This window comes from Plantactinospora sp. A48 (assembly GCF_055793945.1).
In genome coordinates, this window is the sequence record NZ_JBTIXF010000012.1 from 1 (window position 1) to 112,240 (window position 112,240).

Below are 112,240 nucleotides of genomic sequence, written 5' to 3' on the forward strand. Positions count from 1 at the left end.
TGGGTCCTCCCGCTCGTCCACCCCCGTCCCCCCCCCCCCCTCCCCCTCCCCTTCCCCCCCCCCCCCCCCCCCCCCCCCCCCCCCCCCCCGACACCGGATCAGGCGTTGATCTCCTGCCGCTGGCCGTTGGTCCGGGTGGTGACGGCGACCTTGCGCGGCTTGGCCCGCTCGGCGACCGGGATACGCAGGGTGAGCACCCCGTTCTCGTATCCGGCCTCCAGATTGTCCGCGTCGAGGGTGTCGCCCAGGAACAGTTGCCGGGTGAAGACCCCCATCGGCCGTTCCGCCGCGACCAGTTCCACTTTGTCGCCCGCCGGCCGGCGCCGCTCGGCCCGCACGGTGAGCACGTTGCGCTCGACCGTGCAGTCGATGCTGTCCGGGTCGACGCCGGGCAGGTCGAACGCGGCGTAGAAGTACCCGCCGTCCCGGTAGGCGTCCAGGTGCATCACGGCCGGGCGGCTGGCCGTGCCGAAGAACTGCTCCGCGAGCCGGTCCATCTCGCGGAAGGGATCGGTACGCATCAACATCGTTGAGCCTCCTCGATCTTCCACGTGTCGAAACCTTGAGTTGAGTCCCCTTGACTCAACTTCCTCTTCCTGTTTACCTCGCCCGGACCCGCCCGTCAACTCCTCCGCGCGGCGGTTCACCGAGCACCCGAGGGGGTTCGGTGAGCACCTCCGAAGCGGGGACGTAGCGCCACAGCTCGGGCACCCGCCAGGCGATCACCGCCACTGCGACCACCGTGAGTACGCCCCCGACCGCCACAGTCCAGCGTGGCCCCCACGACGCCGCCCCGGCGCCGTGCAACACGTTCGCCAACTGCGGGCCTCCCATCAGCACCACCGTGAGCGAGCCCTGGATCCGACCCCGCAGTGCGTCGTCGGTGTGCGCCTGCGTGATCGCGTTGCGGACGGCGCTGAGGACCGCGTTGACCGCACCGCCGGCCGCCAGCGCGACCAGCCCGACCGCCAGTCGCGGCGCCAGTCCGAGGACCAGCACGGTCACCCCCCAGACCTGGGCGGCGCCGAGCAGCAGCGCCCCGTGCCGGCGGGATCGGGTGAAGGTGCCCGACAGCACTCCCGCCGCGAACACCCCCGCCGGGTAGGCCGCGTAGAGCAGGCCCAGTCCGATCCCGCCGCCGGCCGGTCCGCCGTACCCGCGCTCGGCCAGTTCCGGGAAGACCGCCACCGGCATCCCGCACACCATGGCCACCAGATCCACGCCGAGTACCGCCACCAGCAGCCGATTGCCGAACAGATAGCGGAAACCGGTGCACACCTGTCGTACCGTGCCGGTCCGCCGACCGGTCCGGCCACGGCCCGGGGGTGCGACGCCACCCGCCGGCACGCGGCCGTCGTACGCCGACCCGGGCCGGACCGGCGGCTTGGGCGCGAGCACGGTCGACGCCGGCGGGATCGGCGGCAGCCGCCACACCGCGGTCAGCACGGCGAGCAGGGCGGCGGCGTCGCACAGGTACAGCGTGCCCAGCCCGACCAGCGGAATCAACGCGCCAGCCAGCAGCGGGCCGAGCACCGAGCCGGCGTACCGGACCAGCGAACTGAGGCTGTTCGCGGCCGGCAGCAGGTCGGTGGGCACCAGCCGGGGCACCACCGCACCGCCCGTGGCCAGCACCGCGCCGAGGCCGAAACCCTGCCCGGCGACCAGCACCAGCAGGGTCCCGATCGGGCGGACGCCGAGCGTCGCCTGGGCCCACAGTCCCAGATAGGTCACCCCCAGCACGGTGTGTCCGGCCAGCAGCACCCGTCGCCGGTCGATCCGGTCGGCGAGCGCGCCGGCCCACAGGGCCGCCACGACCAGCGCGCCGAACGCCACCGCCGCCGCGGCGGCCACCGCCGCCGACGACCCGGTCCGGTTGAACAACTCGGTGGGTACGGCCACCGCCGAGAACGACCCGCCGACCGCGGCGACCGCCGAGGCCAGCCACATCCGGCGGAACGCCGGCACCGCGAGCGGACGCCGATCCAGCGTGTACGCGCCGAGCGCCCGCACCCGAGGTGCCCGCCGTGGCGCGTTAACAGGGGACCCTTGTACATCGGAAAGCGATAAGAAGGGGCCCTTCCTTTCCGTCACTCGGGCACCACGTCGGCGACGACGGCCGCGATGTTGTCCGGGGCGCCCGCCGCGTAGGCCAGCGCCACCAGTTCGCCGATCGCCCGCCCGGGCTCGGCGGCGTCGGTCAACACGGTCCGCAGCGCCTCCGCCGGGACCACCGCCGACAGCCCGTCGGTGCACAGCAGCCACCGGTCGCCGGGCAGCACCGGGTGCGTCGACAGGTCGGGTTCGCCGCCGCCGGTCCCGGTCAGCGCCCGCGCCAGCAACGCCCGCTGCGGGTGCGATGCCGCCTCCGCCGGGGTGAGCCGACCGCTGTCCACCAGGGTCTGCACCTGGGTGTGGTCGGCGGTGAGCTGGAACAACCCGCCGTCGCGCAGCAGATAGGCGCGGGTGTCGCCGATGTGCGCGAGCGCGAGCCGCGAACCCGACCAGACCATCGCGGTGAGCGTGGTGGCCGCCTCACCCGAGGGAACCGACCCGGCGACGTCCCGGACGGCCCGCCGGGCCGCCTCGACCGCGTCGGCCAGCGCGCCGAGCAGATCGCCCTCGGGCACCTCGACGGTCTCCAACGGTTTCAGCGCGTCGATGGCGGCGGCACTGGCCCGGTCCCCGCCCGGTCCGCGCATCCCGTCGGCGACCGCCAGCAACCGGCCGCCGGCGTACGCGGCGTCCTCGTTGCTGGTCCGGACCAACCCGGCGGCCGACCGGGCCGCGTACCGGATCCCGAGCGGCCGATCCGGTTCCTGACCGCCCGGCTCGGACAGGTGCGCCACGAGCATCCGGGCCAGCCGACCCCGCGCCGCCGTTTCGGCCTGGACCTGAGTCCAGTAGTCGGCCACGAGCCGGGCCGCCTGCCGGGGCGGGGCGTCGCAGACCTCCCGGATCCGGGCCAGGGGCATGCCGAGGCGCCGTAGCCAGGCGATCAGCCGGGCCCGTTCCGCCTGCCGGGGGTCGTACCTGCGGTAGCCGGACCCCTCGTCGACCACGGCCGGGCGCAGCAGGCCCAGCTCGTCGTACAGCCGCAGGGCCTTCGGCGACAGCCGGGTGGCCCGGGCGAACGCCCCGATCGTCAGCAGCCCCACCGCGTTCCTCCGGTCTCCGGCGCGCACGGCCGGCAGGACAGATCCTGCGGCTTCCCCCTGGGGAAAGGTAAAGCGACCCGGGCGCGTCGGCTTCGGTCCCGGCCCTCGACCTGGAAATCTTTCTCGCATGTCCGGATCCGCCCTGTCCGCCCGGGACCGTACCGCCCTCGACCAGCCCGCCGCGGCCCTGGACTTCACCGATGCCTGGCTGCGCAACCGGCGGCTGTCCGAGCACACCCGCACCGCGTACCGGGGCGACGTGGCCGGCTGGTTGGCCTGGTGCGCCGGCCGGGACCTGGACCCGCTGCGGGCCTCGTTCCTCGACGTCAACACGTACGCCCGGCAGCTGGAGTCACCCGCCGGCGCGCGATCGCAGCCGCGGAGTGGGGCGGCCGAGCGCCGGCCCGGCGATTCAGGCTCGTCCGGCGCGGCCGGCGGCCGGGCGTTGTCGGCGGCCACCGTGGCCCGCAAGTTGTCCGCGCTGTCCAGTTGGTACGCCTTCCTGGTGCGGCTGCGGGCGGTCGAGGCCAACCCGGTGAGCGGCGCCGACCGCCCGCACGTCGACCGGGACCACTCGGCCACCGTTGGCCTGACCCCGCCGGAGGTCGACGCGCTGCTGGCCGCGGCCAGGTCGGCCACCGGGGTCACCGCGGACCGCACCCGGGTCGCGGTGACCCTGCTGGCCGACCTGGGGCTGCGGGTGGGTGAGCTGGTGGCGTTGGACGTGACCGATCTGGGCCGGGAGCGCGGTCATCGCAGTGTCCGGTTCGTCGGCAAGGGCGGCCGGCCCCGGCGCCGGGCCCTCAGCCCGGCCGCGGCGCGGGCGATCGACGACTACCTCGCCGCCCGGGCCGCCGCCGAGGGGGTGCCGATGGACCGGATCACCGGCCCGCTGCTGGTCACCGCCAGCGGCGCCCGACTGGACCGGCACGCGGTGTTCCGCCTGGTGCGCCGGCTGGCCCGGGACGCCGGCATCCCGGCCTGGGCACGGCTGTCGCCGCACTCGCTGCGGCACGCGTTCGCCACCGCCGCCCGGGCCGAGGGGGTGGCGCTGGAGGATGTGCAGGATGCCATGGGGCACGCCGATCCGCGTACCACCCGCCGCTACGACCGGGACCGGCACAACCTGGACCGCGACCCGGCGTACGCGATCTGGGCCGCCCGCGCCCAGCGCGGCCACGACGGCACGCCCGGACCGGGGTGATCCCCGCTCCGCCGGGCGCGGGACCGAGGCCGAGATGATGGGGCCCCAAGGGTCCAGCTCGGCTACGGACGCCGGCTGCTGCGGTGCTCGCGGTCGGCGCTGCGGGAACGTGCCTGTGCCACCAGTCGGATCACCTCGTCCGCGGTGGCTGGGCCTGGGTTGACCACGCTCGCCCAGCCCTGCACGGCGTAGGCCGGATGTGGCATCAGCCGGTCTGCCTCCGCGAAGTCGAGTTTGTCGCTGTGTGCGGCGAATTCCTCCGGGCCGTAGCCGAACAGGTTCCGGAACTCGGCGCGCCCCACCTCGATGTTGAGCCGGTACCGTCCGGGCTCGGACAAGCGGGACCGCTCGTCGAAGTCCGGGACGTCGTGCAGGACGATCGTGGCGAAAGGCCGCATCCGATCTTCTCCGGCGAAGAAGAACCGGTCGCCCCAGGTGTAGGGCGGCATGTCGGAACCCGGCTCGATCCGGGTCTCGGTCACCCCGGGAAGGCCGGCGATCCGGGCTGCGTCGGCCGCGCCGGGCGAGGAGCCGATGTGCAGGATCGCGTCGCAGGTCTCGATCGTGGCTGTGTCCAGCGGGGAGTATCCGAGCAGGTCCGTCCCGCGTTCGCGCAGATCGCCGTCGGCCGGAGGGGGGAAGAGCCCGGTCTCCGGGCCGAGGCGCTCCTCGTAGGTGCCTGGCTCCGGTTGGCCGAGGCCGACCGGCCCGCTCGCCCCGAGACTGCCGGCCACGTACATGTACTTGTCCCCGAGCAGCGGCGACACGATCGAGCCGGCGCCGTTCCACTGTGCGACCAGATCTTGGCCCTCCCAGTGGGTGTCCCACAGGCTGGGGTGCCGTTGCAGGTGGGCGTTGTTGGCCGACACCAGAGTCGGCCCGCGGTCCCGCTCGTGGGCGAGGATGTCGAGCAGGTTCTGCGCCATGAGCGCGTCCCGCACCGCGAGCAGGCGGCCGATCCGCTGCGACTGGGTGCCCGGTTCGGCCATCGCGGCATGGTAGGCGAGCAGGCCGATGGCGGTGGTGGCGAGCACTCTGGCTCGGTTCCAGGACTGCGTGGACGTGTCTTTGATGAGGCGGGGCGCTTCGGCGTACAGCTGCACGCGGAAATCTTCGGCGAGGCCGCGCAGCGCGGCAGCCTCCGGTGACCGGCCGGGAGATCGCGTCGCGTCGAACATGATTTCCGGTGCGCTCCAGCGGCCCTCGTCGCCGACCAGGCGGTCCAGGTCGGGCGCTGGTATGCCGAGGTATTCGCGCAACTCACGCAGGATTGGGCCGGGGCTGGGAGCGCCGGTGATCTCGGTGGGAGCGTCGAAACCGTGGAAGGTGATGCGCTCTGCGGGCGGCAGCTTCTCGTTGTGGGCGCGCAGCCAGTCGATCAGTTCGCGGGTGGCCGGGTGTGCGCCCCAGCCGTGACTGATGCCGGTGGTCAGGTCCACGTCGTCGCGCCGGCCTTGCACGTAGTCGTCAACGGCGAGGCCGGCCGCCCGGTCCGACTCGATCGCGATCGACCGGAAGCCGTGCCCGGCGAGTGTTTCGAGGATCCGGTTGCGCAGGCGAGGGAATGCCGGTTCGCCGTGGTAAGGCTCGCCGATCGCGAGCAGGTGCGGCCGGCGTGCGGCGATGAGGGACTGCAACTCGGTGTCGAAAGCCATGACCTCAACCGTATCGTTGAACCAGCGGTTGAAACTTTGACTGAACTGAGGTGGAGTAGATCCCGGTGAAGTTTAAAAACGGGGTGTACAGGCCGGTGGATTTGGCGCGGGCACATGGACTGTCCGCGCAGGCGGTCCGCAACTACGAGCGGGCCGGGGTGATCCCGCCGGCCGCGCGGACGGCGAGCGGTTACCGGGTCTACACCGACGATCATGGCGGCGCGCTGGCCGCCTACGTCGCGCTTGTCCCCGGGTACGGGTACCGCGCGGCCGGCGAGATCATGAGGTCGGTTCTTCTCGGCGACCTCCCGACGGCCTTGGCCGTGATCGACACCGCCCATGTGCAGCTTCAACGCGACCGGGGGACCGTGGACCGGGTCGCTTCGGCGGCTGTCGTGCTGGCGTCCTGCACGCCGACCGCACCAGGTCCGGATGGGCCTGTTTCGGTCGGTGTCCTCGCCCGCCGGCTCGGTGTCACCCCGGCCACCCTGCGCAAGTGGGAACGCGTCGGCATCCTGGCCCCGGCCCGGTCACGGACCGCGCGGTCCTATTCACCCGATGACGTGCGCGACGCCGAACTCGCCCATCTGCTGCGCCGCGGCGGCTACCTGCTGGCGCACATCGCGACCGTGATCGGGCAGGTTCACGCCGCCGGTGGGCCCGGCCCACTGGCCGCCTCGATCGACCAGTGGCGGGAACGGCTCACAGCCCGCGGCCGCGCGATGCTCATCGGATCCGCCCGCCTCGCGGACTACCTCTCCTTCATCGAGCGTACTCACCGCGACGAGTCCCCCTCATCCTGATGCGCTCGGATGTTGATCCTCGTTCCGGCCCAACCTCAGGCTGGCGCCGATGAGCTGCCGAATGGCCAGAATGGCCGCCGCGCCGAGTATCGGCTGCCATCCGGGTCGCAGCGCCAGCCGTACGAGCCCGGCCGCGATCCAGAATTCCACTCCCACCTGCAGCGCCAACCGTCCTGCGCGAACACGGAACAGCACGACGCCGCCGGTGATGAACCCGGCCACCACGCAGAGCATCGCCACGTAGTTGAGCACGACGTTCAGGATCGCCACCGACTCGGCTGGTCAGCGTGGTCGTCGGTACCGGCGCCGGACGACTCCAGTTCCATGCGCTCCTGTCGGGACTCCCGGGCGAGGACGAAGTTCAGCGCGGTCCGGATCGCCGCTGTGGCCGCGAGCGTCGAGATCTCTCGCAGGGTGGGCGCAACCGCGGTCCGCAGGATGTCGGAGGCGAGCTGGAATTCGATGCCGAGCACGAGGTAACGGCCAAGGCCCAGCCGGACGGGCGTGAAGGCGGTGGAGCGGCGGTCTCGGACAGCGGCGATCAGGAACTGCAGAAATGCGATCGACGCGCCGGTGAAGATGATCGCGGCACCCGCCGCCTCCACGACCCTGACCAAGACATCGACGAATGACATCAGCGGCTCGGCGCCGATGGGCTCCGCGCCGATGGTGGGGGCTGGTCCGGCGATAACAGCAGCGTCCAGACGCACGGCGTCTCCCACATCTGTAGCTTCGCTGCGCCGTGAGGCGGCAGACGGTGAGCCCCGGCATCAGAAAGGCGGCATATGAGGCATCTATTCCTAACATGACAAACCGAATGATCCGTCGAAATGCCGCTGATCCGTCCTGGCCGCGGGCACAGCCGATCACGCGGTGGCCGTCTCCCGGCCACCGCGGTTCACCGCCGTCTCCCGGCCACCGCGGTTCACCGCCGTCTCCCGGCCACCACGGTTCACCGCCGCCTCCCGGCCACCGCGGTTCACCGCAGCAGGTCGGAGTGCCGGTGGGCGTCCACCGCGATGTCCTCACCGCGCAGCCAACGCCGGGCCCACAGCCGGGCGGCCACCTCGGCCAGCTCGTCACCCCAGACGGCCTGCTCGACCAACAGTGCGGCGGTCAGCGCGTACGCCATCCGCAGCGCCAACCCCCGCGCCCCGGCCAGTACGGCCGGCCCGGTCGGGTCGGCGGTCACCTCGGCCAGCGCCGACCGCAGTTCGGTGGCGGTGCCGGCGAGGGTGTCGGCCAGTGTCGGGTGCAGCGGGCGCGCCGCGTCGGACGCGGCGTCCAGCCGGGTCAACAGGGCCGGCGCCGCGTCCTCGCGGACCACGGCACGCAGCACGTCCAGGGCCAGCACGTTGGTGGTGCCCTCCCAGATCGGCAGGACCTGCGCGTCGCGCAGCAGCCGGGGCACCCCGGTGTCCTCGACGTAGCCGGCGCCACCGAAACTCTCCACGTACTCGCTGGCGGAACTGACCGCGAGCCGCCCGGTGGCCAGCTTCGCCAGCGGCGCGACGAGACGCAGTTCGGTCGCGGCGGCCGGGTCGGAGCCGACCTCGACCCGGCCCAGCAGCGCGAACGCGTGCCCGGCGAGGACGAAGGCCCCGGCCGCGTCGACCGCCAGGGTGGCCAGGGTGGCGCGGTGCAGCGGCGACTCGGCCAGGGCGCCGCCGCCGACCTGCCGGGCGTCGGCGTACGCGCGGGCCAGGTCCAGCCCGCGGCGCATCCCACCGGCCGCGGCGGCGGCGTTGTGCAGCCGGGTCACCACCACCAGCGTCATGGCCCGCACCAGGCCGGGCCGCGCGGGGTCACCCAGCGGCAGCGCGTACGCGCCGTCCAGGCCGATCTCGGCGGTGGGCAGCGCCCGCGTGCCGAGCTTGTCCTTGAGCCGGTGGACCCGGACCCCGGGCGCGGGGGAGGCCGGGTCGGTGCCGTCGGCCGCGAGCGGGGAGTCGGCGGCGTACCGGGGGACCAGGAACGGCGCGAGGACCCGGCTGCCCGGACCGGCGCCCGCCGGCCGGGCCAGCGCGACCGCCATCGCCGAGTCGGCGGCCGAGCAGAACCACTTCTCACCGGTCAGCCGCCACGACCCGTCCCCGGCGGCCCGACCGAGGGTGTCGGAGCGGGCCAGGTCCGAACCGCCCTGCGACTCGGTCATCCACTGCCCGCTGGTGATCGCGGTGTCGGGGTCGGTGGACACCAGCCGGGGCAGCCAGGCGTCCCGCACTCCGCGGTCCACGTCGGGCAGGCTGAGCAGCGCCGCAGCGCCGTCGGCCATCGCCACCGGGCAGGAGAAGGTGGCCGACTCCGGCCCGTACAGATGCAGCAGGGCGTGCTGCACGACCCGGGCGGCGGCGCCCCACGTGCCGCGCGCCTCCGCCAGGTAGGGCAGGGCCACCACGGCGTGCCGGGCGGCGGCGGCCCGCAGCGTCCGCCAGCCGGCGGAGGTGTCGATCCGGTCGACCCGCCCGCCCCACGGGTCGTACCGGACCAGGGCCGGCGGGTGCGCCTCGGCGTCGGCGTGCGCGGCCCGCAGCGGCCCGACCACGTCGGCGGCCAACGCCACCAGCCGGCCCTTCGCGGCGTCCAGCCCGGCGGCGCCGAGGTGCCGCTCCAGCCAGCCGGTGAGCAGCCGGTCATCGGCGTACGGGTCGAGGGGGGTCGGCGCGGGCTGCACGAACCGGGTCATGTCGCCTCCAGCGGGAAGGGTGGCGGATGCGCCGACCGTAGCCGATGGGCAGCCGCCGGCAGAGGGGCCAGCGGCGCGGTTTTCGCCGGACGCGGGATCCGGACCGGCTCGGCGGCCCACCCGGGCCGGACCGGTCGGGACGCGCGCGGCGGCTCAGCCGGCGGCGGGTTCGTCGAGGTCCAGGGCGGCCCGGACCAGGTCCAGGGCCTGCCGGGGCGGCACGCCGAGGGTCCGGCTGCGGGCGGCGTAGTCGGCGGCCAACCGGCGGGCCTCCTCGGACACCCCGGCGGCCCGGGCCGTGACGAAGCTGCCGTGCCGGCCACGGGTGTCGACCAGGCCGGCTCGTTCCAGTTCGCGGTACGCGCGAGCGACCGTGTTGACGGCCAGCCCGAGTTCCCCGGCGAGTTCCCGTACCGGTGGCAGCCGACTGCCGGCCGGCAGGGTGCCCTCGGCGGCCAGCGCGGTGATCCCCGCCCGGACCTGCTCGAACGGCGGGACCGGGGAGTCGGGGTCGATGCGTAACGTGATGATCGGCCGAATCTACCAACCGGCCGGTGGCCCGCTTCGGCTGCGGCACGGCCGCGGGATCCCTACGGTTGGTGGGCATGGCCTACCAGGTCGACGCGGGCCGCCCGACCCGGCGCCGGCGGACGCTGCGGATCGCGCTCGGGTCAACCGCGGTGGTGCTGCTGGTGTGCTGCGTCGGGGCGGCCGGGCTCGGGGTGTGGAACTTCCAGGCGCTGCGCGGCACCGACGGCCCGGTGCGGACCGCGGCGGACGGGTTCCTCCGGGACGTGTCGGCGGGCAACGCCGGCCACGCCTACGACGAGTTGTGCCCGGCCACCCGGGACCGGTGGACCCGGGGCGAGTTCGTCCGCCGGGCCACCGGACCGGAGGCGGTGCTGCGGTACACGCTGGAGCGGGTCAGGGTCGCCACGAAGAACGGCGACCCCCGGGGCGAGGTGGTGGTCCGGCTGGTGCGGCGCAGCGGCGCGGTGGAGCGGCACACCCTGGTGGTGGTCCGGGACCGGGCCACCTGGCGGGTCTGCGGCGACACGCCGATCTGACCGCCCGGTGCCCGCGCGGTCCGAAACCCGCGGTGACGCCGGGCCGGGGCCCGCGGCGACAGCTCAGCGCGCCGCGTCGGGGGCTGCGGCGCCGCGCCGCGTCGGGGGCTGCGGCGCCGGGCCAGCGTGCCACGTCGGGGCCCGGGACGGTGGTCAGCGCGTCGGGCCGAGGTCGCCGGTGCGGTGGTGCCGCCGGCACAGCACCTGGTAGCGCACCCGGGCCGAGTCCACGGTGTCGCCGATGACGACCTGTTCACCCTCGCGGACCACGGCGCCGTCGACCACGCGGGCGTTGAGCAGGCCCTCCCGGCCGCACCAGCACAGCACCTCGATCTGGATCCGGGTCACCTCGTCGGCCAGCTCGAACAACCGCTGCGCCGCCGGGAACAGGCAGGACCGGAAGTCGGTGGCCAGCCCGAACGCGAACACGTCCACGTCGTACGCGTCGACCAGCTCGGCCATCTGTTCGACGTGCGCGACGGTGTAGAAGCTGGCCTCGTCGCAGATCAGGTAGTCGACCCGGGTGCCCTCGGACCGGCGGCCCCGCACCAGCGCCACCAGGTCCAGGTCGTCGGTGACCTCGATGGCGTCGTGGGCGATGCCGATCCGGGAGGTGATCCGGGGGCCGAGCGAGCGGTCGATGCGGGTGAGCACGAGTCCCCGGCGGCCCTGCCGGGCGTGGTTGTAGTTCATCTGCAACGCCATCGTCGACTTGCCACAGTCCATCGGTCCCCAGAAGAACTTGAGCGCCGCGGCGTGCAACGGTCGCCCGTCGTGGCGCTCCGGGACACAACCCGCGTGCTCCGGCCCGGCGGCGGCGCCGGGGTGGGCCAGGCAGATGGGGGCGAGGGCGGAGTCGTCGGTCACGGTCGGGCAGCCTAACCGATGGCCCACCACCGGCCCCGGGTGTCCGGGCCGGTTCGGTCAGGTACGGGTCTCGAGCACCGCCAGATCCCGCACCGCGTACCGGTGATGCTCGGCCTCCTCCTTGAGCACCACCTTGAGACAGCGGCGCACCACGTACTCCTGGTCGGGGTACGGGTCCGCCGGCCTGCGCCGGCAGACCCGGTCGAGTTCGGCCTCGGTGAGCCCGTCGACGACCTGGCGCATCGTGGCCATCCGGGCCAGTCGCGGTCCGAGCACCTCGTCGAGGGTCGGGGTGGCGTCGAGGGTGAGGCCGAGCTTCGCCGACGCCTCGGGCGGCATCCCGCCGGCGGGGAAGCCCAACCGGTGGTACGGCGCGGCCTCCTCCAGCACCGCGTTGCCCAGCCAGGCGTCGGCGGCGAACAGCAGGTGCCGTTGGGTCTCGACCAGCGACCACTCGCCGTCGACCCGCTCGTGCAGCCTGGCTTCGGGCAGCCGCCTGGCCCGCTCGATCGTCGCCGCCCACAGCGTCTCGACGGCCGCCCAGGCGGCCCGGTAGTCGGCGGGGGACGCGGCGTCCCGGGCCAGCGCCCGCACGGGATGCCGCCGGTCGAGTTCGGCCTCGACGTAGGCGGTCACGTCGACGTCGTTGACGACCAGACGCTCGAAGTCACCGCCGAGGTGGACGTCGCCGCCGTAGCAGTCGACGATCTTCAGGCGGCTGACCTCGCAGTCGCGGATCTCGAGGCCAGCGAGGTCGCACAGGTGGATGCGGGCATCCCGGAACTGGTCGGTCTGGGTGTACTCGGCAGGCATCGCAGCAGTCTGCCGCAGCCGGCCCACCCGCGCATGCCCGCCACCTCGGCTCGCGGCCCGGGTGGCGGGCGTCCGGTTTCAGAGCAGCCGGGGCGGGGTGTTGCCGGCGGCCACCACGGCCCGGCGCATCGGCACGGCCAGCAGCAGACCGAACCCGACCACGAAGAAGATCAACAGTGACACCAGTCCGACCCGGTAGCTGCTGGTCAGCTGGAACACCAGCCCGAAGGCCAGCGGCCCGAGCCAACTGGTGCCCTTGTCGCTGATCTCGTAGAAGCCGTAGTACTCGCCCTCCCGACCCTGGGGGATGAGCTGGCTGAACAACGACCGGCTCAACGCCTGGCTGCCACCCAGCACCAGCCCGATGGCGGCGCCGAGCGCCATGAACGGCAGGGGCGCACCGGCGGGCAACCGGAACGCGGCCAGCACCACCACCGTCCACAGCACCAGGCTGATCAGCACGGTCTTCCACGCCCCGATCCGGCGGGCCAGGGCGCCCAGCGCCAGCGCACCACCGAACGCCAGGAACTGCACCAGCAGGATCGTCACGATCAGCGTGGACTGGGTCAGCCGCAGTTCCTCGGTGCCGTACTGGCTGGCCAGCGTGATGACGGTCTGGATGCCGTCGTTGTAGACCAGGAACGCCAGCAGGAAGAACAGCGTCAGCGGGTACGCCTTCACCTCCCGCAGGGTCCGGCCGAGCTGCCGGAACCCGTCGGTCAGCACGTTGCCCCCGGGGGTCGCCCCGGGCGCCGGCCGGTCCCGCAGCCACCGCAACGGCACCAGCGTGAACAGCGCCCACCACACCCCGGCCGACACGATCGACCAGCGGGCCAGGTCCAGGGTGCGCTGCGGGTCGCCGTCGCGGCGCAGCACCGTCACCGCCACGAGGTTGACCGCGAGCAGCAACCCGCCGCCCAGGTACCCCAGCGCCCAGCCGCGACTGGAGACGGCGTCCCGCTCGTCGGGGGCGGCCAACTGCGGCAGGAACGAGTTGTACACCACGATCGCGGCGCCGAACGCGATGTTCGCCACCAGGAACAGCGCGCCGCCGAGCAGGTACCGCTCGCCGGTGACGAACGCGAACCCGACCGTCGCGGCGGCGCCGGTGAACGCCGCACCGGCCAGCAGCCGCTTCTTGTGCATCGACCGGTCGGCCACCGCGCCCATCACCGGCAGCACGAACACGGTGAGGAAGACCGACAGGGAGATCAGGTACGGGTAGTAGGAGCCGGCCGCCACCTTGATGCCCAGCGGGTGGACGTACCCGTCGCAGTGCTCGGCGCCCAGCCCGCAGCCGGCGGCCGACTCGGCGACCGTGGTGAGGAACGGGCCGAGGAACACGGTGATGACCGTGGTCTGGAACGCCGAGTTGGCCCAGTCGTAGAAGTACCAGCCGGTCCGTTCCCGGCGGCCGCTCGCCGACGGCGCGGGACCGTCCCCCGACCCACCGCCGGCCGCCGGGCCGGCCCCGCCGGCGGGTACGGCACTGGGTTCGTCGGCGGTGTCGGCGCTGCTGGCCACGGCGGGTCCCTCCGGCTGGGCGGTCACCGCCCGACGCCCCTACTGCTGCGGGTCGGCCGGCCAGTGACCGCGGCTGCGGTACGTCTCGCGGAGCACGTCGACGCGATCGGTCATGATGCCATCAACTCCCAGGTCGAGTAAGTCCCTCATCTCGGCCGGCTCGTCGATCGTCCAGACGTGCACCTGCAACCCCAGCCGGTGCGCGTACGCCACGAACCGCCGGTCGACCACCCGGATCCGCCCGTACCGCACCGGGACCTGGGCGGCCACCACCGACGGGGGCAGCACCAGTCGGCGCCCGGTCAGCGAGGCCAGCCGTAGCCGGGTCACCTCCCGCATGCCCAGCGAGGTGGCGACCTTCGGCCCGGCCATCGCGCGCAGCCGGCGCAGCCGCGCGTCGCTGAACGAGGCCAGCAGCACCCGGTCGGCGGCGCCGACCCGTTCGACGCCGGCCACCGTCGGTCCCACCCCGGTGTCGGCCTTGACGTCGATGTTGAACCGCACCTCCGGCCAGGCGCCGAGCACCTCGTCGAGGCGGGGGACCGCCGCCGCGCCCCCGACCCGGACGCTCGACAGGTCCGCCCAGCGCATCGCGGCGATCCGTCCCCGTTCGCCGGTGAGCCGTTCCAGCGTCGCGTCGTGGAAGATCACCGGTACGCCGTCGGCGGTGGCGTGCACGTCGGTCTCGACGTACCGGTAACCCAGGGCGATCGCCCGGGCGAACGCCTCGGCGGTGTTCTCGTCACCGTGGGCCGCGCCCCCGCGGTGCGCGAAGGCCAGCGGGGCGGGGGCGTCCAGGTAGGGGAAGCGGTTCATCCCGGGCAGTATGCCCCGCCCCGGTGACCGGCGGGTAACTCCGACACCAACGTCCGGGCATCGGTGCGGCGCCCGTGACCAGGGGCTTCACCGTTCTATCCTCCCCTGCGGAGGCAGGTGCGGCCGTCGGGATGGCGGCCGGCGTCGCGGAGGGGCAGGTGCCGCTCGTGTTTGCGGTGGGACCGTGTACCCGGTGGTGGCCGTTCCGGTCCGGCGCGCGAGTCACACCGCGCGGGGGGCCCGGCCCGGTGGGGATCCCGTGACGGGCCCGAACGGCTCGGGCCCGACGGGGCCGCCGGTGGTGCGCTGGGTGGTGGGTACGGCGTCGGAGGCCGTCGTCGCCCTGGCCGTGCTGGAACGGGCCGGCTACCGGCCGGCCCGCGGGTTCGCCGTCCTCGGCCCGGTCGACCCGGCGGCGCCGCGGTACGGCTCCGTCGTGGACGCCCGGGCGGCCGACCTGGTGGTCCGGGTGGCCGCCCGGGGCGGGTCGGTGCTGGCCGTGCTGGACCCGGGCACCCCGCTCGGGCGGGCCCTGGTGGCCGCGCTGCGCCGCTGGGGTCCGGTACGCCTGGGACTGGCCGACCGGTCCGCGTCCGACGGCCAGCCGGGCCGGATCCCGACGCAACCGGGCGGCGCGTCGACGCTGCACCGTCCCGCGGCGACCGACCCGGCGGTGCTGCTGGACCGGTTGGTGCCGGAACAGCGGGCGTTGCTGAACCGGCTGGCGAACGGGGAGACGATCGCCGCGGCGGCGGCCGCGGAGTTCCTGTCGCTGCGCACCGCGAACCGGCGGATCGCGCAGGTGCGGCACCTGCTGGGGGTGCGCACCACCCGCGACGCGGTACGGATCTACGTGCGGCAGCGGCCACCCCGCCCCTCCTGAGCGGCCCCGGTCACCCGGCCCTCCCGAGCGGCCCCGCTCGACCGGCCGGCCGCGTTTCCGCCACCGGGCCCGGCCGGGTCGAGCGGTCCGGGGCCGGCCATGGGTCGCCTCAGGCCCGCGCCGACGGGGCCGGCGGGTCGGTACGGCGGCGTCGGTGCGTCCGGCTGGTGTCCACCGGCCGGCTACGGTCGACGTACCGGGGCCGGTCCGGTTCGTCGGGACGCAGCGGCGCGAGGGTGTCGGTGAGGGCGTCGATGATCCGCTCGGTGGCCCGCACCGCGGCACCGGGCGCGGCCGGGTCGAGGTCGCCCAGCACAACCGGCTCGCCGAAACACACCCGCACCACCGGCCGACGGGCGGCGGCCCGGGCCAGCGCCCGCAACAACCCGCGCGGGGCGCCGTACGGGGCCACCTCGTGCGCCCCCCACTGCGCCACCGGGATGACCGTGGCGCCGGAGGCGAGGGCGAGCCGCGCGGCGCCGGTACGACCCCGTTCCGGCCACATGCCGGGGTCCAGTCCGATCCGGCCCTCCGGGTAGACCAGCACGACCGAGCCGGCGGCGACCGCCGTGGCGGCGTCCCGCAGCGCGTGGGCGGCGGTGGCGGTGCGCCGGTCGACCCGGATGTGCCCGCTGGCCCGCATCGCGGCACCCACGACCGGGGCCCGGAACAGCCCGCCGGTGGCGAGGATCCGGGGCGCGACCCGGCGGGTCCGGCAGGCGGCGGTGAGGATCACCGGGTCGATCGGGCTGATGTGGTTCGCGGCCAGGATCAGCGGTCCGGCGCGCAGCGCCGGTGGCACGTCTCCGGTGACCCGTAGCCGCGCGACCGGGGTGATGACGACGCGGGCCAGGGTCAGGAGGAAGCGCCAGATCCGGGGTGGGCGCCACGGGGTGGTGGGGGTGTCCATCAGCGGTCGATCGTCGCACAGTCGGCCCCGACCGTGGACGGGGGCAGCGCCGGGCCGTGGGGTGTGGTCGAGGGCACGTCGTACCGGAGACCGGATTTCTACGACGACCAGTAGTATTTACTACGGGTCGTCGTAGACCGGAGGGGGTCACCCGTGGACGCGTTCGATGTCGCCCGGTGGCAGTTCGGTGTCACCACCGTCTACCACTTCCTGTTCGTCCCGCTCACCATCGGCCTGTCCACCCTGGTGGCCATCCTCCAGACCCTGTGGCACCGCACCGACGACCAGCGGTACCTGCGCCTCACCCACCTCTACGGCAAACTCTTCCTGATCAACTTCGCGATGGGTGTCGTCACCGGCATCGTGCAGGAGTTCCAGTTCGGGATGAACTGGTCGGACTACTCGCGCTTCGTCGGAGACGTCTTCGGCGCACCCCTGGCCATGGAGGCGCTGCTCGCGTTCTTCCTCGAATCCACCTTCCTCGGCCTGTGGATCTTCGGCTGGGACCGGCTGCCCCGCCGGGTCCACCTGGCCACCATCTGGGCCGCCGCCATCGGCACCACCCTCAGCGCCTACTTCATCCTCGCCGCCAACTCGTGGATGCAGCACCCCGTCGGCTACCGCGTCGACCCCGTCACCGGCCGCGCCCACCTCACCGACATCTGGGCCGTGCTGACCAACAAGGTCGCCCTGATCACGTTCCCGCACACCCTCGCCGGCGCGTTCCTGGTCGCCGGCTCCCTCATGGTCGCCGTCGCAATGTGGCACCTCACCCACCAGCGGGGGACCGAGCCCGTCCCGGCACACGACGCCCCGACCCACCCCGACCGGGACACCGGCCCGACCCAGGAAACCGACCGGGCCGGGGACACCGACCGGGCCGACGGCCAGGACGGCGACGACACCCAGGACCGGGACGCCGACCGGCGGGCCTACCGGTTCGCCGCCCGGTTCGGCGCGCTCGTCACCCTGCTCGCCGCCGGCGCCGTCCTGATCACCGGCGACATCCAGGGCAAGATCATGACCGAGGTGCAGCCCATGAAGATGGCCGCCGCCGAGGCCCTCTACCGCACCGAACAACCCGCCTCGTTCTCCGTACTCACCATCGGCAGCCTCGACGGCAGCCGCGAGGTGTTCGCCCTCAAGATCCCGTACCTGCTGTCGTTCCTCGGCACCGGCGACCCGCACGGCCAGGTCCGCGGCATCGACGACCTGCAGAACCAGTACACCGCCCAGTACGGCGCCGGCAGCTACACCCCGGTCATCCCCGTCACCTACTGGAGCTTCCGCTTCATGATCGGCCTCGGCATGGCCGCCGCCGCGATCGCCCTGTGGGTGCTGTGGGCCCACCGCCGCGGCCGTACCCCCGGCAACCGCTGGCTGGCCCGCGCCGGCCTGGTCATGCCGCTGCTGCCCCTCGCGGCCAACATCTTCGGCTGGATCTTCACCGAGATGGGCCGCCAACCCTGGGTCGTGTTCGGCGAGATGCTCACCCGCGACGGCGTCTCCCGCAGCGTCGGCCTCGCCGAAGTGCTCACCTCGTTCGCCGCGTTCACCCTGATCTACGCCATCCTCGCCGCCGTCGAGGTCAAGCTGATCATCCGGTACGCCCGCGCCGGTCTACCCGAACCCGCCCAACCGGCCCCCACCCCACCCGACGACCGCGACGACGCCGACCGGCCCCTCGCCTTCGCCTACTGACCGCCACCGACCGCCCGACCCCGAACCCCCGACCCCGAACCCCCGACCGTCCGACCCACCGCGCCGGAGGAGCTGACGCCGTGAACCTGCCCACCATCTGGTTCCTGCTGATCGCCGTGCTGTTCACCGGATACTTCGTCCTCGAAGGATTCGACTTCGGCGTCGGCGCCCTCCTGCCGGTACTCGGCCGCGACGACCGGGAACGCCGGGTACTCATCAACACCATCGGACCCGTCTGGGACGGCAACGAGGTCTGGCTCATCACCGCCGCCGGCGCCATGTTCGCCGCCTTCCCCGCCTGGTACGCCACCCTCTTCTCCGGCTTCTACCTGCCGCTGCTGCTCATCCTGCTCGCCCTCATCGGCCGCGGCGTCGCCTTCGAATACCGCCACAAGCGCCCCGAAGCCACCTGGAAACACCGCTGGGACACCGTCATCGTCGTCGGCTCGACCATCCCGGCCCTGCTGTGGGGCGTCACCCTCGCCAACATCGTCCACGGCGTGCCCCTGGCCGCCGACAGCGACTACGCCGGCGGCCTGACCGACCTGCTCACCCCGTACGCGCTGCTCGGCGGCCTGAGCACCGCGGCACTGTTCCTCGCCCACGGCGCCGTCTTCCTCGCCCTCAAGACCACCGGCGACATCCGGACCCGGGCCGGCCGGCTCGCCGTACGCCTCGGCGCCACCGCCGTGCTCCTCACCGCCGGATTCCTGGCCTGGACCGTGGGCCTACGCCCCGGCGCCACCCCCGCCGTCCTGGCCACCGCCGCGACCCTCGCCCTGCTCGGCGCCCTCGTCGCCGCCCGGCGACGCCGCGAGGGCTGGGCCTTCGCCGGCACCGCCACCGCCATCGCGCTGACCGTGGCCACCCTGTTCAGCAGCCTGTACCCCGACGTCCTGCCCTCCACCGCGGATCCCGCCGGCACCCTCACCGTGCACAACGCCGCCTCCGGCCCCTACACCCTGAAAATCATGACCTGGGTGGCCGTCGTCTTCACCCCGCTCGTGCTGGCCTACCAGGGCTGGACCTACTGGGTGTTCCGCCGGCGGATCGGCGTCGGACACATCCCGGAACACTGAGTCGACCGGAACACTGAGTCGAGCAGACCCATCGCCCGGGCGCACTCATCCAGTCCCTGCCCGGCGCTCAGCCAGCGTCGCGCAACTCGGCCAACCGCGCCTCGATCTCCGCCAACTCCGCCCGCAGCTTCTCGGCCTGCTGCTCCGCCTCCGTCCGCTCGACGGCCATGATCTGCTCCACCGCCTCCCGCACCCCCGGCACGTCCACCAGGGCCACCATCCGCAACGCCTCCGCCGGCTTCACCACGTACGGCTTCGCCAACGCCTTGCTGCCCTGCGCCGCGGCCACCGTCCACTCGCCCTCGGCGTACGCCAGGGTCACCGTCAGCCCCGCCGGTGCCTTCGGCCGGGCCGCCCGCCCGGCCCGCCGCGCCGGCTTGGCCTCCGCGCCCACCGTCGTCGTCGAATCCGCCTCGGCCACCGGGGTCTCCTTCACCTGCGTCGGATTCTTCCGGGCCGACGGCACCGGCTCACGGGTCACCATGAACTCCGGCTCCGGCCTGGGCTCCGGCACCACCGCCGGCTCGGGCGACTTCTGCTCCGGCGACTTCGACTCGGCCCGCCGGCTGCCACCCTTGGGCGGCAGGGACAGATCGGTGGGGGAGAACGGCAACTCGTCCCGGCCGAACCGCACCACCAACCAGTCGTCCGACACCGCCGGATCGGTCAACTCCACCACCTGACCCAGCTGGCCGGCGATCTGCCCCGCCGACTCGGTGAACATCACCCTCGGCTTACGCCCGGTGGCGAGCGTGTCCCGGATGTGCTGCAACTCCTCGGGCGCCAAACCCTGGGCCGTGGTACGCGCGGCGGCCATCAGAACCCCTCTTTCGTACACCTGTATCAGTACGGATACCTTCCTACCAGGACCGCCCGACACTCCGCACGCCGACACCCGCCCGCGCCGCGACAGCGTACGCCCACCCGGGCCCACGACCCACCACAACCTGAGGCCACCACCACCCCGGCCAGCTGTGACCCGCATCGCCGCCGACCACCGCAACCCGACGGTATGGTCGGCGGCGACCAGGACACCGAACCAGGGGAGAGGTCCAATGAGTCCGGTCACCGTGATCACCGGAGCCAGCCGAGGCATCGGCGCCGCCACCGCCCGCCGGCTCGCCACCGCCGGCCACGACATCGTGCTCGGCTACCACCGCGACCACGACGCCGCCAACGCCGTACTCGCCGACGTGCGCGCCGCCGGCCGCCGGGGGACCACCGTGGCCGCCGACACCAGCGACCCCACCGACGTCGTACGACTGTTCGACGCCGCCGCCGACCTGGGGGAACTGACCGGACTGGTCAACAACGCCGGCGTCGCCAGCCAGATCGGCCCGTTCGTCGACCTCGACCCCGACGACCTACGCCGCGTCGTCGACACCAACCTCATCGGCTACATCCTGTGCGCCCAACAGGCCGCCCGACGCATGAGCACCGGCGCGGCCATCGTCAACATCTCATCCGGCGCCGCCACCCTCGGCAGCCCCGGCGAATACGTCCACTACGCCGCCACCAAGGCCGCCACCGACACCCTCACCATCGGCCTCGCCAAGGAACTCGCCCCCCGCGGCATCCGGGTCAACGCCGTCGCACCCGGCATCATCGACACCGGATTCCACACCGGCTCCGGCGCCCCCGACCGGGCCACCAGCGCCGCCGGCCGGATCCCGATGGGCCGCGCCGGCACCGCCGACGAGATCGCCGCCGCCATCGCCTGGCTGCTCGGCCCCGAATCGTCGTACGCCACCGGCGCCGTCCTACGGGTCGCCGGCGGCCTGTAATAGACCGCCGGCCAACCCACCACACCCACCGCCGGGACCATCCGGCCCGACCCGGGGGAGAACCCCCCGGTCAGTACGACGCCGGCGGGATGCTCTGCTCGTACTGGAAGACGTTGCACGGGTCGTACCTCGCCTTGATCCGGCGCAACCGCTCGAAGTTGGAACCCCAGTACGCGGTCTCCCACTCCGCCATCCCGATGTTCGGCACGTTCACGTAGGCCCCGTCCACATACGGTCGCAACGCCAGGCTGAACTCGGCGATCCACGCCTGCGCGATCGGGGTGGTGGCGTCGCCACTGTCCGGCTCGCCACGGGTACCCCAACCGACGCCCGGTTCCGCATAGAACAGCGCATCGCGGTGCGGGAACGCCGAACCACCGCGAGGCTCCCGCGCCTGAGCGCCCGAACCGAACGCCTGGGTGAAGAAGTTGCTGTCATCCGTCGGGGCGTTCTCCATGAACGCGCGGACCACCCCGATCGCCTCCCGGGGGAAGGGCCGAACCGCGAACTGCGAGAAGAACTTCCACTTCCCGGGCTCATCCTCGGTCGGGATCTGGAACCCGGAATACACCTCGCCCCAGTCCCCGATCTGCACCGTCACCTCCGGTTCACCGACCGACAGGATCGGCTCCAGCAACTCCCGCGCCTCCGCCTCCGAACCCTCCGCGAGCACCCCGAACAGCAGGATCTGAGACTTGTGGATCTCAACCTGGGTACCCAGGCGGTTGTCGGCGAACGGCGCGATCCGCTGCCACCTGTCGAAAATCTCCTCCAGGTCGTCGAGACCCTCCCAGGTCACCTGCAGGTAGGCGACGCTCCGCAGCGGCGTCGCCTGGTAGGTGAGCGAGGTGACGATCCCGAAGTTTCCGTTGCCCGCCCCACGCAGCGCCCAGAGCAGGTCCGAGTGGTTCCGCAGGTCCACCTCGATCGCCCGTGCGCCGTTGACACCGGACGCCACGACGATCTCCACCCGTACCAGGCTGTCGCAGGCCATGCCGAGGTAGCGGGTGAGGAAACCGAAGCCACCCCCGAGGGTCGCCCCGGACAGGCCCACGCTGCCCTCCGTCCCGGTCGTCACCGCCAGACCATGGTCGGAAAGCGTGGTCACCGCCTCCAACTGGTTGAGCCCGGCACCGACCGTCGCAATCGACGTCGCCTCGTCGACGTGGACCGACTTCAGTTCACTGACGTCGATCACGAGGCCGTTGTCCACATTCGACCAGCCTTCGAGACTGTGCCGGCCGCTGCGCACCCGCAGCGCGACATTGTGCTGACGCGCCCAGGTGAGGGCGTTGACCACGTCCTGGGTCTCCTGGGCGAACACGATGACCAGCGGATAACGGACGAACAGTTCGTCCCAGCCGAGGCTCGCGCTCGCGTACCCCGGGTCCTCGGGGTAGACGATCCGGCCGGTCAACTTCGCCGGCGGACTCTCCTCGCCCGAGTACGGGTCGGCACCGTCGGGTCGCCAGTCCGAACCGCTGGCCGCGACACCTGGGAGAACGACCACCCCGGCGCCAACGGCCGTCGCCTTGAGCAGTTCACGACGGGAAAGGTCGTGCATGGTCCACATCCTTTCGAGCGGGTTGCGCCACTGTTCGACGAAGGGGACCGTTGTCCCGTCCGGTGGCGTTAACTCACGCTAATACCGGAAACGTCCTCACAGATCCGGCTCCGCCCCGTGGGTACCCGGTCGGGTGATACGCCCAGACTTCCGCCCGCCTCGGCCTCTTTCGCCTCACCGGACCCTGGTACACCGGGGGCCAGCGGCGTTTCATGGGCGGCGTTTTCACGGGCGAGCGCCGGTACTCGGCCTGCGCGACCTGTCCCGGGTCGATCGGAACCGCGGTCAGACATGTTCCAGATGGTGTGCCGCGCCGCCCGCGTCCGTCGGACAGGAGAGGCGGGGCGGATGAACTGTGCAGACTTGGTGTCGTCCCGGCGACAAGAAGTCTGCACAGTCCGACGATCCCCATCCCCATCGCCATCGGCTCGGTCGCGGTGGCCGTCCGTTCGTCGTACCGGCGGCACCGGCTGCATGTTCGATAATCTACATTATGTCAACTTGAGAAGATGGGGTGCCGCGCCGAGCCCAGTCGGTCGTGCCCCGCCCATGACGACCGCGCGCATCGTCGACGGTGCGCGCGGTCGTCATGTCAGCGCGCCGCCGGTACGGCGAGGACGGCGTCGAGCAGATCGGCCCCGGGAAGGCCGGCGGTCCGATCTCGGCCGCACCACGAACTCGGCATCGGACCAGCCGGGCGTTTCACGGGTACGACCCGGTGGACGAGCCGCGGACAAGCCGCGCGATCCGCCGCCCGTTACAGCGGCCCCGACAACGATGAACGCCCAACTGGGCCCACACGCCGGGCCAACCCCGAAGACATTTCGAACCCACCGCAGGTGCGGCGACGATCGGCGCCCACCACCCCGGCGGTCGACACCAGCCGCTCCGGTCCCCGGGCTTCCGCCGTCCTCGGTGCCGCGGGTCGGGTATCCCCGAGCGAGCGTCGCGACCCGGGGTGCGGTCGGCGTTTCCGGAGAAACCCGGTGTCCCGGACGTCGCTTGGCCGAGATCCGAAAATCATGCATAATATTCGTTATGCATGATATAGGTGATGAAACGGTCCTCATGTTGATCGACGCCTTTCTCACCTCGCGCGCCACCCGCAAGCCCTCCCCGCACACCCTGGCGGCGTACCGCCGGGACCTGCTGGCCATCGCTACCCTGGTCGCCGACGCGGAGCCGGCCGTTCCACTGGCCGCACTCCCCCTGTCCGGCCTGACCACCCGGGCGCTGCGGGGGGCCTTCGCCCGGTTCGCCGCCGAGCGTGCCTCCGCGTCGATCCACCGGGCGTGGTCCACCTGGAACGGTTTCTTCGCGTTCCTGGTGGCCGAGGGTGTGGTGGAGGGCAATCCGATGTCCGCCGTGGACAAGCCCGGGGTGCCACTCCCCCCGCCGAAGCCGCTGCGGGGCGCGGACACCCCGGAGCAGTTGCTGGAGGCGGTGGCCCGGACCGATGGGCGGGTTCGGGATCCGTGGCCGGAGCGGGATGTGGCGGTGCTGGCGTTGGCGTTGTGCGCCGGGTTGCGGCTGGGTGAGCTGTTGGAGCTGCGGGTCGGTTCGATCGGTGGGCGGCCGGGTGAGCGCCGGGTCGACGTGCTGGGTAAGGGGGGCCGGTCGCGGGTGGTGCCGATCGAACCGGAGTTGGACGCGGTGGTGGTGGCCTATCTGGACAGTCGGCGGCGCCGGTTCGGGGACCGGACGGTGCGGGTCGACTCGCCGTTGCTGGTGGATCGGGCCGGTACGCCGCTGCGGCGCGGTGGCCTGCAGTATCTGGTGGGGTCGTGTTATCGGCGGGCGGGGATCACCGACCGGGTGCCGAGGGGGGCGCAGTTGCACGCGTTGCGGCACACGTTCGCGACCCGGTTGGCCGAGGACGGGGCGAGCGCGTCGGAGATCATGCGGTTGTTGGGGCACGCGAGCCTGACGACGAGTCAGAACTACATCGAGGTGACGGCCGAGCAGCAGCGGGCGGCGGTGCGGGCGAACCGTACCAACCGGTCGTTGGGTCGGCTGGTGGTGGCGCCGGAGGGGTGACCCGGGTCGGGGCCGGTCCGCCGGGGCGGGGGTTCAGACGAGGTCGACGACCAGAGGGCGGTGGTCGGAGATGGTGGCCATGGGGGTGCTGACGGCGCTGACGGCGGTGAGTCGGTCTCCGCCGTCGGGGTCGACGAGGATGTGGTCGAGTTGCATCCGGGGTTGGCTGGCCGGGTAGGTGGGTTGGCGGCCGAGGGTGCGCCAGCGGGAGACGGCGGTGGCCAGGCCGGCGGGCAGGTTGAGGTCGCCGAGCAGGACCCGGGGTGGGGGCAGGGCGCGCAGGGCGCGGATGGCCTGGCGGAGTTGGTGGATGTTCCAGCCGGGTACGAATGACAGGTGGGTGGCGGCGGCGGTGACGGGGCCGAACGGGGTGTCGAGGACGGCGGCGAGGAGGACCCGGGGTTCGTCGCGCAGCAGGATGAGGCGGCGGCCGGGGCCCTGGATGTGGACGGGTGAGCGGATGGGTGCCGGGCGCAGCCGGGTGACCTGCCAGGAGTGGGCCGGGTAGCGGCTGACGAGGCCGACGCCGTAGCAGGGTTCGCCGTGGCCGTCGTCGTCGTGGGTGAGGGGTCGGAAGCGTTCTCCGGGGGTGCCGACGACGGCGGCGGCGAACTGGTGGGAGGGGGCGTCGAGGGCTTTGGCGGCGACTGCGGTGAGGTCGAGGTGGCCGCTGCGGGACTGGTCGCGGTCGACTTCCTGGAGGGCGAGGATGTCGGCGTCGAGGGCGTGTACGGCGGCGGCGAGGCGGTCGGGGTTGACGAGGCCGTCCTCGGGTGAGCGGCCGTGGAGCAGGTTGAAGGTCACCAGGCGCACTCCTGCACCCTACGGGGCGGGGTGGGAGGCTTGTGGGGTGATGAAGGCGCTGTGTTGTTCGATGGTGGTGTTTGTGGTGGTGGCGTCGTTGGGGGTGGTGTTGCGGCGGCGGGGTGGCCGGTGAGGTGGTCGGGTTTTTCGCGGGGCGGGTCAGGGGTTGTGGCGGCCGGGTGCGGCGAAGCGGCCGCCGCGGATCTCCCGTAGGGCCTTTCGGCGGGTGTCGCCGCGCAGCGTGTCGACGTAGAGCCGCCCGTCGAGGTGGTCGTGTTCGTGTTGCAGGGCGCGGGCCAGGAAGTCGCTGCCCCGGATGGTGACGGGTTCACCGTGCTGGTCGACGCCGCGGGCGGTGATGTGCCGGGCGCGGGGGGTCGGGAAGTACAGGCCGGGGATGGACAGGCAGCCCTCGTCGTCGTCCTGTTGTTCGGCGGAGGGGTCTTCGAGGACGGGGTTGACCAGGTGGCCGCGGTTTCCGTCGGCGTCCCAGACGAAGACCCGGGCGGCGACGCCGATCTGCGGGGCGGCCACGCCGGCCCGGCCGGGGGCGCCCAGGAGGGTGTCCATGAGGTCGGTGACCAGGGTCCGTAGTTCGGTGTCGAAGCTGGTCACGGGGTCGCACGTGGTGCGTAGTACCGGGTCGCCGAGGATCCGGATCGGCCGCATCGTCATGGTTGACAAGGTTAGCGGGGTGTTCCGGTGGCCGGTCCCGGTCGGTGGTGGGTGGCTGCCGTCCGGGTGGGCGGGGCCAGGGCGGCGCGCAGTGGTGCGGCTTTGGCGGCGGCTTCGGCCACTTCGGCGTCCGGGTCGCTGTGCCAGGTGATGCCGCCGCCGGCCCACAGGTGTAGCCGGTGGGGGTCGGCGGCGGCGGTGCGGATGGTCAGGCCGAGGTCCAGGCCGTCGGTGCCGATCCAGCCGAGGGCGCCCATGGCGGGTCCCCGGCCGACCGGTTCCAGGTGGGCGATGGCGTCCAGGGCGGCGAGTTTCGGGGCGCCGGTGACGGAGCCGCCGGGGCAGATGGCGTGGAGCAGGTCGGCGAGGCCGGTTCCGGGTCGTGGTGCGGCCGAGACGGTTGATTCGGCCTGCCAGAGTCCGCACCAGCGGCGGATGCCGAACAGTTCGTCGACCCGGACCGATCCGGTGCGGGCCACCTGGGCGAGGTCGTTGCGGGCCAGGTCGACGATCATGATGTGTTCGGCTCGTTCCTTGGCGGAGGCGAGCAGTTCCCGCCGGCCGGCGGGGGTGGCCGGTCGGGTGCCCTTGATGGGGCGGGTGTGGATGCGTCCGGCGTGGATTTCGACGAGGGTTTCGGGTGAGGCGCAGGCCACGGCCCAGTCGTCGCCGGTGAGGACGGTGCCGTATCGGGCGCCGGGCAGGCTGGCGAGCCGGTGCAGTGCGGGTCGTGGGTCGCCCCGGTAGGGGGCGCTGGCGTGGCCGACGATGTTGACCTGGTAGACCTCGCCGCGGCTGATCAGTTGGCGGGCCTGTTCGACGGCGGCGGCGTGGCGTTCGGGTGGCCAGCTGTTCCGCCAGGGGCCGAGGTGCCAGTCGGGGTGGTTGGTGGCCGGGGGCGGGTGGGTGTCGGGTGGGCTGGGGTGCGGTGGTGCCGGGTTGGTGGGGTGGGCGTAGACGACGGCCACCAGGTCGGGTACGGCGGGGGCGGGGCTGGGTGGGCCGGTGGGTCGGCCGGCCATCCGGGCGCTGGCGGCGGCGGAGATGAACACGGTGGCGCCGCAGGTGTCGCCCGGTTGGTGCCGGTGTGGGTCGGTGCCGGGTCGGGTCAGGTCGGTCACCGGCAGTCCGTGGCCGGCCAGGAATGTTTCGAGCAGCGCGGCGGGGTCGTCGTGGTGTGCGGGGTGCTGGTTCGGGGGTGCCCACCACTGGAGGCGGGCGTGTTCCACCAGTGGTCCGGCGCAGCGGCCCGGGGGTGCGGCCGGGGTCGCGGTCGGGGCTGTCCGGGGTGCCGGGGTGTCGGCTGCTGATGCCTGGGTTGCGGCTGGTGGTGCCGGGGTTGCGGCTGGTGGGGTCGGGGGTTCGACCGGGAACCGGGTCGGGGGTTCGGTTACGGACAGTGTCGGATATCCGGCGACCAGGGGCGTTGGTCGGGAGCCTGGGGTGGGGGTCGGCGGGGTGGTCCCGGAGGGTGTCGGGCCGGGTGCGCAGGGTGCCGCCGGATGCCCCGTGAGCGGCGGTGGGAGCGTTTCCAAGACGTCTGGACCCTTTTCCCTCATCCGTTGGGAGGATTCTGTCTTACCAAGCCGTGAATGTGCTCGATGAAGTTCACTTCCGCTTGGTACCGTGCGTCACTGGTCATGTGAACCATGACACAGCACCCCCCACAGTCCGGAGATCTCCGATGTGTCAGCACCAACCCACCTGTCCATCTGCCGACGCCACCGACCGGGAGGCTGCCCGGGTCATCGCCTGCTTCCGCGAGCAGGGCTGGAGTCTGCTCTGCAACGGGGTCATCGTGTTCGAGGACACCGGTGAGCTGCTGCCTGACGGTCGGACCGTCGCGCCGCACCGCGGCCCGGCCCGGCACGTCGTACCAGCCTAGACGTCGTCACGTCCCGTGACAGCGGCCCGGTCCCCCGGTGCCGCGCCGCCGACCCGGTGTCCGGGCCGGCGGCTTCCTGGATCAGCCGGTGGCTGATCCGCACACCGGTCGCTGACGCACCGCGCACCGGCGGGTGACTCACTCCTCGAACGCCTCCGGGGACGGGCAGGCGCAGACCAGGTTCCGGTCGCCGTACGCCCCGTCGACCCGCCGCACCGGCGGCCAGTACTTCCCCGCCCGGGTCACCCGCGCCGGATAGGCCGCGACCGATCGCGGGTACGGATGTTCCCACTCGTCGGCCGACACCATCTCGGCGGTGTGTGGCGCGTTGCGTAGCGGGTTGTCCCCGGCCGGCCACTCCCCTTCGCCGATCCGGTCGATCTCCTCTCGGATCGCGATCATCGCCGCGCAGAACCGGTCGATCTCGGCCAGGTCCTCGCTCTCGGTGGGTTCCACCATCAGGGTGCCGGCGACCGGGAACGACATGGTGGGGGCGTGGAAGCCGTAGTCGATGAGTCGTTTGGCCACGTCGTCCACGCTCACCCCGGTGGCCCGGGTCAGCGGCCGCAGGTCCAGGACGCACTCGTGTGCCACCAGGCCCTTGTTGCCGGTGTACAGCACCGGGTAGTGCCCGCGCAGCCGGGCCGCGACGTAGTTCGCGGCCAGCACCGCCACCCCGGTGGCCCGGGTCAGCCCGTCGGCGCCCATCATCCGCAGGTACGCCCACGGGATGGGCAGGATGCCCGCCGAGCCGTGCGCCGCCGCCGAGATCACCGGCCGGCCTGTGCCGTGCGGGGTGGCGTCGGTGGTGGTGGTGGTGGCGCCGAGGGGGTCACCGGGCAGGAACGGGGCCAGGTGGGCGCGGGCGGCGACCGGACCCACGCCCGGGCCGCCGCCGCCGTGTGGGATGCAGAACGTCTTGTGCAGGTTCAGGTGGGACACGTCCGCGCCGAACCGGCCGGGCTTGGCGAAGCCGAGCAGCGCGTTGAGGTTCGCCCCGTCGACGTACACCTGGCCCCCGGCGTCGTGGACCTTCGCGCACAGCGACGCGATGCCGGTCTCGTACACGCCGTGGGTGGACGGGTAGGTGACCATGATGGCGGCCAGCCGGTCCCGATGCTGGTCGATCTTGGTGTCGAGGTCGACCAGGTCGACGTTGCCCCCGTCGTCGCAGGCCACCACGACGACCCGCATGCCGGCCATGACGGCGCTGGCGGCGTTGGTGCCGTGCGCGGAGGCGGGGATCAGGCACACGTCCCGGTCGTGCTCGCCGCGGTGGCGGTGCCAGCCGCGGATGGCCAGCAGGCCGGCCAGTTCCCCCTGCGAGCCGGCGTTGGGTTGGACGCTGACCACGTCGTATCCGGTGATCTCGGCCAGCCAGCGTTCGAGTTGGGTGATCAGTTCCCGGTAGCCGTCGGCCTGGTCGGCCGGGGCGTAGGGGTGCAGGTTGGCGAACTCGGGCCAGCTGACCGGTTCCATCTCGGTGGTGGCGTTGAGTTTCATGGTGCAGGAGCCCAGCGGGATCATGCCCCGGTCCAGGGCGTAGTCGAAGTCGGCGAGCCGGCGCAGGTAGCGCAGCATCGCGGTCTCCGAGTGGTGGGTGCGGAACACCGGGTGGGTGAGGAAGTCGCTGGTGCGGGCCAGCCCGGCCGGCAACGCGCCGCCCCCGGCGGTGCCCGGCGTCCCGGCGACGGTGGCGCCGGCTGGTGTCCCGGCCGGGGTGGCGGGCCGCGCGGCGGCCGGGGTCTCAGCCGGGGCGGTCACGCCGAACGCCGCCCACACGACGCTCAGGTGCTCCTCGGTGGTGGTCTCGTCGCAGGAGACGCCGACCCGGTCACCGTCCACCAGACGCAGGTTGACCCCCCGCCGCGCGGCGGCGGTGACCACGTCGGCGGCCCGGCCCGGCACGAACGCCGTGACGGTGTCGAAGAACGCCTCGTGGGCCAGTTCCACCCCGCCGCCGGTGAGGCCGGCGGCCAGCCGGGTGGCCATGGCGTGGGTACGTCGGGCGATCTCCCGCAGCCCGTCGGGGCCGTGGTAGACGGCGTACATGCCGGCTATCACCGCCAGCAGCACCTGCGCGGTGCAGATGTTGCTGGTGGCCTTCTCCCGGCGGATGTGCTGTTCGCGGGTCTGCAACGCCAGCCGGTACGCCGGTTGCCCGTCGGCGTCGCGGGACACCCCGACCAGGCGGCCGGGCAGCATCCGTTCCAGGCCGGAGCGCACCGCCAGGTAGCCGGCGTGCGGGCCGCCGAAGCCCATCGGTACGCCGAACCGTTGGGTGGTGCCGGCGGCGATGTCGGCGCCGATCTCGCCGGGCGCGCGCAGCAGGGTCAGGGCGAGCAGGTCGGCGGCCACCGTCACGAGGGCCCCGGCGGCGTGCGCGGCCTCGACCAGCCGGGTGTGGTCGCGTACCGCGCCGGAGACGCCCGGGTACTGCAGGTGCAGTCCGAAGAACCCGTCGGGCAGTTCGTCGGTGTCGACGTCGAGGACCCGGACCTCGATGCCGAGCGGTTCGGCCCGGGTGGTGATCACGGCGAGGGTCTGCGGCAGGGCGTCGGCGTCGACGACGTACACGTTGCTGCCGCTCCTGGACGCGCGGCGGGCGAGGGTCATCGCCTCGGCGGCCGCGGTGGCCTCGTCGAGCATGGAGGCGTTCGCGGTGCTCAGCGCGGTCAGGTCGGTGACCATGGTCTGGAAGTTCAGCAGCGCCTCGAGCCGGCCCTGGCTGATCTCCGGCTGGTACGGCGTGTACGCGGTGTACCAGGCGGGGTTCTCCAACACGTTGCGGCGGATCACCGCCGGGGTGTGGGTGCCGTGGTAGCCCATTCCGATCATGGAGGTGGCGACCCGGTTGCGGCCGGCGATGTCGCGTAGTTCGGCCAGGGCCTGTTCCTCGGTGGCCGCCGGCGGCAGGTCGAGGGTGCCGTGCCAGCGGATCACCTCGGGGATGGCGGCGTCCATCAGCTCGTCCACGGAGCCGAATCCGACGGTGTCCAGCATGCGCCGCAGTTGGGCGGCGTCGGGGCCGACGTGCCGGTCGGCGAACTGAGGTGCGGTCATCGGGCACTCCCGGGAGGTCGACGGATCGGCCTCCCCCTCTGTCACGCCACGGTGCGCGTTCCAGAGTGCCTGGCCCCCGCGGTCCTTTGTGCCTGAGAGGTTCCGGGGAGGATTTGCCCCTTCGGCGCCGTCCCCGGGCGGGCCCGGAGGCGGTCTCTCCCGCGTGGGTGGTACCGGCGGACCCCACGCTACCAGCGGGCCCGCCCGGCCGCCCGGGGTGGTCACCGGCCCGCCGGCGTCCGGCCCGGTTTCCGGTGGGGGCGGCGGCGGTGGCTACCGGGCGGCCGGCTCGACCGCCACCGGGGTCGGCGGCGGGCCGGCCGGCCTGGCGACACCGGCTCGCGGGTCGACGGCGGCGGCGGGGTTGGGGGCGGTGGCGGCGGGGTTGGTGCCGGCGGTGGCGTGCCGGGCGGGGTGGGTGACCCGGTGGACCAGTTCGGTCAGCGCGACACCCAGCGGCGCGTCGACGGTCACGGTGGCGTGGTCGTCACCCCGGGTCGGGCCCTGGTTGACGATCGCCACCGGAATGTCCCGTCGGGTGGCGCGGATCACGAACCGGCGGCCGGACATCACCGTCAGGGACGAGCCGAGCACCAGCAGCAGCCGGGCCCGCTCGACCAGGTCGAAACAGTCGGCGACCCGGGCCGGGGGCACGGACTCGCCGAAGAACACCACATCCGGTTTCACCGTGCCACCGCAGGAGGCGCAACCGACCGGGCGGAACCGGTCGATCTCGGTGTCGGGCAGTTCGACGTCACCGTCCGGGTTGACCGCGGTGGCCCGGGCCGCGAAGTCCGGGTTCGCCGCCCGCAGCCGGGCGTCCAGGTCGGCCCGGCCGGTCCGTTCGCCGCAGTCCAGGCAGACCACCCGGTCCAGGTTGCCGTGCAGTTCGATCACCCCACCGGCGCCGGCGGCCTGGTGCAGGCCGTCCACGTTCTGGGTGATCACCCCGGCGAGCAGGCCGTGGTGTTGCAGCCGGGCCACCGCCCGGTGGCCGGCGTTGGGCCGGGCCCGGGCGATGGTGCGCCAACCCAGGTGGCTGCGCGCCCAGTACCGGCGGCGGGCGACCGGGTCGCGGGTGAACGTCTGGTACGTCATCGGGGTGTGCCGGCGGGCCACCCCGCTGGGCCCCCGGTAGTCCGGGATGCCCGACTCGGTGGACAACCCGGCGCCGCTGAGTACCACGACGTCACCGGCCGCCACCATCGCGGCCAGCGCGTCGAACCCGTCACCTGCCGAACCCGTCACCCGTCCATGCTGCCTCACCGGGCCACCCACCGGCGAACACCTGTCCCCCCGCCGGCTGCCCCGCTCACCCGGGCCGCCCGGACGGCCCCGGTTGTTCCTGCGCGCCGCCGTGTCCGAGGTCACAGCGAGCAGCACGATCAACCGGGAAACGTCCGGGGCCGGCCGGGGTCAGGGGTGCTCGGGTCGGGTCAGCGCCGGCCGGGCGGCCGAACCGGCCACCGGACGCCCGGCGTCGGCGACCATCCGGTCCATGGTCCGGGCCAGGTGTTCACTGCCGTCGTGCAGGTGCTTCGCCGCCGCCTCCATGTGCGAGATCATCATCTCGCCGTAGATGCGCAACGCCTCCTGCATGGCCGCCGAGTCGGTGAAGTCCGGACCGGCCGAGCTGCGGTAGCTGTGCACCGCCTGCTCCGCCTCCCGGCGGGCGTCCTCCACCGCCGCCTGCACGTACGCCTCGTACTGCACCCGGGCGTAGTCGGCGACCCGGCGGGCGTACTCGTGCGCCTGGGCGATGATCTGCTCCGCCTCCCGCTGCGCGGCCGAGAGCAGGTTCACCTCCTTCGCGCCCGGCCCCTCACTGCGCTGGCTCGGGATGACCCCGTGCCGGTACAGCTCGACCTGGTTGCCGATCCGCTCGTTCTCCGCCCGCAGATCCGCGATCTGCGCCGCGAGCACGTCCAACTCATCGGCGACCTGCAGCCGGAACGCGTCCACCCCCCGCTGGTCGTACCCGCGGCGGGTCAACGACGCCTGGTCGAACGTCCACCGCCGGGCCCGGTCGGCGGTGAGCCGGACCTGCGGCACGCCGGTCGACACCTCGGAACCGTCGTACCTGCTGATCGAAGCCGCGCTCACTGGCCACCTCCGGGCACCTGGTCGATGTGGGTGCGCCAGGCCGGCCCGTACCAGTGGGCACCGAGGCCCTCGTGGTGCAACCGGCCGGGGTCGTAGCCGGCGCCGCGCAGCGCCTGCACCGAACCCGACACCATCTGGTCCGAGCCGCACACGTACACGTGCCGGTCCCGGAAGTCACCGTCGGACAACACCAGGTCAACCACCCGGTCCACGCCCTCGGGCTGACCCGGGCCGCCACCGACGGCGTACCGGACGGTCAGCCACGGATACTGCGCGGCGAGCTTGTCGATCGCCTCCGAGTCGTACAGCTCCAGCGGGGACCGCGCCCCGACGTACAGCTGCACCCGGCGGTGTCCGTGTTCGGTCGCCACGTGCTCCACGAGCGACTTCAACGGCGCCCAGCCCGTGCCACCGGCCAACAACAGCAGGTCGGCGCGGCCCGCCCGGGACAGCGCCAACCGGTCCCCCACCGGCGCGGCCAGGTGGACCTGGTCACCGACGTTCAACCCGTACACCAGGCGGGAACTGACCAGCCCGCCGGGCGCGGCCCGCACGTGCAGCTCCAGGGTGCCGTCCGGGCGGGGCGCGTTGGCCGGCGAATAGTAACGCCACGTGCGCACCGCCGGACTGGACACCCCGATGGACTGGCCGGGGGTGAACGGCAGCAGGTACGACGGGCGCAGCGTGATCACCGCCACGTCGAAACCGCGTCGCTCGTGCGCGAGGACCTCACCCACCCACCAGGGCGGGCTGACCTTCTCCGCCTCCCGGGCGGCGTCGGTCATCACCTGCGCGACCAGTCCGTACGCGGCCGCCCAGTCCGCGGCCAGGTCCTCGGTCCACCGGTCGGCCAGGAAGTGCCGCAGGGTGGCCAGCAGCGCCGCGCCGACCGCCGGGTAGTGCTCGGCGCGGACCGCGAACTTGCGATGGTCGGCGCCGAGGTCCTGCAGGAAGCCGACCAGCTGGTCCAGCTGGTCCACGTTGGAGACGATGTGTCCCAGCGCGGTCACCAGCCGGTCCCGCTGCCCCGCCATGTTGGTGGGGAACATCTGCCGCAGGTCCGGGTCGGTCAGGAACAGGGTGGAGTAGAAGAAGAGCGGCACCTGGTCGCCGTGCGCGGCCACCAGGGACCAGCTCTGCTTGAGCCGGGCGACGTCCACGCTCAGGCGCCCACCGGCTGGCCATCGGACACGACCTGGTCCTGCACCTGGGCGAGGACCTGCCGCACGTCGTCGACGATGTCCGCCGGCACGTCCAACTGTTGCAGCGCCCCCACCAGGTGCGCACCGACCAGCGCGTAGTGCGCGGTCGGGATGCTCAGCGGCTTGTGCGCCTCCGGCAGCGACCGGCCGGTGTAGGCGTCCGGCCCACCCAGCACGGTGGTCAGCATCAGCACCATGTGTCGACGCTGCCGCTCCATGTCGGTGCCGACGAAGTACGGCGCGAGCTGCGGGTCACCCAGCACCCGCTCGTAGAACAGCTGCACCGCCGCCTTGAGCGCGGGACCGCCACCAATCCGGTCGAAATGTGAGGCGGTGGGCGCGCCGTCGGCGGGATTACGGGTCGTGTCCGTCATGGAGGGGAATTCCTTCCGCAGGGCGTGCCGGCAGTGTTTGACGATGCGAGGGAACATCGCCGTGGGCACGCGGTTCGTAACGCTGCCTGACGGACGATAGTAGGCCCGCCTCCCAGACGGTGTCAGCCGGCGTCCGATCTGGGCCTTCTTCGCTGGTCAGCGCACCGACGACCAATGTACCGCCGCGTCCCGTACACGGGACGCGTGTCGATCCGTTCCGGCGCCGCCGCAGCGCCCGCTCACCGCCGGGCGACCGCCCCGGAGGTGGCGCCGACCCGCAACCCCGAGGTGTCCACCACCTCGAAGTCAGCACCACGCAACCCACCCAGGGCGTGCAACGCGTCGTTGTCCCAGCGCCGGTCCGGCACACCGGACAGGTACCAGGCCGAACCGTGGTCGGCCACGACCACCCCGTACCGCTTCATCGCCTCGGCGATGATCCGGGCCTGCCGGGGCAGACCGGCGGTCCGCACCGACGACCTGAGCCGCAACCGCTGCCCCAACTGCGGCAACGCCGGGTCGGTGGCCGTCGACGCCGAATGCGTCGCCGGCCAGGTGTAGCCGGTGCGGGTCCGGGGCACCGTGATCCGGACCGCGTGGTCGATCCGCCCGGCCGCGACCTCGTCGTACCGCACCAGACCCGCCAGGATGGACAACCCCGAGGCGTCCGCGGACGTCCAGCCCGCCCGCCGCAGCGCGTTGGACCGCAGGTCGAACACGGCGCCCGAACCGGCCCGCCACCCGCCGCCGTCCCGGTGCGCCCCGAACAATTCGTACGCCCGGCACGCCGACCGGTCCCACACGATCACATGCCGGTCGCCGGTGGCCGCCGCGCCCCCCTCCACCGCCGCGTCCGGCGGGACCGGATACGGTCCACGGTCACTCTCCGCGGCGTACTCGAACCGCACCGGCACCCGGGGTTGCCCGGCCGGGACCTCGGTGACCGGGATCCCGATCGGGCCGCCGTCCCAGGTGCCCGACCCGAAGTCGGCGTGCACCGCCGCGTCGGCGCCCACGCTGGCCACGAACGCCGACGAACGGGCGTGGACCGGCAGCCGGGAGACGTCCGCGTGCCACACGTTGTCGGCCGGGAACACCCGGCAGCCGGTCGGGGCGGGACCCGGCGACGGACGCCGGCCGAGCGCCGCCGACGCCCGGGCGGAACCCGACGCGGAACCGGCGCTGGGGCTGGGGCCGGGGCCGGTCGGCGCGGACCCCACGCCGGCGGTCGGCGTCCCGGCGGGACGTGAACCGGCGGCCGGGCCCGCGGAACAGCCGGCCAGCAGCAGGGCGACGAGCGACCCGGCCAGCGCGGCCCGACGGCGGTACGGCAGGGGACGCGACACCCGCAGCATTGTGCCCACCCCCCGGCTCCACGTCCACGGCGGGCTCGGGTTCACCGACGGCCCCGGGTCAACCGGCCGCCACGGCCCGGTCCACACCGTCCTCGTGGCGGCCCAGGAACACCGGATCCCGGCCCGTCGCCACGTCCACCACCGCCTTCACCGCCGCCGCCTGATCCCGCACGGCACCCCGCAACCACGTCACCCGGTACCGGCGGGCCGTGTCGTCACCCACCCCGACCGCGTCCAACCCCACCGCCCGGCACACCGCCACCGCCCGCGCCACATGAAAATCCTGGGTCACCACGATCACCCGCCGGACCCCGAACACCCGCCGGGCCCGCACACACGAGTCGTACGTGTCGAACCCGGCATGATCGGTCACCACCCGGTCCGCCGGCACCCCCCGCCGCACCAGCCAGCCCGCCATCGCGTCCGGCTCGTCGTACGACCAGCGGCCGTGGTCACCCGAGACCAGCACCGCCCGGACCGTGCCCGCGGCGAACAACCGCCGCGCCAGCTCCAACCGGGCCGCCAGGAACGGTGACGGGGTACCGTCCGGCGCCACCTGCGCCCCCAGCACCAGCACCACCGGCGCGGCCGGCACGTCGGCCACCCCGAACAGGTGGGCCCGCGCCGAATCCTGCACCCACAGCACCGACCCGCCCACCGGCATACCGACCGCCAGCACCGTCATCGCGACCAACCGGAACAGCATCCGCCGGTGCCGGCGCCAGACCCGCGACACGACGGCCGACCCGCCACCAACCGGAACCGGCACCGCCGCGGCGGCCGGGGTCTCCTCAGTGGACCGACCCGTCACACCCAACCGATCCGTCATGCCCACCAGTGTGCGGGACCAGCCCCGCCGCGCGCCGCCCGGGACGTCAGCCGGCCCGCCGCCGCGCCCGCCGCAACGCCAACTCGTCGCCCACCGCCACCGGGGACTCCTCCACCGCAGGCTCCGGGGCCGACACCGCGCCGACCGGCTCCGCCGGCAGGTGCGACAACGACCCCTGGACCTCCTTGAACGCCCCGCCGATCGCGATGCCGAACACCCCCTGGCCGCCCTGCAACAGGTCCACGACCTCCTCCGGCGACCGGCACTCGTACACCGTGGTCCCGTCCGAGATCAGCGTGATCCCCGCCAGGTCGTCAACCCCCCGCGACCGCAACGCCTCGATCGCCCGGCGGATGTTCTGCAGCGACACCCCGGCGTCCAGCAGCCGCTTGACCACCTTCAACACCACCAGGTCGCGGAACGAGTACAACCGCTGCGTCCCCGACCCGGAAGCGTCCCGGATGCTCGGCACCACCAACGCCGTACGGGCCCAGTAGTCCAACTGGCGGTAGCTGATCCCCACCGCGTGGCACGCCGTCACCCCGCGATAGCCAACCTGCTCACCCGGCTCACCCGGCGGGCCGTCCGCGTCCGGGGCCGTCGGGCCGCCGTCACCACGCGCTGCGCCAACCAGATCGGGATCTCGCGGCTCGTGCATCCGGACAACCTCCCCGCCCTGCGGCGACCCGACCCCCAACCGGGACCGTGTCACCCCTCGACGAGGCAACCCTATAGCGCACCCGGCCCGTAAGCCCGCACGATCCACCACGACACGCCGCCCGGCCACCGGCGACACCCCGGCGCGTCAGACCGCACCCGGGCCCCACCCGGCGCCACACCGGCAACGTCAACGGACGCACGGGCAACCCCGACCGGTGAACAACGGCGTCAGCCCGCGAAGTCCTCCGGCCGCACCTGCTCCAGGAACTCCCGGAACTTCTCGACCTCGTCCTCCTGCTCGTCCGGGATCACGATGCCGGCCTCGGTCAGCACCTCCTCGGCGCACCGGATCGGCGCACCGACCCGCAACGCCAACGCGATCGAATCACTCGGCCGCGCGGACACCCGCAACCCGTCCCCGATCAACAGATCCGCGTAGAAGACGTTCTCCTTCAACTCGGTGATCTCCACCGCCCGCAGCGGAGCCTTCACCGCCGCCAGGATGTCCCGCAACAGATCGTGGGTCAACGGCCGCGCCGGCTTGACCCCCTGCTGCTCGTAGGCGATCGCGCTCGCCTCCACCGCGCCGATCCAGATCGGCAGGTAGCGGTCTCCCTCGACCTCCCTGAGCAGGACGATCGGCTGGTTGCTGGGCAGCTCCACCCGAACCCCGACCACGCTCAGCTCGCGCACCGCCGCCTCCGTGTCGTCGTACTCCGCCAGCACCGCCACCGGCGGGCTGCTCGCCCGCCGGCGCGGTATGCCCTGTCCCTGCACGGTACACGGACCACCGACACACCGTCCGGGTGCCAGTCGCCCGTATCCGAGCGCCGTCAGGGCTTACCCCCGGAAGCCTACGACACGCCCCGGCATAAAGATCTTTGCGTGGACCCGCCCGCAAGCCGGCACCCGGTCACCGCCCCAACGTCTCCCGCAGCCCCACCCGCACCAACGCCGCGTGCAACTGCTGCGACAACGCGCCCAACTCCCGCGCCAACTCCGCCGCCCGAGCCCGCGCCGCCGGATCACTCTGCCGCGCCAACGGCGCCACCAACTGCGCGAACAACCCGACCTCCCGATCCGCCGCCGTCCGGTACGCCCGCAGATGCCGCGGCTGGAACCCGTACGCCGACAAACCCGCCACCGCCCGCGCGATGATCAACGCATCCGAGTCGTACCACCCCGGCGGCCTCGACACCACCAGCCCCAACCGCTCCAACTCGGCCAGCGTCCCACCGTCGATCCCGCTGCGCTCCACCAACTCCGAGCGGTCGAGCCGAACCTCCGCCCCCTCCGCACCCCGCTCACCCGGAGCGGACGGCACCTCACCCGCGGGCCCGACCGCCACCAACGCCGGACGGGCCCGCCCCACCTCACCACCGGAATCCAACTCCGCCAGCTGCGCCCGGATCACCCGCAACGGAAGATACTGATCCCGCTGCGCCGTCAACACGAACCGCAACCGGGCAACATCATCCCAGCTGTACTTCCGGTAACCCGCAGGCGTCCGCTGCGGCTCCACCAGACCCTCGGCCTCCAGAAACCGCAACTTGGAGATCGTCGTATCCGGGAACTCCGCCCGCAGCTGCGCCAGCACCTCGCCGATGCTCATCAGCGGATAACCGCGGCCCTCCGACGCACCAACGCCAGCCCGCCGCGGCGCCCCCGACGCAGCCGCCGCACCGTCACTCACCCCCGGCCGGCCTCCTCCTCCGGACGCGGCCCGGCGATGAACACCAACCGGAACTTACCGATCTGCACCTCGTCACCATTGCTCAGCGTCGCCGCCTCCACCCGCTCCCGATTCACGTACGTGCCGTTCAAACTCCCCACGTCACGCACCGTGAAAGTCCCACCGTCCCGGTGGAACTCGGCATGCCGCCGCGACACCGTCACGTCGTCCAGGAAGATGTCGCTGTCCGGATGCCGGCCACTGGTCGTCACATCATGATCCAGCAGGAACCGGGCACCCGCATTCGGTCCACGCCGCACAACGAGAAGGGCCATACCCGGAGGCAACGAACCGGACATCCGGCTCGGCACGACATCGGCGTCGGGCCCCTCCAGCACCTCGTCAAGCGAACCGAGATTGAGCGTCGACGTGACGTCGAGTGGGGGGAACTCGTCGTCTGGGCGCGTCATTGGACCACCTCACGGATCTGTTTCGGTCGGCGTCAGGGTAATGGCGGGTCTGGCCGCCGGGCGGTAACGCACCCGGCGGCTGGCTCCCCCGTGCCCGGGAAGGCAATTCCGCAACGCGCAACTATCGGGTCTTCGGTCGACTGGGCGAGCCTAGCCAGCGCCGAAAAACAGGGCAACCAGACGCGCGGACACAACCTGGCAGGTCGACCGCGCTCAGCTTTCAGTCAGTTCCCGGTACGCCGCAGCGGACAACAACCGCTCCAGCACCGACGGATCAGCCAACTCGATCTCCACCAGCCAACCCGCACCGTACGGGTCGGAGTTGACGACCTCCGGCTCATCCACCAACCGGTCGTTACGCCGCACCACCGTGCCACTCACCGGAGCGTAAATTTCCGAAACGCTCTTGGTGGACTCCACCTCACCCAGGGACGCCCCGGCCTCCACCGCCGTCCCCGCGTCGGCCAACTGGACGTACACGATGTCGCCCAGCGCGTCCTGGGCGAAGTGGGTGATACCCACCCGCACCGTTCCGCCACCGTCCCCGGCCACCCACTCATGTTCGGCGGTATACCGCAGGTCCTCAGGAATCACCCGTCGCGTCCTTCATCGTCGCACCGCAACTGCCACCACCGGACCAACGGCCCGGCAACACCCGGTCAGGAAACCGGATGCGCATACCTCAGCGCCGGCACCGGACTCAACGCCTTCACGTCGACAACCTGGTGCTCGTCGACGATCACGGTACCGCCGTCACCCGCGACCGACGCCACCACCCCACCAGCGATGTTCAACGCCGTACGCATCGTCGCCGGCTCCCCCACCACCGTCAACGTGTACGGACCGGTCAACCGCCGCCCGCCGACATCGATCCCACCATCCGCGTCCAGAAAATACGTCGCCGCGATGATCCGCACCGTCGCCCCGTCCCCGCCGGAGATCTCCATCGCCTCCGCGCCGGCACCCCGCAACTCCTGCACCGCGTCCAACACCGTCGACGCCCCGATCGGCTTCGCCCCGGCCGAGAACCGCACCGACAGACCCGGACCCCGCGCCGGCAACGTACCCGCCAGAATCCCCAACTCGTCCGCCCGCCGCGTCGCCTCCTCCAGCGCCGCCTCCCGACCCTGCGCGCCCGAGGTCAACTGCCGCTGACTGTCCTCCAACCCCGCCACGTCCAACCGCAACCGCTGCTGCTGCCCCTCCAGATCGGACAGGATGCGCACCAGGTCCTCCTGCCGCGCCGACGCCAACGTCGTATCCGTCGAATTCGACCGCAACTGCACCGCCAACGCGAAACCCAGCAGCGCCAGCAGCACCGCGATCATCCCGCCCGCCGTGCTCGGCCGCCGCCGCACCCGACCGGCCGGCCCGGCACCGCCAGCCACCCCACCGTCCGCCGGGGCCTCGGCCGGGCGCTCCCCACCGGGCGCACCACCGTCACCGGGGACACCGCCGCCCTCGACGCCAGCGGGCGCACCGCCGGCCTCAGTCTCAGCCTCCACAGCCGCCGACGGGTGGTCGGCCGCCGGCCGGGCGGAACCGGCCCCCGGCGAGCCCGGATCGACCACCGCCGGACCCACCCCGTCCGCCGGCGGTGCCGCCGGCCGCGGATCCGGCTCCCCCGCCGGACTCGACGGCGCCACCGGCCCCGACGACTCCGGGAAGCCCGGACCCACCTCGTCGCGCCGCGACTCAGGTTGCTCGCTCATACCGCCCCAACCTACGCCCGGAACAGGTGCCGACGGATCGCCGCCACATTGCCGAAGATCCGCACCCCCAGCACCACCACCACACCCGTGGACAACTGACCACCCACCCCCAACTGGTCACCCAGATACACGATCACACCCGCCACCAGCACATTCGAGATGAACGACACCACGAACTGCTTGTCGTCGAAGATCCGGTCCAACTTCGCCCGGACACCACCGAACACCGCGTCCAACGCCGCGATCACCGCGATCGGCAGATACGGCTGCAAACCCGGCGGCACCGTGGGCCCGAACGCGACACCGAGCAGCACACCGACGACCAACGCCAGCACAGCGATCATCGACCGCCTCCAGAAGGGGTGGAAGAAGGGGAACGGGGAGCATGCGCCGACCCACCGGCCGACGGTGCCGCCGACGGCACCCGGGCGAACCGCAACTGCGGCTCGTTCGCCGCCGGCAACACCAGAGCATCGGAGGACTTGACGTCGAAACCCATGCCGTACCGGGAGGCCAGCTCGCGCAACACCGCCGCCGTCGGGCCGTCGGAGAACCGGTCCGCGATCCGGCCCGGCCCCACCGCCGACACCTCGTACGGACCCGACACCGGCCGGAAGTCCACCAGGATGTTGCCCCCGGCCGCCCGGATCGTCGACGTCGCCGTCAACCGCTGCCCATTGATCGACACCGCCTCCGCGCCGGCCCCCCACAGCGCGTTCGCGATGTCCTGCAAGTCATGATCCAGAACCCGGCCCAGGTTCGGCGTCTTGGCCCCGGTCACCGCGTCCGACCGGGCCGGCGCGTCCGACACCCGCACCACCACCCCGGCGCCACGCACCCGGGCCAGGCCCGTCGCGGCCTCCAGATCACGCAACCGCGCCGCCTCCTGGCCACCCACCGCCGCGTCCCGCTGCCGCGCCACCTCCTGGCGCAACGCGTCCGCCCGCGCGGCCAACCGGTCGTTCTCCGCCTCGCGCTCCTTGACCTGACTGGCCAGTCCCGCCCGCGCCTTGCTGCGACCCGGCTCGTCGGCCAGGGTCTGCCGGTACGCCACCGCGAACAGGAACCCCACCACGACCAGCACGACAAACGTCACGCCCCGGGCGGCCAGCAGCGACCGCGGCGACGGCGACCCCCGTCGGCGACGCCGGGCCGCCGCGTCGGCGTACCCCGGATCGAGCGGGTTGCGGAACAACTCGGTCAGGAAGTCCGGCGCGTACGTCCGGCCCGGCCGGGCCTCCCCGCCGGGATCGGAAGGGACCGTCACCGTGCCGACCCCGTCCGCCCCCGGGCGTCCGCCGAACCCGCCTCGGCACGCCGCCGGGACCAGCTGATCAGTCCGGCGGCCTCCACCAGGTACAGCACCCCGGACGCCCAGTACAGCACCAGCCCCCACCAGGCCAACGCCCAGCCGGCAGCCCCAGCGATCGGCGCCGTCGCCGGCACGGCGGCGGCCAGCAGCAGCGTCGGGAACGCGGCCAGCAGCACGAACGTGGCCGTCTTGCCCAGATAGTGCACCGGCGGCGGCCCGAACCCGTAACCCCGCAGCACCAGCAGCCGGACGCCGAGCAGCAGCTCCCGGGCCAGCAGCGCCACGGTGAACTGCCAGGGCACCACGTCCCGCGCGGTGAACGCGAGCAGGGTCGCGAGGATGTAGAGCCGGTCGGCCAACGGGTCGAGCAGTTCACCCAGCCGGCTGACCTGTCCCAGCCGGCGGGCGACGAACCCGTCGACCCAGTCGGTGCTGCCACCGACGGCCAGCACGACCACCGCGGCGGCGTCCGACCGGGGGCCCAGGAGCAGGTACAGGAACAGCGGCACACCGGCCAGCCGGAGCATGCTGATCAGGTTGGGCAGGGTCAGGACGCTGCGGGTCCGCCCCGCGGCCCGGACGGCGGTGCCGTCGGGTGGCGCGGCGTCCGGCGTTCCAGCCGGCCGACGTGGCACCGGACCTCCCCCACTTTCCAGGCGCGTACCCGTCGACAGAACTCCCACCCCGACGCCGGTCGCGCAGTCCGCCCCGTCCCCGCGGTAGGAGCTTCTCGTGCCGCCGTCCCGGTCCCGGGCAGGGCCGCGAACCACGTCAACGGCGGATTGGCGCTGCCACTATAACGGGCGCGAGTCGATCAAGGCCGGGGCTGCGCTACTGGATGCGGCGTGTCTTTTTCGGGTTTGCGTGCGATGCGACACACCCGGTAACGCATCCTAGGACGCTAGTTGGTCGGTACGGTGGCCGCGGCCATGATCCGGGGCGTCCTCCCGGGACTGCGGCAACGTGTCGGGCCGGCCGCGGATCAGGCCGTCCGGGCCTCCTTGACGGCCTCGATGACCGGGTTGGCCGCCTCGGCGAAAGCGATCAGGGACGCCAGCAGTTCGTGCTGGGACCGCGGCGCCATCTGATCGAGCACCCGCTGCACGGCCTCGCAACGCCGCTCTCGAAGTTCCCGCAGCAGGCTCTGCGCCGCGCCGGTCAACCGAAGGTGCACCTCGCGGCGGTCACGCTGGTCCGGCACCCGCCGGACCAGGCCGATCGCCTCCAGCCGGTCACACAGCCGACTGGCCGACGACGGCACCACCCGCAACAACTCGGCCAGCTTGTTCACGTTGGTGTCCGGCCGCCCGTTGATCAGCGAGAGCACCCGCAACTGGGTGGGTGACACCGGTGACGGGTGCTGGGATCGGGCGTCGTCGAGCACGCCCACCAGGGCCTCGGCCGCTGCCTCAACCGCGGCGGCGAGGTTCGGAGGTCGCTCCATCCGGTGTCCTCTAAAGTTGTCCGGGTACCCACCGCACCGATCGGTACGGATTAGCGGCACTACCCCACCCGCTCCGCTTTCATGCCAGGCCGTGCCAGTCCAGACAAACGATAACGGCATCGTCGTCCAGGTCCGTGTCACCGTGATAGTCCCGCAACTCGCGCATGACCGTACCAACCGCCTCGGTGGCCGGTTGCAACCGCGTCGACCGGATCGACCGGGACAGCACCCGGTCGCCATACGGCTCCCGCTCCCCCGGGCTGGCCGCGTAGACCCCGTCGCTGACCAGGAAGAGCCGGTCCCCCGGCCGGAGCTGGAACTCCTGCGTCGCGTACCGACCGTCCTCGAACATCCCCAGCGGCAACTGCTCATCCAACGTGACCCGGGTCACCTGACCGCCCCGCAACCGCAGCACCCGCGGTGACCCGGCGTCCACCGCCGACACCCGCCCGGTGCGGGCGTCCAGCTCCAACAGCAACGTCGCCAGATGCCGACCGCCCCGGTGCTGCCCGAAAACCGCGTCCGACGCCAGCTCCGCCTGCTCCGCGAGACCACCGCCGGACCGCCGCGCGTTGCGCATCGCGTTCACCGCCAACGCGGTCAGCAACGACGCCGGCAGTCCGGCACCGTCGCCGTTCGTCGCCGTCACCGTCAGCCGGTCGCCATCGACCGCCCAGTCGAAATTGTCCCCACCCACCGTGTACGCCGGTTCGAGCTGGCCGGCCAGCAGATAGCCGGCGTGCCGCACACCGCGCCCGGGAATCAGATCCCACTGCAACTCGGCGGCCATGCTCAGCCGGCCGCGCCGCCGCACCCGCCGGTACCGGTCGGTGTCCCGGTCCGCCGCGCGCAGCGCCACCGCCAGGTCACCGGCCAACATGTCCAACCGGTCGGCCAGCAGGTCCGAGAGCGGCTCCGCCAGGTCCACCCGCAGCACGCCCAACCGCTCACCCCAGGCCGTCAGCGGCACGTAGAGCCGCGGTCCAGCCGGGTCCACGAGCGCCTGCTGGCTGCTGAAACAGCGGGCCGCAGCGGCTCGGCCGGCGATCGTGACCCGCTCGGTCGCCGCCTCGTCGAGCACCGACCACAACCCGGCGATCCGATAGTCGGCCAGCAACACGTCGACGCCGAGCACCCCGAGCCGGGTCCGGGCGTACTCCGCCATCGCCTCGACCTGCTGATCCGGGGCGGCGGCCCGCAGCCGGGCGGTGAGCGACGCGTCCTCGACCATGCCCACTCCCGCCCGATCATTGCCATCGGGCACGGATGATACGGCCGGGCCACCGGTGCGGCCATCCAGCGGACCGGCCTTCGCGGTATCGCCGCAGGCGGCGCCGCCGATGGGGATAGTGAGATGGTGGGCACGCACCGGGACGGGGCCGTGGTGGTCGGGGTGGACGGCTCGGCGGACGCCCGTCGGGCCGTCGCACTCGCCGCCGCCGAGGCCACCCGACGCGGCCGGCCGCTGCGGGTCGTCCACGCCTTCGTCTGGCCGCTGCTGCGGGTGAATGTGGACCCGCCGCCCGAGAGCCCACCCGACGCCGGCCTGCGGCACCAGGCCGACCGGATCCTCGCCGCCGCCCTGTCCGAGGCCCGCGCCGCCGTCGACGGGGTACCGGTCGACGGCGAGGTGGTGGTCGGACAACCGGCGGCGGTGCTGTGCCAGGAGAGCCGGGACGCCGCGCTCGTGGTGGTCGGCGACCGTGGCCTCGGCGGCTTCACCGGGCTGCTGGTGGGCTCGATCGCCCTGCAGACCGTCTCCCACGCGACCTGCCCGGTGCTGGTGACCCGGGGAACCGAACACCGCGACGGTCCTGTGGTGGTGGGCGTGGACGGCTCCGAAACCTCCCAGCTGGCCCTCGCGGTCGCCGCCGAGCAGGCCGCCCTGCGCGGAGCGGAACTGCGCGCCGTACACGCCTTCCGGCACCCCCGGTCGAACGGGCCGGGCGACATGATGCCGCTGGTGTACGACACCGAGGTGCTCCGCGCGGCCGAGGACCGGACGCTGGCCGAGACCCTCGCGCCGTGGCAGGACCGGTATCCACGGCTGCCGATGATCCGGCGCGTGACGCACTCCCGCCCGGCGCCGGCCCTGATCGAGGAGTCCGCCCACGCGCAGCTCCTCGTGGTGGGCGCCCGCGGCCGGGGCGGGCTGGCCGGCCTGGTGCTCGGCTCGACCAGCCAGGCCGTCCTGCACCACGCCGCCTGCCCCACCGTCGTGGCACCTGTACCGCATGGCACCGCGCGGCGCGGGTAGACACCCACGTCACCACCGGCACCGTCGAGCGCAGGGAGGCACCGACATGCCAGGACCACGGCCCGGAAGCCACGCCTACGACGTGCAACGGGCGAGACTACGCAAACGGGTGGAGAACTCCGGACGGGCCGTCGACCAGGAGGCCAACGAGGTCGCCAACCGGACGCTCCAGGAGGATCGGGGACAGCGCGGGATCGCCCGTGGCGACCGGGCGCTGGGGCCAAAGGGGGAACGCGACCGGGGCGAACCTCGATGAGCCGGACCGCGCCGGGCATCGCGCCCAGACTGGTCACCGGACTGCTGGCGGGACTCGCCGGCAGTTCGGCGCTGAACATCGTCTCCTACGCCGACGTGGCGCTGCGGGCCCGCCCACCGAGCAGCACGCCCGACGAGGCGGTCAAGCGGCTGGCCGGAGCGACCCATCTGACGTTGGGGCCCGAGGGCCGGGCGGCGAACCGCCGCGCGGGCCTCGGGCCGTTGCTGGGATACCTCACGGGTGTGGCGACATCGGTGAGCTACGCCCTGGTGTTCCGCCACCGGCTACCGGTCCCGGTGGCCGCCGGGCTGCTCGGCGCTGGCGCCCTGGCGGGCTCCAACGCGCCGATCGCGCTGCTGCGGATCAGCGATCCACGCACCTGGAGCCGGACCGACTGGCTGTCGGACATCGTGCCCCACCTGGCGTACGGGTTGGTGGCCGCCGTGACACTCGACCGGCTCGTCGACCGCTGACCCGGCGCCGGCTGAAACCGTGGCCCGCCGGCGCCGCGTCGGATCGGTCAGCGCCGGCGACCACTGGCCACCGGCCGCTGGGCCGGGCCGTACGGGGAGACCTGTCCGGGCGGTACCGGGCGAGCGGCGCCGCCCTTGCCGGCGGGTCGACTGCCCGGACCGGGCTCCTGACTGTCCTGCACGGTCGGGTTCTTCTCGTTGCGCCGTACCTCGGGCTGCTGCACATTGGGCATGGCCGGAACTCCTTCCGTCCTCGGCTCGTGGTTACCCGCCGGCGGCCAGCGGCATTCGTCCGCGGCGGCCCCCGGCATTCGCTCGCGCCCCGAGCGGCGGGGTGCGCTTGACGGTGGGCCGGGTGGGTAAGCCGGCGGCATGGCTGACCAGCGGACGATCGTGACGACGCTGCTCAACAGGCACGGCCGCACCTATGCCGAGGAGGCGGGCATCATCCTGGCCGACCGGCCGGGCCCGCTCTACCGGTTGCTGGTGCTGGCCACGCTGTTGAGCAGCCGGATCCGCGCCGGAGTGGCGGTGGCCGCCGCCCGGGAGTTGTTCGCGGCCGGATACCGGACGCCGCAGGCCATGTTCACCGCGAGCTGGCAGGACCGGGTGGACGCGCTCGGCCGGGGTCACTACCGCCGGTACGACGAACGGACGGCCACCATGCTCGGCGACGGCGCCCGGTTGTGCCTGGACCGGTGGCACGGTGACCTGCGCCGGTTGCACCGCACCGCCGGCCCGGACCGGGCGGCGCTGCGCACCGAACTGACCGGATTTCCCGGTATCGGGCCGACCGGCGCCGACATCTACCTGCGCGAGGTCCAGGGGGTGTGGCCCGACGTGGGTCCCTACCTGGACCGCCGCGCGGCCGACGAGGCCCGCCGGCTCCGGCTGCCGGCCACTCCGGACGCGCTGGCGGCCCTGGCGCCCCGCGCCGAACTGCCCCGGCTGGTGTCCGCGCTGGTCCGGATGTCGCTCGGTGCGGAGGATCCGGAAGCCCTCGCCCGAGCCCGATGACGGCGGTCAAACACCCGCCTCAGCCCGTCGAACTGCCGCTCGGCCTGGTCACGTACCAGACCAGCACGGCAGCCGCGGCGGCCAGCACCAGCAGGCCGTTGGTCACCCGGTGTGTTCCGTCGCGATGGTTGCTGCCCAGGTAGATGACCGCCAGTCCGGCCAGGATCGACAGGAACGTGCGAAACCCCCGGTTCTTCACAATCCGGACGGTAGCGTCGGTCCGGCCGAGCGAGGCGGGAAAGGCCCGAGAACACCCCGTCGGGTAACCGCTCAGTCCACCTCGAGACTGTCCAGCTCGATCCGCTGGTACATGAGCCACCGGGCCAGTGCCGGCAGCCCGAGCAGCCACAGCGGCGCCGACTCGGTAGTGCCGTTGGTGGCGTAGATGGCGAACCGTAGATCCGGCGCCCGGTACGCCTCGATCCGCCAGCGGTGATTGCGGTCCCGCCAGATCGTCGCCGGATCCCCCAGGTCTGCCCTCACCCGTTCGACGCTAGGGGCCCCGGTCCCGGATCTGTGGTCGCTTCGGGGTTCTTCCCGCGATGTCCGGATCGGACACACCCCCTATCGCATCCTAGGACGCTAGGGTAGCGGTCCCGGTCCGGCGGGCCCGGTCCCGACCAGGACCCGGGTGCCGTCGGGATGCCGGCGCGTGACACCACGGCGGTCCAGCAGCTCCAGCAGCGGCACCGCCACCCGACGGCTGGTCTCCAGCACCTGCCGCGCGGCGCTCAGGGTGAACGGCTGCGGCAGCCCGGCCAGCAGCCCGGCCGCCCGCTCGGGAGCGTCGGGCAGCAGCACCACGGACCCGGCCAGCCGCAGCACCGCGCCGGCCCGGACGGCCACCCCGATCTCCCGGTGCCCCAGACCCAGCTCGACCAGCCGGGCCGCCTCGGGCGCCCGGAACGGCTGCCCGGCCAGCTCCCCGGCCAGCCGGTCGACGGCGACCGCCACCGGCTCCGGCAACCCGACCCCGGCCGTACCGGCCAGCACCCGACCCTCGACCAGCCGCAGCGGGGGTCGGACCAGGGCCTCCACCAGGACCCGGTCGGGCAGGTCGAGCCGGCGCCGCAGCGTCTCCACCGGCACCCCCGGCGCCAGCGGATCGGCCGCCTGACCATCCCGGACCAGCTCGGCCAGCCGCCCGGCCAGCTGCGCCCAGTACGCCGGGTCGGCGTGCCAGCGCCCGGCCACCGGCGCGCCGGTCACCGCAATCCCCATCCGATCCAGGTCGTCCCGCCGGACCAGCCCCCGGCGGCGCAACTCGGACACCTCGTCCGGACGACCGTCCACCCCGGCCAGCACCGCGGCCCGGGCCGCCGCCGCGCCCCGACGGACCAACGGCGGCGGCAGCACGTCCAGCACCGTCACCCCACCGGCCACGTGCCGCCGCCCGGGGTCACGCAGCAGGGCCCGGTCCCCCACCCGCAGCGGCAGCGGGCGGGCCAGCCGCAGCCGGGCGGTGTCCGGCCCGAGCGGACGTACCCGCACCGGCACGGCCGCCGACCCGACGTGCAGCATCGCCTCCGTCGCCAGCTCCGCCACCGGATCCCCGGTCAGCCGCACGTCCAGCAGATCGGTGAGCCGGAACCGACCCGGGGTCAGCAGCGCGTCGCCCCGACCCACCGCGTCCCGGGGTACGCCGCGCAGGTTCACCGCCACCCGGGCGACGGCGGTGACCCGGTCCACCGCCGAACCCAACGTCTGCAGGCCACGGACCCGCACCCGCCGTCCGGTGGCGCCGAGTTCGAGGTCGTCCCCGACCCGCAGCGCGCCGGCACCCAGGGTGCCGGTCAGCACGGTGCCGCTGCCGCGCACCGAGAAGGACCGGTCCACCCACAGCCGCACCGGCGCCGTCGGTTCCGGGGCCGGCAGGGCGGCCACCAGGCTGTCCAGCCCGGCCCGCAACCGGGACAGGCCGGCGCCGGTGGTCCCGCTCACCGCGACCGCGGCGACCCCGCGCAGGGAACTGCCCGCCAGTTCGGCGCGGGCCGCCGCCAGCGCCGGACCGGGATCGGCGAGGTCGGCGCGGGTGACCACCAGCAGCCCGTGCCGGACGCCCAGCGCGTCGAGCGCGGCCAGGTGCTCGGCCGACTGCGGCATCCAGCCCTCGTCGGCGGCCACCACCAGCAGCGCGGCCGGCACCGGCCCCACCCCGGCCAGCATGTTCGGCACGAACCGCTCGTGCCCCGGCACGTCCACCAGGGCCAACACGGCGCCGGACGGCAGGGTCGTCCAGGCGAACCCCAGGTCGATGGTCATGCCCCGGCGGCGTTCCTCGGCCCACCGGTCCGGTTCCATCCCGGTCAGCGCGCGGACCAGCGTGGACTTGCCGTGGTCGACGTGCCCGGCCGTGGCGACGACATGCATCAGCGGTCCCGGTCGGCCACCGCCGCCAGCACACAGCGAGCCAGCTCGGGATCCAGCGCCGGCGGTACGCAGCGCAGGTCCAGCAGCAGGCGACCGCGTTCCACCCGGCCCACCACCGGTCGGCTGCCGGCGCGCAGCGCGGCGGCGTACCGCTCGGGCAGCGCGACCGCCCACGACGGCAACTGCACCTCCGGCGCCCCGCCGCCACCGACCACCGCGACCGCCGGCACCACCTCGACCGGTACGCCGGCGTCGGCCAGCAGCTCGGCCAGCCGCCGGGCCCGGTCCCGCAACCGGTCCGGATCGGCCCGCAACGCCTGACGGGTCGGTGTCTGCGGGCCGGTGAGGGTGGCGCCCAGCGCGGCCAGGGTGAGCTTGTCCACCCGCAGCGCCCGGGCCAGCGGGTGCCGGCGCAGCCGCTCGACCAGCGCGGCGTCGCCGAGCAGCAGTCCGGCCTGCGGACCGCCCAGCAGCTTGTCCCCACTGGCCGTGACCAGGTCGGCGCCGGCCCGCAGGGTGCTCGTCGCGTCCGGCTCGTCCGGCAGCGCGGGTTCGGCGGTCAGCAGGCCGGACCCGATGTCCACCACCACCGGCGCGGGCAGGGTCGCCAGCTCCGCCACGGACACCGCCGAGGTGAAGCCGCGGACCACGAAGTTGGCCGGATGCACCTTGAGCACGAAGCCGGTGCGCGGGCCGATCGCGGCGGCGTAGTCGGCCAACGTGCTGCGGTTGGTGGTGCCCACCTCGCGCAACCGGGCGCCGGTGCTGACCAGCAGATCCGGCAACCGGAACCCGTCACCGATCTCCACCAGCTCACCCCGGCTGACCACGATCTCCCGGTCGGCGGCCAGCGCGGTGGCGGCCAGCACCAGCGCCGCCGCGCCGTTGTTCACCACGTGTACCGCCCCGGCGTCCGGCACGGCGGCGGCCAGCGCGGCGAGGGTGGACCGGCCGCGCCGGGCCCGCCGTCCGGTGGCCAGGTCCAGTTCCACGTCGGTGTGGCCGGCGGCGGCGGTCAGCGCGTCGACGGCGGCCGGCGACAACGCCGCCCGGCCCAGGTTCGTGTGCAGCACCACGCCGGTGGCGTTGACCACCGGGCGCAGCCCGTCGGCCGGCGCCGCCAGGGCGGCGACCGCCGCGTCGACCACCTGCTCGGGCTCGATCTCACCGGTCCGGGCCCGCCGCTGGGCGGCGGTCACGGCCGCCTTCACCGCCGCCCGGCCGGCGCGCGTGGCGACGCCCGCCAACCGGGGGTCGGCCAGCACCACGTCGGTACGCGGGATCCGCCGCCGCGGGTCGCCCGCGCCCTGCATCCGGTGCTCCCTGCCTCGCTCTGCCGGCGGGCCGGGGCCCGCGACGGTGTGTTTACGGAGGCGGACGGGAATCGAACCCGCCCGACCCGGATCCCGGGCCGCACCGGTTTTGAAGACCGGGAGGGGCACCAGCCACCTGAACGCCTCCGTCGATCACCTAACCACACCGGATCCCCGGCGGCTGGGCGGGTTACAGCGGCTGGGTCACTGCGGCTGGGCGACGTCCACCATCCACCGGACGCCGAACCTGTCGACACACATGCCGTACATGTCGCCCCACATCTGCTTCTCGAACGGCATGTGCACGGTCCCGCCGTCGGACAGCTTCTCCCAGACCTCCTCCAGGCCCTCGCCCGGGTCGCCGCTCAGGCTGCACGTGATGGTGTCACCCGGGTTGAACGACATGCCGGGCGCGATGTCGGAGGCCATCAGCAGATAGCCCCGGTCGGTGCTGAGCATCGCGTGCATGATCTTGTCCGCGATGGCCGGGTCGGGCGCACCGGACTCGCCGAACGTGTTGAGCCGGAGTTCGCCGCCGAACACCGACCGGTAGAACTCCATGGCCTCGCGGGCGTTGCCGTCGAAGGTGAGGTACGGGTTGAGCTGGGACGCCATCGCGGGGCTCCTCCTGAGTAGGTGACTGATCCTGAGTAGGTGACTGGATCGCCCCGCACGTTAGACCCACCCACCGACACAACCGAGCGCTTTCGGGGATACGGGCACCGTCGCCGCGCCGGCGCCACCAACCCGGACGGCGCGGCTGTCGAAATCGCGCCGGCCGTCCGACGTAGGGGTAGCACAATCCTTGTCTCGAGGAAGGACGACCATGGCCCAGTACGCGGTCCTGATCTACGCGGCGAGCTCGATCGAAGGCGCGGACACCGACCAGGAGGATCTGCAGGAACACGACCGGTACGCGAAGGAGTTGGCAGAGTCCGACTGCCTGCAGGCCGCCTTCGCGCTGGAACCGGCCTCGACCGCGACCGCCATCCGCGGCGGCGCGATGACCGACGGACCGTTCGTGGACGCGAAGGAGGTCGTCGCGGGCTTCTACGTCATCGAGGCACCGGACCTGGACGCCGCCCTGCGGATCGCCGGGCGCAACCCCGCCACCCGGCAGGGCGGGGGTGTCGAGGTACGGCCGGTCGCCGGCGGCTTCGTACGCCCACCGACGCACCGGTGACGGACCCGGCTCCCGCGCACGTCCGCGAGGCGGTCGCGGAGGCGCACCGTCGCGGCTGGGCCGTGGTGCTCGCCGCGACGGTGCGGGTCGCACGGGATCTGGAGCTGGCCGAGGAGTGCGTGCAGGACGCGTACGCGGGCGCGCTGACGGCATGGCCCGCACGAGGCGTTCCCACCAGTCCGATCGCCTGGCTGACCACCGCGGCCCGCCGCCGGGCGATCGACGCGGTCCGCCGGAGACGGGTGTTCCGGTCCAAGCTCACGCTGCTGGTACGCCCCGACGAGGCGGCGGACGGGCCGGTCCTCGACGATCCGACCGACCATGCCCTGGCGGACCTGGCGGGCGTGGTGCCCGACGAGCGGCTGCGGCTGATCTTCATCTGCTGCCATCCGGCGCTGGCCCCGGACGTTCAGCCGGCTCTCGCGCTGCGGCTGGTGTGCGGGCTGACGACCGGGGAGATCGCCCGGGCGTTCCTGGTCGCGGAGCCGACGATGGCCGCCCGGTTGACCCGGGCGAAGCGGAAGATCTCGGCCGCCCGGATCCCCTACCGGGTCCCCTCGGCCGCCGACCTTCCCGAGCGGCTGCACGGGGTCCTCGGGGTGATCCACCTCCTGCTCACGACCGGACACACCGCCCCGTCGGGGCCGTCGCTGGTCCGCCCCGACCTCACGGGCCAGGCGCTGCACCTGGCCCGGATGCTGCACGGCCTGATGCCCCTGGAGCGGGAGGTGGCCGGCCTGCTCGCCCTGGTACTGGTCACCGAGTCCCGGCGCGGCACCCGGGTCGACGCCCAGGGCCGGTTGGTGCGGCTGGAACAGCAGGACCGGTCCCGGTGGGACCGGTCCGCGATCGCCGAAGCCGACGCCCTGATCGTGACCGGGCTGCGAGCCGGGCGGCCGGGGCGCTACCTCCTGCAGGCGGCGATCGCGGCGCTCTACGCCCAGGCGCCCACCTTCGAGCAGACCGACTGGCCGCAGATCGTGTCGCTCTACGACGAACTACTGGCGGTCTGGCCCTCGCCGGTCGTCGCGGTGAACCGCACGGTGGCGCTGGCGCAGGTCCACGGGCCCGCGGACGCGCTTCGGGAGATCGCGCGCCTGGAAGAAGGCGGCCGACTCGCCGGCTACCACTACCTGCCGGCGATCAAGGCCGAACTCCTCGACCGGCTGGGCCGGACCGCCGAAGCCGGGCTGGCCTACCGGCAGGCGTTGGGCCTGACCGGCAACGGAGCCGAGCGGGAATTCCTGACCCGGCGGCTGTCCGAACTCGATCGGCTCTAGCGGGTGTCCGGGAGTCACCGGCGGATCATCCGGTGCGGGGCGGCGGCACGGGGCTACCCGGTGTGCTCCGTCCCGGCCCGGGCCAGGCGTTCCCGCTGCGGCACCACGGTGTATTTCGGGTCGCGGGCCGAGGCCACCCCACCGTGGAAGATGCCGAACCGGGTCGCCACCGAGGCGCCCAGCAGGACCGCGCCGGACAGCGCCGACACCAGCCGGCTACGCCGGCCCAGCACCGCGCCGGCCACGCCGAGCGCGGTCAGGTTCCGGCCGGTCCGCAGCAGCCGCCCGGCCCGGCCGGTCCGGTACGGCTCGCTGAGCAGCCCGAGCCGGTGCTCGACCCGGTGCGCGGCGGCCAGTTCCACCGCGGCGCCGGCCACCGCGAGCCGGCGGGCCGGCCCGGCCTGGTCGGTCGGGGCGGCGAGCAGGCCGATGCCGGCGCCGCTGGCCAGGGCGCTGCCGGCGAACACGAACGGCAGTTCGGGGTACGCCTCGTGCCAGGACGGCACCGCCGTGTCCGCCAGCAGCACCCCGGTGTACGTGGCCAGCACCGGGGCGGTGGCCGCGGCCAGCAGTCCGGCGGCGGCGCCGGCCGGGGGTAGCAGTCGGCGGCCGAGGCCGAGCACCCCCCGGTCCGGCAGTGCCGGCGCGAGTTCGGACACCGCCGCGACGCCGGCCGCCGGACCGAACGCGGCGAGGACCCAGGTGCCCACCGACATCGGCGAGGTCGGCTTGGCCACCCGCAGCATGTGGTGGAACCGGGCCGGCCGGCCCAGGTCGTTGACCAGGAAGTAGGTGCTGGCCCCGATGGCCGCCAGCGCACTGTACCGGCCCGCCCGGCGCACCGCCGGGCGGCCGGTGAGCTGGCCGCCGGCGGCCAGCAGCGCCGATCCGGCCGCCAACCCGCCGGTGAACAGGTACGCGGCGATGTCCCACTTCCACACCGGCGCCTTGAGGATCGGGCGGCCGTAGTAGGAGGTGAACTCGGCCGGCGGCACGTTCAGTGCTTCTCCACCGCCCCGGCGCTCTCCCCGGCCGCCGCCGGTGTTCCGGGGGCTCACGCGGACCGTCCCGAGAAGGCCACCACGACCGCCGCCGCCATGGTGAGCGCGGCCAGCCCGGCCCGCCGCCACATCTTCGGCAGGTCCCGGGTGGTGACCACCGGGTCGGGTGGCAGGCCGTACACCTCGGGCTCGTCGAGCAGCAGGAAGAACGCGCCGTCCCCGCCGACCCCGTCGGTCGGGTCGTGGCCGTACAGCCGGGCCTCGGTCACCCCCGCCGCACGCAGCGCCGCGACCCGGTCGGCGGCGCGGTCCCGCAGCTCGTCCAACGGGCCGTACTGAATGGACTCGGTCGGGCACGCCTGGGCGCAGGCCGGGGTCATGCCGGCCCCGATGCGGTCGTAACACAGCGTGCACTTCCACGCCCGGCCGTCCCCGGCACGCTGGTCGATCACGCCGTACGGGCACGCCGGGATGCAGTATCCGCAACCGTTGCAGATGTCCTCCTGCACCACCACCGTGCTGAACTCGGTGCGGAACAGCGCGCCGGTGGGGCAGACGTCCAGGCAGGCCGCGTGGGTGCAGTGCTTGCAGACGTCGGACATCATCAGCCAGCGGAAGTCGCCGCGTTGCGCCGCCCCGGTGGCCCGGCCCGGCGGCTGCGAGCCGGGCATGCCGAGGAACTCCGGGCCGCCGGACGGGCCGAGGAACTCCGGGCCGCCGGCGACCCCCGGTCCCGGTGCGGGCGTCGTTGACGGCGGCGCAGGCAGCGGCGCTGACCCAGGCGACGGCGCTGACCCAGGCGACGGCGCTGCCTCAGCCGATGGCGACGGCGCTGGTTCAGACCCAGGCGGCGGAGGTCCGGCCGGGCGGGACTGCTCGACGAACGCCACGTGCCGCCAGGAGTTCGCGGTCAGCGCCCCGGTGTTGTCGTACGACATGCCCAGCAGGTCCAGGCCGTGCTCCGGCACCAGGTTCCACTCCTTGCAGGCCACCTCGCAGGCCTTGCAACCGATGCAGACGCTGGTGTCGGTGAAGAAGCCCATCCGGGCCGGCGGATCCGGGTAGCCGGCCTGCGCCGCCGGATCCGGCTGGTGGTCGCCGCGGCTGGTGACCTCGGTCATCGCGTCAACCCTTCCCGTCGCCGTCGGCGGCGTCCGTGCCGGCCGGCCGGGACCGCTCCGGCCGGTCAACCCGGCCGGCGGTGTCGGCCCGCTCGGATCGGTCAACCCGGCCGGCGGTGCCGGCCGTGACCACCGGCGAGCCACCGGTCGACCCGGCCCGGTTCCGGTAGTCGGCCACCAGGTCGAGCAGGGCCCGACCGGTCGGCCGGCGGCCCGGTCGGATGTCGCAGGTACCCACCTTGCTCTCCTGGATCAGCACGTTCGGGTCCAGGGTGATGCCGAACAGGTCGTTCGCCGAGTCGCCGCGGACCAGTCCCTCGTAGCCGAAGTGGTACGGCAGCCAGATCTGGTGGATCTCCCGGCCCTCCACCCGCAGCGGGCGGAGCCGGTCGGTGACCAGCACCCGGGCCTCGATGGCGGCCCGGGAGGAGATCACGTGCGCCCAGCCCAGGTGCTCCAGCCCGCGCTCGGCGGCCAGCTCGGGTGACACCTCGACGAACATCTCCGGTTGCAGCTCGGCCAGGTGCGCGACCGTCCGGCTCATCCCGCCGGCCGTGTGGTGCTCGGTGAGCCGGCTGACCGTGAAGACGTACGGGAAGACGCCGCCGTGTTCCGACGACGGGCTCGGGTTGATCGGGTTGTCCGGCCGGTCGTACGTCTTGCGGGTCGGGTTGGACTGCTGGCCGTACAGCGGGTTGCGGACCGGGGACTCGGCCGGCTCGTAGTGCGTCGGCAGCGGCCCGTCGATCAGTCCGGTCGGCACGTACAGCCAGCCCTTCCCGTCGCCCTGCATGATGAAGGCGTCGTCACCGGCCAGCCCCGCCGGCCCGGTCGCGTCGTCCGCCGGACGGTACGTCGGCGGCTTCGTCCGCTCGAAGTCGGGTACGTCGTGACCGGTCCACTCGCCCCGGTCGGGATCCCACCAGACGTACCTCTTCCGCTCGCTCCACGGCCGGCCCTGCGGGTCGGCGGAGGCGCGGTTGTAGAGCGTGCGCCGGTTGGCCGGCCAGGCCCAGCCCCACTCGGCGGCCACCCAGTCCTGCCCGTGCCGGGATCTGCGCCGGGCGGCCTGGTTGACCCCGTCGGCGTACACGCCGGTGTAGATCCAGCAGCCGATCGCGGTCGAGCCGTCGTCCCGGGCCTCGGTGAACGCCGACAGCGGGCGGCCGGTGGCCACCTCGTACCCGTTGATCTCGGCCAGCACCGTCTCGGCGCTCGGCTCGGCGTGCGGACCGTGCGTGGGGTAGTCCCAGGCCAGGTCCAGGATCCCCCGGTCGCGCGGCTCGGTGGAGCCGGCGAGCTTCTCCCGGATCACCCGGCCGAGGTGGTAGAAGAACCACAGCTCGGAACGGCAGTCGCCGGGCGGGTCGACCGCCTTCTCCCGCCACTGCAGCAGCCGCTGGGTCTGGGTGAAGGTGCCCTCCTTCTCCACGTGCGAGGCGGCCGGCAGGAAGAAGACCTCGGTGCGGCACTCCTGCGGCACGATCTCGCCGGTGGCCACCTCGGGGCCGTTCTTCCAGAACGTCGCGCTCTCGATCATGAACAGGTCGCGGACCACCAGCCAGTCCAGGTTGGCCATGCCCAGCCGCTGGGCCCGGCCGTGCGCCGAGCCCACGGCCGGGTTCTGGCCGAGCAGGAAGTAGCCCTTGACCTTGCCGTCGATCATGTTGAGGACGGTCTGGTACGTGCCGTGGTCACCGGTCATCCGGGGCAGGTGGCCGTAGCCGAAGTCGTTCTCCGCCGTCGCGGCGTCGCCCCAGTACGCCTTGAGCAGGCTGGTGGCGAACGCCCGCGCGTTGCCCCAGAAACCCTTCTGACCCGGGTGCCGGATGCTGTCCACCCACTCGTCGAAGGTCGGGTGGTCGGCGTGGTGCGGCATCGGCAGGTAGCCGGGCAGCAGGTTGAACAGCGTCGGGATGTCGGTCGAGCCCTGGATGCTGGCGTGGCCGCGCAACGCGAGCACGCCGCCGCCCGGTCGGCCGACGTTGCCCAGCAGCAACTGGATGATGGCGCCGGTGCGGATGTACTGCACGCCCACGGTGTGCTGGGTCCAGCCCACCGAGTAGACCAGGGCGCCGGTACGCTCCCGGCCCGAGTTCTCGGTCCAGGCCCGGCACAGTTCCAGGAACCTCTCCCGCGGCACGCCGCAGATCCGCTCCACCATCTCCGGGGTGTAGCGGGCGTAGTGCCGCTTCAACAGCTGGTAGACGCAGCGCGGGTGCTGGAGCGTCTCGTCCCGGTCGACCTCGCCGCCGACCGGAGCGCCGTGCGACTCGTGCCGCAGGCCGGCCGCGGTGTCCCGCTGGGTGGCGGTCTCGTGCTGGGAGGCGGTCCCGCCGTGGCCCTGGTACTGCCAGCTGCCCTGGTGGTAGGAGCCGGTCTCCGGGTCGAAGCCGGAGAACAGCCCGTCCAGTTCGTCGGTGTCCCGGAAGTCCTCGCCGACGATGCTGGCCGCGTTGGTGTAGGCCAGCACGTACTCCCGGAAGTCCAGCTCGTTGTCCAGGATGTACCGGACCACGCCGCCGAGCAGCGCGATGTCGGTGCCGGCCCGGATCTGCAGGTACGAGTCGGCCAGCGCGCTGGTGCGGGTGAACCGGGGATCCACGTGGAAGACCTTGGCGCCGCGCCGCTTGGCCTCCATCACCCACTGGAAGCCGACCGGGTGCGCCTCGGCCATGTTGGAGCCCTGGATCACGATGACGTCAGCGTTGGCGAGGTCCTGCTGGAAACCCGTGGCGCCGCCGCGACCGAAGCTGGTCCCCAGACCGGGGACGGTGGCGGAGTGTCAAATCCGGGCCTGGTTCTCGATCTGTAGCGCCCCCATCGCGGTGAACAGCTTCTTGATGAGGTAGTTCTCCTCGTTGTCCAGCGTGGCGCCGCCGAGGCTGGCGATCCCGAGCGTGCGGCGCAGCGGCCGGCCGGCGTCGTCGGCGTCCTCCCAGGTCTGCGCGCGGGCCGCGATCACCCGGTCGGCGATCATGTCCAGCGCCGTGTCGAGGTCCAGGTCCTCCCACTCGGTGCCGTACGGCCGGCGGTACCGCACCTTCTGCTGGCGCAGCTCGCTGGTGACGAGATTCTTGCTGGCCGAGCCCTTGGGGCACAGCCGGCCCCGGGAGATGGGGCTGTCCGGGTCGCCCTCGATCTGGAGGATCTGGTTGTCCCGGGCGTACACCCGCTGGCCGCAGCCGACCGCGCAGTACGGGCAGACCGAGCGGGCCACCGTGTCCGCCTGCTGGGTGCGTGGCGTCAGCTCGGCGGAGCGCTTCGACTTCGCCGCGGTCCCCCGGCCCAGCGGGTCGGTGCCGGTGAGTTGTCGGTAGACCGGCCAGCCCTCGATCCAGGTCCGGACGCCCACCCGGCACCTCCTTCGACCGTCGCCGGCTTCGACCCTCCGACAATAGATCAGGCCGGCGGGTGCCGCAGCGCCGGTGCACCGAGGGTACGACGATTGGGGCAGAAACCGGTTACAGTGCTCGGACCGGACCAACCGCGTGCAACCCCCCCGGAGGTGCCTGTGCCGACCCACCACCCGCAGCCCCCCGACGCCCGCACCGACTGGGCGACCCGGATCGCCCGACGCAGCGACGGGGACGGGGCGTTGCCCGTACCCCGGCTGTCCCCGCCGGACGGCCTGACCGCGACCGCGGGCGTCGGCCACGTCCGGCTGTGCTGGCGACCGGTGGACGGCGCCGTCGGCTACCTCGTCCACCGGGCGCCCGCCGTGGCCGGCCGGCCCGACGGCCCACTCGTCCCGGTCGACCATCTCGGCGGCGACGTCCTCGCGGTGCCCGACCCGTGGTACGTGGACACCACCGGCGAACCCGGCCGGACCTACGCGTACGCCGTGGCCGCCGTGCCGGAGGTGACGGTGACCGGTCCCCTCGGCCCCACCGTCACGGCCGCCGCCACGCCGGCCGGCGACCGGCCACCGGTCGTGGACCTGCGCCTCGACGCCGACGGCGCCGGCCACCCGCTGCACCGGCCGTGGCAGCCGATGATCGGCAGCGAACGGCTCTCCCAGTTGCTCTGCCGGCACACCTCCGGCGGGCGGGAGATCGGCCCGGAGCTGCTGGCCGCGCTGCGCCGGGTCCGCGAGGAGATCGGCGTGGCGTCCGTGCGGGCGCACGCCGTCCTGCACGACGACCTGGGCGTGTACCGGGAGGTCGACGGCCGGCCGAGCCACGACTTCCGCCGGGTGGACGAGGTGTACGACCTGATCCTGTCCGTCGGGCTGCGCCCGGTGGTGGAACTCGGCTTCATGCCCCGCGACCTGGCCAGTGATCCCGAACGCACCGTGTTCGAGTACCGGGCGATCATCTCCCCACCCCGCGACTGGGACCGCTGGGGTGACCTGGTCCGGGCGCTCGTCGCGCACCTGCGCGAACGGTACGGCGAGCAGGTGCTCGACTGGGACTTCGAGGTGTGGAACGAGGCCAACCTGGAGGTGTTCTGGTCCGGCACCCGTGAGCAGTGGCTGCGGCTGTACGACGTGACCGCGCGGGCGGTCAAGGACGTCGACCCGAGGATCGCGGTGGGTGGCCCGTCCTCGGCGGCGGCCGGCTGGGTGGACGCGCTGCTGGAGCACACCGCCCGCACCGGAGCACCCGTCGACTTCGTCTCCACGCACACCTACGGCAGCCCACCGCTGGACCTGCGGCCCACCCTCGCCCGGTACGGTCGGCCCGACACCCGGATCCTGTGGACCGAGTGGGGCGTCACACCCACCCACTTCAACCCGGTGAACGACGGCGTCTCGGCGGGCACCTTCCTGCTCAGCGGGATGCGCTCGGCCGCCGGGCGGGTCGACGCGCTGTCCTACTGGGTGGCCAGCGACCACTTCGAGGAACTCGGCCGGCCACCCCGACTGCTGCACGGCGGGTTCGGCCTGCTGACCGTCGGCGGGATCGCGAAGCCGCGCTACCACGCGCTGCGGATGCTGGCCCGGCTCGGGGACACCGAGCTGCCGGTGACGGCCACCGGTGACGGCGCGGACGGGCTGGTGCACAGTTGGGCCAGCCGGCACGCCGACGGCGGCCTCGCCGTGCTGGTCTGGGCGGACACCCTGGACCAGTCCAAGCGGGATGGTGACCCGGCGCTGGCCCGCCGGATCCGGCTGGTCGTGACCGGCGCCGCCGGCCGGCCGGCCACACTGAGCCGGCTCGACCGCGAGCACGGTGACCTCACCACCCTGGCCGACCGGCTCGGGGTGGGCGACTGGCCCACCGAGGCGCAGTGGACGGCGCTGCGCGCCGCCGACACCCTGCCGGTCGAGCCGATCCGGCCGGCCGTCGACGGCCCGGACGCGGTGATCGAACTGGACCTGCCCCAGCCGGGCGCGGCACTGATCGAGATCGCCGGAGCCTGAGTGCTCGGGAACGGAGATTGGGAAGGGCCCCCTGCTATACAGAAAGCGATAACAGGGGGCCCTTCCTTTCCGTCCTTCCTTGCTCCGCTAGCTAGCGCAGTTGGGGCAGCGCCTGGTCGGCCGGCACGTTGAACGTCTCGCGGGCGATCAGCGGCCGGATCCGGCGTTCGAAGTTCGGCGACACGAAGGAGCGGCGGATGACGTCGTGGCCGAGTTCGTTGCCGAGCGCCCCCATGATCATGGCCTGGTCGAGCGAGAGGTGCCGCCGGGCCACCCTGCCGCTGCCCACCGCGACCGCGTCGTAGAAGCCGCCGGGGCCGTACGAGTCGAAGTCGGCCCGCAGCCGGGCCAGGTTGGCCACAGCCGGTCCCTTGGCGTACGGCAGGGCGAGGAACACCGCGTGCGGGGTCACCACCCCGTCGCCGTAGTCGGGCGCCGGACCGGCCGGGCGGCAGTCAGCGAACCCGGCGTCGTACTTCGAACCCTCGACGTCGGACGGGTACCCGTCGCTGTCCATGCCCATCGCGTCGACGCCCCAGGCCCGGTAACCGCCGGCCGGGTCGCTGGCCGGCGAGAAGCCCCAGTAGCCGTACCCGGCGTCGGTCATCCCGTGCTCGATCTGGGCGGCGACCGTCGCCGGGTGGTTGCGGCCCCAGCTGTTGGGCGCCCACCGCTGCTCGGGCACGAACAGGTCCGGCATCAACGCCTCGAACATGTCGCCACCCCAGCTCGGTACGAACTGGATGCCCCGGTAGCGGTACGCGCCCTCGTACACCGGCACGCCCGCGTAGCTGGTGTCGAAGCCGACCGGCCGCATCTCCTGCCAGCCGTAGTCGCAGGTCGGCGGCAGGGTCCGCATGGTGTGGTAGTACGCCTCCGGCGGGATCTGCCCCATCGCGATCCCCAGGTACGTCGTCATCCGTGGTTCGGTGACCGTGATGTCGTAGTGGTTGCAGGTGAACCACACGCCGTCGCGCTCCAGCGAGCAGCCCGGCGGTGCCGCGTCCCAGAAACCGCCGGCGATCAGACCCTTGACCCCGTACGGGGTGCTGGCCGCCGGGTTGTAGTAGAACCCGAAATCCATCCTGCCCAGGATCGCGTCGGCCTTCCCGCGCAGCTCCGGCACGGCACCCCGCACCACGTTCAGCGCCGCCGCCAGCCAGCCGTTGTCCACGCTGGACAGGAACGGGTGGACGGTGCTGCCGTCCTCGGGCCAGACCGTGACGACCGAGCCGTCCCGGGGGTCGTACCAGTTGTAGAACATGCCCGAGGCGGTGTGGTGCCGGAGCCGGGCGAGCGTGTCGAGGGTCCGGGAGACCCGGTCCCGGGCCTCGGTCCGGGAGATCAGGCCGAGTTCGCGGGCCGCCACCGCCGACCAGAGGTAGCCGCCGATGTTGGTCGGTGAGGTGTACGTGGAGCGGCCGGCGCCGGACAGGTCACCGGGGATGTTGTCGGCGACCAGGCCGGTGCCGGGATCGGTCATGGCGACCATCGACCGCCAGGTGTCCCGGGCGTAGCCGAGCAGCGCCCGGTCGGCGGCCAACTGGGCCGGTGCCGCCACGGCGGCGGAGCCGCCGGCCAGGGTGAGCGTCAGCGCGAGGAGCGGTGCGAGAAGTCGTCGCATGGGTCTCCTTGTCCGGGTTGCGGGATCACTTGAGGCCGGTGGTCGCGATGCCGCGCAGGAAGTGCCGCTGGAGGAGCAGGAACACGACGAGCACCGGCAGCACCACCACGACCGCGCCGGCCAGGAGCAGACCGAAGTCGGTCTTGTTCTGGCCCACGCTGTAGAGGGCCAGGGCGACCGGCAGGGTGTACCTGTCCTCGGTGGTGGCGACCACGAGGGGCCACAGGAAGTTGTTCCAGGACGCGAGGAAGGTCAGGATCCCAAGCGTGGCCAGGGCCGGTCGGCACAGCGGCAGCACCACCCGCCAGAAGATCCGGAACTCGCCGGCGCCGTCGACCCGGGCGGCCTCGATCAGGTCGTCCGGGATCGACTGGAGGAACTGCCGCATGAGGAACACCCCGAAGGGCCCGACCAGGAACGGCAACACCAGACCGGCGTACGTGTCGGCCAGCCCCAGGTTGCTGATCAGGACGAACTGCGGGACGAACGTCACCATCCCCGGCACCATGAGCATGCCGAGCACGGCCAGCAGCAACGCCCGTTTCCCGGGAAAGCGCAGCTTGGCCAGCGCGTACCCGACGAGCGAGCAGAACAGCAGGTTGCCCGCCGTGACCAGGGTCGCGACGAGGGCCGAGTTGAAGAAGTAGAGCGGGAAGTCGAGCCGGGAGAACAACTCGCGGAAGTTGTCGAGGGTGACCGTCCCGGGCCACCAGGTCGGCGGCACCGCGCGGATCTCCCGTTCCGGCTTCAGCGACGACAGCGCCATCCAGACGAACGGTCCGGCGACGGTGACCAGGGCGAGCGTCAGGACGACGTGGAGCACGGCCCGGGCCACCCGGTCCCGGGTCCGGAGCGCGGGGTTCGACGGGTTCATCGTCCGCTCCTGTCCCCGAGCAGGCGGAACTGCACCACCGACAGCGCCACGATCGCCAGGAAGAGCACGTAGCTGGCCGCCGCGGCGTAGCCGTAGTTACCGAAGCCGAACTGGTTGTAGATGTGGAACGAGACCGACAGCGTCGAGGACAGCGGGCCGCCCTGGGTCATCACGAACGGCTCCTCGAAGAGCTGGAGATACCCGATGCCGGTGACCACCCCGCCGAACAGCAGCGTCGGGCGCAGCATCGGCAGGGTGACGTGGCGGAACTGCTGCCACCGCGTCGCGCCGTCGAGCGTGGCCGCCTCGTACAGGTCGGCCGGTATCGCCTGGAGCCCGGCCAGGAAGATCACCATGAGGAAGCCGAAGTTGCGCCAGGCCGCCATGACGATCAGCGACGGCAGCGCCAGCCGGCTGTCGAACAGCCAGCTCGGCCCGTCCACCCCGACCAGTCGCAGCAGGTTGTTGACCAGCCCGATCTCCGGGTCGAGCAGGAAGCGCCAGACCACCGCGATCGCCACGATGCTGGTCACGACCGGCAGGTAGAAACCGACCCGGAACAGGGCGCGGAACCGGACCAGCCCGGAGTTGAGCGCCGTCGCGGCCGCCAGCGCCAGCAGCATGGTCAGGGGTACGCCGATGACGACGAACACCAGCGTGTTGACCGCCGCGCGCCGGAACAGGTCGTCGGAGAACAGCCGGGTGTAGTTGTCGAGGCCGACGAAGTTGACGGCGAGCGGATGTCGCAGGTCGGTCGAACGCAGGTCGGTGAAGCTCATGGCCAGCGAGACCACCACCGGCAGCGCCATGAACCCGACGAACAGCACGGTGAACGGCGCGGAGAACGCCCAGCCGGTCAGCGCCCGCCGCAGGCGCTGCCGCGACCGGACCGAGGCGGCGGGACGGCCGGGGCCGGTCGCCCCGGCCGGCCGCGGCGGCGCCACGGGAGCGCTGGTCATCTCAAGCCCCGGTGCCGATGCTGCTCGCCTTGCCCTGGATCGCCCTGGCGGTCGTGGCCGGGTCGGTGTTCTGCTTGCACAGCTTCTCGACCTCGATGTCGAACGCGGCCGCGATCTGCTCCCAGGTCGGGATCGCCGGGGGCGCCTTGGCGCTGCCCAGCTGCTGGCCGAACGCGGCCAGGAAGGTGTCGCCGGACAGCGTCGGGTCCTTCCAGGCCGACTGCGCGGCGGGCAGGTCCTTGACCGCCGCGTACCACTTGACCTGCACCTCTGGCCGGCTCAGCCACTGCACGAACTTCCAGCCGCCGTCGCGGTTGCGGGCGTCCTTGAAGACCCCGACGTTGCTGCCACCGATGAACGAGGTCGAGGACTTCCTCGTCGGCATCTGCGCGACCGCGTACCTGTCCTTGAAGCCCGGGCCGCCCTGCTCCTCGATGATGCCCATGTGCCACGGCCCGGAGATGAACGCGCCGATCTCGCCCTTGACGAAACCCGGTTCGAGGGCGCCCTCGGGCAGGGCGGTCGGGGACAGCCCCTCCCGGAAGAAGGACTGGTAGTAGTCGAGTGCCTCGGTCAGCTCCGGGGTGTCGAAGTTCAACCTGTCCTCGCGCACCACCTCGGCCCCGTTGGACCAGGCGAACGGCAGAACCGACTGCCAGCTTCCGGTCTTGCCGGGCTGGAGGTTGAGCCCCCACTTGGCGCCGGACTTCTCCTTCATTCCCTTGGCCATGGCCTTCAGGTCGTCCCAGGACCTCGGGCCGGCCGGGAATCCCGCCTTGGCCGCCAGGTCCTTGCGGTAGTAGATCAGCCGGGTCTCGACGTACCAGGGAACGCCGTACGAGGTGTTGTTGACGACCGTGCTGTCCCAGGCGCCGGTGAAGAAGTCGTCCTTGGAGATCAGATCGGGCGGGGTCGGATCGAGTGCGCCGCTCTTGGCGAACTCCCCCTGCCAGGTGGTGCCGATCATCGACACGTCCGGGGTCTGCTTCGCGGCGATGGCGCTGGCGATCTTCTGGTGCGCCGCGTCCCACGGCACCGCCGTCACGGTGACCTTCGCGTCCGGGTTCTCGGCGGAGAACTGCTTCGCGAAGTCGGCGAGCTTCTCGCCCTCGGTGCCCATCGCCCAGACGGTGATCTCTCCGCTCGCCTTGCCACCACCGACGGACTTCGCCGTCTCCTGTCCACCATCCGCGTCCCGGCCACAACCGGCCAGTGCGACCGACGCGGCCACGGCAACCGTGACCGCGGCGGCGAACCGCCTGCTTCTCATGTCGTACCTCCCAGGGGGTTGGGGGTCATTCCGGGGATCTTGTCCGGGCAGCCGCAACTGCCGCGCAGGACGAGTTCGGTGGACAGCACGAGGTCGCCGGTGGCCGGTTCGCCCCGGTCGTCCACGGCCTGCAGGACCAGCCGGGCGGCCTCGGCGGCCAGCTCACGGATCGGCTGCCGCACCGTGGTCAGGCCGGGCGTGACGAGCGCGGCCATCGGGGCGTCGTCGAAGCCGGTGACGACCAGGTCCTGCGGCACCCGCAGGCCGCGACCGAGCGCGCCGAACAGCACGCCGAGGGCGGTCTCGTCGTTGGCGCAGATCACCCCGCTGGGCCGGTCCGTCAGGTCCGTCCGTTCGCCGGACCGGGAGTCGGTCCGCAGCAGCCGCTCCACGGCCAGTACGCCGTCGGCCTGCTGCAACCCGACCGGTACGGGGTCGGCCGGCCGGGGCAGGCCCAGCTCGCGGTGCGCGTCGAGGAACCCGGTCCAGCGCCGGGTGACGTCCGGGGATCCGTCGGGGTTGCCGACGAAGACCAGCTTCCGCAGCCCGTGGTCGGCCAGGAGGTGCCGGGTCAGCCCGGCCATCGTCGCGGTGTTCTCGGCCCGGACCGAGGGGATCGACCCGGGACCTTCCCCGGCCACCACGACCACCGGCACCATCTCGGCGAGCCGCAACAGCGCCGTGTCGGAGATGGTGCCGCCGAGCACGGCCACCCCGTCGACCCGACGGCCCATCTCCAGCACCTGGGCGTCGGAGTCGTCCCGTAGGTGGGTACACAGGATGTGCACGCTGGCCCGCGATGGCACGGCCTCGGACTCGAAGCCCTGGATGAGCTCGGTGAAGTACGGGCCGGACAGGCCGGGGAAGACCAGCCCGAGGGCTCCGTGCCGGCGGGCCGCGAGCGCCCGGCCGAGGTGGTCCGGGCGGTAGCCGTACCGCTCGATGGCCTCCAGCACCCGGCGGCGCATCTCTGGGGAGACCTGGCCGGTGCCGTTGGAGACCCGGGAGACGGTCGCGACCGACACACCGGCGAGCCGGGCGATTTCCCGAACCGTCACACGGCTGTTGCTCATGCCCACCCCGATTCGTAACGTGTATGCGACAGAAACCGGTTTCAGCGACCATAGGCAGCAGAGACGAAGTTCACAAGTCCCGCGTCCGCAATCTCCGCTCAGCGGGAGACCTGCACTATATGCGGCTTCCCTTGGCCCACCCTGAACGCCGCCCGACGGCCGGTCGATCGGCCAGGTGGCCGGGCACGGGGCGGCCCGGCGGCCCGCGACACCGGACGGCCTCGGGGCACCAGGCGGCCGGGCCAGCGCGCGCGACGTGGCGACGTGAACGGGGTACGGACGTGAACGGGTACGGACGTGCGGGGTGCGCGGATCCGGCCGGCAGCACCCCGGGCGACCGAGCGGGACGGGCCGGTGCGGGAATTCGGGCCGGCACCGGTCCGATCGTGGGAGCGGTCAGCCCTCCAGGATCTCCTCGCGGACCTGTCGCAGTTGCGCTATGACGGACTCGGTGACCTCGCCGACCGGCCGGGCCCCGTCCACCTTGATCAGCCGTTCGCGCTGCCGGTAGTAGTCCAGCAACGCCAGGGTGTGCTCCTCGAAGACCCGCAGCCGATGCGTGACAACCTCCTCGGTGTCATCGGTGCGGCCGGCCTCCTTGCCCCGCTCCAACAGCCGGCGCACCAGCTCGGTACGGGGTACGTCGAGGAAGAGCGCCACCTGCACCGACGCGCCCAGGTCCCGGGCCACCAGATACGCCGCCTCCGCCTGCTCGACGGTGCGGGGGAAGCCGTCCAGGATGTACCCCCCGTTGCGGCTGGCCGCCTCGACGGGCTTGCGCAGCACATCCATCACGATCCCGTCGGAGACCAGGTCCCCACGGCGCATCGTCTCCGCCACCGACCGCCCGATGGAGGTCTCGTCGGCGATGTGCCGGCGCAGCAGGTCACCGCTGGAGATGTGGGCGATCCCGAAGTGCTCGGCGATGCGTACCGCCTGGGTGCCCTTGCCCGCGCCCGGAGCGCCGATCAGCAGCAACCGCATTACGTTCCCCCTCCTACCGACGCCTGCGAGGGTAGCCGGCCGGGATGACCGGCCGGCCGGCGGACCGGGGCGACCGACCACGGCAACGGACGCGCGTCGAAGGGCCCGGCTCCCGGCAGGGCGGCGGGCCCGCCGGAACGGGACCTCGGCGCCTACCCGTGCGACCGCGCCCCGACGCACTGGAGGTGGGCCCGTCGAACGAGTGCGGACGATGATGGACAACTACCTGATCGTGGTCGGCGTTGACGGTTCAGACGGTGGCCGACGCGCCCTGACCTGGGCGGTCCGCGAGGCGGCCAGCCGCGGCGGCACCGTGCCGGACGTGGCGGGGGTCGAAGGTCCCGGGACCCCACGTCCACCGGCCCTGCCCCCGCCCGCGCGGGTGGGGTGAACTGAGGACGGCCCTCGAGACAACCCCCGAGTGAGGGCGCAGAGAAAGGATGTGGACGGCGATGACCGCGACGATGACACACCGGCCGACCGCCCCGTCGGCGGACCGACTACCGCTCGCCGAAACGACCCGGCAGCGGGCGACCCGGTACGTCTGGGCCGGCCTGCGACTGGCCCTCGGCTGGACCTTTCTCTGGGCGTTCCTCGACAAGACGTTCGGCCTGGGACACGAGACGGCCAGCAAGGCCGCCTGGATCCACGGCGGCAGCCCGACCATGGGCTTCCTGAAGTTCGGTGCCGCCGGTCCGTTCGACGGCTTCTACCACGGCATCGCGGGAGCGGCCTGGGCGGACTGGCTGTTCATGATCGGCCTCGCCGGGCTGGCGGTCGCCCTGCTGTTCGGCATCGGCCTGCGGATCGCGGCCGTGGCCGGCGGCGTGCTCTACCTGATGATGTGGACGGTCGTCCTGCCTCCGGAGAACAACCTCTTCCTGGACGACCACCTGATCAGCGCCGCGCTGCTCGCCGGCCTGGCGCTGGTCTCCGCCGGTGACACGCTCGGGCTGGGCCGGTGGTGGGCGAGCCTGCCCCTGGTCCGGCAGCGGCGCTGGCTCAGATAGGACTCCGGTGGCGGCGCCGGATGTACCGGCCGGGAACCTTCCGGCCGGTACGCCGCCGTTTCCGGATGTCCACCGGGCTCCCTGGGTACGGCCCGCGCCGACGCCCATCAGCGACGGGCCCTGGTACGGGACGTCGACGACGATCCCTGGTGACGGCCCCGGCGAGGGCCTTCGGTGGTTGCCTTTGGCGGCGGTCTTCGGCGACGACACCACGGTCCGTCGCGGTGGCGTCGCCGACCATGGGGCTCGGGCCGGTAGGTTCACCGGGGACGCTCTGCCTCACCGAAAGGACGACCGATGACCAAGCCAACGGTGGAACCCCCCGCCGGCCCGCCACCTACCGACCTGGTCGTGGAGGACATCACCGTCGGTGACGGTCCCCGAGCCGAGCCGGGAAACCTGGCGACCGTCCACTACGTCGGGGTGTCGCACTCCGACGGCACCGAGTTCGACGCCTCCTGGAACCGCGGCTCGGCTTTCACGTTCTCGCTGGGTGGCGGGCAGGTGATCTCCGGTTGGGACCAGGGTGTGGTCGGCATGAAGGTCGGCGGCCGGCGCCGCCTCGTCATCCCGCCGCACCTCGGGTACGGCGAGCGCGGCGCGGGTGACGCCATCAAGCCCGGCGAGACGCTGATCTTCGTGGTCGACCTGCTCGCCGTCCAGTAGCCCGAGCGGGTCGGTGGCTCGACCGCCGGCGGTCACGGCGACGCCCGGCGATCACGAACGGTCGTGGGCGTCGTCCGTGACCATCGGCGGATCACGGACGACGCCAGCGGTCACGTGCGGACCGCCAGCGGCCCGGCCCGGCATTCTCCGGTGATGAGCGGCACGGGGCACGGACGGACTCCGCCGGTCCCGACCCGGCACGCGGGCGATCACGAGCGGGCATCTGGCGGTCCCGGCCCGGCACGCGGCGATCACGGACGGGCACCTGGCGGACGCTGACAACCACCGTGATCTCGGGTGGAGGCGGAACAATGGGACCATGTGGACCCGCCTTCCCCGCCTTCCCCGCCTGATCAGGCCCGTCACGGCGCCCGCCACGGTGCCGCCGCCGCTGACCGGGCCGTGGGCGGCCACCGACACCCGGCTCGACACCCCGGTGGTGTACCGGCTGCCGAGCGGTCGCGGCGCCGAGGACGTGCTCGTCGACGCCGAGGGCGGGGTGGTGACCGGCGGCGACGACGGTCGATTGTGGCGCTGGCCGCCCGGAGCCGGGCCGGACACCGCCCCGCGACTGCTGGCCGAGACCGGGGGCCGGCCGCTCGGTGTCGAGCAGGCCCCGGACGGCAGCCTGGTCGTCTGCGACGCCGAGCGTGGCCTGTTGCGGGTCACCCCGGACGGCGGGATCACCCGGCTGGCGGACACCGCCGGTGGGCGACCGATCAACCTGTGCAACAACGCCGCCGTCGGCCGGGACGGCACGATCTTCTTCACCGACAGTTCGCTGCGCTTCCCCCTGGCGGCCTGGCGCCGGGACCTGTTGGAGCTGCGGCCGAACGGGCGGCTGCTCTGCCACCATCCGGGAACCGGTCGCACCGAGGTGGTGGTCGACCGGCTCTACTTCCCCAACGGCGTCGCGCTGACCCCCGACGAGTCGGCCGTGCTGGTCGCCGAGACCAGCACCCACCGGCTGGTGCGGATCCCGCTGGCCACCGGCGAGCCGACCGTGCTGATCGACCTGCCGGCGTACCCGGACAATGTCAGCGCGGTCGGCGATGGCACCTTCTGGGTGGCCCTGCCCAGCCCTCGGCTCCCGGTCGTGGAGCGGTTACTGCCACATCCGCGCCTGCGCCAGGCCGCCGACCTGCTGCCCGGTGCGCTCCAGCCGCAACCCCGGCGGTACGGGCTGGTCGCGCTGGTGGACGCGACCGGGGCGGTGCTGCGTACCCTGCACGGCCCGAGCGGGGCGTACCGCATGGTCACCGGGGTCCGGCAGCACGGCGACCGACTCTGGCTCGGCAGCCTCGTCGAACCCGCGGTCGCCGTTGTGCCGCTGGGCTGACCCGCCGCCCGAGCTGGCCCGCCAGTCGGGCTGCCGGCCGCGCCGACCACAGCGTTAACAAGGGCCCCTTGCTATACAAAAAGCGATAACAAGGGGCCCTTCCTTTCGGCTCAGCCGCCGGAGTTGGATGGTGCCGCCGCGGGTGCGCTGGCCGCCGGGGCGCCGGTCGCCGACGGGCCGCCGGAGGGGGTGCCGGTCGCGGGAGGTGCGCTGGCCGCCGGCTTCAGGTCCGGCGGTACGGGCAGCGCACTGCCCCTGGCGAACTGGTCCCAGCTCTCGTTCCAGGCGGTCCAGCCGTTGCCCGGGGTCAGCTGCACCTCGGTGCCGCGTACCCGGACCAGGTCGCCGACGTGGGTGACTCCCATCAGCCAGCTCGCGGTGGAGGTCGACACGTTCACGCAGCCGTGCGACGTGTTGGTGTAGCCCTGCTCCCCCTCGGACCATGGTGCCGCGTGGATGAACTCGCCGCCCCAGGTCAGCCGCTGGGCGTCCTGGACGGTGACGACGTAGCCGCCGTTGGGCTCGCCCCGGGTGTCGAAGACGGTGCTGTCGTGCTTCTCCATGATCACCATGTCGCCGCTGGACGACGGCGTGCTGGGCTTGCCGAGGCTGACCGGGATCCGCTTGATCAGCCGGTCGTCCCGGTAGACGGACATCTGCTTGGTGCCGTTGTCGACGTCCAGCCGTACGGCGTGCGGGGCGACGGTGGCCACCGCCGTGTGGTCCTCGTCGCCGAACCCCTCCCTGCCCATCGGCAGCCCCGCCACGGCGGCCCGGGCGGTGATCCGGGTACCGGGGCGCCACGGGTCCGGCGCCCGGTACTCGGCCTGGTTGCCCTCCTCGGTCCAGGACCAGGTGCCCGGTTGTGGTGGGTCGGTGCTGACCAGCAGCCGCTTCTGGACGGCCGCCCGGGCCTCCTTGGGCACCCCCGGCTCGAACGCGACGGTGAGCGGCAGGTTCACCCCGTACGTCTGACCGCTGGCCAGGTTGAGACTGGTCTGCACCTGTTGGTCCGGCTTGTCCATCGTGGTGAACTTCGCGGTCGAGGTGGTCTGCTGGCCGGCGCCGTTCACCGCGGTCACCTGGGCGGTGTACGCGCGCTTGTAGTCCAGTGGCCGGCCCGGCAGCCAGGACGATCCGTCGGCCCGCATCGCGCCGTCGACCCGGGCGCCCCGCTCGTCGGTGAGGGCCACCTCGGTGATCTTGCCATTGCTCACCGCCACGCCGACCTCGCTGCTGATCGGCACGTTCTTCGCGTTGGCCGCCGGGGTGATGGCGACGGTCGCGGGCGGTGGTGGCGCGCTCGGCTTCCGGTCCGCGTCCGCCTTGCCTCCGCTGGTGCATCCGCTCAGCACCAGGGGTCCGCAGGCGATGGCAGCCAACCCCAGCCCGATCCGACGTCTGCGCTCCATAACCCCCCCATTCCGTTCACGGTCAATCACATTCTGTTACCTATCCCTCGATCCGGGTGCCCCCTTTTCGAGAGGCCATCCGAGAAAATCCTTTCGGGCCAAGGGATCCCGGTCCGCCCGGCCGGATGATCCGACCCTCGACGTCGATTACGCACAGTTATCGGACGCGGTGGCCAAAGCGGCTCAGCGGGTTCTGGGCGGCGCACCGGGAACGGACCCGGCGGGCGGGCCGGGAACGGGACGTCGGGGCAGCCCAGGTACGGCGTCCGTCACACCGGCCCGGCCGGGCGAGTGGTGCCCCTACGGGGGTGGAGCATGATTGGCGGGTGGCGGCCCCGGCCGCCATGCCGGAACCGGCGACATCCGCCCGCGCGGTGGGAGGGACGCCGGTCCCGGTCCGGCGACGACGCGTGGCGAGGGAGTACGGATGCAGACCCGCACCGATCTCATCGAGGACCTCATGTCGCGGTTCCCGCACATCCCGCGGGAGGCCGTGATCAAGGAGGACCTGTTGCGCGGGGGTGTGGCTTTCGACGACTCCGCGCTCACCGACAACGAGGGTGGCGAGGTCAAGCCGAAGTCGTACTTCATCTTCTCGTTCGACCATCGGACCCTGCCCGAACTGGGCAGCGCGGCGCTGCGCCGGCCGCCCGAGGAGATCGTGCTCACCGGTGGCCCGTACGGGTTGCGCCGCACGGTGGTCTCGGTCCGGGTCAACCCCGACTCGCCCTACCGGGTGGCCGACGGCGGGGACGGGATGCTGCGGCTGTTCCTGGACGGCCGGCCGATCGGCGACGTGGGCCTGCCGCCGATGCCCGAGTACTACCGGCACACGCTCAGCAACGGCAAGTCGGTGATGGAGGTGGCACCCACGATCCAGTGGGGCTACCTGATCTACCTGACCGTGTTCCGGGTGTGCCAGTACTTCGGCGCCAAGGAGGAGTGCCAGTACTGCGACATCAACCACAACTGGCGCCAGCACAAGGCCGCCGGTCGCCCGTACACCGGGGTCAAGCCGGTGGACGAGGTGCTGGAGGCCATGGAGATCATCGACCGGTACGACACGACCGGCTCGTCCCGGGCGTACACGCTGACCGGCGGCAGCGTCACCTCGAAGGTCGACGGGCTGGCCGAGGCGGACTTCTACGGCCGGTACGCCAAGGCGATCGAGGAGCGCTTCCCCGGCCGGTGGATCGGCAAGGTGGTGGCGCAGGCGCTGCCCCGGGCCGACGTGCAGCGGTTCCACGACTACGGCATCCGGATCTACCACCCCAACTACGAGGTGTGGGACAAGCGGCTGTTCGAGCTGTACTGCCCGGGCAAGGAGCGGTACGTCGGCCGGGCGGAATGGCACCGGCGGATCCTGGACTCGGCCGAGGTGTTCGGGCCGCGCAACGTGATCCCGAACTTCGTCGCGGGCGTGGAGATGGCCGAGCCGTTCGGCTTCCGCACGGTCGACGAGGCGATCGAGTCCACCGGTGAGGGGCTGGAGTTCTTCATGTCCCGGGGGATCACCCCGCGGTTCACCACCTGGTGCCCCGAGCCGACCACCCCGCTGGGCCGGACCAACCCGCAGGGTGCGCCGTTGGAGTACCACATCCGGCTGCTGGAGATCTACCGGGCCACCATGGAGCGGCACGGGCTGAGCAGCCCGCCCGGGTACGGCCCGCCCGGCGCCGGCAACGCGGTGTTCTCGGTCAGTTCCTTCATGGACTCCCTGCCCGCCGACACCGAACCGGCCCCCGTGCCCAGCTGACCCCTCGTTGCGCCTTGGGGCTCCACCGCGTTCCGAATGGCCGATTCGGGCGGTGGAGCGAGCGACCCCGCCAAGGCCCTGACCAGACCCGCGTTGCGGCGGCGCAGCAGATGCCGCCCGGTCAGCGCCTCGACGCCGGCCCGGGTCGCGGCATCGGCCGGTGTCGCGACCCGGGCCGGTCGGCCGGGCCGCACGGGTCGGCGTTCCGGGGTGAGCATCCATCGCCGACGTGACGGCGCTCAGGAGACCAGGGCCAGATCCTCCTCGATCCGGTCGGCGGCCGCCCGCAACGGTGGCAGCAGGTCCCGGCGGATCGCGTCGGCACTGCCCCGGCTGGTGTGCGTGGAGACGTTCAGCGCGGCGACCACCGAGCCGTCCTCGCCGCGCACCGGCACCGCGAGCGACCGCAGCCCCTCCTCCAGCTCCTGGTCCACCAGCGCGAAGCCCTGGGACCGGACCCGGGAAAGGGTGGTCCGCAGCTTCGCCGGATCGGTGATGGTCCGGCGGGTCAGCGGGCGCAGTTCGGCGGCCCCGAGGTAGTCGTCCAGCCGGACCGCCGGTTGAGCGGCCAGCAGCACCCGACCCATCGAGGTGGCGTACGCGGGAAAGCGGGTCCCCACGCTGATCGCCACCGCCATGATCCGCTTGGTGGTCGGTACCCGGGCCACGTACACGATCTCGGTACCGTCCAGCACGGACATCGAGCACGACTCGCGCACCTCGGCGGCCAGGGTCTCCATGTGCGGCTGCGCGACCTCCGGCAGGCTGAGGCTGGAGAGGAAGGCGTAGCCCAGTTCCAGCACGCGCGGACGCAACGCGAACAGCCGGCCGTCGGTGCCGACGTACCCGAGTTCGACGAGGGTGAGCAGGAACCTGCGGGCCGCCGCGCGGGTCAGGCCGGTGGTCCGGGCCACCTCGCTGAGGGTGAGCTGCGGATGGGTGGCGTCGAACGCCCGGATCACCGCGAGCCCACGTTCCAGCGACTGGACGAACTCCGGCCCCCGGCCCGGCTCCCCCGTCACGTGTCCTCCTGTCGCAGCGCCCGCTGGGCGACCGAGAACGCCCGATTGGCCGCCGGGACGCCAGCGTAGACACCCACCTGCAACAACACCTCGGCGACCTCCGCCTCGGTCAACCCGTTGCGCAGCGCGGCCCGCACGTGCAGCGCCAGTTCCTCGTCGTGGTGCAGGGCCGCCAGCACCGCCAGGGTGACGCAGCTGCGGGTACGCCGGTCCAGGCCGGGCCGGGTCCAGATCTCCCCCCAGGCGTACCGGGTGATGAAGTCCTGGAAGTCCGCGGTGAGTTCGTCGGTCCGGGCCGCCGCCCGGTCCACGTGCCGGTCGCCCAGCACCTCGCGGCGCACCGCGCTCCCCCGGCGGCGCCGGTCGCCGTCGGTGCCCGCACCCGGCGGGTCGGCGGGGTCGGCGGGGTGGGGCAGGTCGGCGAGGCCGGCGGGGTCGGCGGGGTCGGCGGGGTGGGGCAGGTCGGTGGACTCGGCGAGGCAGGGCGGGTCGGCGGGCTCGGAGCGCGGGCCGTCGGTCACGCCGGTCCTCCCAGGTGGGCAAGGAGCAGCCGGTTCAGCTCGGCCGGCTGCTCGACGGTGGCCAGGTGCGCCGCGTCGGCGACGACCCGCAGCCGGGCGCCGGGAATCCCGGTCGCGATGGTCCGGGCGTGTTCCTCCGGGGTGGCCGGGTCCGCGGCGGCGGCCACCACCAGCGTCGCCGCCCGGATCCGGGGCAGTTCCGGACGCAGGTCCAGGGCCGCGATGACCTCGCAGCAGGTCGCGTACCCGGCGACGGGCGTGCCGAGGAGCATGGCGCGGTGCTCGGCCACCAGCTCCGGGTGGCGTTCGGTGAATTCCGGGGTGAACCACCGCCGCAACACCGCGTCGGCCACCGCCGCGGTGCCGCCGGCCCGGACCGCCGCGGCCCGGTCCCGCCACGCCTGCGCCGGTCCGAGCCGGGCGGAGGTGCAGAGCAGGGCGAGCCGGTTGATCCGGTCGGGGGCGTTGGCGGCCAGCCACATCCCGACCATCCCACCCAGCGACAGACCCACGTACGATGCGCGCCGCACCCCGAGGGCGTCGAGCACGGTCAGTACGTGCCGGCCGAGCGTCGCGATCGTGCAGCCCGGTGGCGCCGGTGGCGCGGTTCCGTGACCGAGATGGTCGTACCGCACCACCCGGTACCGGCTCAGCGCGCCGAGCTGGGGGCGCCACATCCGGTGGGTGGTGCCCAGCGAGCCGCCGAGGACCAGCACCGGCGCCCCGGCCGGACCGTCCACGGTGACCCCCGCCGGCCAGCCCGACGGCCCGGTCACGGGTTGTCCCCAGCGGACGCCGCGTGCCGGGCCAGGACCCGGTCCACGAACAGCCCCGCCGAGCCCAGCCAGCCGACCGGGTCGAGCGCGGCGGCCAGCCCCGGCGCGTCCAGGTGCGGCTGGACCTCCGGGTCGGCCAGCAGCGCCGCGCGCCAGTCGGGCCGGTCGGCGGCCCGGGTGACCGCCTCGTGGGCGCGGGTCCGGCCCAGCGCCGGGGCGAGCCGGGCGGCCACGGCCTCGCTGAGTACCAGGCCGTCGGTGCGGTCCAGGTTGGCCCGCATCCGGTCGGGCCGGACGGTGAGCCCGGCGAGCAGCCGGGTGGTCCGGGCCACCGCCCCGCCGGTCAGTCGCAGCAACTCCAGCAGCGGCTCCCACTCGGCGTGCCAGCCGCCCGCGGCCCGTTCGTGCTCCTGGGCGGCGGCGGCGTACAGCGTGGCAACCAGGCCGGGGCCGCGCCGGGCCGCCGCCGTGACCAGCACCGAGTCGACCGGGTTGCGTTTGTGCGGCAGCGCCGACGACCCGCCCCGCCCGTCCCCGGTGGCCTCGGCCAGTTCCGCCAGTTCGGTCCGGGCGAGCAGCCCGACGTCCAGCGCGACCTTTCCGGTGTTGGCGAGCACGGCGCCGAGCGCGGCGGCGAGGTCCAGCACCGGTTGCCGGCGGGTGTGCCAGGGCAGCGGGCTGGGCGCCAGGCCGAGCCGGTCGGCCAGCCCGTCGGCGACCGCCGGCCCGGCCGGTCCCAGCGCGGCGAGGGTGCCGGTCGCGCCGCCGAGCTGCACCGGCAGACCGGCCCGGACGGCCGCCAGCCGGTGCCGGGCGTCCAGCAGGCCGGCCAGCCAGCCCGCCGCGGTCAGCCCGAACGTGGTGGGTGCGGCCTGCTGGCCGAGGGTCCGACCGACCTGGACGGTGTCCCGGTGCCGGCGGGCCAGCCGGGCCGTCGCGCCGGCCGCGCCGGCCAGCCCGTCGGTGACCACCCCGGCGACCCGGCTGGCCACCAGCATGAGCGCGCTGTCCAGGACGTCCTGGCTGGTGGCGCCGAGGTGCACCCAGGGTCGGGCGTCCGGCGGTACGGCCTCGGTCAGCTCGCGGACCAGCGGCACCACCGGGTTGCCGGCGGCCTCCGCCGCGCGTCCGAGCGCCGCCGGGTCGAACCGGTCGACCCGGCGGGTGGCCGCCGCGATGGCGGTGGCGGCGGTGGCCGGGACGATTCCCTCGGCGGCCGCCGCCGCGGCGAGCCCGGCCTCGACGTCCAGCATGGCCCGCAGCAGCGCCCGGTCGGTGAGCAGGGCATCCGTCGCGGGATCACCGGACAGCGCGGACAGCAGGCCGTCAGACGGCGAAGAAGACGGTTTCATGTTCCCCCTGCAGCCGGATGTCGAACCGGAGTCCGTCGGCCGTCGGCCGGGCCAGCAGCGTGTCCCGGCGGTCCGGCCCGATGCCGGACAGCACCGGGTCGGCGGCGTTGGCCGACTCCTCATCCGGAAGGTACAACCGGGTCACCACCCGGGTCAGCAGGCCACGGGCGAACACCGACACATTCAGGTGGGGTGCCTCGACGCCGCCGTCGGGATCGGGCAGCGGCCCGGGCCTGACCGTGTGGATGCCGTACCGTCCGGTTTCGTCGGTGGGGCAGCGGCCGAAGCCGCGGAAGCCGGCCACCCGGGACGGCCGGGCGCCACGCGGGTCGTCCGGGTGGTCGAACCGGCCGTCCGGGTCGGCCTGCCAGGTTTCCACCAGGGCGTCCACCACCGGGGCGCCGGCGCCGTCGGTGACCGTCCCGTGGATCCAGAACGCGCCGGGTGTCGGCTCCGGCACCACGTACGGGCCGTCCGGCCAGAACAGTCCGATGTGCAGGTACGGCCCGACGGTCTGCGCCGGAGTCACGCCGAGTGGCCCGGCCACCCCGGTCCGCGCCGGCGGCCCGCCGGGCGAACCAGCGGCACGGGGCGGACCAGCGACACCGCGCAGATCAGCGGCACCGGGCAGACCAGCGAAACCCGCCGGGCCGGCCGGCTCAGTCATCGTCGCCCTCCTCGAACGGCGTCCGGTCCCGGCCGCGCAGCACGATGTCGAACCGGAAACCCAACGCCCACTCGGGGGTGGTGGTGGCGTGGTCGTACCGCGAGACCAGTCGCTGCCGGACGGCCGGGTCGGGTATCGCGTTGAAGATCGGGTCCTGGAAGAACAGCGGGTCGTCGGGGAAGTACATCTGGGTCACCAGGCGCTGCGCGAAGGCCCGGCCGAGCAGCGAGAAGTGGATGTGCGCCGGCCGCCAGGCGTTGGTGTGGTTGCGCCAGGGATAGGCGCCGGGTTTGACGGTGACGAACCGGTACCGGCCGGTGGCGTCGGTGTGGGTCCGGCCGACGCCGTCGAAGTTCGGGTCCAGCGGGGCCGGCCAGTCGTCGACGGCGTGCCGGTACCGGCCGGCCGCGTTGGGCTGCCAGATCTCCACCAGGGTGTCCGGTACCGGGCGGCCGTCGCCGTCCAGCACCCGGCCGTGCACGATGATCCGCTGGCCGAGCGGTTCACCCGGATGCTGCCGGGTGAGGTCGTGGTCCAGCTCGCCCAGCCGGCCGGCGCCCAGCAGCGGGCCGGTCACCTCGGTCAGCCGGTGCGGCAGCGGCACCAGCGGCTGACGCGGGGCGCGCAGCCCGGTGGAGCGGTAGTCGGGGGTGTCCAACGGTGGGTGCGTGCCGGCGGGGTCGCGGCGGTAGCCGGGCAGGACCAGCCGGTCGGGAGGTTCGGTCACGATCGTCCTCCGGTCAGGGCGCGCAGCGCGGCCAGCTCGCCCGGGGTGGGTGGATCGGTGCCGGTGACGTCGTCGGCGATCCCGAGCGGCCAGCCGGTGGCCGCCCGCGCCCGCTCGACGGTGGCGCCGGGATGCAGGTGGGTGAGGACCAGTTCGCTGGTACGCGGGTCGGGCTCCAGGATGCCCAGGTCGGTGATGACGACCCGGGGGCCACCGCCGCGCAGGCCGAGGCGTTCCCGCTCGCCGGGCCCGGCGCCGTATCCGACGGAGGTCACGAAGTCGACCCGGTCCACGAAGGTCCGGCGGTTCTGTCGGACCACGACCACCACCTCCGCGCAGGAGGCGGCGATCTCCGGGGCGCCGCCGGCGCCGGGCAGCCGGACCGTCGGGGCACGGTAGTCGGTGCCGATCACCGTGGTGTTGATGTTGCCGAACCGGTCCAGCTGGGCGGCGCCGAGGAAGCCGGTGTGGATCCGGCCGGGCTGCAACCAGTAGTTGAAGACCTCGGGCACCGGTACGACGGCGTCGGCGGTGTCGGCCAGGATGCCGTCACCGATGGACAGCGGCAGTCGGTCCGGCTTGGCGCCGAGGCAGCCGGATTCGTAGATCAGCACCAGGCCCGGCGCGTGGGTGGCCCGGGCCAGGTTGGCCGCGGTGCTGGGCAGGCCGATGCCGACGAAGCACGCCGAGGCGTCCCGCAGTTGCCGGGCGGCGGCGACGGTCATCATCTCGTCGGCGGTCCACTCCATGCTCAGGCCCACGCCATGCTCAGGCCCGGTCGGCCGCGAGCCGGACGTGCCGCCGCAGCCAGTCGGAGAAGGTGTCCCGGTCCCGGCTGATCGCGTCCCAGGCGAGGTAGAAGTCGTTGTCCCGGACCGAGTAGCCGTGCGCGTACGACGGGTGGGCCCCGCCGGGGGCCACCGCGACCGCGGTCACCGCCCAGCCGGGCAGGACGACCTGGCCGGGCACCGGGTCGAGCCGGTCGACCACCTCCTCCACGGTCACCAGCGAGCGGCGCGCGGCGAGGACGGCCTCCTTCTGCACGCCGGTGATCCCCCAGAGCTGCACGTTGCCCGCCCGGTCGGCCCGCTGGGCGTGGATCACCGTGACGTCGGGCCGCAGCGCCGGCACGGCGGTCAGCACCTCGCCGGTGAACGGGCAGGTCACCGGGCGGATGTTCGCGGTGTGCCGGGGCAGGTCGGTGCCGGTGTAGCCGCGCAGCACCGCGAACGGCAGGCCGGCGGCACCGGCGACGTAGCGGTTGGCCATTCCGGCGTGGCTGTGTTCCTCCAGGTCGAGCGGCACCGGCCAGGCGTTCTGCACCGCGTCGCGGAACCGGTGCAGGGAGCCGACGCCGGGGTTGCCGCCCCAGGAGAAGACCAGCCGGGTGGCGCAGCCGGCGCCGATGAGCTGGTCGTAGATGAGGTCGGGCGTCATCCGGACCAGGGTCAGCTCGCGGCGGCCCTGCCGGATGATCTCGTGACCCGCGGCGAACGGGATGAGATGGGTGAAGCCCTCCAGGGCCACCACGTCGCCGTCCCGGACCAGCTCGGCGATCCCTTCGGCCAGCGAGACCAGTTCCGCCACAGGTTCCCACCCTCCGCCTCGGGCCATCGGGCGCCCGGGTGGGTCGGCCACCCCGGCTCCCGCTGTCCGCCGTCCGGGCTTGTTCGCCATCCGGACGTCCGTCCTCATTCCGAACGTAGTGCCGGACGCCGCGATCCGTCAACGGACCTCCGCCGCCGGGGCCGCGGCGGTCGGCGGTCACCCGTTGACGCGGCCCGGACCATCCGCCTACGTTCTGGATGAGAACGGCTGTTCGCTGAGCGAACGATCGCCGGCCCAGGCGGTCCCGGTGGGCGTCGGTCCGCGGCCCCCACCGCCGGCGGCGCCGAGAGGAGATCGTCATGCGTACCCAGGTGGGCATCGTCGGGGCCGGCCCCGCGGGGTTGACGCTGGCGCACCTGCTGCGGCTGCGCGGGGTGGAGTCGGTGGTGCTGGAGGCCCGCAGCCGGGAGTACGTGCAGCAGCGGGTCCGGGCCGGCGTCCTGGAACAGGGCTCGGTCGACCTGCTCACCGCGGCCGGCCTCGGGGAACGGCTGCACCGGGAGGGCGCCCGGCACGAGGGCATCGAGCTGCGCTTCGCCGGCCGGTCCCACCGGGTGCCGCTGACCGAGCTGACCGGGCGGGCGATCACCGTGTACGGCCAGCAGGAGGTGGTCAAGGACCTGATCGCCGCGCGCCTGGCCGCCGGCGGCGAGCTGCGGTTCGAGGTCGACGACGTACGCCTCGCGGGGCTGGACACGGACGCGCCGGTGATCCGGTTCCGGGACGCGGCCGGCGAGCACGAGCTGCGGTGCGACTTCGTGGCCGGCTGCGACGGGTCGCACGGGGTCAGCCGGGGGTTCGCCCCGGCGGCGGCGTTCCGCACGTACGAGCGGACCTACCCGTTCGGCTGGCTCGGGGTGCTCGCCGCCGCACCGCCGGCCACCCGGGAGCTGATCTACGCCAACCACGAGCGGGGCTTCGCGCTGTACAGCATGCGGTCCCCCGAGATCTCCCGGCTCTACCTCCAGGTCGACCCGGACGAGCAGCTCGCCGCCTGGCCCGACGAGCGGATCTGGGCGGAACTGCGCGCCCGGCTGGAGACCGTGCCCGGCTGGTCGCTGAACAGCGGTCCGATCCTGGAGAAGAGCATCACCGGCATGCGCAGCCTGGTGGTCGAGCCGATGCGGTGGCACCGGCTGTTCCTGGCCGGCGACGCCGTACACATCGTGCCGCCGACCGGCGCCAAGGGGATGAACCTGGCGCTGGCCGACGTCGCGCTGCTCGCCGACGCCTTCGCGGCCTGGTACGCCGACGGTCGCGCCGACCTGCTCGACGGCTACTCGGCCACGGCGCTGGACCGGGTCTGGCGGGCCCAGCACTTCTCCTGGTGGATGACCTCCCTGCTGCACCGGATCGCCCGGCACGACCCGTACGAGGCCCGGCTGCAACTGTCGACGCTGCGCTACCTGACGACCTCCCGGGCGTACGCGACCAGCCTGGCGGAGAACTACGTGGGCCTGCCCGAGGGGTGAGCCGGCGACCGGTACGCTCGCCCCGGCCGGTGGCCGCCGGGCCCGAGGGGCGGGCCGGCCCGCGCCGGCGGTACGGAGTTCCAGGTGCTCGTTCTGCTGCCGCCCTCCGAGGGCAAGGCCCATCCGTCGCGGGCGGGCCGCCCGGTGGACCTCGCCGCGCTGTCGTCGCCGGAGCTGACCCCGGCCCGGGACCGGGTGCTGGACGCGCTCGTCGAGGTGAGCGCCGGTGACCCCGGCCAGGCCCGGACGCTGCTCGGGCTGTCCCCCGGCCAGGACGACGAGTTGGCCCGCAACGCCCGGCTGCGGACCGCCGGCGCGCTGCGGGTGGACCGGCTCTACACCGGCGTGCTCTACGACGCGCTGGACCTGGCCACGCTGACCGGACCGGCCCGCCGGCTGGCCGGGCGGTCCCTGCTGGTCTTCTCGGCGCTGTGGGGGACGCTGCGGATCACCGACCGGGTGCCCCCGTACCGCTGCTCCGCCGGCGTACGGCTGCCCGGGGTGGGGGCGTTGGGCACGCACTGGCGGGCGGCCCTGGCCGGCGCGCTGCCGACCGCCGCCGGCCGCCAGGTCGTGCTCGACCTGCGCTCCACCGGGTACGCCGCGATGTGGCAGCCGGCCGGTGAGCTGGCCGAACGGACCGTGGCGGTACGGGTGCTGCACGAGCAGACGATCGGCGGCGAGGTGCGCCGGTCGGTGGTCAGCCACTTCAACAAGGCCACCAAGGGCCGGCTGGTGCGCGACCTGCTGACCGCCGGGGTGCGGCCCCGGTCGCCGAGGGAGCTGGTCGCGGCGCTGCGCGACCTGTCGTACACCATCGAGGAGCAACCGGCCCCGGCCGGGCGGGTCCGGCGGCTGGACGTGGTGGTCGACCGGCTCTGAACCGCCCGGGTCAGCCGCGCTGGTCCAGGATTCCGGTGGCCTGCCCGACCTCGATCAGGTGCCCGTCGGGGTCGCGCAGGTAGCAGCGGATCTCCGTGCCGTGGTCCTTGGGTTCGGTGATGAAGTCCCCGCCCCGGTCCCGCCAGGTCTGGTACACCGCGCGTACGTCGGTGACCCGGATGTTCATCGCGCTGGACAGCGTCCCGACGTCGTGCGGCGGCGTCACCTCGACGTCCGGCTTGTCGTCGGTACGGCCGCCCCCGTTGTTGAGCACCAGGTAGCTGTTGTGGAAGCGCAGCACCGCCGGCTCCCGCTCGCGGACCACCTCGGCGCCGAGCACCCGCCGGTAGTACTCCCGGGACCGGTCCACGTCCCGCACGATCAGCAGGTGGGTGAGCACCGCACCCGCGGCCGGTTGGAAGTAGTCCGGCGCCTCGTTCTCGGCCATGCCCCGATCATGCGGCCGTCGCCGCGCTCGGCGCAGCGGTTCGCCGGTTCCCGCCCGAGCGACCGTCCGCCGGCTTCCCCGTCCCGCGCGGCCGGCCGGCGGGTCCCGCCGCCGGGACCCGCTCAACCGGCGGGCGGCGTCGGGGTGAGGTCGTTGGCACCCAGGGCCGTGAGGAAGTGCCGCCAGGTACGCCGGGTGACGGTCAGCCAGGGACCGGAGCTGTCCTTCGAGTCCCGGATCAGCACGGCGCGCTCGGTGATGGCCACCTCGACGCAGTTCACTCCGGGCCCGGTCCGGGAGGACAGGGTCCAGCGCAGGGCGGGCGTACCGTCAGTCCCGCTCCGTGTCGTCGTCATGTCGAGCCCCCGATTCCGGTGCTGCTGACGGGTCCGGCCGGTCCGGCTCCACCACCGCCTCGGCCATCGTGCGGAACCGCTTCGCCCGGTCGGCGATGAGCCGTTCCGAGTCACTCGGGTCGAGCGCCACCGCGGCGACCCGGTCGAAGATCTGGTTGGACTGCTCGATCTCGTGCGGCCGCTCCAGCTGGAGATCACCGAAGACATCCTCGACGTGTACGACGCTCGGCATGTCGTGCTCGGCGAAGTCGAGGATGGTGAAGGTGGTCTCCACCCCGGCATGGGCGCCGAGGGCGAACGGCACGACCTGGATCGTCAGCTCGGGGATCCGGGCCAGGTGCAGGATCCGGTCCAACTGGTCGGCCATCACCGTCGCGTCGCCCACCCGCCGGTGCAGGGCCGCCTCGTCGATCACCACGTGGGTGGCCGGCAGCGGGTCCCGGGCGTAGAACAGCTCCTGGCGGCGCATCCGGGCGTCGGTCAGCCGCCGCACCACCAGTGGATCGACCTGGGCGAAGTAGCCGGCCACCAGCGCGTAGGCGTACGCCTCCGTCTGCAACAAGCCGGTGACCACGCTGGACTTGAAGTCGCGGATCTCGCTGGCCGCCGCCTCCAGTCCGAGATACCGGGCGTACGGGTCGGACAGCTCGTACGCCTCCCACCATCCCGGCCGCCGGCCCTCGACGGCCAGCGCCATCATCTCTTCGCGCTGCTCGTCGGGCACCTTGTAGAGGACGCAGAGATCACGCACGTCCCGCGGGTTGGCGGGCCGCTGTCCGGTCTCCAACCTGCTGATCTTCGTCGGCGAGCAATACAACGCCTGGGCGGCCATGTCGAGATTGAGGCCGGCACGCTGACGGTGTTCCCGGAGCAGGTTGGCGAGTCGCCGGCGCTTCATGAAGGGATTCCCGCCCTGCGTCATGCTCACCTCATCCAGTGCCCGGGGACAATGCCCTCCGCCGCCGTGCCACCGACAACGGCCACGTGCCACCGACAACGGCCCATTGCCATGGACGCGTGGCACTTGCCATACGGAGAACTCCATGATGGCAGTTGCCACCGGGCAGTGCCTAGGGGAGGCGGCCATTCTGTCGATGGCACACCGTTACCGGCCCGGCCCCGGAACTCCTGCCGCGCGACCGGTTCCGGGCAGGTCAGGGCGGATGAGATCCACGATGGACAGCCCGCCACGGTGCGCCGAACGCCGCCCACAGTCGCATTCTGGACAGTCAGCCACACTTTGCAATTGCCAGAGGAGAATGTTGCGGGGGCATGACCGGATGGCGGTTATCAATAGTCCGTTCGGCCCTGATCGCACTCGACGCGGATTAGTGGAGCACGTACGCTTGAGCCGATACGAAGATCGACGCCAACCCTGAGTCGAACCGGGTCACTCAGCCCCGCAAACGAAAGCTGGACCGGTGTTGCAGCACCGATCCAGCCGAGCAATCCCACCCGAGTCGCGCTCCACAGGCACCGGCCGGAAGGCAATTGCCACATGAACCGTACCACAATGCTCCGTGCCCGATACCGGAGCGAAACCGTCCAACGCGCCTCCTCGCGGCACTCCGCTGATTCAGGACCATCGACAAACGACATTACCCAACCGGCGCCACCGCGCCCGGAGCCAGGCCGGGCGCGGAGCCGGTGGCAGTGGCCGGGCCGGCGGCCCAGCCTGTTCCGGCTGCTCACCGGGCTGCTCCTGCTGGCGGCCCTGGTCACCCTGCCACTGCTACGGCTGGTGCCGCTTCCCGACCTCGCCGACGAGGTCGGGGCGCTGTTCGTCGTGCGGGAACTGCTGGGCTGGATGCTGGCCCCGCGGCACCGTTCCGAGCGCCGGCCGTGGTGACCGGTGTCAGAGAGTGGCGATGAGGACCGCGGGCGACTCGACGCAGTCGGCGACGTACCGCAGGAACCCGCCGGCCACCCCGCCGTCGCAGACCCGGTGGTCGAAGGTCAGGCTGATCTCGGCGACCTTGCGGACCGCCAACGCCCCGTCGACCACCCACGGCTTGTCCACGATGCGGCCGACGCCCAGCAGCGCCGCCTCGGGATGGTTGATGATCGGCGTCGAGCCGTCCACCCCGAAGACGCCGTAGTTGTTCAACGTGAACGTCCCACCGGTCAGCCGCGCGGGCGGCAGCGCGCCGGCCCGGGCCTGCGCGGTCGTCTCGGCCAGCGCCGCGCTGAGCTGGCTGGTGTCCATCCGCTGGGCGTCCCGGATCACCGGCACCATCAGGCCACGGTCGGTCTGCGCCGCTATCCCGAGGTGAATCCGGCCGGACTGGACGATCTCCCCGCGCTCGCCGTCCACCCGGGCGTTGAGCTGCGGAAATCGCCGTAGTCCGGCAACACAGATCCGGGCCAGCAGGGCCAGGATGCTGACCGGCTGCGCCGGCCGGGCGGCGTTGATCGCCGCGCGGGTCGCCAACAGCTCGGTGGCGTCCACGTCCACCCAGATGGTGACCTCGGGGATCTCCCGCCGGCTCCGGGACAGCTTGTCGGCGATCGCCTTGCGCACGCCGCGCAGCGGGATCACCACCTCGTCCGGTTCGGTCGGCACGGCGGATCCGGTCGGTGCCGGCGGCCGGGTGTGCTCCGCGACGGGGTCGGGAACCGCCGCCAGCGCCGGCCCGGTGTCGAGGTCGGCCCGCCGGATCATCCCGCCCGGCCCGGTGCCCCGGACGCTGCCCAGCTCGATGCCGCGTTCCCGCGCGAGTCGGCGGACCAGTGGCGAGATCACCAGGGGCGCCTGGAGCCCACCGCCGAACGAGGCTCCCGGCCCACCATGGGTTCCCGGCCCGGCGGATGCCTGAGAGTCATTTTTGTGCCGCTCAGGCATGTCCGCCGATCGGGGTGATCCGCCGGACACGGCGTCCCGCCGATCGAAGCCGGCGGCACCTCCGCCGGACACCCCCAGCCGGCGCCGCCGCCGGCCCGCGGAACCGGACCCGTGTGCCGCGCCGTGCCCGGTGCCGTACCCGATCAGCACGTTGCCCGAGCCGGCCCGCTCCTCGGTCCGGTACCTGGCGTGCGCCACCGGCTCGACCGCCGCAGGGTCGACCGTCGCCGGGTCGACCACCGCAGGGTCGACGGCGCCCGCGGCGTCCAGCGGCTCGACGGTGATCAGTGGCTGACCCACCGGACGCGCCTCGCCGGGCACCCCGTGCAGGGCCACCACCCGACCCGCGTACGGGCAGGGCACGTCGACGACGGCCTTGGCGGTCTCCACCTCGACCACCGGCTGGTCCACCTCCACGATGTCGCCCACGGCCACCTGCCAGGCGACGATCTCCGCCTCGGTCAGCCCCTCCCCCAGGTCCGGCAGGTTGAACACCTGGACGGCACCGGGGGCACCGGGGCCGACGGCGGCCGGCTGGGCGCTCATGCCGCGACCCCGGCGGGCAACCACCGGCCGTCCGGCCGGTCGTTCCACTGCAACCGGGCCACCGCGTCCAGCACCCGGTCCACCCCCGGCAGGTGGAGGTGCTCCAGCTTCGGTGCCGGGTACGGGATGTCCAGCCCGCCGACCCGCAGTACGGGCGCGTGCAGGGAGTGGAAGCAACGCTCCTGGATCCGGGCGGCGACCTCGGCGCCCACCCCGGCGAACCCCGGCGCCTCCTGGATCACCACACACCGACCGGTGCGCCGGACCGAGGCGGCCACGGTCTCGTCGTCGAACGGCACGATGGTACGCAGGTCCACCACCTCCAGGTCCCAGCCCTCCTCGGTGGCGGCCTCGGCGGCGGCCAGCGCGACCGGCACCGCCGGCCCGTACGCCACCAGGGTGGCGTCCCGGCCGGGGCGACGCACGGCGGCCCTGCCGAACGGCTCGGTCCGGGCCGGCAGCCGCGCCTCCTCGCTGGCGAAGTAGAGCTTCTTCGGTTCCATGAAGATCACCGGGTCGTCGTCCGCGATGGCCTCCCGCAGCAGCGAGTACGCGTCGGCCACGGTCGCCGGGGTGACCACCTTGAGGCCCGGCGTGTGCGCGTAGTACGCCTCGCTGGAGTCGCAGTGGTGCTCCACCCCGCCGATCCCACCGGCGTACGGCACCCGGATCACCATCGGCGCGCCCAGCCGGCCCCGGGTCCGGTTGCGCAGCTTGGCCACGTGCGAGGTGATCTGCTCGAACGCCGGGTAGGCGAAGGCGTCGAACTGCATCTCCACCACCGGTCGCAGGCCGGACATGGCCATCCCGACGGCGAACCCGACGATGCCGGCCTCGGCGAGTGGGGTGTCGAAGCAGCGCTTCTCACCGAACTGCTTCAGCAGCCCGTCGGTGATCCGGAAGACGCCACCGAGCTGGCCGACGTCCTCCCCGAACACCACCACCCGGTCGTCGTCGGCGAGCGCGTCGCGCAGGGCCGCGTTCAGCGCCCTGGCCATCGTGATCGGAGCCATCAGCCCTCCCCCTCGGTCTCGTCCCGGGCCGCCGCCAACTCGGCGCGGACCTGCTCGGCCTGCTCGGCGAGTTGCGGGGTCGGCCGTGCGTAGACGTGCGCGAACAGCGCCATCGGGTCGATCTCGGGGTCGACGTTCATCCGGGCCCGCAGGTCGGCGGCGTACGCCTCGGCGTCCGCGGCGATCGCCGCGACGGCGGCGTCGTCCAGCTCACCGCGCTCCCGCAGGTACGCCTCCAGCCGGGCGATCGGGTCCCGGCCCGACCACGCCCGCACCTCCATGTCGTCCCGGTACCGGGTGGCGTCGTCGGCGTTGGTGTGCGGTTCCATCCGGTAGGTGTGCGCCTCGACCAGGAACGGCCCGTTGCCCGACCGCGCGTGCTCGACTGCCCGGGTCAGCACGGCCAGCACGGCGACCGGGTCGTTGCCGTCGACCTGCTCGGAGCGGACGCCGTACCCGACGCCCTTGTACGCCAGGGACGGCGCGGCGGTCTGCCGGGACAGCGGGACGCTGATGGCGTACCTGTTGTTCTGTACCAGGAAGACGACCGGCGCCTTGAACACGGCGGCGAAGTTGACGCCCTCGTGGAAGTCGCCCTCGCTGGTGGCGCCGTCGCCGATGTAGGCCAGCGCGACGGTGTCGCGGCCCTGGTACGCCTCGCCGTAGGCGACGCCGGCCGCGTGGACGGTCTGGGTGGCCAGCGGTGTGCACTGCGGGGCGGTGCGGGTGGCGGCCGGGTCGTATCCGCAGTGCCAGTCGCCGCGCAGCAGGGTGAGCACCTCGACCGGGTCCAGGCCCCGGGCGACCAGCGCCATCGACTCGCGGTACGTCGGGAACACCCAGTCGGTGTCCCGGACCGCCAGCACCCCGCCCACCTGGCAGGCCTCCTGCCCGCGCGCGGACGGGTAGACGGCGAGCCGGCCCTGCTTGGTCAGGGCCGTGGACTGCTGGTCGAACCGGCGGCCGACGACCATCCGGCGGTACATCTCGCGCAGCGCTTCGACAGGCGGCTCCGGGTAGTCCGCGGCGAGCGGCTGGCCGGTCTCGTCGAGCATCCGGACCGGTTCGGGGCTGGGTAGCAGCGGTCCGACCGGATCCCGGCGGTCACCGGGTACGGACGGCCGGCGGACCTCCTGGGGTGTGGTGGTCACGGCGGGCACCTCCTGGACAGGTAGTCCCGTTATGCTCACGTTCTCCGGACTCTTGTTCAAGATCAGCGCGAAAGTCGGGACAATCGACTCGGGAGGACTGCCGCGATGGACCATCGGTCCGACGACAAGCCGGAAATGGCCGCCCCGGCGGGACGAACGGCCCGGCCCGGCGAGGAGGTCCGTCCCCGGCAACTCGACGACATCGACCGGCGGATCCTCGCGGAGCTGTCCCGGGACGGCCGGCTGTCCGTGCGTACGCTCGCGGAACGGACCCACGTCTCCCGGTCCAACGCCTACGCCCGGGTCGAGCGGCTGATCGCCGACGGCGTGATCACCGGCTTCCGGGCCCTGGTGGCGCCCGAACCGGCCGGGTTGATGACCTCGGCGTACGTCAGCCTGACGATCGAGCAGAACACCTGGCGGGAGGTGTCGGCCCGGCTGGCCCGGGTGCGCTACATCGAACACGCGGCGCTGCTCGGCGGCGACCACGACGTGCTGGCCCTGGTCCGGGCGCCGGACAACGCGGCGCTGCGCGACCTGGTGCTCAACCAGGTACAGGGCATCCCCGGGGTGATCTCCACCCGCACCTGGCTGGTGTTCGAGGAGTTCGACGGCGCCGGGTCACCGTGGGAGTGAGGCTCTAGAGTTGACCACCATGACCGACACCGAGCGGCCGGGGCTGCGGCTGAGCTGCACGACCCTGGACACCCCGCACCCGCCCACCCTCGCCGGGTTCTACGCCCGGCTGCTCGGCTGGCCGGTGGTCGAGGACCAGCCGGACTGGGTGGTGCTGCGACCGCCCGGTGGCGGTGCCGGGTTGGCCTTCCAGACCGAGTCGGCGTACACCCGACCGGTGTGGCCGGCCGGGCCCGGTGAGCCGCAGATGATGGCGCACCTGGACATCGAGGTGGACGACCTGACCGTCGCCGGCGGGCACGCCGAGACGTGCGGCGCGACACTGGCCGCGTACCAGCCGCAGGACGGCGTGCGGGTCTACCTGGACCCCGACGGCCACCCGTTCTGCCTGTTCACGTCGTAGCCGGTCCCCGGCCGGCCCGCCGGGCGATGAGCCCGCGCACGTCGTCGTGCAGGTCCTCCGGCGCGTCCTGCGGGTCCAGTTCCAGCAGCCGGGGCAGCAGTTCCGGCTCCAGCATCCAGGCCCGGAAGCCCTCGGCGATCGTCACCCGCACCCGGGGGCGGTAGGTCACCACCACCTCGTCGCCGGCCCGGATCTCCCCGGGCTCCACCACCCGCAGGTACGCCCCGACCCGCGCCTCGCGGGTGAACCGCTTCAGCCAGTGTGGTTCGGCCATCTTGTGCTGGAAGGTGGCGCACGGGATCCGGCCGAAGGTGGCCTGCAGGACGACGTCCGGCCCGATCCGCCAGTGTTCGCCGATGGCCGCGCCGTTGACGTCCACGCCGACGGTCGTGATGTTCTCCCCGAACAGCCCGCTGGGCAGGTCGCGGCCCAGTTCCCGCCCCCACCAGTCGTAGTCCTCGCGGGCGTACGCGTACACGGCCTGGTCGTCGCCGCCGTGGTGCTCGACGTCGAAGATCTGGTCACCGACCAGCCCACTGCCGAGGCCGCCGTGCTTCGGGCCCGGAGCACGGACCGGGACCGGGCCGTCGACCGGCCGCTTGTTGATGCCGGTCGTCCCGACCGACTTCGCCGGATTCGGTTCGGGAACCGCGAGATTGACCGAGAGCAGTTTCGCCACGGTCCGCACCCTACGACACCCGTACCGGTGCCGTCGCCACCGAATCCGCGCCGTGGAATCACCCCGGGCGGTTTTCCCACCACGGACGCTGGACGGCCCCGGGCCCGCTGACCTATGTTGCCGTCAGCGCCGGTGCGACGGCGGTGGCAGCCGACGGAGAAGACGTGACCGACCAAGTAGACGACCGTCAGTTGTGGGCGGCCCTCGTCAGCGCCGAGCAGGAGAGCGCACGCCGGCGTTCGGACTTCTACCGGCACGCCTGGTCACGGACCGAGATCCTGGCCAAGGCCCTCAGGGGCGGCGTGTGGGACCAGGCCGTCGCCCTCGATTTCCTGGACTCCGCACCGCACGACGTGCCCGCCCTGCTGGACGACCTGGTCGAGCACGCCGTCTCCGAGCGCTGGGCCGGCCAGGCCCGGCGGGCCATCGGGGGTGCCGACCGGCAGCGGATCGGGCCGATGCTGCGCCGGATCGTGGCCGAGCGGCTGCGCCGGGCCGACGGAGCCGAACACCTCCGGCTGGCCGAACTGCTCGTCGAGGTCGAGGACTGGGCGATGCTCCGGGTCCTGCTCCAGTCCGCGACCGACAGCGCCGATCCTCGGATCCGGACGGTCGGCGCCGACCTGACCGAGCGGTACGCGGCCCTGCCAGCCGCCCTGGAGCAGCGAACCGCCCGCTGACCGGTGGCTCTGCACGGCAGCGGCCCGCCCGCTGACCGGTGGTCCTGCGGCAGCGGCCCGCCCGCTGACCGTGGCCGCCAACGCCGAGCCGTGCCATCGGCAATGATGGGGTGGACACGACGGCAACGGCGCGGAGGGGAACGGCATGGCCGAGCAGACCGACGGCGGCGAGCGGGAATCCTGGAAGACCGGCGGGAAGTACGTCGAGGCCGGGGGCGAGTTCACCCGGGACCAGCGCTACATCGCCACCCGGATCACCGCCGACGGCCGCGACGGCTACCCGGTCGAGCCGGGGCGCTACCGGTTGGTGGTCAGTCGTGCCTGCCCGTGGGCCAACCGGCTGATCATCGTACGGCGGTTGCTCGGGCTCGAGGACGCGCTGTCGATGGGGGTGGCCGGGCCCACCCACGACGAGCGGAGCTGGACCTTCGACCTCGACCCGGGCGGGCGTGATCCGGTGCTGGGCATCGAGCGGCTACAGGATGCGTACTTCGCCCGGTTCCCCGGCTACGACCGGGGCATCACGGTGCCGGCGCTGGTGGACGTGCCGACCGGCCAGGTGGTCACCAACGACTACGCCCGGATGAGCCTCGACCTGTCGACCGAGTGGAGCGCCTACCACCGGGCGGGCGCTCCCGAGCTGTACCCGGCGGCGCTGCGCGACGAGATCGACGAGGTCAACGCCGGAGTTTTCCGGGACGTCAACAACGGCGTCTACCGGTGCGGCTTCGCCGGCAGCCAGGACGCCTACGACAAGGCGTACCGTCGGCTGTTCGACCGGCTCGACCGGCTGTCCGAGCGGCTGCGCGACCGGCGGTACCTGGTGGGCGACTCCATCACCGAGGCCGACGTGCGGCTGTTCACCACGCTGGTCCGGTTCGACCCGGTCTACCACGGTCACTTCAAGTGCAACCGGAGCAAACTCACCGAGATGCCGGTGCTGTGGGCGTACGCCCGGGACCTGTTCCAGACGCCCGGATTCGGCGACACCATCGACTTCGACCACATCAAGCGGCACTACTACCAGGTACACCGGGACATCAACCCGACCGGCATCGTGCCCCTCGGACCCGACCTGTCCGGCTGGCTCACCCCGCACGGCCGGGAGGCGCTCGGCGGCCGGCCGTTCGGCGACGGTACGCCCCCGCCGCCCCCGGCCGGGGACGAGCGGGTGCCGGTGGAACACACGGCGGCGGCATGAGCCGGGCCGACGACCGGGCCCCGGCGACCAGGGTGCCGCAGCGGGAGCCGGTGGCCGAGGCGCCCCGACCGGACCCGGCGGCCGGGGCGCCGCAGCCGGACCCGGCGGCCGGGGCGCTGCAGCCGGACCCGGCGGCCGGGGCGCTGCAGCCGGACCCGGCGGCCGGGGCGTCGCTGTGGGATCCGGCGGCCGGGGCGTCGCTGTGGGATCCGGCGGCCGCCGGTGTGCTCCGGCTGCCATCGGGTCGCCTGGTACGCGGACGCGGCCTGCGCGAGCCCACGCCGCCGGGGCCGTCCCCCACGTACGCCGTGTACCTGCTCGGCCGCCCGCCGGCTGAAGTCGACTGGGAGAACCACTGGCTGCGTTGGCCGGACTTCCGGTTGCCCGCCGACCGCGCGGAGGCGTACCGGCTGCTGAGCGGCGCGTGGCAGCGGGCCGCGACCGAGCGGGTGGAGCTGGCCTGCTACGGCGGCCGGGGCCGGACCGGCACGGCGCTGGCCTGCCTCGCGGTGCTCGACGGGGTGCCGCCGGACGAGGCGGTCCGGTACGTCCGGCGGCACTACCACCGGAGGGCCGTCGAGACCTGGTGGCAGGCCCGGTACGTGGCCCGGTTCCCCGGGCACTGACGGCACCGCTCCGTCGGTGCCGGGTCGTCCCGGCCCCGGTTTCCGGGCACCGCCATCCGCATCCCGGGTCGACGACCCTGGCCCCAGTGCCTCGCCCGGGCTTCCGGGAGCAGGTCTCAGCCCACCCGGTGCCGAGCGAGGGTGACAGCCCGGTTGCCGGGCGGGGGAGGCAGCCCGGTTGCCGGGCGGGGGCGGCAGCCCGGTCACCGGGCGGGGTGTCACTCCCGCAGTCGCCAGGTGCCGGCCCGGACCGGTGCCTGGCGGTCGGATGCGCCGGCCAGTACCGGATCCTCGGTCGATCGCTCGGCGTCCGGGGACCCGGCCGGAGCGGTGCGGTCGGCGTGACCGCCCACCGCGCCCCCGGTGGTGGTGGCGTCTACCACGGCGGACCCGGGCCCGCCGGTGCCCCTGGTGCGCCGGCGCCGGGTCAGCACGAGGTAGGCCACCCCGATACCCGCGCCGCCCGCCAACCCACCGGCGAGGGCCACCCCGAGCTGACCGCTGAGGCCGAGCGCCGAACCGGCGTCGTCCGGGTCCGCCGAACCGGCGGGCTCGCCTGCGGCGCCACCCACCGGCGCGTCCACGCCGTGTCCCGCGTGCCCGACCGGGTTGCCCGGCACCAGGACCATGGCGGCCGCCGGATGTCCGCCACCGGGCGGATCGGCCCAGGTCACGACCGTTCCGTCGGAGTACGTCTGCACGACCGTCAGGGTCAGCCGATCGGCGGCCGGCAGTGGTCCCAGCGAGATGCCGAGTTCGACCGGGCCCGGCCCGGCCGGCCGGCCGTCGCGGATCCAGGTGATCGACGACACGACGTCGGTGACGCTGCCCTGGTGGACTCCCGGCAGCGGCTGGTCCACCCGCCGGGTGGTGATCTTCGGGCCCCAGTGGGCCATCGACATCGGGTAGACCTCGGCGACCGGGGTGTCGGCGGGAAGACGCACCTGCACCCGGGTGGTGTACGTCCCCGGCCGGTCGTCGGTGAGCCGGACCGTCAGGTCCGCCGCGTCGCCCTGGATGCCCTGCTCCGGGGACACCGTGACGTCAGCGTGGGCGTGACCGGCCCAGATCAGCACGCCGAGCAGCGCGGCACCGATCGCCAGCGCGCCGCGGACCAGGACGGAGACAACCATCGAACCTCCCCAACCGCACGGTCCACCCGGCGAGTTCCGGTGTGGCCGCCATCGGATAGTTCGGATCCGGACCGGAAAAGGTTCAACCGGGCGGGCGGACGGTGGCCACCTCGGTCAGCCCGGTCACCTGCAACACCCGGGCCACCGGCGAACCGGGCGCGACGACCAGCTCCAGCCCGCGGTGGACGTGCTCGAACAGCGCGCCGACGCCGGCGCTGTCCAGATAGCGGACCTGGGACAGGTCCACCACCAGCGGCGGGCCCGGTCGCCGCACCGCCTCGGCCAGCACGGCCCGAAGCCGGGGCGTGGTCGCCATGTCCACCTCGCCGGTCACCGTCAGCACCGTGCCGGCCAGCTCGGCGGAGAAGTCATCGACCATTCCGGACGTCCTTCACCAGTCGTACCGTGGTGCCCCGCTCGCCGCCGTCGACGAGCACCTCATCCATCAGCATTGCCATGATCATCCGTCCGCGGCCCCGGCCCCGGTGCGTCGGGCCGGACCGGGTTCGCGGTTCGACCCACGAACCGGCGTCCCGGATCAGCGCCTCCACCCGGCCGTCCCGCAGCGACACCCGCAACGTGACCTCACCCTGCGGGGCGAACCGGTAGCCGTGCTCGATCGCGTTCGCACACGCCTCACCCACCGCCACCAGCAGGTCATCGGCGTCGGTCGCCGTTATCCCGGCAGCGGCCAGCCACCCGCGCAGCGCCTGACGCAACGGCGCCAGTTCGGTGGGGCGGGCGGCGATGCTCGTGCTGAAGGCGGTGTGCTCCGGCTGCCGGTACAGCAGCAGCGCGGCGTCGTCGTCGTACCCGCCGGCCGGTCGGGTGGCGGAGACGACGGCGTCCGCCAGCCGGTCCCGGGGCAGTCCGCGCGCCTCGGCGAGACCCTGGGCCGCCCGCGCGATGCCGACGTCCAGCACCTCGTCGCGGCGTTCGACCAGCCCGTCGGTGTAGAGCAGCAGCACCGATCCAGGCGGCAGTACGGTACTGGCCTCCGAGCGCCGCGGGACCGTGACGGTGGCCAGCGGAACGGACCGGGCACCCTCCAGCAGGTCGATCCGGCCGTCGGCATCGACCACGATGCCCGGTGGGTGGCCGGCGGCAGCGTACCGGAGCTGCCCGGTGGACAGTTCGACGATCGCGCAGAACAGCGTCGTACATCGGGCGTTGGGCAGCAGCCGGGCGAAGTCGTCCAGCGCCCGGATCACCTCGGCCGGGCCCTTGGCCTGGAGCAGCAAAGCCCGGCAGGCACTGCGCAGCTGGCCCATCACGGTGGCCGCCGTCAGGCCGCGACCCACACAGTCCCCCACCACCACGCCCACCCGATCGCCGGCCAGCTCGACCACGTCGTACCAGTCGCCGCCGACCTCCAGCGGCGAGACCGCCGGCTCGTAGCGCACCGCGAAACCGGCCGGCAGCTCGGCCGGACCGAGGATGGACCGTTGCAGCGTCAGCGCCACGGTGCGCTGCTGGTCGTACACCCGGGCACGCTGCAGGACATGCGACATCGTCCCGGCGAGCAGCTGGAACTGGGCCCGGTCGTCGGCCGGCATCGCCCGGGGCGGCTCGAACTCCAACCAGACCGCGGTACGCGGCTCGCCCGAGTCGACAAGCACGCCCACCCCCCGCGCCCGGCCGTCGGCGGCGGGCTCCACCAGGATGTCCGGCGCCGGCCCCAGCCTGACCAGCGCCCGCAGGATCCGCTCGTCCGGCGTCGCGAGGCCGGCCAGCACGTCGGGCCCACCGCCGCTGTCCACCGCCACGATCGCCCCGGCGCGGGCCCGGAACAACCGGCTCAGCTCGGCCAGCCCGGCGGTCAGCACCTCCAGGACGTCGCCGGCCTCGGCCAGCCGCACCGACAGCCGGGTCAGCGCGCTCTGCCGTTCCGTCGCGAGCAGTTCGGCGGTGATGTCCCGCAGGGTGCCCACGTACGTCCGGCTGCCGGCGGCCGGGTCGGCGACGAACGAGCTGAACACCGCCTCCACCCAGATCCGCCGCCCGTCGGCCGGCCGCAGCGGCAGCCGGATCCGTCCCTGGCCGGCGTCGCCGATGGAGCGCAGCGCCCGCTCGGCCTGCCGGTGCTCGTCCGGCTCGTGACGCGGGTCCGGCAGCCACGGATACGGCTGACCCGGCAGGTCCGGGCCGGAAAAGCCCAGCAGCTCGCGGAAGGCGTCGTTGACCTCCAGCAACGTGCCGTCGGCGGCGGCGGCGAAGAACGCCTCCTGCAACGAGTCGGTCACCGCCGTCCGCCAGGCCGACTCGGTGTTGCGCAGCCGGGCCAGCTCCAGGTTGGCCCGCACCCGGGCCAGCAGCTCCAGCGAGGAGAACGGCTTCACCAGATAGTCGTCGGCGCCGGTGTCCAGCCCCTCCAGGGCGGCCTCCTCGCCGGCCCGGCCGGACAGCATCACCACCGGCACGGTGGCGGTACGCGGATTGCTCCGCAACGCCTTCAACAGCCCGAACCCGTCGAGCCGGGGCATCATCACGTCGGTCAGCACCAGATCCGGCCGCAGCCGGTCGACCAGTTCCAGCGCGGCCCGCCCGTCGGTGGCCACCTCGACCCGCCAGTGCGGTTCGAGCAGCCGGGTGAGGAAGCCGCGCAGGTCGGCGTTGTCCTCCACGACGAGCACGGTGGCGCCGGACCGGACCGGCGCGGGCGGCGCGGGATCCTCCGGCAGCCAGCGGACCGCCTCGGCGACATACCGGCCCACCGAGGCGCCCCGGGACGGCCGCGATCCCGCCGCGGGTGAGCCGTACGGCAGCCGGACCGTGAACGTCGAGCCGGCGCCGGGTACCGACCGCACCGTCACCTCGCCGTCGTGCAACCGGGTCAGCTCGTGCACCAGGGCCAGTCCGATGCCGGCGCCCTCGTACGAGCGGCCGGCACTGCCGCGTACCCGGTGGAACCGCTGGAACAGCAGCGGCTGCTGGTCCGGCGGGATGCCGACCCCGGTGTCGCTGACCGTGAGCACCACCCGGTCGGACGTGCCGGCCAGGCTGAGCCGTACCTCTCCGGCGAGGGTGTACTTCACGGCGTTGGACAGCAGGTTGACGACGATCTTCTCCCACATGTCCCGGTCTACGTAGGCGACGCGGGGCAGCGGCGGCACGTCCACCAGGTAGTCGAGGCCGGCCCGGCGCAGCACGTACTCGAACGGCTCGGCGACGGCCCGGGTCAGCGCGGCCAGGTCGGTGGGCGCGGTCTCGGCCCGCAGCCGGTCACCCTCGATCCGGACGAAGTCCAGGATGTTGTCGACCAACCGGTGCAGCCGGCCGGTGTTGCGCTGGACCATCTCCAACCGTTCCCGCTGGATCGCGGGCAGCGGGTGCGTACCGTCGGCGAGGCTCTCCTCCACCGGACCGGCGATCAACGTCAGCGGTGTCCGCAGTTCGTGGCTGACGTTGGCGAAGAACCTCGTCTTCGCCTCGTCGAGCTCGGCCAGTGCGGTCGCCCGGCGCCGCTCGGCGGCATAGGCCACCACGTCGGTCAGCGCGGTGGACACCCGGGCGGCCACCAGTCCCACGAACGCCTGGTAGGAATCGTCGAGTTCCCGGTACGGGCTGATGCCGACCACGAGCGTGCCGACCGGCCGGTCCCGGCCGCTGACCTGCAACGGCAGTACCAGCGCCTCGTCGATGGACGCGGGTCCGAACGGACCCTCGACCATCAACGGATCCGGGCGGGCGGCCAGCCCGGAGATCCGTTCGGGACGGCCGGTCATGGCCACCCGCCACACGTCGGGACTGCCGGCGGTGGCGGAGACCCGGTCGCGGATGCCGTTGGCGCGGCTCAGACCCGACGACGCCACCAGGCTCAGGTCGGCGTCGTCGGAGGTCACGTCGGCGCGCAGGTAGGCCAGCACCGCCGGCAGGTCGGGGACCCGTCCGGCCAGCACCCCGACCGCGGCCCGGCAGGCGTCGGCGGCGGTGTCGGCGACCGTGACGGACAGCGTGCCCAGTTCCCGGAGGGTGTCCAGGCGCCGGTCCCCCAGCACCCGGGCGGTCACGTCGGAGGTGGCCACGAACACCCCCGCCACCTGACCGTCAGAGGAGACGATGGGGCTGTAGGAGAACGTCCAGTACGTCTCCTCCAGGTAGCCGTGTCGGCGCAGGAACAGCCGCTGGTTCTCCGCGTAGGTGGCACCACCCCCGGCCAGCACACCCTCGGCCAGCGGGCCCAGCTCGTCCCAGACCTCGGCCCAGCACTCCTGACCGGGTTGGCCGATCGCCGCCGGGTACTTGTCACCCAACACCGGCCGGTACGCCTCGTTGAAGATCTGGACGAGTCGCGGGCCCCACCAGAGCAGCATCGGAACCCGGGACGGCAGCACGGTCCGGATCGCCGCCAGCAGATCGGCCGACCAGCTCCGCACCGGACCGAGTGGGGTGGCGGACCAGTCCGTCGCCCGCAGCGCCGCCCGGGTCTCGCCCGGCCCGGCGAAGATCGTCTCCGCCGTCCAGGCCCCGCACGCCGGGTCGCCGGCGCCCCGTGCCTCACTCATCGGTGCCTTCCGCCCCCATCCCAAACCCGGTCGTTTCCCTACCCAGACGATCTCCGTCAATGCGGGTCGGATCGAGCCTTCCGGGATCACCGACACGGTATCCCGTCGGGCCGGTCGGGACGACGGCGCCGGCACGTGACCGCGCGCACCGACGGACCGCCGAAAATCCGGTGCCGGTGCCGGTGCCGGTACCGGTGCCAGCGCCGGTGCCGGGGCCGGTGCCCGTTGACGCGCTGCCGCAGCCGGTGGCCGGCGACGCGGGGCCGGGGCCCGGACGCGCTGGGGTGCTCAGCCGCCGCCGGGCGTTTCGGCGCGTACCTCGACGGTGGCCTCGAAGCTCTCCGCACCGGTCGAGCCGGCCCACTCGCGCCGCCGGGTCAGCCGCACCGGGGTGGTGCCGGGTCCGAGCGCGGCGAACCGGAACCGGCGCTCGCCGCCGCCGCCGAGCCCGCGCTGCCCGCCCGGGGCGAAGTCGTCGCCGTCCAGCCGCAGCACCTGCGGGTCGTACGCGTCCAGTGCCCAGCGGAAGCCGGAGGTCGGTGCCTCGGGCAGGGCCACGACCACGACATCCCCGGTCGTCGCGCCGTGCCTACCACCGGCCGCGTCCCGGCCCAACCGCACCGTCGCCATCGCGTACCCCGCTCGAAAGGCTTGAAAGGAAGGGCCCCCTGTTATCGCTTTTTGTATAGCAGGGGGCCCTTCCTAACGCCTAACGCCTGACGCCTCACGCCACCGGTGGCGTGGGCGGCGTCGGGCCGGGGACCACCGACACGTACAGTTCGGGCAACCCGCTCGGGGTGTCGGCGGGCGCCAGCCGGAGCGTCCGGGCCCGGACGGCGACCCGCAGCGGCTCGCCGATCATGCCTGCGAGGTCCCGGGCCGCCGGCGTACGGGCGTCCAGGACCAGCGCGTCCAGCGGAACCCGGGCGGCCAGCCCCAGCCGGGTACGCAACGCCCGCACCGCGTCCAGCACGGCCACCAGGCCGTCGACGGCCGACCGGTCGGTCTCCCACTCCGGCGGCACCTCGGGCCAGGCGGTCAGGTGCAGGCTCACCGGTTCGGCGGCGGAGCGGTCACCGGTGACGCCGTCGTCGGTGACCGCGGTCCGGAACAACCGCTGGTACTGGTCCTCGGTGATGAACGGCGCGAACGGCGCGAACAGCCCGAGCACCGTCCGGTACGCCTCCCGCAGCGTGGCCCGGGCGCTCACCCGGTCGGCCTCGGCGTGCTCGGCCGGATTGTTGAACCGCTCCTTCACCAACTCGACGTACCGGTCGCAGAGGATCGACCAGAAGAACCGGGACGCGGCCTGGTACGCGCGCGTGTAGTCGTACCCGTCGAGGGCGGCCGTCACCTCCCGGACGGTGTCGGCCAGGTGGGAGAGCAACCACCGGTCCACCGGGGTCCGGTCGGCCACCGGCGGCGTCGGCTCGGTCCCCTCTCCCGGAGCACAGCCGGAGCCGGGGTGTGGCGCAGGCGAGCACCGGCCTGACTTCTCTGCCCCGGCGTGCAGGCCGATGAACCGGCCGACGTTCCACAGTTTGACCGCGAGCTTCCGTCCGGTCCGCACGTCCTTCTCGTGGTAGCGCAGATCGTTGCCGACCCGGGCCCGGGTGGCCCACAGCCGCAGCGCGTCGGCGCCGTACCGGTCGATGACCTGGTCCGGGACGTACCGGTTGAAGCCGTCGGCGGTGGTGGAGGCCGCCAGGTCGCGCTTGGAGATCTTCCGGCCCTGCTCGTTGAGTCCCCAGCCGGAGATCATCACCGTGGTCCACGGCAACCGGTCGGCCAGCAGGTGCGACTGGACCACCGTGTAGAACAGCCAGGTACGGATGATCTCGAACGCCTGGACCCGCAGGCTCATCGGGGCCACCTGCCCGGCGCCGGTGAAGCCGCGCGCCGCCCAGCCGTCGTTGATCTGCGGGCTGAGCGACGAGGTCATCCAGGTGTCCATCACGTCCGGCTCGGGACGCAGGTCGCGCGACCCGCAGTCCGGGCAGGCGGCCACCGGCGGCGGGTCGGTCAGCGGATCGACCGGCAGTGTCGCCGGCTCGGCCAGGACCGGGCGTTCGCAGCCGCCGCAGAACCACACCGGGAAGGGCACTCCGTACCGGCGCTGCCGGCTGATGTTCCAGTCCCAGCCGAGGCCGTTGATCCAGTCCTCCAGCCGGCGACGCATGAACTCGGGCACCCAGGTCAGCTCGCCGGCCCGGGCCAGCAGCGCGTCCCGGTGCTCGCGGACCGCCACGAACCACTGCGGCCGGATCTGGAACTCCACCGGGGTCCCGCAGCGCTCGTGCACGCCCACCACCTGCCGCAGCGGCCGACTCGAACCCAGCGCGCCGACCTCGGCGAGCCGCCGGAGCACCGCGGCGCGGGCCTGGCTGAGCTGGAGGCCGGCGAACTCGCCGGCGGCCTCGTTGAGCCGGCCGTCGGGCTCGATCACCAGGCGCAGGTCGAGCCCGTCCCGCCGCCACTTCGCGACGTCCTCGCCGTCGCCGAAGGTGCAGACCATCATCAGCCCCGTGCCGAAGTCCGGGTCCACGGACTCGTCGGCCCGGATCGGCACCCGGTGTCCGAAGATCGGCACGGTGGCCGTGCCACCGAGCAGTCCGGCGTACCGCTCGTCGGCCGGGTGGCAGTACAGCGCCACACAGCCGGCCAGCAGCTCGGGCCGGGTGGTCGCGATGGTAAGGAAGGGCCCCTTCTTATCGCTTTCTGTATAGGAAGGGCCCCCTCCTAACAGGTCGAACCGGATGTCGTGGATCCGGCCGGAGCGTTCCAGGTCGTCGATGTCGGCCTGGGCCAGCGAGGTACGACACTCCGGGCACCACAGGATCGGGTCGGTACCCCGACGCACGTGCCCAGCCTCGTACAGCTTCAGGAAGGCGCCCTGAGCGGTCCGCCGGCACCGGTCGTCGATCGTCGAGTAGCGCAGCGACCAGTCGACCGACAGGCCCACCCGGCGCCACAGGTCCGCGTACCGGGCCGCCGTCTCCCGGGTCTCGGCCAGGCACAGCCGCACGAAGTCGGCGCGGGGCAGTTCGGCGGCGCGGACGCCCAGCTTGGTCTCGACGTACCGCTCGGTGGGCAGGCCGTTGTCGTCGAAGCCCATCGGGTAGAAGATCCGGTCGCCCCGCATCCGCCGGTACCGGACGATGAAATCGGGCTGGGAATAGCTCATCGCGTGGCCCACGTGCAGGTGCGACGCCGAGACGTACGGCGGCGGGGTGTCCACGCTGAACACCGGACCGGAGCCGGCCGGGTCGAACCGGTAGACGTCGTGGGCGGCCCACAGCTGACGGGCCGCCTGTTCGACGGCCCGGTGGTCGTACGGGACGGCCTCCGCCGGCGCGGGGTTGGCGGCCGGCGCGGGGTCGGCGATGGAGGCGAGGTTGGCGGCGGAAGCGGGGTTGATGGCCGGGGCAGGGTGGTCGGCGGGGGCAGGGTGGTCGGCGGATGGCCGCAGGTCGGTGCGGTCGGCGGGGGCAGGGTGGTCGGCGGATGGCCGCAGGTCGGTGCGGTCGGTCGCGGGGCGCAGGTCGGTGCGCGGGCGTGCGGACATGGTGGCGAGACGCCTCTCAGGCGGAAGGGAACGACGAGCCACGGCGCCGCGCCCGGAGCCGTCCGGTGGGACGGCTCCGGGTCGCCGGACGCGCGGGGTTTTCGGCCGGTACGGCGGCCGCGCCGGAAGAGCCTGGGTTCAGCCGTACGTCAGACGACGGATACGACTACTCGGCGTACTCGCAAGGGTCGGCGACGAGCAGTGCACATGTCTCCGCGCTCCTTCCGTGGCGAGTTGCCGGTCTCGGACCGCTGGCCGCGAAACGGTCAGGGTCCGGCCATCGTACCCGCCGGTCGGCCGTCGCGGTTGCCCGCCGGGCGTACCCTTCGACCTTCGTCGAGCTTCGGGAGGCACGATGGCACGGGCGAAGGTCTCGCATCCGTTGTTCGCGCGGATGTTCGAGCGGGCCAGTCCGGGGCTGGACGCGGCCGGGATGGCCGAGTTCCGGCACCGGCTGCTCGCCGGGCTGGCCGGCCGGGTGCTCGAGGTGGGGGCCGGCAACGGCCGGAACTTCCCGCACTACCCGCCGGCGGTCACGGCCGTGCTGGCGGTCGAACCCGAGTCTCGGCTACGCGCCGCGGCGCACCGGGCCACGGCCACCGCGGCGGCACCGGTCACCGTGTGCGACGGCCTGGCCGACGCGCTGCCGGCCGCCGACGGCGGGTACGACGCCGTGGTGTTCTCCCTGGTGCTCTGTTCGGTTCCGGACCAGGCCGCCGCGCTGGCCGAGGCCCGCCGGGTGGTGCGTCCCGGTGGCCAGGTGCGGTTCCTCGAACACGTCCGGGCCCCGTCCGGCGGGTTGTGCCGGGCCCAGCGGGCACTGGACGCGACCGTCTGGCCCCTGATCTGCGGCGGCTGCCACACCAGCCGGGACACCGTGGCCGCGATCGAGGCGGCCGGGTTCGAGATCACCGAACTGGACCGGTTCCGGTTTCCCGAGACCCGCGTGCCGGTGCCGGCCGCGCCACACGTGCTCGGCCGGGCCGTACGCACCGGGCCCTGAACCGGAGTCGAGCCCAGAGCCAGAGCTGAGCCCGGAGTCGAGCCCGGAGCCGGAGTCGGAGCCGGAGCCGGAGCCGGAGTGGAGTCGGGCTCGGGCCGGTCAGCGGGTGACGGCGGCGCGGGCCTCGATCATGCCCCGGTTGGCCAGCGCGTCGGCCCGTTCGTTCTCCGGGTGCCCGTTGTGACCCTTGACCCACAGCCAGGTGATCTCGTGCGGGGCGCCGGCGGCCTCCAGCCGCTGCCACAGGTCGGCGTTCTTCACCGGCTGCTTCGCAGCCGTCCGCCACCCGTTGCGCTTCCACGACGCCAGCCAACTGGTGATGCCGTTGCGCACGTACGTGCTGTCGGTGTGCAGGTGGACCACGACCGGCCGGGTCAGGCTCTCCAGCGCCTGGATGGCGGCCATCAGTTCCATCCGGTTGTTCGTGGTACCGACCGGCTCGCCACCACACAGTTCCCGCTCGTGGCCGCCGTAGCGCAGCACCGCGCCCCAGCCACCCGGACCGGGGTTGCCGCTGCACGCCCCGTCGGTCCAGATCTCCACGGTCCGCCCGGCCGTCGTCTCCACCATGCCGGGCAACCTACCGGGCGTACCCCCGGCCCGGGACCACCGGGCGTCAGCGGAGTCTGGTCAACCGTTCGTGCAGCGCGGCGGCGGCGAGCAGCCCGGCCAGCACGGCGAGCTCGGCTTCGGCGGGCAGCATCCGTCCGACCGGCAGCAGCGCCAGCGTGCCGACGCACCAGCCGAGTTCCCCGACCCGCACCCGCTGACCGGCGATCCGCAGGAAGAGCAGGCGCCCGGCCAGGTAGAGCGTCGCCCCGCCGGACAGGGCGACCAGCGAGCACCAACCCAACGGGCCCGCATCGCCGGTACCCGGTCCGGCGGCGTGTTCAAGCACCTGCTCGACCCCGAGCGCCAGGTAGATGATCCCGGCGATCAGCACCAGATGACTCTGGCTGTACGCGTCGCTGGCGATCCGGTCCCGCCGCCTGCCGGTGGCCGCTTCGAGCGCCCGGGCGACGGCCGGGGCGGCGGCGTCGAAGTACAGCCACCACAGGCACGCGGTCACCGTGAGGGCGACGAGGGCGGTCCCGAGGACCCGCAGCGAGGTCACCGCCGATCCGGCGCCGGTGTCGGCGCCGGCCGCGAACAGCGACTCGCCGAGCGCGATGATGAGGACGAGGCCGTGCCGTTCGGTGAAGTGCCGCGCGTTGTGCAGGGGCCAACCACCCCGCAGCCGGTACGCGAGACGCTGTCCACCGACCTCGATGAGGAACGCCACGACCCACAGCACCGCCTGCGCGGTTCCGCCGAGCCAGCCGCCGACCAGCAGCGGCACCCAACCCAGGACGCTCGCCGAGGCGAAGATCCGGATCCGGGCCCGCAGTCCGGGCACGGTGGCCGCCGCCCAGTGGTAGAGCGCCAGGTGGACGCCGCGCAGCAGCACGTAGGACAGGGCGAGCAGCAGCGGTCCGGGCCGGCCCGGATCAGGCGACCACGAGTGCGGCATGACCAGCGCCGCGACAAAGAGCGCGGCCATCGCGACCAGGACACCGGCGCGGACCACCCCGACATCCGCCCGGGTCTGGCTGCCCAACCAGGTGTACGAGGACCAGGCGAGCCAGAGCAGCACCAGCAGCAGCAGTCCGCGGGCCATCCCCCCGGCCGTCGGCGGCTGGCCCAGCACCGTCATGATCCGGGTGAGCGCGAAGACGAACACGAGATCGAAGAAGATCTCGAACGTCGTGGCCCGGTGCTCCCGGGGCGCCGGTGGCGGCGGTGCCAGCCGGCCACTCAGCCAGCCGGAAATGCGCCCGGCTCCCTGCTCGTACCCATGCCGCACCCTCCCGGTCATCGGCGAAGCCGGCGGTACGCCTCGAGACCGTCGGGTACCCAGTCCCACTCGGTAAGCCGGCGGTCCAACTCCGCCTCGGTCAGGAAGGCGTGCCAGGCGATCTCCTCGACCTGCGGTCGCACCGGCAACGCGCAGGTCACCTCGTAGACCGCCGACCACCAGCTGTGCTCCGGGGTCTCGTACCGGAACGTGAACAGGTGACCGGGTGCCGGCAGCCCGGACACGCCCAGCTCCTCCTCGGCCTCCCGCCGCGCCGCCTCGTCGTAGGACTCCCCCGCCCCGACCACACCGCCGACGAACATGTCGTACCGGGACGGGAAGATCAACTTTCCGGCGACCCGGCGGTGCACGAAGATCCGCCCGGCCTGGTCGCGGACCAGCACGAACACGCAGCGGTGTCGCAACCTCCGGGCGTACGCCTCGGCCCGCCGCGCCCGCCCCACCACCCGGTCGTGCTCGTCGACGATGTCCAGCACCTCGTCCGCGGACGGTGGGGACTGCTCGGTCATGGCATCCATCCAACCGCACCGGACCGATCGCGGGTCCCGGCCGGCGGTTCTCGCGTCCCTCACCTACCCTCGGGTCCTGATCAGCGGAACCGGAAGGGATCAATCTCGTGGGAAGGCTCATCATGGCTCGGAAAATCGCCGAGCGCCCCGACGAGGTGCGGTACGAGTTCGGGTTGAACAAGCGGTTCGACAACGTCCTGGTGATCGACCCGAGGACCATGCGGGCGCGGGCGGAGAACGGCGACTTCACCTGGGTCGCCAGCGCCATCGCCGCGAAGATCCTCCGGGCCCGGCGGGCCAAGGGGGTCTTCCCGCCCCTCATGACGTTCGTCGGCTGACGGCGGCCCGGTCCGGCGTCGGGCCCGCCCAACCCGGCGGGACGCCGGCTCAGCCCCCCGGGTTGTCCCGGGGCCGGCGCTCGGCCGCGCCCAACCCCGGTTGCGCTCCGGGGACGTCCTCCGTCGGGTGGGTACGCAGCGGTCGGGTCGACTGGCGGGCGTTCAGGGTGCCGGCCGGCAACGTCAGGTGGGACACCTCGCCGGTGGCCTGCGCCACCAGTACGGCCCGGGCGGCGAGTTCGGCCAGCCGGGCCGGCGCCTGTTCGACGGCGGTGACGGACGGCACGGTGATCTCGCACAGTTCGGAGTCGTCCCAGGCCACGACCGACACGTCCGCCGGGACGGCGATGCCCATCTCGTGCGCCACCCGCAGGGCGGCCGCGGCCATCACGTCGTTGTCGAAGACCACCGCCGTCGGCCGCTCGACCGCCGTCATCAGGCGCCGCATCGCCCGCATCCCGTCGGTCGCGCTGTAGTTGGTGTGGATCACCTGGTAGCGCCCCCGGCCCAGCCCGGCCCGGTCGACGGCGTCCAGGAAGCAGCGGTCCCGGTGCATGGTGTGGACCAGTTCCGCGTTACCCGCCACCCGGGCGACCGACCGGTGGCCGAGCGCCCGCAGATAGTTGATGATCATCTCGGTGATGCCGGGCAGGTCCGGCTGGACGGTGCTGAAGCCGGCCAGCGCGGAGTCCGCCCCGATCACGGCGGCCGGCATCCCGAGTTCCCGCAGGACCTCCAGCCGCGGATCGTCGCGGCGCAGGTCGGTGACGATCACCCCGTCCACGTGCCGGCCGGCCCACCACCGGCGATACACCGCCAGGATGTCCCCGACGGCGTCCACCAGGTGCAGGACGAGAGCGACACCGTTGCGGTTGAGTTCGGCCTCGACCCCGCTGAGCAACTGGGTGAAGTAGGAGTCCACGGTCATCACCCGGGGCGGCCGGACCACCGCGAGACCGACCGCGTTGGCCCGGGAGGCCACCAGGGCCCGGGCCGCGATGTTGGGCGCCCAGCCCAGGTCCCGCGCGGCGGCCCGGACCCGGGCCCGCGTCTCGTCCGACACCCCGGGCCGGTCGTTCAGGGCGTATGACACGGCCGCCTCGGAAACACCCGCGTGGTTCGCCACCTGCCGGATCGTGACCCGGGACGGCTTGCCGGTCGATCCGTCCGAACGCCTGGCTTCCGCGGCCACCTACGCTCCGTCCGTTCCACCGCCGCCCGCGAGGCGTCGGCCCTTCGGATGGTACCGGCCAAACGTAACCAAACGTATCGGAAGGAGTCGATCCGGTGCCGGTACCGTCGGCGGACGGGCCGGCTCGGGAACGTGACGGGGCGGACTTGAACCACCCGGCTCCCCGCTCCGTATCCAATGCCGAAGGGACGGAGCGTCGCGAACCGCCATTCCGGAAGCGACGTCGGCGCACCGTCGTTCCGGCGCGTACTCGAACTCAGACGCCACCGTGACTCCTTCACCCCGTCACAGCGCACCGCCGAGCGACGTTCGGCGATCCGTCGGCGTGCCCGGCGGTCCGTCGGCCTACCCGTCGGCGGTCCGTCGGCCCGCTCCGGCGGTCCACAGAGGAGAGGTGCATGGCCAGTCGTATCCAGAGGAAGACCGTCGCCAAGCTCGGCGGGATCGGTGCCGCCACGGCGCTGATCCTCGGCGCCGGACTGCACTTCGCGTCCGCGGCCGAAACCAGCGGCGGCTCGGCGCAGACGGTGACCTGCCCCACGGTGGCGGACAAGCTGGGCACCGTGCCACCCGGCGCCCAGAACGGCGTCAATCAGGAACTCGCGAACCTCGACAAGGAGATCGCCGAGGCCAACGCCCGGCTGGCCCGACAGGCCGCCCGGCCCCAGGGCGGCCCGAACTTCGTCCAGAACACCATCCTCGGCCCGTTGCGGGACAAGCGGGTGGCCGTCCTCGACCGGATCCGCCTGGACATCACCCGGGTCGGCGGTACCGCACCGGCCGGCCTGGAGAACCTGGCGACCTGCGCGGTCGCCGCCGGCGGGAACGCCGGGGCCGGGAACGCCGGCAACGGCGGGGCCGGGAACGGCGGGGCCGGGAACGGCGGGGCCGGGAACGGCGGGGCCGGGAACGGCGGGGCCGGGAACGGCGACAACGCAGCCAACGGCAACGCGGGGAACAGCAACGCGGGCAGCGGAAACGCCGGAAGTGGCAACGGCGGCGTACCGACGGTCAACTGCCCGACCGTCCGCGGCCAGTTGCCGACGGTGCCCGCCGCGGCGGCGACCGGGGTGAACCGGGAACTCGCGAACCTCGACAGGGAGATCGCCGAGGCCAACGCCCGGCTGGCCCAGCTCGCCGCGCGGCCCGAGGGCGGCCCGAACTTCGTCCAGAACACGGTGCTCGGCCCGCTGAAGGACCGGCGGGTGGCCGTGCTCAACCGGATCGCCACCGACATCGGCCGGGTGGACGGCAACCGGCCGGCCGGACTGGACCGGCTGGCCCCCTGCACCCTCAGCTGACCGACACCGGCGGTCCGTCCGGCGTGGGCCGGTGGCCCACGCCGGAAGGACCCGGTCGCCGGCACGCGACAGACAGGAGGGCCGCCGACACACAAACGACGACGGACAGGCCGGGTCGATCAGGGTTGGGCCGGTGTTCTCCGGCCGGTCACGTGGACACCACCGCGGTGTCAGTGCGGTCGAGTTCGGTCCTGGTCAGGAAGATCGCACCCGTCGACCGTCTGGAGATACGCTGTGACCTCGTCAATGTCCCGTCGAGACGTGCTGCGCGCGGGCTCGGTGGGCGGCCTCGGCATCGTCGTCGCCGGCAGCCTGGAGGCCATCGCCGGGCCGTCCGCCGCGCGCGCCGCCTGCCGCCCCGCGGTCGGCTACGGCGACCTGGTGCCCGACCCGGCCGGCCTGCTGGCGCTGCCGGCCGGTTTCTCGTACACGATCGTGGCCCAGGCCGGTTCCACCGTGCTGGAGTCCGGTCAGGCGACCCCGAGTGACGCCGACGGCACCGGCTGCTTCCCCACCCGTACCGGGTCGGTGCTGGTGAACAACCACGAGATCGGTGGCGACGAGCCGTACCCGGTGCCGGCGCTGCCCGAACTGACCTACGACCCGGGCGCCCGGGGTGGCACCACCAGCATCGAGGTGGACCGGCACGGCCGGCGGATCCGGGAGTACGTCAGCGTGGCCGGCACGCACAACAACTGCGCCGGCGGCATCACCCCGTGGGGGACCTGGCTGACCTGCGAGGAGACCGAGCAGCGCAAGGGCGGGGCGTTCCAGTACGACCACGGCTACGTTTTCGAGGTCGACCCGTACGACCAGACCGAGAACCGGCACCCGGTGCCGCTGAAGTTCCTCGGCCGCTACTCGCACGAGGCGGTGGCGGTCGACCCGTACACCCATTCGATCTACCTGACCGAGGACGCCAGCGGGCCGCACGGCCTGTACTTCCGGTGGACGCCGCCGGCGCGCTTCCGGGCCGGCCGGGGCGCGCTGCGGGCGCTGGCCCAGCGTCCCGACGGGGACACGGCCGGCCGGCTCACGGCGATGCGCTGCGTCCAGGGTGACCGCCACATCGCCGACCTGTCCGAGGCGACCCGGCCGGGCACCCGGTACCGGGTGGAATGGGTGGATGTGCCGGACCGGGACGCGGCCACGGTGTCGGTGCGCAAGCAGTTCACCGACGACCAGGTCACCCGCAGCCGGAAGCTGGAGGGCGCCTGGTGGGGCGACGGCGGTGCCTACTTCGTGGCCAGCTACGCCCGGGTCGACGACGGCAGCGTCAACGAACACGACGGCCAGGTGTGGTTCTACGACCCGCGCACCGAGACGATCACGCTGAAGACGATCTTCGGGGTGAACCCGGACCCGGAGCGGGACACCGACTACGACGGGCCGGACAACATCACCGTCTCGCCGTACGGCGGGGTGATCCTGGCCGAGGACGGCGAGGGACTGAGCCACCTGGTCGGCGTCACCGAGCAGGGTAAGGCGTACCCGTTGGCCCGCAACGAGCTGAACGACAGCGAGTTCACCGGCCCGACGTTCAGCGCGGACGGAAAGGTGCTGTTCGCCAACATCCAGACCCCGGGCTACGTGTTCGCGATCACCGGGCCGTGGGGACGGCCGAGCAACGCGGACGGCCACGGCCACTGAGCCGAGGGCCGACCACGGGTACGCGCGCCGAGCCAACCGCCAGTCACGGCCCGGCGGGGCGGCGGGGTCCCGTCCGGGATCCCGCCCGTCCGGTCACTCAGCGGCTCAGGTAGGCGGCCCGCTCAGGCGGCGGCCGGGACGGCGGCGGAGCCCACCACCCGGGAGGCGCCCCCGGCCGGCCCGGCGAGCGGCGGCACTCCCCGCGCCACCCGCATCGCGTGGTCCGCCCACGCCCCGGCGGAGCAGGTGCCCTGGGCGGAGGAACATTGCAGGTTCGGACAGCGCCCGTCCGGGCCGGGCCGGTGCGCGGCGGCGACGCTCGCGGCCAGCCGCCACAGCAGCGGGTCGGTGACGCCGTCGGGAGTCTCGGCGGGTCCGCTGCCGTCGGGCAGGTCGGCGGGCTCGCTGGACCGGGGGCGGGAAGGTTCGGACACGGACGGGCCTCTCGTCGGGAGATACGGCGATTCACCTCTGCCCGCCGACCGGCCACGTCAAACGTGACCGTTGTCCCCTGACACGGATCCTGGTCACCGCCATCCCCGCGCCGGTACCGCCGGGCTTCCCGGGAACGTCGTACCGGCGACGTACGGTGCGGTCGTCCGAGCGGGAAAGAGGGGGATCGGCAGATGGTGGTGGCCCAGGATGTGGAGCGGTTGGCCCGGACGCTGCCGCGCAGCGAGCAGCACCTGATCCGGGACCGGGTGAAGTTCCGGGTCGGTCGGCTGGTCTACCTGAGCATCGCGCCGGACGAGCGGTCGATGGGCTTCGCCTTCCCCCGGGATGAACGCGCCGCGCTGGTCGGGGCCGAACCGGACCGGTTCTTCCTGCCGCGCGCCTCGGACCTGCGATTCAACTGGGTACAGGTGTGGC

Annotated in this window: 110 protein-coding genes, 1 tRNA gene, 2 pseudogenes and 1 riboswitch (1 of these 114 cut by a window edge); of the genes and pseudogenes, 34 read left to right on the forward strand and 79 right to left on the reverse strand. The window is 73.2% G+C overall.

Going from position 1 to position 112,240, the window contains the following annotated elements; genetic code table 11:
* Positions 1–98 precede the first annotated feature (98 nt).
* From ACXN5W_RS08955 to ACXN5W_RS08965, 3 genes are all read right to left on the reverse strand, one after another.
* On the reverse strand, positions 99–527 hold the full coding sequence (locus tag ACXN5W_RS08955; protein WP_473157712.1) for an Hsp20/alpha crystallin family protein: 429 nt from the start codon (positions 525–527) through the stop codon (positions 99–101).
* 73 nt (positions 528–600) lie between these two features.
* Entirely contained in the window at positions 601–2,010 is a 1,410-nt protein-coding gene (locus ACXN5W_RS08960; RefSeq protein ID WP_473157713.1) for an MFS transporter, read from the reverse strand.
* Positions 2,011–2,087: 77 nt separating this feature from the next.
* The gene (locus ACXN5W_RS08965; protein WP_473157714.1) at positions 2,088–3,155 is read right to left on the reverse strand and encodes a MerR family transcriptional regulator; all 1,068 of its coding nucleotides are present in this window, start codon (positions 3,153–3,155) and stop codon (positions 2,088–2,090) included.
* Positions 3,156–3,282: 127 nt separating this feature from the next.
* Here ACXN5W_RS08965 and ACXN5W_RS08970 point away from each other — a divergent pair, with 127 nt between their 5' ends.
* Positions 3,283–4,359, forward strand: a complete 1,077-nt coding sequence (locus ACXN5W_RS08970; protein WP_473157715.1) for a tyrosine-type recombinase/integrase — start codon at positions 3,283–3,285, stop codon at positions 4,357–4,359.
* A 62-nt stretch (positions 4,360–4,421) separates the two neighbouring features.
* Here the strand turns inward: ACXN5W_RS08970 and ACXN5W_RS08975 are convergent, their stop codons facing one another.
* A complete protein-coding gene (locus ACXN5W_RS08975; RefSeq protein WP_473157716.1) occupies positions 4,422–6,014 on the reverse strand; it encodes a DUF6194 family protein in 1,593 nt (530 codons plus the stop codon).
* Between the two features lie 83 nt (positions 6,015–6,097).
* On the opposite strand from ACXN5W_RS08975, the gene ACXN5W_RS08980 reads away from it, so the two are divergent.
* Complete coding sequence (locus ACXN5W_RS08980; protein ID WP_473157717.1) at positions 6,098–6,817, forward strand: MerR family transcriptional regulator; 720 nt, start codon at positions 6,098–6,100, stop codon at positions 6,815–6,817.
* Here ACXN5W_RS08980 and ACXN5W_RS08985 read toward each other — a convergent pair.
* The 5 genes and pseudogenes from ACXN5W_RS08985 to ACXN5W_RS09005 all read right to left on the reverse strand — a co-directional run.
* The gene (locus tag ACXN5W_RS08985; RefSeq protein ID WP_473157718.1) at positions 6,809–7,087 is read right to left on the reverse strand and encodes a hypothetical protein; all 279 of its coding nucleotides are present in this window, start codon (positions 7,085–7,087) and stop codon (positions 6,809–6,811) included. The two genes, ACXN5W_RS08980 and ACXN5W_RS08985, sit on opposite strands and share 9 nt — an antisense overlap.
* Positions 7,075–7,452, reverse strand: coding sequence for a DUF1622 domain-containing protein (locus ACXN5W_RS08990; protein ID WP_473157839.1), 378 nt, complete (start codon positions 7,450–7,452; stop codon positions 7,075–7,077). Before ACXN5W_RS08990 ends, ACXN5W_RS08985 begins: the two co-directional genes overlap by 13 nt.
* Positions 7,453–7,796: 344 nt before the next feature.
* Entirely contained in the window at positions 7,797–9,503 is a 1,707-nt protein-coding gene (locus ACXN5W_RS08995) for an acyl-CoA dehydrogenase family protein (RefSeq protein WP_473157719.1), read from the reverse strand.
* A gap of 153 nt (positions 9,504–9,656) precedes the next feature.
* Complete coding sequence (locus ACXN5W_RS09000; protein WP_473157720.1) at positions 9,657–9,785, reverse strand: hypothetical protein; 129 nt, start codon at positions 9,783–9,785, stop codon at positions 9,657–9,659.
* Between the two features lie 78 nt (positions 9,786–9,863).
* A pseudogene (locus ACXN5W_RS09005) lies at positions 9,864–10,043 on the reverse strand (GntR family transcriptional regulator); the annotation flags it as partial.
* A 65-nt stretch (positions 10,044–10,108) separates the two neighbouring features.
* Here ACXN5W_RS09005 and ACXN5W_RS09010 point away from each other — a divergent pair.
* Positions 10,109–10,570, forward strand: a complete 462-nt coding sequence (locus ACXN5W_RS09010) for an Rv0361 family membrane protein (protein WP_473157721.1) — start codon at positions 10,109–10,111, stop codon at positions 10,568–10,570.
* A gap of 153 nt (positions 10,571–10,723) precedes the next feature.
* Here the strand turns inward: ACXN5W_RS09010 and ACXN5W_RS09015 are convergent, their stop codons facing one another.
* The 4 genes from ACXN5W_RS09015 to ACXN5W_RS09030 form a co-directional block, all read right to left on the reverse strand.
* Positions 10,724–11,404 (reverse strand): thymidine kinase, encoded by a 681-nt coding sequence (locus tag ACXN5W_RS09015; RefSeq protein ID WP_473157840.1) that lies wholly within the window; start codon positions 11,402–11,404, stop codon positions 10,724–10,726.
* Between the two features lie 90 nt (positions 11,405–11,494).
* Positions 11,495–12,250 carry a DinB family protein gene (locus tag ACXN5W_RS09020; protein WP_473157722.1) on the reverse strand — a complete coding sequence of 252 codons (756 nt, stop codon included), beginning with the start codon at positions 12,248–12,250 and terminating at the stop codon, positions 11,495–11,497.
* Positions 12,251–12,328: 78 nt separating this feature from the next.
* Positions 12,329–13,774, reverse strand: coding sequence for an MFS transporter (locus tag ACXN5W_RS09025; RefSeq protein ID WP_473157723.1), 1,446 nt, complete (start codon positions 13,772–13,774; stop codon positions 12,329–12,331).
* A gap of 39 nt (positions 13,775–13,813) precedes the next feature.
* Entirely contained in the window at positions 13,814–14,590 is a 777-nt protein-coding gene (locus ACXN5W_RS09030) for a glycerophosphodiester phosphodiesterase family protein (protein WP_473157724.1), read from the reverse strand.
* 259 nt (positions 14,591–14,849) lie between these two features.
* On the opposite strand from ACXN5W_RS09030, the gene ACXN5W_RS09035 reads away from it, so the two are divergent.
* Positions 14,850–15,473, forward strand: coding sequence for a LuxR family transcriptional regulator (locus tag ACXN5W_RS09035; RefSeq protein WP_473157725.1), 624 nt, complete (start codon positions 14,850–14,852; stop codon positions 15,471–15,473).
* Between the two features lie 109 nt (positions 15,474–15,582).
* Here ACXN5W_RS09035 and ACXN5W_RS09040 read toward each other — a convergent pair whose 3' ends face one another.
* The gene (locus ACXN5W_RS09040) at positions 15,583–16,383 is read right to left on the reverse strand and encodes a lysophospholipid acyltransferase family protein (protein ID WP_473157726.1); all 801 of its coding nucleotides are present in this window, start codon (positions 16,381–16,383) and stop codon (positions 15,583–15,585) included.
* Between the two features lie 153 nt (positions 16,384–16,536).
* On the opposite strand from ACXN5W_RS09040, the gene ACXN5W_RS09045 reads away from it, so the two are divergent.
* The gene (locus tag ACXN5W_RS09045; protein WP_473157727.1) at positions 16,537–18,084 is read left to right on the forward strand and encodes a cytochrome ubiquinol oxidase subunit I; all 1,548 of its coding nucleotides are present in this window, start codon (positions 16,537–16,539) and stop codon (positions 18,082–18,084) included.
* A gap of 80 nt (positions 18,085–18,164) precedes the next feature.
* On the forward strand, positions 18,165–19,163 hold the full coding sequence (cydB, locus tag ACXN5W_RS09050; RefSeq protein WP_473157728.1) for a cytochrome d ubiquinol oxidase subunit II: 999 nt from the start codon (positions 18,165–18,167) through the stop codon (positions 19,161–19,163).
* A 67-nt stretch (positions 19,164–19,230) separates the two neighbouring features.
* Here the strand turns inward: cydB and ACXN5W_RS09055 are convergent, their stop codons facing one another.
* Positions 19,231–19,980: a hypothetical protein gene (locus ACXN5W_RS09055; RefSeq protein ID WP_473157729.1), complete on the reverse strand. Its 750-nt coding sequence runs from the start codon at positions 19,978–19,980 to the stop codon at positions 19,231–19,233.
* Positions 19,981–20,218: 238 nt separating this feature from the next.
* Between ACXN5W_RS09055 and ACXN5W_RS09060 the strand changes: the two genes are divergently transcribed.
* Positions 20,219–20,947 (forward strand): SDR family oxidoreductase, encoded by a 729-nt coding sequence (locus ACXN5W_RS09060; protein ID WP_473157730.1) that lies wholly within the window; start codon positions 20,219–20,221, stop codon positions 20,945–20,947.
* Positions 20,948–21,017: 70 nt separating this feature from the next.
* Here ACXN5W_RS09060 and ACXN5W_RS09065 read toward each other — a convergent pair whose 3' ends face one another.
* Positions 21,018–22,511 carry an FAD-binding oxidoreductase gene (locus tag ACXN5W_RS09065; protein ID WP_473157731.1) on the reverse strand — a complete coding sequence of 498 codons (1,494 nt, stop codon included), beginning with the start codon at positions 22,509–22,511 and terminating at the stop codon, positions 21,018–21,020.
* 1,038 nt (positions 22,512–23,549) lie between these two features.
* Between ACXN5W_RS09065 and ACXN5W_RS09070 the strand changes: the two genes are divergently transcribed.
* On the forward strand, positions 23,550–24,548 hold the full coding sequence (locus ACXN5W_RS09070) for a tyrosine-type recombinase/integrase (protein WP_473157732.1): 999 nt from the start codon (positions 23,550–23,552) through the stop codon (positions 24,546–24,548).
* 33 nt (positions 24,549–24,581) lie between these two features.
* Here the strand turns inward: ACXN5W_RS09070 and ACXN5W_RS09075 are convergent, their stop codons facing one another.
* The 3 genes from ACXN5W_RS09075 to ACXN5W_RS09085 form a co-directional block, all read right to left on the reverse strand.
* Positions 24,582–25,361, reverse strand: a complete 780-nt coding sequence (locus tag ACXN5W_RS09075) for an endonuclease/exonuclease/phosphatase family protein (protein WP_473157733.1) — start codon at positions 25,359–25,361, stop codon at positions 24,582–24,584.
* Positions 25,362–25,511: 150 nt separating this feature from the next.
* The gene (gene def / locus ACXN5W_RS09080; RefSeq protein WP_473157734.1) at positions 25,512–26,027 is read right to left on the reverse strand and encodes a peptide deformylase; all 516 of its coding nucleotides are present in this window, start codon (positions 26,025–26,027) and stop codon (positions 25,512–25,514) included.
* Between the two features lie 11 nt (positions 26,028–26,038).
* On the reverse strand, positions 26,039–27,259 hold the full coding sequence (locus ACXN5W_RS09085) for a chorismate-binding protein (RefSeq protein WP_473157841.1): 1,221 nt from the start codon (positions 27,257–27,259) through the stop codon (positions 26,039–26,041).
* Between the two features lie 452 nt (positions 27,260–27,711).
* Here ACXN5W_RS09085 and ACXN5W_RS09090 point away from each other — a divergent pair, with 452 nt between their 5' ends.
* Positions 27,712–27,912 (forward strand): DUF5999 family protein, encoded by a 201-nt coding sequence (locus ACXN5W_RS09090; RefSeq protein ID WP_473157735.1) that lies wholly within the window; start codon positions 27,712–27,714, stop codon positions 27,910–27,912.
* Between the two features lie 138 nt (positions 27,913–28,050).
* On the opposite strand, the gene gcvP is transcribed toward ACXN5W_RS09090, so the two are convergent.
* The 18 genes from gcvP to ACXN5W_RS09180 all read right to left on the reverse strand — a co-directional run bounded on the left by gcvP (position 28,051) and on the right by ACXN5W_RS09180 (position 45,339).
* Positions 28,051–30,975 (reverse strand): aminomethyl-transferring glycine dehydrogenase, encoded by a 2,925-nt coding sequence (gcvP, locus tag ACXN5W_RS09095; RefSeq protein WP_473157736.1) that lies wholly within the window; start codon positions 30,973–30,975, stop codon positions 28,051–28,053.
* A gap of 69 nt (positions 30,976–31,044) precedes the next feature.
* Positions 31,045–31,147, reverse strand: a riboswitch (glycine riboswitch).
* A 101-nt stretch (positions 31,148–31,248) separates the two neighbouring features.
* Positions 31,249–32,181, reverse strand: a complete 933-nt coding sequence (locus ACXN5W_RS09100) for an NAD-dependent protein deacetylase (protein WP_473157842.1) — start codon at positions 32,179–32,181, stop codon at positions 31,249–31,251.
* A 210-nt stretch (positions 32,182–32,391) separates the two neighbouring features.
* Positions 32,392–33,078, reverse strand: coding sequence for a DivIVA domain-containing protein (locus ACXN5W_RS09105; RefSeq protein WP_473157737.1), 687 nt, complete (start codon positions 33,076–33,078; stop codon positions 32,392–32,394).
* Complete coding sequence (locus ACXN5W_RS09110; protein ID WP_473157738.1) at positions 33,075–34,238, reverse strand: globin domain-containing protein; 1,164 nt, start codon at positions 34,236–34,238, stop codon at positions 33,075–33,077. The genes ACXN5W_RS09105 and ACXN5W_RS09110 overlap by 4 nt, the downstream gene beginning before the upstream one ends.
* A 2-nt stretch (positions 34,239–34,240) precedes the next feature.
* A complete protein-coding gene (locus ACXN5W_RS09115) occupies positions 34,241–34,654 on the reverse strand; it encodes a group I truncated hemoglobin (protein WP_473157739.1) in 414 nt (137 codons plus the stop codon).
* 239 nt (positions 34,655–34,893) lie between these two features.
* On the reverse strand, positions 34,894–36,000 hold the full coding sequence (locus ACXN5W_RS09120) for a hypothetical protein (RefSeq protein ID WP_473157740.1): 1,107 nt from the start codon (positions 35,998–36,000) through the stop codon (positions 34,894–34,896).
* A 67-nt stretch (positions 36,001–36,067) separates the two neighbouring features.
* The gene (locus tag ACXN5W_RS09125) at positions 36,068–36,838 is read right to left on the reverse strand and encodes a SanA/YdcF family protein (protein ID WP_473157741.1); all 771 of its coding nucleotides are present in this window, start codon (positions 36,836–36,838) and stop codon (positions 36,068–36,070) included.
* Between the two features lie 46 nt (positions 36,839–36,884).
* Complete coding sequence (locus ACXN5W_RS09130; RefSeq protein ID WP_473157742.1) at positions 36,885–37,496, reverse strand: MerR family transcriptional regulator; 612 nt, start codon at positions 37,494–37,496, stop codon at positions 36,885–36,887.
* Between the two features lie 230 nt (positions 37,497–37,726).
* Complete coding sequence (locus ACXN5W_RS09135) at positions 37,727–38,191, reverse strand: bifunctional nuclease family protein (protein ID WP_095565263.1); 465 nt, start codon at positions 38,189–38,191, stop codon at positions 37,727–37,729.
* Between the two features lie 220 nt (positions 38,192–38,411).
* Positions 38,412–39,110, reverse strand: a complete 699-nt coding sequence (gene ftsR, locus ACXN5W_RS09140) for a transcriptional regulator FtsR (RefSeq protein ID WP_473157743.1) — start codon at positions 39,108–39,110, stop codon at positions 38,412–38,414.
* Between the two features lie 77 nt (positions 39,111–39,187).
* Entirely contained in the window at positions 39,188–39,640 is a 453-nt protein-coding gene (odhI, locus tag ACXN5W_RS09145; protein ID WP_363854664.1) for an oxoglutarate dehydrogenase inhibitor Odhl, read from the reverse strand.
* Positions 39,641–39,853: 213 nt separating this feature from the next.
* Positions 39,854–40,234, reverse strand: coding sequence for a glycine cleavage system protein GcvH (gcvH, locus tag ACXN5W_RS09150; protein WP_473157744.1), 381 nt, complete (start codon positions 40,232–40,234; stop codon positions 39,854–39,856).
* 65 nt (positions 40,235–40,299) lie between these two features.
* Entirely contained in the window at positions 40,300–41,352 is a 1,053-nt protein-coding gene (locus ACXN5W_RS09155; RefSeq protein WP_473157745.1) for a DUF881 domain-containing protein, read from the reverse strand.
* 11 nt (positions 41,353–41,363) lie between these two features.
* Positions 41,364–41,696 carry a small basic family protein gene (locus ACXN5W_RS09160; RefSeq protein ID WP_473157746.1) on the reverse strand — a complete coding sequence of 111 codons (333 nt, stop codon included), beginning with the start codon at positions 41,694–41,696 and terminating at the stop codon, positions 41,364–41,366.
* Positions 41,693–42,619: a DUF881 domain-containing protein gene (locus tag ACXN5W_RS09165; RefSeq protein ID WP_473157747.1), complete on the reverse strand. Its 927-nt coding sequence runs from the start codon at positions 42,617–42,619 to the stop codon at positions 41,693–41,695. The genes ACXN5W_RS09160 and ACXN5W_RS09165 overlap by 4 nt, the downstream gene beginning before the upstream one ends.
* A complete protein-coding gene (locus tag ACXN5W_RS09170; RefSeq protein WP_473157748.1) occupies positions 42,616–43,299 on the reverse strand; it encodes a CDP-alcohol phosphatidyltransferase family protein in 684 nt (227 codons plus the stop codon). The genes ACXN5W_RS09165 and ACXN5W_RS09170 overlap by 4 nt, the downstream gene beginning before the upstream one ends.
* 347 nt (positions 43,300–43,646) lie before the next feature.
* Positions 43,647–44,108 (reverse strand): MarR family winged helix-turn-helix transcriptional regulator, encoded by a 462-nt coding sequence (locus ACXN5W_RS09175; protein WP_473157749.1) that lies wholly within the window; start codon positions 44,106–44,108, stop codon positions 43,647–43,649.
* 79 nt (positions 44,109–44,187) lie between these two features.
* Entirely contained in the window at positions 44,188–45,339 is a 1,152-nt protein-coding gene (locus ACXN5W_RS09180) for a PP2C family protein-serine/threonine phosphatase (protein ID WP_473157750.1), read from the reverse strand.
* Between the two features lie 126 nt (positions 45,340–45,465).
* Here ACXN5W_RS09180 and ACXN5W_RS09185 point away from each other — a divergent pair, with 126 nt between their 5' ends.
* From ACXN5W_RS09185 to ACXN5W_RS09195, 3 genes are read left to right on the forward strand one after another with little or no spacing between them, the layout of a single operon-like run.
* Entirely contained in the window at positions 45,466–46,365 is a 900-nt protein-coding gene (locus ACXN5W_RS09185) for a universal stress protein (protein WP_473157843.1), read from the forward strand.
* Positions 46,366–46,411: 46 nt separating this feature from the next.
* Complete coding sequence (locus ACXN5W_RS09190; protein WP_473157751.1) at positions 46,412–46,621, forward strand: phosphatidylethanolamine-binding protein; 210 nt, start codon at positions 46,412–46,414, stop codon at positions 46,619–46,621.
* A complete protein-coding gene (locus ACXN5W_RS09195; protein WP_473157752.1) occupies positions 46,618–47,094 on the forward strand; it encodes a hypothetical protein in 477 nt (158 codons plus the stop codon). The genes ACXN5W_RS09190 and ACXN5W_RS09195 overlap by 4 nt, the downstream gene beginning before the upstream one ends.
* A 47-nt stretch (positions 47,095–47,141) precedes the next feature.
* Here the strand turns inward: ACXN5W_RS09195 and ACXN5W_RS09200 are convergent, their stop codons facing one another.
* A complete protein-coding gene (locus ACXN5W_RS09200; RefSeq protein WP_473157753.1) occupies positions 47,142–47,327 on the reverse strand; it encodes a hypothetical protein in 186 nt (61 codons plus the stop codon).
* Positions 47,328–47,466: 139 nt separating this feature from the next.
* Between ACXN5W_RS09200 and ACXN5W_RS09205 the strand changes: the two genes are divergently transcribed.
* Positions 47,467–48,111, forward strand: coding sequence for an HhH-GDP family DNA glycosylase (locus ACXN5W_RS09205; protein WP_473157754.1), 645 nt, complete (start codon positions 47,467–47,469; stop codon positions 48,109–48,111).
* Between the two features lie 19 nt (positions 48,112–48,130).
* Here the strand turns inward: ACXN5W_RS09205 and ACXN5W_RS09210 are convergent, their stop codons facing one another.
* The 6 genes from ACXN5W_RS09210 to ACXN5W_RS09235 form a co-directional block, all read right to left on the reverse strand.
* The gene (locus ACXN5W_RS09210; RefSeq protein ID WP_473157755.1) at positions 48,131–48,310 is read right to left on the reverse strand and encodes an amidophosphoribosyltransferase; all 180 of its coding nucleotides are present in this window, start codon (positions 48,308–48,310) and stop codon (positions 48,131–48,133) included.
* Positions 48,311–48,381: 71 nt separating this feature from the next.
* Positions 48,382–48,594: a hypothetical protein gene (locus ACXN5W_RS09215; RefSeq protein ID WP_473157756.1), complete on the reverse strand. Its 213-nt coding sequence runs from the start codon at positions 48,592–48,594 to the stop codon at positions 48,382–48,384.
* A gap of 99 nt (positions 48,595–48,693) precedes the next feature.
* Positions 48,694–50,481, reverse strand: coding sequence for a selenocysteine-specific translation elongation factor (selB, locus tag ACXN5W_RS09220; RefSeq protein ID WP_473157757.1), 1,788 nt, complete (start codon positions 50,479–50,481; stop codon positions 48,694–48,696).
* Positions 50,481–51,794: an L-seryl-tRNA(Sec) selenium transferase gene (gene selA, locus ACXN5W_RS09225; RefSeq protein ID WP_473157758.1), complete on the reverse strand. Its 1,314-nt coding sequence runs from the start codon at positions 51,792–51,794 to the stop codon at positions 50,481–50,483. The genes selB and selA overlap by 1 nt, the downstream gene beginning before the upstream one ends.
* Before the next feature lie 55 nt (positions 51,795–51,849).
* Positions 51,850–51,942 (reverse strand) — tRNA-Sec (locus tag ACXN5W_RS09230).
* 56 nt (positions 51,943–51,998) lie between these two features.
* On the reverse strand, positions 51,999–52,409 hold the full coding sequence (locus ACXN5W_RS09235; protein WP_473157759.1) for a VOC family protein: 411 nt from the start codon (positions 52,407–52,409) through the stop codon (positions 51,999–52,001).
* Between the two features lie 211 nt (positions 52,410–52,620).
* Between ACXN5W_RS09235 and ACXN5W_RS09240 the strand changes: the two genes are divergently transcribed.
* The gene (locus tag ACXN5W_RS09240) at positions 52,621–52,977 is read left to right on the forward strand and encodes a YciI family protein (protein ID WP_473157760.1); all 357 of its coding nucleotides are present in this window, start codon (positions 52,621–52,623) and stop codon (positions 52,975–52,977) included.
* A 65-nt stretch (positions 52,978–53,042) separates the two neighbouring features.
* On the forward strand, positions 53,043–54,257 hold the full coding sequence (locus ACXN5W_RS09245; protein ID WP_473157844.1) for an RNA polymerase sigma factor: 1,215 nt from the start codon (positions 53,043–53,045) through the stop codon (positions 54,255–54,257).
* Between the two features lie 53 nt (positions 54,258–54,310).
* Here the strand turns inward: ACXN5W_RS09245 and nrfD are convergent, their stop codons facing one another.
* The 3 genes and pseudogenes from nrfD to fdh form a co-directional block, all read right to left on the reverse strand.
* Entirely contained in the window at positions 54,311–55,315 is a 1,005-nt protein-coding gene (gene nrfD / locus ACXN5W_RS09250) for an NrfD/PsrC family molybdoenzyme membrane anchor subunit (protein WP_473157761.1), read from the reverse strand.
* Entirely contained in the window at positions 55,312–56,379 is a 1,068-nt protein-coding gene (locus ACXN5W_RS09255) for a 4Fe-4S dicluster domain-containing protein (RefSeq protein ID WP_473157762.1), read from the reverse strand. Before ACXN5W_RS09255 ends, nrfD begins: the two co-directional genes overlap by 4 nt.
* A gap of 108 nt (positions 56,380–56,487) precedes the next feature.
* Positions 56,488–59,734: pseudogene (gene fdh / locus ACXN5W_RS09260) on the reverse strand (formate dehydrogenase); the annotation flags it as partial.
* Between the two features lie 159 nt (positions 59,735–59,893).
* Between fdh and ACXN5W_RS09265 the strand changes: the two are divergent.
* Positions 59,894–61,744 carry a GH39 family glycosyl hydrolase gene (locus tag ACXN5W_RS09265; protein WP_473157763.1) on the forward strand — a complete coding sequence of 617 codons (1,851 nt, stop codon included), beginning with the start codon at positions 59,894–59,896 and terminating at the stop codon, positions 61,742–61,744.
* A 91-nt stretch (positions 61,745–61,835) separates the two neighbouring features.
* On the opposite strand, the gene ACXN5W_RS09270 is transcribed toward ACXN5W_RS09265, so the two are convergent.
* The 6 genes from ACXN5W_RS09270 to ACXN5W_RS09295 all read right to left on the reverse strand — a co-directional run bounded on the left by ACXN5W_RS09270 (position 61,836) and on the right by ACXN5W_RS09295 (position 68,528).
* Positions 61,836–63,368 carry a DUF3131 domain-containing protein gene (locus ACXN5W_RS09270; RefSeq protein ID WP_473157764.1) on the reverse strand — a complete coding sequence of 511 codons (1,533 nt, stop codon included), beginning with the start codon at positions 63,366–63,368 and terminating at the stop codon, positions 61,836–61,838.
* A gap of 25 nt (positions 63,369–63,393) precedes the next feature.
* On the reverse strand, positions 63,394–64,242 hold the full coding sequence (locus ACXN5W_RS09275; RefSeq protein WP_473157765.1) for a carbohydrate ABC transporter permease: 849 nt from the start codon (positions 64,240–64,242) through the stop codon (positions 63,394–63,396).
* Entirely contained in the window at positions 64,239–65,201 is a 963-nt protein-coding gene (locus tag ACXN5W_RS09280; RefSeq protein WP_473157766.1) for a carbohydrate ABC transporter permease, read from the reverse strand. Before ACXN5W_RS09280 ends, ACXN5W_RS09275 begins: the two co-directional genes overlap by 4 nt.
* A gap of 1 nt (position 65,202) precedes the next feature.
* On the reverse strand, positions 65,203–66,471 hold the full coding sequence (locus ACXN5W_RS09285; RefSeq protein ID WP_473157767.1) for a sugar ABC transporter substrate-binding protein: 1,269 nt from the start codon (positions 66,469–66,471) through the stop codon (positions 65,203–65,205).
* The gene (locus ACXN5W_RS09290) at positions 66,468–67,544 is read right to left on the reverse strand and encodes a LacI family DNA-binding transcriptional regulator (RefSeq protein WP_473157768.1); all 1,077 of its coding nucleotides are present in this window, start codon (positions 67,542–67,544) and stop codon (positions 66,468–66,470) included. The genes ACXN5W_RS09285 and ACXN5W_RS09290 overlap by 4 nt, the downstream gene beginning before the upstream one ends.
* A gap of 396 nt (positions 67,545–67,940) precedes the next feature.
* Positions 67,941–68,528, reverse strand: coding sequence for an adenylate kinase (locus ACXN5W_RS09295; RefSeq protein WP_473157769.1), 588 nt, complete (start codon positions 68,526–68,528; stop codon positions 67,941–67,943).
* Between the two features lie 211 nt (positions 68,529–68,739).
* Here ACXN5W_RS09295 and ACXN5W_RS09300 point away from each other — a divergent pair, with 211 nt between their 5' ends.
* From ACXN5W_RS09300 to ACXN5W_RS09315, 4 genes are all read left to right on the forward strand, one after another.
* On the forward strand, positions 68,740–68,919 hold the full coding sequence (locus ACXN5W_RS09300) for a universal stress protein (protein ID WP_473157770.1): 180 nt from the start codon (positions 68,740–68,742) through the stop codon (positions 68,917–68,919).
* A 61-nt stretch (positions 68,920–68,980) separates the two neighbouring features.
* Positions 68,981–69,538 (forward strand): hypothetical protein, encoded by a 558-nt coding sequence (locus tag ACXN5W_RS09305; RefSeq protein ID WP_473157771.1) that lies wholly within the window; start codon positions 68,981–68,983, stop codon positions 69,536–69,538.
* Positions 69,539–69,835: 297 nt separating this feature from the next.
* On the forward strand, positions 69,836–70,204 hold the full coding sequence (locus tag ACXN5W_RS09310; protein WP_473157772.1) for an FKBP-type peptidyl-prolyl cis-trans isomerase: 369 nt from the start codon (positions 69,836–69,838) through the stop codon (positions 70,202–70,204).
* A gap of 319 nt (positions 70,205–70,523) precedes the next feature.
* On the forward strand, positions 70,524–71,543 hold the full coding sequence (locus ACXN5W_RS09315) for an SMP-30/gluconolactonase/LRE family protein (RefSeq protein WP_473157773.1): 1,020 nt from the start codon (positions 70,524–70,526) through the stop codon (positions 71,541–71,543).
* A 110-nt stretch (positions 71,544–71,653) separates the two neighbouring features.
* On the opposite strand, the gene ACXN5W_RS09320 is transcribed toward ACXN5W_RS09315, so the two are convergent.
* The gene (locus ACXN5W_RS09320; RefSeq protein WP_473157774.1) at positions 71,654–72,955 is read right to left on the reverse strand and encodes a L,D-transpeptidase; all 1,302 of its coding nucleotides are present in this window, start codon (positions 72,953–72,955) and stop codon (positions 71,654–71,656) included.
* Positions 72,956–73,382: 427 nt separating this feature from the next.
* On the opposite strand from ACXN5W_RS09320, the gene ACXN5W_RS09325 reads away from it, so the two are divergent.
* A complete protein-coding gene (locus ACXN5W_RS09325) occupies positions 73,383–74,711 on the forward strand; it encodes a radical SAM protein (RefSeq protein ID WP_473157775.1) in 1,329 nt (442 codons plus the stop codon).
* 239 nt (positions 74,712–74,950) lie between these two features.
* Here the strand turns inward: ACXN5W_RS09325 and ACXN5W_RS09330 are convergent, their stop codons facing one another.
* From ACXN5W_RS09330 to ACXN5W_RS09365, 8 genes are read right to left on the reverse strand one after another with little or no spacing between them, the layout of a single operon-like run.
* Positions 74,951–75,733: an IclR family transcriptional regulator gene (locus ACXN5W_RS09330; RefSeq protein ID WP_473157776.1), complete on the reverse strand. Its 783-nt coding sequence runs from the start codon at positions 75,731–75,733 to the stop codon at positions 74,951–74,953.
* Entirely contained in the window at positions 75,730–76,254 is a 525-nt protein-coding gene (gene pcaC / locus ACXN5W_RS09335; RefSeq protein ID WP_473157777.1) for a 4-carboxymuconolactone decarboxylase, read from the reverse strand. Before pcaC ends, ACXN5W_RS09330 begins: the two co-directional genes overlap by 4 nt.
* Positions 76,251–77,030 (reverse strand): 3-oxoadipate enol-lactonase, encoded by a 780-nt coding sequence (pcaD, locus tag ACXN5W_RS09340; protein ID WP_473157778.1) that lies wholly within the window; start codon positions 77,028–77,030, stop codon positions 76,251–76,253. The genes pcaC and pcaD overlap by 4 nt, the downstream gene beginning before the upstream one ends.
* Positions 77,027–78,382: a 3-carboxy-cis,cis-muconate cycloisomerase gene (pcaB, locus tag ACXN5W_RS09345; RefSeq protein ID WP_473157779.1), complete on the reverse strand. Its 1,356-nt coding sequence runs from the start codon at positions 78,380–78,382 to the stop codon at positions 77,027–77,029. The genes pcaD and pcaB overlap by 4 nt, the downstream gene beginning before the upstream one ends.
* On the reverse strand, positions 78,357–79,049 hold the full coding sequence (gene pcaG, locus ACXN5W_RS09350) for a protocatechuate 3,4-dioxygenase subunit alpha (RefSeq protein WP_473157780.1): 693 nt from the start codon (positions 79,047–79,049) through the stop codon (positions 78,357–78,359). Before pcaG ends, pcaB begins: the two co-directional genes overlap by 26 nt.
* Positions 79,042–79,776, reverse strand: a complete 735-nt coding sequence (pcaH, locus tag ACXN5W_RS09355) for a protocatechuate 3,4-dioxygenase subunit beta (protein ID WP_473157781.1) — start codon at positions 79,774–79,776, stop codon at positions 79,042–79,044. The genes pcaG and pcaH overlap by 8 nt, the downstream gene beginning before the upstream one ends.
* Positions 79,773–80,537, reverse strand: coding sequence for a CoA-transferase subunit beta (locus tag ACXN5W_RS09360; RefSeq protein WP_473157782.1), 765 nt, complete (start codon positions 80,535–80,537; stop codon positions 79,773–79,775). Before ACXN5W_RS09360 ends, pcaH begins: the two co-directional genes overlap by 4 nt.
* A 7-nt stretch (positions 80,538–80,544) precedes the next feature.
* Positions 80,545–81,363 (reverse strand): CoA transferase subunit A, encoded by an 819-nt coding sequence (locus tag ACXN5W_RS09365; protein WP_473157783.1) that lies wholly within the window; start codon positions 81,361–81,363, stop codon positions 80,545–80,547.
* Positions 81,364–81,683: 320 nt separating this feature from the next.
* Here ACXN5W_RS09365 and ACXN5W_RS09370 point away from each other — a divergent pair, with 320 nt between their 5' ends.
* Entirely contained in the window at positions 81,684–82,856 is a 1,173-nt protein-coding gene (locus tag ACXN5W_RS09370; RefSeq protein WP_473157784.1) for a 4-hydroxybenzoate 3-monooxygenase, read from the forward strand.
* 84 nt (positions 82,857–82,940) lie between these two features.
* On the forward strand, positions 82,941–83,738 hold the full coding sequence (yaaA, locus tag ACXN5W_RS09375; protein ID WP_473157785.1) for a peroxide stress protein YaaA: 798 nt from the start codon (positions 82,941–82,943) through the stop codon (positions 83,736–83,738).
* 10 nt (positions 83,739–83,748) lie between these two features.
* Here the strand turns inward: yaaA and ACXN5W_RS09380 are convergent, their stop codons facing one another.
* The 3 genes from ACXN5W_RS09380 to ACXN5W_RS09390 all read right to left on the reverse strand — a co-directional run bounded on the left by ACXN5W_RS09380 (position 83,749) and on the right by ACXN5W_RS09390 (position 85,464).
* On the reverse strand, positions 83,749–84,186 hold the full coding sequence (locus ACXN5W_RS09380) for a VOC family protein (RefSeq protein ID WP_473157786.1): 438 nt from the start codon (positions 84,184–84,186) through the stop codon (positions 83,749–83,751).
* Positions 84,187–84,308: 122 nt separating this feature from the next.
* Positions 84,309–84,542, reverse strand: coding sequence for a DUF397 domain-containing protein (locus ACXN5W_RS09385; RefSeq protein WP_473157787.1), 234 nt, complete (start codon positions 84,540–84,542; stop codon positions 84,309–84,311).
* Positions 84,517–85,464 (reverse strand): helix-turn-helix domain-containing protein, encoded by a 948-nt coding sequence (locus ACXN5W_RS09390; RefSeq protein WP_473157788.1) that lies wholly within the window; start codon positions 85,462–85,464, stop codon positions 84,517–84,519. The genes ACXN5W_RS09385 and ACXN5W_RS09390 overlap by 26 nt, the downstream gene beginning before the upstream one ends.
* 591 nt (positions 85,465–86,055) lie before the next feature.
* Between ACXN5W_RS09390 and ACXN5W_RS09395 the strand changes: the two genes are divergently transcribed.
* Positions 86,056–86,391: a hypothetical protein gene (locus ACXN5W_RS09395; protein WP_473157789.1), complete on the forward strand. Its 336-nt coding sequence runs from the start codon at positions 86,056–86,058 to the stop codon at positions 86,389–86,391.
* Between the two features lie 6 nt (positions 86,392–86,397).
* On the opposite strand, the gene ACXN5W_RS09400 is transcribed toward ACXN5W_RS09395, so the two are convergent.
* The 3 genes from ACXN5W_RS09400 to pdhA are packed head-to-tail and all read right to left on the reverse strand — an operon-like array spanning position 86,398 to position 90,094.
* Positions 86,398–87,930 (reverse strand): dihydrolipoamide acetyltransferase family protein, encoded by a 1,533-nt coding sequence (locus tag ACXN5W_RS09400; RefSeq protein ID WP_473157790.1) that lies wholly within the window; start codon positions 87,928–87,930, stop codon positions 86,398–86,400.
* Positions 87,927–88,943: an alpha-ketoacid dehydrogenase subunit beta gene (locus tag ACXN5W_RS09405; protein WP_473157791.1), complete on the reverse strand. Its 1,017-nt coding sequence runs from the start codon at positions 88,941–88,943 to the stop codon at positions 87,927–87,929. The genes ACXN5W_RS09400 and ACXN5W_RS09405 overlap by 4 nt, the downstream gene beginning before the upstream one ends.
* Positions 88,943–90,094: a pyruvate dehydrogenase (acetyl-transferring) E1 component subunit alpha gene (gene pdhA / locus ACXN5W_RS09410; RefSeq protein WP_473157792.1), complete on the reverse strand. Its 1,152-nt coding sequence runs from the start codon at positions 90,092–90,094 to the stop codon at positions 88,943–88,945. Before pdhA ends, ACXN5W_RS09405 begins: the two co-directional genes overlap by 1 nt.
* Before the next feature lie 135 nt (positions 90,095–90,229).
* On the opposite strand from pdhA, the gene ACXN5W_RS09415 reads away from it, so the two are divergent.
* Together ACXN5W_RS09415 and ACXN5W_RS09420 are read left to right on the forward strand one after the other, a co-directional pair.
* Positions 90,230–90,730: an Lrp/AsnC family transcriptional regulator gene (locus ACXN5W_RS09415; protein WP_473157845.1), complete on the forward strand. Its 501-nt coding sequence runs from the start codon at positions 90,230–90,232 to the stop codon at positions 90,728–90,730.
* A 19-nt stretch (positions 90,731–90,749) separates the two neighbouring features.
* A complete protein-coding gene (locus ACXN5W_RS09420; protein WP_473157793.1) occupies positions 90,750–91,133 on the forward strand; it encodes a VOC family protein in 384 nt (127 codons plus the stop codon).
* On the opposite strand, the gene ACXN5W_RS09425 is transcribed toward ACXN5W_RS09420, so the two are convergent.
* Complete coding sequence (locus tag ACXN5W_RS09425; protein WP_473157794.1) at positions 91,123–91,812, reverse strand: MOSC domain-containing protein; 690 nt, start codon at positions 91,810–91,812, stop codon at positions 91,123–91,125. The two genes, ACXN5W_RS09420 and ACXN5W_RS09425, sit on opposite strands and share 11 nt — an antisense overlap.
* Before the next feature lie 164 nt (positions 91,813–91,976).
* Here ACXN5W_RS09425 and ACXN5W_RS09430 point away from each other — a divergent pair, with 164 nt between their 5' ends.
* From ACXN5W_RS09430 to ACXN5W_RS09440, 3 genes are all read left to right on the forward strand, one after another.
* A complete protein-coding gene (locus tag ACXN5W_RS09430) occupies positions 91,977–92,492 on the forward strand; it encodes a hypothetical protein (RefSeq protein ID WP_473157795.1) in 516 nt (171 codons plus the stop codon).
* Between the two features lie 145 nt (positions 92,493–92,637).
* Positions 92,638–93,693, forward strand: a complete 1,056-nt coding sequence (locus ACXN5W_RS09435) for a glutathione S-transferase family protein (RefSeq protein ID WP_473157796.1) — start codon at positions 92,638–92,640, stop codon at positions 93,691–93,693.
* Complete coding sequence (locus tag ACXN5W_RS09440; protein WP_473157797.1) at positions 93,690–94,319, forward strand: protein-tyrosine phosphatase family protein; 630 nt, start codon at positions 93,690–93,692, stop codon at positions 94,317–94,319. The genes ACXN5W_RS09435 and ACXN5W_RS09440 overlap by 4 nt, the downstream gene beginning before the upstream one ends.
* 218 nt (positions 94,320–94,537) lie before the next feature.
* Here ACXN5W_RS09440 and ACXN5W_RS09445 read toward each other — a convergent pair whose 3' ends face one another.
* The 5 genes from ACXN5W_RS09445 to ACXN5W_RS09465 form a co-directional block, all read right to left on the reverse strand.
* Complete coding sequence (locus tag ACXN5W_RS09445; protein WP_473157798.1) at positions 94,538–95,452, reverse strand: DUF1775 domain-containing protein; 915 nt, start codon at positions 95,450–95,452, stop codon at positions 94,538–94,540.
* Positions 95,453–95,534: 82 nt separating this feature from the next.
* Positions 95,535–95,831: an STAS domain-containing protein gene (locus ACXN5W_RS09450; RefSeq protein ID WP_473157799.1), complete on the reverse strand. Its 297-nt coding sequence runs from the start codon at positions 95,829–95,831 to the stop codon at positions 95,535–95,537.
* A complete protein-coding gene (locus ACXN5W_RS09455) occupies positions 95,821–99,957 on the reverse strand; it encodes a SpoIIE family protein phosphatase (protein WP_473157800.1) in 4,137 nt (1,378 codons plus the stop codon). The genes ACXN5W_RS09450 and ACXN5W_RS09455 overlap by 11 nt, the downstream gene beginning before the upstream one ends.
* Positions 99,958–100,245: 288 nt before the next feature.
* Positions 100,246–100,587: a protease inhibitor I42 family protein gene (locus tag ACXN5W_RS09460; RefSeq protein WP_473157801.1), complete on the reverse strand. Its 342-nt coding sequence runs from the start codon at positions 100,585–100,587 to the stop codon at positions 100,246–100,248.
* A gap of 94 nt (positions 100,588–100,681) precedes the next feature.
* Entirely contained in the window at positions 100,682–103,522 is a 2,841-nt protein-coding gene (locus tag ACXN5W_RS09465) for a valine--tRNA ligase (RefSeq protein WP_473157802.1), read from the reverse strand.
* Between the two features lie 355 nt (positions 103,523–103,877).
* Here ACXN5W_RS09465 and ACXN5W_RS09470 point away from each other — a divergent pair, with 355 nt between their 5' ends.
* Positions 103,878–104,525: a class I SAM-dependent methyltransferase gene (locus tag ACXN5W_RS09470; protein ID WP_473157803.1), complete on the forward strand. Its 648-nt coding sequence runs from the start codon at positions 103,878–103,880 to the stop codon at positions 104,523–104,525.
* A 99-nt stretch (positions 104,526–104,624) separates the two neighbouring features.
* Here ACXN5W_RS09470 and rnhA read toward each other — a convergent pair whose 3' ends face one another.
* The 3 genes from rnhA to ACXN5W_RS09485 are packed head-to-tail and all read right to left on the reverse strand — an operon-like array spanning position 104,625 to position 106,889.
* Entirely contained in the window at positions 104,625–105,095 is a 471-nt protein-coding gene (rnhA, locus tag ACXN5W_RS09475) for a ribonuclease HI (RefSeq protein WP_473157804.1), read from the reverse strand.
* Positions 105,096–105,141: 46 nt separating this feature from the next.
* Complete coding sequence (locus ACXN5W_RS09480) at positions 105,142–106,380, reverse strand: low temperature requirement protein A (protein ID WP_473157805.1); 1,239 nt, start codon at positions 106,378–106,380, stop codon at positions 105,142–105,144.
* Positions 106,377–106,889 (reverse strand): NUDIX domain-containing protein, encoded by a 513-nt coding sequence (locus tag ACXN5W_RS09485; RefSeq protein ID WP_473157806.1) that lies wholly within the window; start codon positions 106,887–106,889, stop codon positions 106,377–106,379. Before ACXN5W_RS09485 ends, ACXN5W_RS09480 begins: the two co-directional genes overlap by 4 nt.
* Positions 106,890–107,011: 122 nt before the next feature.
* On the opposite strand from ACXN5W_RS09485, the gene ACXN5W_RS09490 reads away from it, so the two are divergent.
* Positions 107,012–107,227 (forward strand): hypothetical protein, encoded by a 216-nt coding sequence (locus tag ACXN5W_RS09490; protein ID WP_473157807.1) that lies wholly within the window; start codon positions 107,012–107,014, stop codon positions 107,225–107,227.
* Between the two features lie 49 nt (positions 107,228–107,276).
* On the opposite strand, the gene ACXN5W_RS09495 is transcribed toward ACXN5W_RS09490, so the two are convergent.
* Positions 107,277–108,419: a LacI family DNA-binding transcriptional regulator gene (locus ACXN5W_RS09495; RefSeq protein WP_473157808.1), complete on the reverse strand. Its 1,143-nt coding sequence runs from the start codon at positions 108,417–108,419 to the stop codon at positions 107,277–107,279.
* Positions 108,420–108,817: 398 nt separating this feature from the next.
* Between ACXN5W_RS09495 and ACXN5W_RS09500 the strand changes: the two genes are divergently transcribed.
* Positions 108,818–109,720 (forward strand): hypothetical protein, encoded by a 903-nt coding sequence (locus ACXN5W_RS09500; RefSeq protein ID WP_473157809.1) that lies wholly within the window; start codon positions 108,818–108,820, stop codon positions 109,718–109,720.
* 246 nt (positions 109,721–109,966) lie between these two features.
* Positions 109,967–111,370: an alkaline phosphatase PhoX gene (locus ACXN5W_RS09505; RefSeq protein ID WP_473157810.1), complete on the forward strand. Its 1,404-nt coding sequence runs from the start codon at positions 109,967–109,969 to the stop codon at positions 111,368–111,370.
* A 122-nt stretch (positions 111,371–111,492) separates the two neighbouring features.
* Here ACXN5W_RS09505 and ACXN5W_RS09510 read toward each other — a convergent pair whose 3' ends face one another.
* Complete coding sequence (locus tag ACXN5W_RS09510) at positions 111,493–111,804, reverse strand: hypothetical protein (RefSeq protein WP_473157811.1); 312 nt, start codon at positions 111,802–111,804, stop codon at positions 111,493–111,495.
* 192 nt (positions 111,805–111,996) lie between these two features.
* Between ACXN5W_RS09510 and ACXN5W_RS09515 the strand changes: the two genes are divergently transcribed.
* On the forward strand, positions 111,997–112,240 hold the 5' portion of the coding sequence (locus ACXN5W_RS09515; RefSeq protein WP_473157812.1) for an MmcQ/YjbR family DNA-binding protein. The gene runs 95 nt beyond the window's last position; the window shows 244 of its 339 coding nt (coding positions 1–244); the start codon lies at positions 111,997–111,999; the stop codon falls past the right edge of the window.

Coding starts and splice junctions, on each gene's coding strand:
- ACXN5W_RS08955 (WP_473157712.1), bottom strand. CDS start 527: ATGTTGATGCGTACCGATCCCTTCCGCGAGATGGACCGGCTCGCGGAG.
- ACXN5W_RS08970 (WP_473157715.1), top strand. CDS start 3,283: ATGTCCGGATCCGCCCTGTCCGCCCGGGACCGTACCGCCCTCGACCAG.
- ACXN5W_RS08975 (WP_473157716.1), bottom strand. CDS start 6,014: ATGGCTTTCGACACCGAGTTGCAGTCCCTCATCGCCGCACGCCGGCCG.
- ACXN5W_RS08990 (WP_473157839.1), bottom strand. CDS start 7,452: ATGTCATTCGTCGATGTCTTGGTCAGGGTCGTGGAGGCGGCGGGTGCC.
- ACXN5W_RS08995 (WP_473157719.1), bottom strand. CDS start 9,503: ATGACCCGGTTCGTGCAGCCCGCGCCGACCCCCCTCGACCCGTACGCC.
- ACXN5W_RS09010 (WP_473157721.1), top strand. CDS start 10,109: ATGGCCTACCAGGTCGACGCGGGCCGCCCGACCCGGCGCCGGCGGACG.
- ACXN5W_RS09020 (WP_473157722.1), bottom strand. CDS start 12,250: ATGCCTGCCGAGTACACCCAGACCGACCAGTTCCGGGATGCCCGCATC.
- ACXN5W_RS09030 (WP_473157724.1), bottom strand. CDS start 14,590: ATGAACCGCTTCCCCTACCTGGACGCCCCCGCCCCGCTGGCCTTCGCG.
- ACXN5W_RS09040 (WP_473157726.1), bottom strand. CDS start 16,383: ATGGACACCCCCACCACCCCGTGGCGCCCACCCCGGATCTGGCGCTTC.
- ACXN5W_RS09055 (WP_473157729.1), bottom strand. CDS start 19,980: ATGGCCGCCGCGCGTACCACGGCCCAGGGTTTGGCGCCCGAGGAGTTG.
- ACXN5W_RS09060 (WP_473157730.1), top strand. CDS start 20,219: ATGAGTCCGGTCACCGTGATCACCGGAGCCAGCCGAGGCATCGGCGCC.
- ACXN5W_RS09065 (WP_473157731.1), bottom strand. CDS start 22,511: ATGCACGACCTTTCCCGTCGTGAACTGCTCAAGGCGACGGCCGTTGGC.
- ACXN5W_RS09070 (WP_473157732.1), top strand. CDS start 23,550: ATGCATGATATAGGTGATGAAACGGTCCTCATGTTGATCGACGCCTTT.
- def (WP_473157734.1), bottom strand. CDS start 26,027: ATGACGATGCGGCCGATCCGGATCCTCGGCGACCCGGTACTACGCACC.
- ACXN5W_RS09090 (WP_473157735.1), top strand. CDS start 27,712: ATGTGTCAGCACCAACCCACCTGTCCATCTGCCGACGCCACCGACCGG.
- gcvP (WP_473157736.1), bottom strand. CDS start 30,975: ATGACCGCACCTCAGTTCGCCGACCGGCACGTCGGCCCCGACGCCGCC.
- ACXN5W_RS09100 (WP_473157842.1), bottom strand. CDS start 32,181: ATGGTGGCGGCCGGTGACGTCGTGGTACTCAGCGGCGCCGGGTTGTCC.
- ACXN5W_RS09115 (WP_473157739.1), bottom strand. CDS start 34,654: ATGACGGACACGACCCGTAATCCCGCCGACGGCGCGCCCACCGCCTCA.
- ACXN5W_RS09125 (WP_473157741.1), bottom strand. CDS start 36,838: ATGACGGATCGGTTGGGTGTGACGGGTCGGTCCACTGAGGAGACCCCG.
- ACXN5W_RS09130 (WP_473157742.1), bottom strand. CDS start 37,496: ATGCACGAGCCGCGAGATCCCGATCTGGTTGGCGCAGCGCGTGGTGAC.
- ftsR (WP_473157743.1), bottom strand. CDS start 39,110: ATGAGCATCGGCGAGGTGCTGGCGCAGCTGCGGGCGGAGTTCCCGGAT.
- odhI (WP_363854664.1), bottom strand. CDS start 39,640: ATGACGCGCCCAGACGACGAGTTCCCCCCACTCGACGTCACGTCGACG.
- ACXN5W_RS09155 (WP_473157745.1), bottom strand. CDS start 41,352: ATGAGCGAGCAACCTGAGTCGCGGCGCGACGAGGTGGGTCCGGGCTTC.
- ACXN5W_RS09160 (WP_473157746.1), bottom strand. CDS start 41,696: ATGATCGCTGTGCTGGCGTTGGTCGTCGGTGTGCTGCTCGGTGTCGCG.
- ACXN5W_RS09175 (WP_473157749.1), bottom strand. CDS start 44,108: ATGGAGCGACCTCCGAACCTCGCCGCCGCGGTTGAGGCAGCGGCCGAG.
- ACXN5W_RS09180 (WP_473157750.1), bottom strand. CDS start 45,339: ATGGTCGAGGACGCGTCGCTCACCGCCCGGCTGCGGGCCGCCGCCCCG.
- ACXN5W_RS09190 (WP_473157751.1), top strand. CDS start 46,412: ATGCCAGGACCACGGCCCGGAAGCCACGCCTACGACGTGCAACGGGCG.
- ACXN5W_RS09195 (WP_473157752.1), top strand. CDS start 46,618: ATGAGCCGGACCGCGCCGGGCATCGCGCCCAGACTGGTCACCGGACTG.
- ACXN5W_RS09200 (WP_473157753.1), bottom strand. CDS start 47,327: ATGCCCAATGTGCAGCAGCCCGAGGTACGGCGCAACGAGAAGAACCCG.
- ACXN5W_RS09205 (WP_473157754.1), top strand. CDS start 47,467: ATGGCTGACCAGCGGACGATCGTGACGACGCTGCTCAACAGGCACGGC.
- selB (WP_473157757.1), bottom strand. CDS start 50,481: ATGCATGTCGTCGCCACGGCCGGGCACGTCGACCACGGCAAGTCCACG.
- selA (WP_473157758.1), bottom strand. CDS start 51,794: ATGCAGGGCGCGGGCGACCCGCGGCGGCGGATCCCGCGTACCGACGTG.
- ACXN5W_RS09235 (WP_473157759.1), bottom strand. CDS start 52,409: ATGGCGTCCCAGCTCAACCCGTACCTCACCTTCGACGGCAACGCCCGC.
- ACXN5W_RS09240 (WP_473157760.1), top strand. CDS start 52,621: ATGGCCCAGTACGCGGTCCTGATCTACGCGGCGAGCTCGATCGAAGGC.
- ACXN5W_RS09255 (WP_473157762.1), bottom strand. CDS start 56,379: ATGACCGAGGTCACCAGCCGCGGCGACCACCAGCCGGATCCGGCGGCG.
- ACXN5W_RS09270 (WP_473157764.1), bottom strand. CDS start 63,368: ATGCGACGACTTCTCGCACCGCTCCTCGCGCTGACGCTCACCCTGGCC.
- ACXN5W_RS09275 (WP_473157765.1), bottom strand. CDS start 64,242: ATGAACCCGTCGAACCCCGCGCTCCGGACCCGGGACCGGGTGGCCCGG.
- ACXN5W_RS09280 (WP_473157766.1), bottom strand. CDS start 65,201: ATGACCAGCGCTCCCGTGGCGCCGCCGCGGCCGGCCGGGGCGACCGGC.
- ACXN5W_RS09285 (WP_473157767.1), bottom strand. CDS start 66,471: ATGAGAAGCAGGCGGTTCGCCGCCGCGGTCACGGTTGCCGTGGCCGCG.
- ACXN5W_RS09290 (WP_473157768.1), bottom strand. CDS start 67,544: ATGAGCAACAGCCGTGTGACGGTTCGGGAAATCGCCCGGCTCGCCGGT.
- ACXN5W_RS09295 (WP_473157769.1), bottom strand. CDS start 68,528: ATGCGGTTGCTGCTGATCGGCGCTCCGGGCGCGGGCAAGGGCACCCAG.
- ACXN5W_RS09300 (WP_473157770.1), top strand. CDS start 68,740: ATGATGGACAACTACCTGATCGTGGTCGGCGTTGACGGTTCAGACGGT.
- ACXN5W_RS09305 (WP_473157771.1), top strand. CDS start 68,981: ATGACCGCGACGATGACACACCGGCCGACCGCCCCGTCGGCGGACCGA.
- ACXN5W_RS09310 (WP_473157772.1), top strand. CDS start 69,836: ATGACCAAGCCAACGGTGGAACCCCCCGCCGGCCCGCCACCTACCGAC.
- ACXN5W_RS09315 (WP_473157773.1), top strand. CDS start 70,524: ATGTGGACCCGCCTTCCCCGCCTTCCCCGCCTGATCAGGCCCGTCACG.
- ACXN5W_RS09320 (WP_473157774.1), bottom strand. CDS start 72,955: ATGGAGCGCAGACGTCGGATCGGGCTGGGGTTGGCTGCCATCGCCTGC.
- ACXN5W_RS09325 (WP_473157775.1), top strand. CDS start 73,383: ATGCAGACCCGCACCGATCTCATCGAGGACCTCATGTCGCGGTTCCCG.
- pcaB (WP_473157779.1), bottom strand. CDS start 78,382: ATGAAACCGTCTTCTTCGCCGTCTGACGGCCTGCTGTCCGCGCTGTCC.
- pcaG (WP_473157780.1), bottom strand. CDS start 79,049: ATGACTGAGCCGGCCGGCCCGGCGGGTTTCGCTGGTCTGCCCGGTGCC.
- ACXN5W_RS09370 (WP_473157784.1), top strand. CDS start 81,684: ATGCGTACCCAGGTGGGCATCGTCGGGGCCGGCCCCGCGGGGTTGACG.
- ACXN5W_RS09380 (WP_473157786.1), bottom strand. CDS start 84,186: ATGGCCGAGAACGAGGCGCCGGACTACTTCCAACCGGCCGCGGGTGCG.
- ACXN5W_RS09385 (WP_473157787.1), bottom strand. CDS start 84,542: ATGACGACGACACGGAGCGGGACTGACGGTACGCCCGCCCTGCGCTGG.
- ACXN5W_RS09390 (WP_473157788.1), bottom strand. CDS start 85,464: ATGACGCAGGGCGGGAATCCCTTCATGAAGCGCCGGCGACTCGCCAAC.
- ACXN5W_RS09395 (WP_473157789.1), top strand. CDS start 86,056: ATGCTCCGTGCCCGATACCGGAGCGAAACCGTCCAACGCGCCTCCTCG.
- ACXN5W_RS09400 (WP_473157790.1), bottom strand. CDS start 87,930: ATGAGCGCCCAGCCGGCCGCCGTCGGCCCCGGTGCCCCCGGTGCCGTC.
- ACXN5W_RS09405 (WP_473157791.1), bottom strand. CDS start 88,943: ATGGCTCCGATCACGATGGCCAGGGCGCTGAACGCGGCCCTGCGCGAC.
- ACXN5W_RS09415 (WP_473157845.1), top strand. CDS start 90,230: ATGGCCGCCCCGGCGGGACGAACGGCCCGGCCCGGCGAGGAGGTCCGT.
- ACXN5W_RS09420 (WP_473157793.1), top strand. CDS start 90,750: ATGACCGACACCGAGCGGCCGGGGCTGCGGCTGAGCTGCACGACCCTG.
- ACXN5W_RS09435 (WP_473157796.1), top strand. CDS start 92,638: ATGGCCGAGCAGACCGACGGCGGCGAGCGGGAATCCTGGAAGACCGGC.
- ACXN5W_RS09440 (WP_473157797.1), top strand. CDS start 93,690: ATGAGCCGGGCCGACGACCGGGCCCCGGCGACCAGGGTGCCGCAGCGG.
- ACXN5W_RS09445 (WP_473157798.1), bottom strand. CDS start 95,452: ATGGTTGTCTCCGTCCTGGTCCGCGGCGCGCTGGCGATCGGTGCCGCG.
- ACXN5W_RS09450 (WP_473157799.1), bottom strand. CDS start 95,831: ATGGTCGATGACTTCTCCGCCGAGCTGGCCGGCACGGTGCTGACGGTG.
- ACXN5W_RS09455 (WP_473157800.1), bottom strand. CDS start 99,957: ATGAGTGAGGCACGGGGCGCCGGCGACCCGGCGTGCGGGGCCTGGACG.
- ACXN5W_RS09460 (WP_473157801.1), bottom strand. CDS start 100,587: ATGGCGACGGTGCGGTTGGGCCGGGACGCGGCCGGTGGTAGGCACGGC.
- ACXN5W_RS09465 (WP_473157802.1), bottom strand. CDS start 103,522: ATGTCCGCACGCCCGCGCACCGACCTGCGCCCCGCGACCGACCGCACC.
- ACXN5W_RS09470 (WP_473157803.1), top strand. CDS start 103,878: ATGGCACGGGCGAAGGTCTCGCATCCGTTGTTCGCGCGGATGTTCGAG.
- rnhA (WP_473157804.1), bottom strand. CDS start 105,095: ATGGTGGAGACGACGGCCGGGCGGACCGTGGAGATCTGGACCGACGGG.
- ACXN5W_RS09480 (WP_473157805.1), bottom strand. CDS start 106,380: ATGACCGGGAGGGTGCGGCATGGGTACGAGCAGGGAGCCGGGCGCATT.
- ACXN5W_RS09485 (WP_473157806.1), bottom strand. CDS start 106,889: ATGACCGAGCAGTCCCCACCGTCCGCGGACGAGGTGCTGGACATCGTC.
- ACXN5W_RS09490 (WP_473157807.1), top strand. CDS start 107,012: ATGGCTCGGAAAATCGCCGAGCGCCCCGACGAGGTGCGGTACGAGTTC.
- ACXN5W_RS09500 (WP_473157809.1), top strand. CDS start 108,818: ATGGCCAGTCGTATCCAGAGGAAGACCGTCGCCAAGCTCGGCGGGATC.
- ACXN5W_RS09505 (WP_473157810.1), top strand. CDS start 109,967: ATGTCCCGTCGAGACGTGCTGCGCGCGGGCTCGGTGGGCGGCCTCGGC.